This window comes from Mariprofundus ferrooxydans PV-1, from assembly GCF_000153765.1.
GTDB classification, from domain to species: Bacteria; Pseudomonadota; Zetaproteobacteria; order Mariprofundales; family Mariprofundaceae; genus Mariprofundus; species Mariprofundus ferrooxydans.
In genome coordinates this window covers 1209849-1325191 of sequence record NZ_DS022295.1, presented here as the reverse complement: position 1 = coordinate 1325191, position 115343 = coordinate 1209849, and the positions used below count along the sequence as shown (strand labels likewise).

102 protein-coding genes and 11 tRNA genes (1 of these 113 only partly in view) are annotated in these 115343 nt (G+C 53.6%); 83 read left to right on the top strand and 30 right to left on the bottom strand.

Annotated features, from left to right (window positions below):
* From thiC to tsaE, 3 genes are all read left to right on the top strand, one after another.
* On the top strand, positions 1-1543 hold the 3' portion of the coding sequence (gene thiC / locus SPV1_RS12960) for a phosphomethylpyrimidine synthase ThiC (RefSeq protein WP_231288406.1). The gene continues 323 nt to the left of window position 1, outside the view; 1543 of the gene's 1866 nt are visible here — the last part of the coding sequence; its start codon lies off the left edge, out of view; its stop codon occupies positions 1541-1543.
* Between the two features lie 85 nt (positions 1544-1628).
* A complete protein-coding gene (locus SPV1_RS12955; RefSeq protein WP_009851679.1) occupies positions 1629-2093 on the top strand; it encodes a CBS domain-containing protein in 465 nt (154 codons plus the stop codon).
* A 4-nt stretch (positions 2094-2097) separates the two neighbouring features.
* Positions 2098-2520, top strand: a complete 423-nt coding sequence (gene tsaE / locus SPV1_RS12950) for a tRNA (adenosine(37)-N6)-threonylcarbamoyltransferase complex ATPase subunit type 1 TsaE (protein ID WP_009851678.1) — start codon at positions 2098-2100, stop codon at positions 2518-2520.
* Between the two features lie 109 nt (positions 2521-2629).
* On the opposite strand, the gene SPV1_RS12945 is transcribed toward tsaE, so the two are convergent.
* Positions 2630-3784 carry a PilT/PilU family type 4a pilus ATPase gene (locus SPV1_RS12945; protein ID WP_018295413.1) on the bottom strand — a complete coding sequence of 385 codons (1155 nt, stop codon included), beginning with the start codon at positions 3782-3784 and terminating at the stop codon, positions 2630-2632.
* A gap of 209 nt (positions 3785-3993) precedes the next feature.
* Between SPV1_RS12945 and SPV1_RS12940 the strand changes: the two genes are divergently transcribed.
* Positions 3994-6639 (top strand): DUF748 domain-containing protein, encoded by a 2646-nt coding sequence (locus SPV1_RS12940; protein WP_009851676.1) that lies wholly within the window; start codon positions 3994-3996, stop codon positions 6637-6639.
* Between the two features lie 357 nt (positions 6640-6996).
* Here the strand turns inward: SPV1_RS12940 and SPV1_RS12935 are convergent, their stop codons facing one another.
* From SPV1_RS12935 to zntB, 3 genes are all read right to left on the bottom strand, one after another.
* The gene (locus SPV1_RS12935) at positions 6997-7551 is read right to left on the bottom strand and encodes a hypothetical protein (protein WP_040881879.1); all 555 of its coding nucleotides are present in this window, start codon (positions 7549-7551) and stop codon (positions 6997-6999) included.
* The gene (locus SPV1_RS12930) at positions 7548-8381 is read right to left on the bottom strand and encodes a TIR domain-containing protein (RefSeq protein WP_009851674.1); all 834 of its coding nucleotides are present in this window, start codon (positions 8379-8381) and stop codon (positions 7548-7550) included. Before SPV1_RS12930 ends, SPV1_RS12935 begins: the two co-directional genes overlap by 4 nt.
* 332 nt (positions 8382-8713) lie before the next feature.
* Positions 8714-9685: a zinc transporter ZntB gene (gene zntB, locus SPV1_RS12925; protein WP_009851673.1), complete on the bottom strand. Its 972-nt coding sequence runs from the start codon at positions 9683-9685 to the stop codon at positions 8714-8716.
* Between the two features lie 207 nt (positions 9686-9892).
* On the opposite strand from zntB, the gene SPV1_RS12920 reads away from it, so the two are divergent.
* On the top strand, positions 9893-10426 hold the full coding sequence (locus SPV1_RS12920; protein WP_026195549.1) for a shikimate kinase: 534 nt from the start codon (positions 9893-9895) through the stop codon (positions 10424-10426).
* A gap of 182 nt (positions 10427-10608) precedes the next feature.
* On the opposite strand, the gene SPV1_RS12915 is transcribed toward SPV1_RS12920, so the two are convergent.
* Positions 10609-10881 (bottom strand): YbeD family protein, encoded by a 273-nt coding sequence (locus SPV1_RS12915; RefSeq protein ID WP_231288405.1) that lies wholly within the window; start codon positions 10879-10881, stop codon positions 10609-10611.
* 116 nt (positions 10882-10997) lie between these two features.
* Between SPV1_RS12915 and rsxA the strand changes: the two genes are divergently transcribed.
* From rsxA to def, 8 genes are read left to right on the top strand one after another with little or no spacing between them, the layout of a single operon-like run.
* Entirely contained in the window at positions 10998-11579 is a 582-nt protein-coding gene (rsxA, locus tag SPV1_RS12910) for an electron transport complex subunit RsxA (RefSeq protein WP_009851670.1), read from the top strand.
* Between the two features lie 11 nt (positions 11580-11590).
* Positions 11591-12175, top strand: coding sequence for an electron transport complex subunit RsxB (rsxB, locus tag SPV1_RS12905; RefSeq protein ID WP_009851669.1), 585 nt, complete (start codon positions 11591-11593; stop codon positions 12173-12175).
* Positions 12159-13724 carry an electron transport complex subunit RsxC gene (gene rsxC, locus SPV1_RS12900; RefSeq protein ID WP_009851668.1) on the top strand — a complete coding sequence of 522 codons (1566 nt, stop codon included), beginning with the start codon at positions 12159-12161 and terminating at the stop codon, positions 13722-13724. Before rsxB ends, rsxC begins: the two co-directional genes overlap by 17 nt.
* The gene (locus SPV1_RS12895; RefSeq protein WP_009851667.1) at positions 13724-14791 is read left to right on the top strand and encodes an RnfABCDGE type electron transport complex subunit D; all 1068 of its coding nucleotides are present in this window, start codon (positions 13724-13726) and stop codon (positions 14789-14791) included. Before rsxC ends, SPV1_RS12895 begins: the two co-directional genes overlap by 1 nt.
* On the top strand, positions 14788-15408 hold the full coding sequence (locus SPV1_RS12890) for an RnfABCDGE type electron transport complex subunit G (RefSeq protein WP_009851666.1): 621 nt from the start codon (positions 14788-14790) through the stop codon (positions 15406-15408). The genes SPV1_RS12895 and SPV1_RS12890 overlap by 4 nt, the downstream gene beginning before the upstream one ends.
* A complete protein-coding gene (rsxE, locus tag SPV1_RS12885; RefSeq protein WP_009851665.1) occupies positions 15405-16070 on the top strand; it encodes an electron transport complex subunit RsxE in 666 nt (221 codons plus the stop codon). Before SPV1_RS12890 ends, rsxE begins: the two co-directional genes overlap by 4 nt.
* Positions 16070-16408, top strand: coding sequence for a phenylpyruvate tautomerase MIF-related protein (locus SPV1_RS12880; RefSeq protein ID WP_009851664.1), 339 nt, complete (start codon positions 16070-16072; stop codon positions 16406-16408). The genes rsxE and SPV1_RS12880 overlap by 1 nt, the downstream gene beginning before the upstream one ends.
* Positions 16408-16950, top strand: coding sequence for a peptide deformylase (def, locus tag SPV1_RS12875; protein WP_009851663.1), 543 nt, complete (start codon positions 16408-16410; stop codon positions 16948-16950). The genes SPV1_RS12880 and def overlap by 1 nt, the downstream gene beginning before the upstream one ends.
* 54 nt (positions 16951-17004) lie before the next feature.
* On the opposite strand, the gene SPV1_RS12870 is transcribed toward def, so the two are convergent.
* Positions 17005-17328 (bottom strand): heavy metal-binding domain-containing protein, encoded by a 324-nt coding sequence (locus tag SPV1_RS12870; RefSeq protein ID WP_009851662.1) that lies wholly within the window; start codon positions 17326-17328, stop codon positions 17005-17007.
* A gap of 147 nt (positions 17329-17475) precedes the next feature.
* Positions 17476-17799, bottom strand: coding sequence for a hypothetical protein (locus tag SPV1_RS12865; protein WP_009851661.1), 324 nt, complete (start codon positions 17797-17799; stop codon positions 17476-17478).
* 289 nt (positions 17800-18088) lie between these two features.
* Here SPV1_RS12865 and SPV1_RS12860 point away from each other — a divergent pair, with 289 nt between their 5' ends.
* From SPV1_RS12860 to SPV1_RS12850, 3 genes are all read left to right on the top strand, one after another.
* Positions 18089-18712, top strand: coding sequence for a cytochrome b/b6 domain-containing protein (locus SPV1_RS12860; protein ID WP_009851660.1), 624 nt, complete (start codon positions 18089-18091; stop codon positions 18710-18712).
* Positions 18713-18860: 148 nt separating this feature from the next.
* Positions 18861-19562 carry a tRNA (guanosine(46)-N7)-methyltransferase TrmB gene (gene trmB / locus SPV1_RS12855; protein ID WP_009851659.1) on the top strand — a complete coding sequence of 234 codons (702 nt, stop codon included), beginning with the start codon at positions 18861-18863 and terminating at the stop codon, positions 19560-19562.
* Positions 19563-19654: 92 nt separating this feature from the next.
* Positions 19655-20077, top strand: coding sequence for a tellurite resistance TerB family protein (locus tag SPV1_RS12850; protein ID WP_009851658.1), 423 nt, complete (start codon positions 19655-19657; stop codon positions 20075-20077).
* Positions 20078-20143: 66 nt separating this feature from the next.
* On the opposite strand, the gene SPV1_RS12845 is transcribed toward SPV1_RS12850, so the two are convergent.
* Positions 20144-20641 carry a SixA phosphatase family protein gene (locus tag SPV1_RS12845; RefSeq protein WP_009851657.1) on the bottom strand — a complete coding sequence of 166 codons (498 nt, stop codon included), beginning with the start codon at positions 20639-20641 and terminating at the stop codon, positions 20144-20146.
* Between the two features lie 300 nt (positions 20642-20941).
* On the opposite strand from SPV1_RS12845, the gene uvrB reads away from it, so the two are divergent.
* The gene (gene uvrB / locus SPV1_RS12840) at positions 20942-22921 is read left to right on the top strand and encodes an excinuclease ABC subunit UvrB (protein WP_009851656.1); all 1980 of its coding nucleotides are present in this window, start codon (positions 20942-20944) and stop codon (positions 22919-22921) included.
* On the top strand, positions 22914-26201 hold the full coding sequence (locus SPV1_RS12835) for a DEAD/DEAH box helicase (RefSeq protein ID WP_009851655.1): 3288 nt from the start codon (positions 22914-22916) through the stop codon (positions 26199-26201). The genes uvrB and SPV1_RS12835 overlap by 8 nt, the downstream gene beginning before the upstream one ends.
* Positions 26202-26211: 10 nt before the next feature.
* Here the strand turns inward: SPV1_RS12835 and SPV1_RS12830 are convergent, their stop codons facing one another.
* Complete coding sequence (locus tag SPV1_RS12830; RefSeq protein ID WP_009851654.1) at positions 26212-27099, bottom strand: LysR family transcriptional regulator; 888 nt, start codon at positions 27097-27099, stop codon at positions 26212-26214.
* 153 nt (positions 27100-27252) lie between these two features.
* On the opposite strand from SPV1_RS12830, the gene SPV1_RS12825 reads away from it, so the two are divergent.
* The 7 genes from SPV1_RS12825 (at position 27253) to SPV1_RS12795 (ending at position 33029) form a co-directional block, all read left to right on the top strand.
* Positions 27253-28599, top strand: coding sequence for a 4Fe-4S binding protein (locus tag SPV1_RS12825; RefSeq protein ID WP_231288403.1), 1347 nt, complete (start codon positions 27253-27255; stop codon positions 28597-28599).
* Between the two features lies 1 nt (position 28600).
* Entirely contained in the window at positions 28601-29026 is a 426-nt protein-coding gene (locus SPV1_RS12820) for a hypothetical protein (protein WP_009851652.1), read from the top strand.
* A 31-nt stretch (positions 29027-29057) separates the two neighbouring features.
* Entirely contained in the window at positions 29058-30044 is a 987-nt protein-coding gene (locus SPV1_RS12815; protein ID WP_009851651.1) for a MotA/TolQ/ExbB proton channel family protein, read from the top strand.
* 8 nt (positions 30045-30052) lie between these two features.
* A complete protein-coding gene (locus SPV1_RS12810) occupies positions 30053-30883 on the top strand; it encodes a hypothetical protein (protein ID WP_009851650.1) in 831 nt (276 codons plus the stop codon).
* 132 nt (positions 30884-31015) lie between these two features.
* Positions 31016-31681 carry a DUF1614 domain-containing protein gene (locus SPV1_RS12805; RefSeq protein WP_009851649.1) on the top strand — a complete coding sequence of 222 codons (666 nt, stop codon included), beginning with the start codon at positions 31016-31018 and terminating at the stop codon, positions 31679-31681.
* Between the two features lie 125 nt (positions 31682-31806).
* Positions 31807-32196 (top strand): Fur family transcriptional regulator, encoded by a 390-nt coding sequence (locus tag SPV1_RS12800; protein WP_009851648.1) that lies wholly within the window; start codon positions 31807-31809, stop codon positions 32194-32196.
* Positions 32193-33029 carry an FTR1 family iron permease gene (locus SPV1_RS12795; protein ID WP_009851647.1) on the top strand — a complete coding sequence of 279 codons (837 nt, stop codon included), beginning with the start codon at positions 32193-32195 and terminating at the stop codon, positions 33027-33029. The genes SPV1_RS12800 and SPV1_RS12795 overlap by 4 nt, the downstream gene beginning before the upstream one ends.
* A gap of 1 nt (position 33030) precedes the next feature.
* Here SPV1_RS12795 and SPV1_RS12790 read toward each other — a convergent pair whose 3' ends face one another.
* Positions 33031-33780 carry a pseudouridine synthase gene (locus SPV1_RS12790; RefSeq protein WP_009851646.1) on the bottom strand — a complete coding sequence of 250 codons (750 nt, stop codon included), beginning with the start codon at positions 33778-33780 and terminating at the stop codon, positions 33031-33033.
* A gap of 173 nt (positions 33781-33953) precedes the next feature.
* Between SPV1_RS12790 and uvrA the strand changes: the two genes are divergently transcribed.
* From uvrA to SPV1_RS12745, 9 genes are all read left to right on the top strand, one after another.
* Positions 33954-36779, top strand: a complete 2826-nt coding sequence (uvrA, locus tag SPV1_RS12785; protein ID WP_009851645.1) for an excinuclease ABC subunit UvrA — start codon at positions 33954-33956, stop codon at positions 36777-36779.
* 346 nt (positions 36780-37125) lie between these two features.
* Positions 37126-37683, top strand: a complete 558-nt coding sequence (locus tag SPV1_RS12780) for a DUF4390 domain-containing protein (RefSeq protein ID WP_231288402.1) — start codon at positions 37126-37128, stop codon at positions 37681-37683.
* Positions 37684-37697: 14 nt separating this feature from the next.
* Entirely contained in the window at positions 37698-39833 is a 2136-nt protein-coding gene (locus SPV1_RS12775) for a sensor histidine kinase (RefSeq protein ID WP_009851643.1), read from the top strand.
* Complete coding sequence (locus SPV1_RS12770; RefSeq protein WP_009851642.1) at positions 39830-41230, top strand: sigma-54-dependent transcriptional regulator; 1401 nt, start codon at positions 39830-39832, stop codon at positions 41228-41230. Before SPV1_RS12775 ends, SPV1_RS12770 begins: the two co-directional genes overlap by 4 nt.
* On the top strand, positions 41227-42597 hold the full coding sequence (gene trkA / locus SPV1_RS12765) for a Trk system potassium transporter TrkA (RefSeq protein ID WP_009851641.1): 1371 nt from the start codon (positions 41227-41229) through the stop codon (positions 42595-42597). The genes SPV1_RS12770 and trkA overlap by 4 nt, the downstream gene beginning before the upstream one ends.
* A 3-nt stretch (positions 42598-42600) precedes the next feature.
* The gene (locus SPV1_RS12760) at positions 42601-44052 is read left to right on the top strand and encodes a TrkH family potassium uptake protein (protein ID WP_009851640.1); all 1452 of its coding nucleotides are present in this window, start codon (positions 42601-42603) and stop codon (positions 44050-44052) included.
* A gap of 34 nt (positions 44053-44086) precedes the next feature.
* A complete protein-coding gene (locus tag SPV1_RS12755; RefSeq protein WP_009851639.1) occupies positions 44087-45589 on the top strand; it encodes a leucyl aminopeptidase in 1503 nt (500 codons plus the stop codon).
* A gap of 121 nt (positions 45590-45710) precedes the next feature.
* Positions 45711-47483, top strand: a complete 1773-nt coding sequence (locus tag SPV1_RS12750; RefSeq protein ID WP_009851637.1) for a FimV/HubP family polar landmark protein — start codon at positions 45711-45713, stop codon at positions 47481-47483.
* A gap of 53 nt (positions 47484-47536) precedes the next feature.
* On the top strand, positions 47537-49951 hold the full coding sequence (locus tag SPV1_RS12745; protein ID WP_009851636.1) for a type II/IV secretion system protein: 2415 nt from the start codon (positions 47537-47539) through the stop codon (positions 49949-49951).
* A gap of 18 nt (positions 49952-49969) precedes the next feature.
* Here the strand turns inward: SPV1_RS12745 and SPV1_RS12740 are convergent, their stop codons facing one another.
* Together SPV1_RS12740 and purB are read right to left on the bottom strand one after the other, a co-directional pair.
* A complete protein-coding gene (locus SPV1_RS12740; RefSeq protein ID WP_009851635.1) occupies positions 49970-50716 on the bottom strand; it encodes a sensor histidine kinase in 747 nt (248 codons plus the stop codon).
* Between the two features lie 403 nt (positions 50717-51119).
* Positions 51120-52505 (bottom strand): adenylosuccinate lyase, encoded by a 1386-nt coding sequence (gene purB, locus SPV1_RS12735; protein ID WP_009851634.1) that lies wholly within the window; start codon positions 52503-52505, stop codon positions 51120-51122.
* A gap of 189 nt (positions 52506-52694) precedes the next feature.
* Here purB and SPV1_RS12730 point away from each other — a divergent pair.
* The 13 genes from SPV1_RS12730 (at position 52695) to SPV1_RS12670 (ending at position 63826) form a co-directional block, all read left to right on the top strand.
* Positions 52695-52778 (top strand) — tRNA-Leu (locus SPV1_RS12730).
* 66 nt (positions 52779-52844) lie between these two features.
* Positions 52845-54173 carry a trigger factor gene (gene tig / locus SPV1_RS12725; protein ID WP_009851633.1) on the top strand — a complete coding sequence of 443 codons (1329 nt, stop codon included), beginning with the start codon at positions 52845-52847 and terminating at the stop codon, positions 54171-54173.
* 136 nt (positions 54174-54309) lie between these two features.
* On the top strand, positions 54310-54933 hold the full coding sequence (gene clpP / locus SPV1_RS12720) for an ATP-dependent Clp endopeptidase proteolytic subunit ClpP (protein ID WP_009851632.1): 624 nt from the start codon (positions 54310-54312) through the stop codon (positions 54931-54933).
* On the top strand, positions 54917-56188 hold the full coding sequence (gene clpX, locus SPV1_RS12715) for an ATP-dependent Clp protease ATP-binding subunit ClpX (RefSeq protein ID WP_009851631.1): 1272 nt from the start codon (positions 54917-54919) through the stop codon (positions 56186-56188). Before clpP ends, clpX begins: the two co-directional genes overlap by 17 nt.
* Before the next feature lie 160 nt (positions 56189-56348).
* The gene (gene lon, locus SPV1_RS12710; RefSeq protein ID WP_050754745.1) at positions 56349-58751 is read left to right on the top strand and encodes an endopeptidase La; all 2403 of its coding nucleotides are present in this window, start codon (positions 56349-56351) and stop codon (positions 58749-58751) included.
* Positions 58752-58784: 33 nt separating this feature from the next.
* The gene (locus tag SPV1_RS12705; protein WP_009849282.1) at positions 58785-59828 is read left to right on the top strand and encodes an IS5 family transposase; all 1044 of its coding nucleotides are present in this window, start codon (positions 58785-58787) and stop codon (positions 59826-59828) included.
* A 288-nt stretch (positions 59829-60116) separates the two neighbouring features.
* The gene (locus SPV1_RS12700) at positions 60117-60389 is read left to right on the top strand and encodes an HU family DNA-binding protein (protein WP_009851629.1); all 273 of its coding nucleotides are present in this window, start codon (positions 60117-60119) and stop codon (positions 60387-60389) included.
* Positions 60390-60450: 61 nt separating this feature from the next.
* Positions 60451-60526 (top strand) — tRNA-Val (locus SPV1_RS12695).
* Positions 60527-60637: 111 nt separating this feature from the next.
* Positions 60638-60714, top strand: a tRNA-Asp gene (locus tag SPV1_RS12690).
* Positions 60715-61367: 653 nt separating this feature from the next.
* Positions 61368-61646: a lasso peptide biosynthesis PqqD family chaperone gene (locus SPV1_RS12685; protein WP_009851628.1), complete on the top strand. Its 279-nt coding sequence runs from the start codon at positions 61368-61370 to the stop codon at positions 61644-61646.
* Positions 61647-61687: 41 nt separating this feature from the next.
* Positions 61688-62170, top strand: coding sequence for a lasso peptide biosynthesis B2 protein (locus SPV1_RS12680; RefSeq protein WP_009851627.1), 483 nt, complete (start codon positions 61688-61690; stop codon positions 62168-62170).
* The gene (locus SPV1_RS12675; protein WP_009851626.1) at positions 62160-63458 is read left to right on the top strand and encodes an ABC transporter transmembrane domain-containing protein; all 1299 of its coding nucleotides are present in this window, start codon (positions 62160-62162) and stop codon (positions 63456-63458) included. The genes SPV1_RS12680 and SPV1_RS12675 overlap by 11 nt, the downstream gene beginning before the upstream one ends.
* Positions 63459-63466: 8 nt before the next feature.
* The gene (locus SPV1_RS12670) at positions 63467-63826 is read left to right on the top strand and encodes a hypothetical protein (protein ID WP_009851625.1); all 360 of its coding nucleotides are present in this window, start codon (positions 63467-63469) and stop codon (positions 63824-63826) included.
* Here SPV1_RS12670 and SPV1_RS12665 read toward each other — a convergent pair.
* Positions 63810-65162 (bottom strand): hypothetical protein, encoded by a 1353-nt coding sequence (locus SPV1_RS12665; protein WP_152909253.1) that lies wholly within the window; start codon positions 65160-65162, stop codon positions 63810-63812. The genes SPV1_RS12670 and SPV1_RS12665 overlap by 17 nt on opposite strands.
* 364 nt (positions 65163-65526) lie before the next feature.
* Here SPV1_RS12665 and SPV1_RS12660 point away from each other — a divergent pair, with 364 nt between their 5' ends.
* The 4 genes from SPV1_RS12660 to SPV1_RS12645 all read left to right on the top strand — a co-directional run bounded on the left by SPV1_RS12660 (position 65527) and on the right by SPV1_RS12645 (position 71313).
* Entirely contained in the window at positions 65527-66891 is a 1365-nt protein-coding gene (locus SPV1_RS12660; protein WP_009851622.1) for an MFS transporter, read from the top strand.
* The gene (gpmI, locus tag SPV1_RS12655; protein WP_009851621.1) at positions 66888-68537 is read left to right on the top strand and encodes a 2,3-bisphosphoglycerate-independent phosphoglycerate mutase; all 1650 of its coding nucleotides are present in this window, start codon (positions 66888-66890) and stop codon (positions 68535-68537) included. The genes SPV1_RS12660 and gpmI overlap by 4 nt, the downstream gene beginning before the upstream one ends.
* A 123-nt stretch (positions 68538-68660) precedes the next feature.
* Complete coding sequence (locus tag SPV1_RS12650) at positions 68661-69374, top strand: DUF4126 domain-containing protein (RefSeq protein WP_009851620.1); 714 nt, start codon at positions 68661-68663, stop codon at positions 69372-69374.
* A 283-nt stretch (positions 69375-69657) separates the two neighbouring features.
* Positions 69658-71313 (top strand): putative bifunctional diguanylate cyclase/phosphodiesterase, encoded by a 1656-nt coding sequence (locus tag SPV1_RS12645; protein ID WP_009851619.1) that lies wholly within the window; start codon positions 69658-69660, stop codon positions 71311-71313.
* A gap of 221 nt (positions 71314-71534) precedes the next feature.
* On the opposite strand, the gene SPV1_RS12640 is transcribed toward SPV1_RS12645, so the two are convergent.
* The 5 genes from SPV1_RS12640 to polA form a co-directional block, all read right to left on the bottom strand.
* Positions 71535-72815 carry an SEL1-like repeat protein gene (locus SPV1_RS12640; protein ID WP_231288401.1) on the bottom strand — a complete coding sequence of 427 codons (1281 nt, stop codon included), beginning with the start codon at positions 72813-72815 and terminating at the stop codon, positions 71535-71537.
* Positions 72781-73476 (bottom strand): histidine phosphatase family protein, encoded by a 696-nt coding sequence (locus SPV1_RS12635; protein ID WP_009851617.1) that lies wholly within the window; start codon positions 73474-73476, stop codon positions 72781-72783. The genes SPV1_RS12640 and SPV1_RS12635 overlap by 35 nt, the downstream gene beginning before the upstream one ends.
* A gap of 82 nt (positions 73477-73558) precedes the next feature.
* The gene (locus SPV1_RS12630; protein WP_009851616.1) at positions 73559-73915 is read right to left on the bottom strand and encodes a cupin domain-containing protein; all 357 of its coding nucleotides are present in this window, start codon (positions 73913-73915) and stop codon (positions 73559-73561) included.
* Entirely contained in the window at positions 73908-74549 is a 642-nt protein-coding gene (locus SPV1_RS12625; protein WP_009851615.1) for a DUF2726 domain-containing protein, read from the bottom strand. The genes SPV1_RS12630 and SPV1_RS12625 overlap by 8 nt, the downstream gene beginning before the upstream one ends.
* 62 nt (positions 74550-74611) lie before the next feature.
* The gene (gene polA / locus SPV1_RS12620) at positions 74612-77365 is read right to left on the bottom strand and encodes a DNA polymerase I (RefSeq protein WP_009851614.1); all 2754 of its coding nucleotides are present in this window, start codon (positions 77363-77365) and stop codon (positions 74612-74614) included.
* A 108-nt stretch (positions 77366-77473) separates the two neighbouring features.
* On the opposite strand from polA, the gene SPV1_RS12615 reads away from it, so the two are divergent.
* Together SPV1_RS12615 and SPV1_RS12610 are read left to right on the top strand one after the other, a co-directional pair.
* Positions 77474-78244, top strand: coding sequence for a YecA family protein (locus SPV1_RS12615; protein WP_231288400.1), 771 nt, complete (start codon positions 77474-77476; stop codon positions 78242-78244).
* Positions 78245-78262: 18 nt separating this feature from the next.
* Complete coding sequence (locus tag SPV1_RS12610) at positions 78263-79951, top strand: tetratricopeptide repeat-containing sulfotransferase family protein (RefSeq protein WP_009851612.1); 1689 nt, start codon at positions 78263-78265, stop codon at positions 79949-79951.
* A gap of 30 nt (positions 79952-79981) precedes the next feature.
* On the opposite strand, the gene SPV1_RS12605 is transcribed toward SPV1_RS12610, so the two are convergent.
* The 8 genes from SPV1_RS12605 to ribD all read right to left on the bottom strand — a co-directional run bounded on the left by SPV1_RS12605 (position 79982) and on the right by ribD (position 87435).
* Positions 79982-80446 (bottom strand): PGPGW domain-containing protein, encoded by a 465-nt coding sequence (locus SPV1_RS12605; RefSeq protein ID WP_009851611.1) that lies wholly within the window; start codon positions 80444-80446, stop codon positions 79982-79984.
* Positions 80416-81033 carry a trimeric intracellular cation channel family protein gene (locus SPV1_RS12600; RefSeq protein WP_009851610.1) on the bottom strand — a complete coding sequence of 206 codons (618 nt, stop codon included), beginning with the start codon at positions 81031-81033 and terminating at the stop codon, positions 80416-80418. The genes SPV1_RS12605 and SPV1_RS12600 overlap by 31 nt, the downstream gene beginning before the upstream one ends.
* Positions 81034-81220: 187 nt before the next feature.
* Positions 81221-81406 (bottom strand): carbon storage regulator CsrA, encoded by a 186-nt coding sequence (csrA, locus tag SPV1_RS12595; RefSeq protein WP_009851609.1) that lies wholly within the window; start codon positions 81404-81406, stop codon positions 81221-81223.
* A 62-nt stretch (positions 81407-81468) separates the two neighbouring features.
* Entirely contained in the window at positions 81469-82695 is a 1227-nt protein-coding gene (locus tag SPV1_RS12590; RefSeq protein ID WP_009851608.1) for an aspartate kinase, read from the bottom strand.
* Positions 82695-83114 carry an ExbD/TolR family protein gene (locus SPV1_RS12585; RefSeq protein ID WP_009851607.1) on the bottom strand — a complete coding sequence of 140 codons (420 nt, stop codon included), beginning with the start codon at positions 83112-83114 and terminating at the stop codon, positions 82695-82697. Before SPV1_RS12585 ends, SPV1_RS12590 begins: the two co-directional genes overlap by 1 nt.
* Entirely contained in the window at positions 83111-83731 is a 621-nt protein-coding gene (locus tag SPV1_RS12580; protein ID WP_009851606.1) for a MotA/TolQ/ExbB proton channel family protein, read from the bottom strand. Before SPV1_RS12580 ends, SPV1_RS12585 begins: the two co-directional genes overlap by 4 nt.
* A 67-nt stretch (positions 83732-83798) precedes the next feature.
* Positions 83799-86273 (bottom strand): DNA internalization-related competence protein ComEC/Rec2, encoded by a 2475-nt coding sequence (locus SPV1_RS12575; protein ID WP_009851605.1) that lies wholly within the window; start codon positions 86271-86273, stop codon positions 83799-83801.
* 22 nt (positions 86274-86295) lie between these two features.
* Positions 86296-87435 carry a bifunctional diaminohydroxyphosphoribosylaminopyrimidine deaminase/5-amino-6-(5-phosphoribosylamino)uracil reductase RibD gene (ribD, locus tag SPV1_RS12570; protein WP_009851604.1) on the bottom strand — a complete coding sequence of 380 codons (1140 nt, stop codon included), beginning with the start codon at positions 87433-87435 and terminating at the stop codon, positions 86296-86298.
* 6 nt (positions 87436-87441) lie between these two features.
* Between ribD and yaaA the strand changes: the two genes are divergently transcribed.
* Together yaaA and SPV1_RS12560 are read left to right on the top strand one after the other, a co-directional pair.
* A complete protein-coding gene (gene yaaA / locus SPV1_RS12565) occupies positions 87442-88206 on the top strand; it encodes a peroxide stress protein YaaA (RefSeq protein WP_009851603.1) in 765 nt (254 codons plus the stop codon).
* Between the two features lie 190 nt (positions 88207-88396).
* Complete coding sequence (locus tag SPV1_RS12560) at positions 88397-89890, top strand: sensor domain-containing diguanylate cyclase (protein ID WP_009851602.1); 1494 nt, start codon at positions 88397-88399, stop codon at positions 89888-89890.
* A 103-nt stretch (positions 89891-89993) separates the two neighbouring features.
* Here the strand turns inward: SPV1_RS12560 and SPV1_RS12555 are convergent, their stop codons facing one another.
* On the bottom strand, positions 89994-91376 hold the full coding sequence (locus tag SPV1_RS12555) for a YihY/virulence factor BrkB family protein (RefSeq protein WP_009851601.1): 1383 nt from the start codon (positions 91374-91376) through the stop codon (positions 89994-89996).
* Between the two features lie 218 nt (positions 91377-91594).
* On the opposite strand from SPV1_RS12555, the gene SPV1_RS12550 reads away from it, so the two are divergent.
* The 9 genes from SPV1_RS12550 (at position 91595) to rnhB (ending at position 101421) form a co-directional block, all read left to right on the top strand.
* A tRNA-Val gene (locus tag SPV1_RS12550) sits at positions 91595-91669 on the top strand.
* A gap of 127 nt (positions 91670-91796) precedes the next feature.
* On the top strand, positions 91797-93701 hold the full coding sequence (thrS, locus tag SPV1_RS12545) for a threonine--tRNA ligase (protein ID WP_009851599.1): 1905 nt from the start codon (positions 91797-91799) through the stop codon (positions 93699-93701).
* A 17-nt stretch (positions 93702-93718) separates the two neighbouring features.
* The gene (gene infC, locus SPV1_RS12540) at positions 93719-94255 is read left to right on the top strand and encodes a translation initiation factor IF-3 (protein ID WP_009851598.1); all 537 of its coding nucleotides are present in this window, start codon (positions 93719-93721) and stop codon (positions 94253-94255) included.
* Positions 94256-94270: 15 nt separating this feature from the next.
* The gene (gene rpmI / locus SPV1_RS12535) at positions 94271-94471 is read left to right on the top strand and encodes a 50S ribosomal protein L35 (protein WP_009851597.1); all 201 of its coding nucleotides are present in this window, start codon (positions 94271-94273) and stop codon (positions 94469-94471) included.
* A gap of 27 nt (positions 94472-94498) precedes the next feature.
* Positions 94499-94855 carry a 50S ribosomal protein L20 gene (rplT, locus tag SPV1_RS12530; RefSeq protein ID WP_009851596.1) on the top strand — a complete coding sequence of 119 codons (357 nt, stop codon included), beginning with the start codon at positions 94499-94501 and terminating at the stop codon, positions 94853-94855.
* A 177-nt stretch (positions 94856-95032) separates the two neighbouring features.
* The gene (pheS, locus tag SPV1_RS12525) at positions 95033-96118 is read left to right on the top strand and encodes a phenylalanine--tRNA ligase subunit alpha (protein WP_009851595.1); all 1086 of its coding nucleotides are present in this window, start codon (positions 95033-95035) and stop codon (positions 96116-96118) included.
* Complete coding sequence (gene pheT, locus SPV1_RS12520; protein WP_009851594.1) at positions 96115-98469, top strand: phenylalanine--tRNA ligase subunit beta; 2355 nt, start codon at positions 96115-96117, stop codon at positions 98467-98469. The genes pheS and pheT overlap by 4 nt, the downstream gene beginning before the upstream one ends.
* Positions 98470-98586: 117 nt before the next feature.
* The gene (locus SPV1_RS12515; RefSeq protein ID WP_009851593.1) at positions 98587-100788 is read left to right on the top strand and encodes a patatin-like phospholipase family protein; all 2202 of its coding nucleotides are present in this window, start codon (positions 98587-98589) and stop codon (positions 100786-100788) included.
* A 75-nt stretch (positions 100789-100863) separates the two neighbouring features.
* The gene (gene rnhB, locus SPV1_RS12510; protein WP_009851592.1) at positions 100864-101421 is read left to right on the top strand and encodes a ribonuclease HII; all 558 of its coding nucleotides are present in this window, start codon (positions 100864-100866) and stop codon (positions 101419-101421) included.
* Positions 101422-101632: 211 nt separating this feature from the next.
* On the opposite strand, the gene hslU is transcribed toward rnhB, so the two are convergent.
* Positions 101633-102961, bottom strand: a complete 1329-nt coding sequence (gene hslU, locus SPV1_RS12505) for an ATP-dependent protease ATPase subunit HslU (protein WP_009851591.1) — start codon at positions 102959-102961, stop codon at positions 101633-101635.
* A gap of 8 nt (positions 102962-102969) precedes the next feature.
* Entirely contained in the window at positions 102970-103527 is a 558-nt protein-coding gene (hslV, locus tag SPV1_RS12500; RefSeq protein ID WP_009851590.1) for an ATP-dependent protease subunit HslV, read from the bottom strand.
* A 162-nt stretch (positions 103528-103689) separates the two neighbouring features.
* Here hslV and SPV1_RS12495 point away from each other — a divergent pair.
* The 5 genes from SPV1_RS12495 (at position 103690) to SPV1_RS12475 (ending at position 104684) form a co-directional block, all read left to right on the top strand.
* Positions 103690-103766, top strand: a tRNA-Pro gene (locus SPV1_RS12495).
* Positions 103767-103810: 44 nt separating this feature from the next.
* Positions 103811-103887: transfer RNA gene (locus SPV1_RS12490), tRNA-Arg, on the top strand.
* A 15-nt stretch (positions 103888-103902) separates the two neighbouring features.
* Positions 103903-103977: transfer RNA gene (locus SPV1_RS12485), tRNA-His, on the top strand.
* Positions 103978-104020: 43 nt separating this feature from the next.
* Positions 104021-104096: transfer RNA gene (locus SPV1_RS12480), tRNA-Lys, on the top strand.
* A gap of 156 nt (positions 104097-104252) precedes the next feature.
* On the top strand, positions 104253-104684 hold the full coding sequence (locus SPV1_RS12475; RefSeq protein WP_009851589.1) for a PilZ domain-containing protein: 432 nt from the start codon (positions 104253-104255) through the stop codon (positions 104682-104684).
* A 58-nt stretch (positions 104685-104742) separates the two neighbouring features.
* On the opposite strand, the gene gloB is transcribed toward SPV1_RS12475, so the two are convergent.
* On the bottom strand, positions 104743-105531 hold the full coding sequence (gloB, locus tag SPV1_RS12470; protein WP_009851588.1) for a hydroxyacylglutathione hydrolase: 789 nt from the start codon (positions 105529-105531) through the stop codon (positions 104743-104745).
* Between the two features lie 29 nt (positions 105532-105560).
* On the opposite strand from gloB, the gene SPV1_RS12465 reads away from it, so the two are divergent.
* The 14 genes from SPV1_RS12465 (at position 105561) to SPV1_RS12405 (ending at position 115208) form a co-directional block, all read left to right on the top strand.
* Positions 105561-106532, top strand: coding sequence for a cation diffusion facilitator family transporter (locus tag SPV1_RS12465; RefSeq protein WP_009851587.1), 972 nt, complete (start codon positions 105561-105563; stop codon positions 106530-106532).
* Between the two features lie 65 nt (positions 106533-106597).
* Positions 106598-107245, top strand: coding sequence for a peroxiredoxin (locus tag SPV1_RS12460; protein WP_009851586.1), 648 nt, complete (start codon positions 106598-106600; stop codon positions 107243-107245).
* Positions 107246-107387: 142 nt separating this feature from the next.
* Positions 107388-107475 (top strand) — tRNA-Ser (locus SPV1_RS12455).
* A 21-nt stretch (positions 107476-107496) separates the two neighbouring features.
* Positions 107497-107586: transfer RNA gene (locus tag SPV1_RS12450), tRNA-Ser, on the top strand.
* Between the two features lie 710 nt (positions 107587-108296).
* Positions 108297-108803 (top strand): DUF2155 domain-containing protein, encoded by a 507-nt coding sequence (locus SPV1_RS12445; protein ID WP_009851584.1) that lies wholly within the window; start codon positions 108297-108299, stop codon positions 108801-108803.
* A 7-nt stretch (positions 108804-108810) separates the two neighbouring features.
* Positions 108811-108887: transfer RNA gene (locus tag SPV1_RS12440), tRNA-Arg, on the top strand.
* A 173-nt stretch (positions 108888-109060) separates the two neighbouring features.
* Positions 109061-109960: a hypothetical protein gene (locus SPV1_RS12435; protein WP_009851583.1), complete on the top strand. Its 900-nt coding sequence runs from the start codon at positions 109061-109063 to the stop codon at positions 109958-109960.
* A gap of 308 nt (positions 109961-110268) precedes the next feature.
* Positions 110269-110451, top strand: a complete 183-nt coding sequence (locus SPV1_RS12430; RefSeq protein ID WP_009851582.1) for a helix-turn-helix transcriptional regulator — start codon at positions 110269-110271, stop codon at positions 110449-110451.
* A 67-nt stretch (positions 110452-110518) separates the two neighbouring features.
* Positions 110519-110896 carry a hypothetical protein gene (locus SPV1_RS12425; protein WP_040881991.1) on the top strand — a complete coding sequence of 126 codons (378 nt, stop codon included), beginning with the start codon at positions 110519-110521 and terminating at the stop codon, positions 110894-110896.
* Between the two features lie 133 nt (positions 110897-111029).
* Positions 111030-112511: an AAA family ATPase gene (locus tag SPV1_RS14045; RefSeq protein WP_009851580.1), complete on the top strand. Its 1482-nt coding sequence runs from the start codon at positions 111030-111032 to the stop codon at positions 112509-112511.
* A gap of 321 nt (positions 112512-112832) precedes the next feature.
* Entirely contained in the window at positions 112833-113000 is a 168-nt protein-coding gene (locus tag SPV1_RS14550) for a hypothetical protein (protein ID WP_009851579.1), read from the top strand.
* Positions 112997-113665: a DNA/RNA non-specific endonuclease gene (locus SPV1_RS12415; protein ID WP_009851578.1), complete on the top strand. Its 669-nt coding sequence runs from the start codon at positions 112997-112999 to the stop codon at positions 113663-113665. The genes SPV1_RS14550 and SPV1_RS12415 overlap by 4 nt, the downstream gene beginning before the upstream one ends.
* Positions 113666-113722: 57 nt before the next feature.
* The gene (locus SPV1_RS12410; RefSeq protein ID WP_009851577.1) at positions 113723-114460 is read left to right on the top strand and encodes a hypothetical protein; all 738 of its coding nucleotides are present in this window, start codon (positions 113723-113725) and stop codon (positions 114458-114460) included.
* A 313-nt stretch (positions 114461-114773) separates the two neighbouring features.
* Positions 114774-115208 carry a DUF6908 domain-containing protein gene (locus SPV1_RS12405; protein ID WP_009851576.1) on the top strand — a complete coding sequence of 145 codons (435 nt, stop codon included), beginning with the start codon at positions 114774-114776 and terminating at the stop codon, positions 115206-115208.
* Positions 115209-115343: the final 135 nt, after the last annotated feature.

Below are 115343 nucleotides of genomic sequence, written 5' to 3'. Positions count from 1 at the left end.
TATCCGTCGGGGTGATGCAAAGCTGGATGAACTGCGTTTTGCGCATGTACGTACGCCGCTACGGGCAAAACCGGGCAGGAATGTATCCCAGATGCACTATGCACGTCAGGGTATTGTGACGCCGGAAATGGAATATGTGGCGATTCGTGAGAATCAGCGCCGTGAGCACCTGCGCGAGATCACCCGCCAGCATCCCGGCCAGAGTTGGGGCGCCTCGATTCCGCAGGTGATTACAGCCGAATTCGTGCGTGATGAAATTGCTCGCGGACGCGCCATCATTCCTGCAAATATTAATCATCCGGAAATCGAGCCGATGATTATCGGGCGCAATTTTCTGGTAAAAATTAATGGTAATATCGGCAACTCCGCTGTGACCTCTTCAATCGATGAAGAAGTGGAGAAGATGACCTGGGCGACCCGCTGGGGCTCGGATACGATCATGGATCTCTCCACGGGCAAGAATATTCATGAAACGCGTGAGTGGATTATCCGCAACTCCGCTGTACCGATCGGTACTGTGCCGATCTATCAGGCGCTGGAGAAGGTGGATGGTGTTGCCGAAGACCTGACCTGGGAGCTGTTCCGTGACACACTGATTGAGCAGGCGGAGCAGGGCGTGGACTATTTCACCATTCATGCCGGCGTGCTGTTGCGTTATGTGCCGCTGACCGCCAAACGGTTGGCCGGCATTGTGTCGCGTGGCGGCTCAATCATGGCCAAGTGGTGTCTGGCTCATCACAAGGAAAATTTCCTCTATACCCATTTTGAAGATATCTGTGAAATCATGAAGGCGTATGATGTCTCCTTTTCGCTGGGTGACGGGTTGCGTCCCGGTGCGATTGCCGATGCCAACGATGAGGCGCAGTTCGGAGAGCTCCGTACGCTCGGTGAGCTGACCAAGATTGCATGGAAGCATGACATTCAGACCATGATTGAAGGGCCGGGTCATGTGCCGATGCATATGATCAAGGCGAATATGGATGAGCAACTCAAACATTGCGATGAGGCGCCGTTTTATACGCTCGGCCCGCTGACAACCGATATTGCGCCCGGCTACGATCATATCACTTCCGGTATCGGTGCGGCACAGATCGGCTGGTACGGCTGTGCGATGTTGTGCTATGTGACGCCGAAAGAGCATCTTGGTCTGCCCAATCGCGACGATGTGAAAGCAGGCGTGATTACATACAAGATTGCCGCTCATGCAGCGGATCTGGCCAAGGGACATCCGGGCGCTCAACAGCGTGACGATGCGCTCTCCAAGGCGCGCTTTGAATTCCGCTGGGATGACCAGTTTAATCTCTCTCTCGATCCGGATACTGCTCGCAGCTTTCATGATGAAACCCTGCCCAAGGATTCCGCCAAGGTGGCACACTTCTGCTCAATGTGCGGTCCGAAATTCTGCTCCATGAAGATCACTCAGGACGTGCGTGACTATGCTCATGAGCACGGTATGGAGACGTTTGAAGCGATTGATGCGGGTATGGCGGAGCAGTCCGAGGCCTTCGTGAAGACCGGTTCCGAAATTTATCATAAGGCATGATATTCCGCTGATCGGAGCTGAATGAGCGGGGGCTTTAATTCATCCGTGTTCTGATTAGACTGTGCATGAGATGCAGGAGGGAACAATGTCATACACCAAAGTCTTTGCGCGCGATATTATGAATGCCGAGCCGCCGTTCTGTAAGCCTGACGCCACTATTCGCGAAGTGGCACGCCGTTTCAGTGAGGAAGATATTACCGGGTTGCTGGTGGTGGATGAAGACAAGCGCCTGCTCGGTGTGGTGACCGAAACCGACCTGATTGACCAGCAGAAAAACCTGCATGTGCCAACGGCTGTAGCGCTGTTTGATATGGTGATCCCGATGGGAGAGGCGAAATTCGAGAGCGAACTGGCCCGTTTGCAGGCGGTGACTGCCGGGGAGTTGGCGAGTGACGGTGTCAGAACCGTCGGGCCGGATACGGAGCTTAGTGAAATTGCCTCGATTATGGGTGACAACAGTGTGCATCACCTGCCGGTCCTTGATGGCGATGTTGTGATCGGCCTGATCGGCAAGCACGATGTGATCAAGGCGCTGGTTGCCAACCGATAATTCATTGCAGTTTCGTACTGTTCAGGAGTCCGATACGGCTGCTGTAGCCGGTCGCTTTGCCGAGAGTCTGAAACCGGGTGATGTCGTAGCTTTGCACGGCGAGCTGGGCGCGGGTAAAAGCGTGTTTTCGCGCGCCGTGATGCGGGCGCTGGGCGTCACCGATGCGGCTTTGCCGAGTCCTACATTTGCGATTATTCAGGAGTATGACGGCAGCCACTGCAGGATTGCTCATATGGACTGGTATCGACTCGATGATGCCGAAGAGATTGACCTGCTGGGCGTACGTGACTATTTCCGGCCGCCATGGATCTGTCTGATTGAATGGCCGGAGCGTGCGCGAGGCCTGCTGCCGGAGACGGCGGTCACGGTGGAGCTACGTTGCGTGGATGACGATCCCGATGCCCGTTTGATTGAAATCAGCAGGTGAGGGTGGGCCGTAACCGGTGTGTCATCAGTAAGATGGCAGCAGTTATATGTTTTCCCTGCAATGTCGTATCTTTTCTCTGCGCTGAATGAACCAGCGCTTCCCGGCAGTTTCAGATGGATAGTTTAAAGCCGCCGTCCTCTTCATCGTCGGATTTTTTATCCAGCATGCTTTCCACAGCGCCGTCGCCCGCCCCGATTTTGTCCATCTTCATCTGCAGGCGCAGGTTATTGGCTGAATCGGCATTGCGTAGCGCCTCCACTTCACTAATCGTTCCGGCCTTCCACAGTTTCAACAGAGCCTGATCAAAGGTCTGCATGCCCTGTTGTTCACCTGCTGCCATCGTGGACTTGATCTCATCAATAGAGCCTTTGAGGATCAGATCGGCAATGCGCGGTGTATTGATCAGAATTTCAATGGCGGCAACACGTTTGCCATCAACGGTTTTGACCAGTCGTTGCGACAGGATGGCGCGCAGATTCATGGAGAGATTCATGCTGATCTGCTCATGTTGCTCCTTAGGGAAAAAATTGAGGATGCGTTCGAGAGCCTGATTGGCATTGTTGGCATGCAGGGTGGACATGGCCAGGTGGCCGGTCTCGGCAAAGGCGATGGCATGCTCCATGGTATCGTGTTCGCGGATTTCACCGAGCAGAATTACATCGGGAGCCTGCCGCAACGTGTTTTTCAGTGCTTTCTGGAAGGAGATGGTATCCGATCCCACCTCTCTTTGTGTGACAAAACATTTTTTGTGAACGTGCATGAACTCGATCGGGTCTTCGATGGTGATGATATGACCGGCCTGATTACTGTTGCGGTGATCGATCATGGCTGCCAGTGATGATGATTTTCCGGAACCGGTTGCTCCGACCATCAGCACCAGTCCGCGTTTGCTCATCACGATCTCTTTGAAGATTTGAGGCAGTCCGAGCTGGTCGATAGTCGGGATGTCGGTTGTGATCTGGCGAATGACCATGCCGACACTGCCACGCTGACGGTAAATGTTGACGCGGAAGCGTCCCATACCGGGGATGGCGGTGGAGAGGTTCATCTCCATGTCATCGGCAAAGTCAGCCTTCTGCTTTTCGCTCATCAGCTCACTGGCCAGTTTTTCGACCATGCCCGGCGTGAGTTCCGTATCACCAAGGCGACGGATGTTGCCGCTGATGCGATAGCCCGGAGGCGCTCCGGCCATCAGGTAGAGGTCGGATGCATCCTGCTCGACCATTACAGCGAGCAGTTTCCGGATGGAAAGTTGGTCAGTCATATGATCTCCGTTCGTTGTGCTGTCATGAAGTATATCCTCCGACTGAGCAGTTTGAAATGGCATTGCGATACTTTCTCTGGAAAAGCGGGAGCAAGACAGGTGCCAGACACGCTGTTTTCGACACGCATGATCCGGGGTGAAATCTTTACACGTTTTGCCATCTGCGACAGCATGGAGAGTGGGTCAGATACAAGCAAGGAGAACCGGATATGTCTGATACGCCGAAGGCACAGCGCTACCGCTGGTTAATATGGGTATGCTCACTGCTGCTGTTGAGCGTCATATTGTTATCGTTGTTGCCGGAAGTGCTCCGTGTGGGGGCGCAGCACTGGTTACGGGATCACGGCGCCGTGCAGGCCCAGGTTGAGGATATAGATTTCAACCCCTTTACCGGCTCATTTGTGCTGGTGGGTTTGAATGCCGGTAAAGGCATGCATGTGCGTCGCTTGAGTGTGAAGGTGGACTGGTTGCCGCTGCTCAAGCGGAAAGTGTTGATTCATTCGTTGCATCTCCACGGAGGGGACCTGCGGGTGCAGCAGGATGCACACGGCGTATGGCAGTTTGGCAGTATCCGGCTGGATGATACAGCCGGAGAGGCGACGCCCGAGGCGGATGCTGGGTCATCTGACTGGCAGGTGGCGCCTGCCGATGTGCAGTTCAGTGATATCAACCTGCACCTTGAAGGCCGTTTGTCAGACAAGCCGCTGTCGCTGTCGCTGCCGATTCAGCTGCTGACACTTCACCTGCGGGGGGCGGATGCATCAGGTCGGCATGGCATGAGCCTGCGCTTCCAGACCGGGCCGGTTGATTTGATAATCGCAGGCTACAATCTGGCATATACGACACTGGAGACCGACGGCGATATCAGGTTGGACGCGGGCAACCAGGATCTGTTGACCGGTTTGAGGACCGGAACGTTACGGGTTGGTCTGGGTCGTGTGTCACTCAAGGATATGGATGGCGTGCAGCTGGCGTCGCTGGAGTCCGTTGATATACGTGATCTGGGTGTGCATATGGATGGCAAGGTTACGGCCGGCATGGTGGATCTGGTTGCGCCGAAGGTCACTGACGCCCTGACCGGCAACGGTGCCATGGGTGCGAAAGCGGTGAAGTTGCAGAACGTTCATGTAGTGGCAAACGGTAAGGTGTCGGTGGCATCCCTGTCACTGGATTCAGTGACGGCTCCCGATATGAATAAAAGCTCAGCGAATGTTTCTGTGGACAGGGTAAAGGCGCAGCAGATTACAGTCGACCCGACCGGCGCGATAGCGATGGCGCAGCTGGAGGCGGGCGGTGTGCGGGCGAATAACCTGCCGGGTAACGGGGATCAGATGAAACTGGAGCAGTTACTGCTCAAATCTGTCGCTGTGGATGCCAAACAGCAGGTGCAGCTGGCATCGCTTGCTTTGAGTAAATTGCAACTGGAGCGTCCGTCTGTCTCCGCTACAGATTCCCGACGGAGTGCGCGCAATAATATCGTGAAGCTTGTCGCTGTGGATGAGATTAAGTTGAACAAGTTGCACATGACGGGGGTAGAGAGCGGCGGTTTCGACCAGTTGCTGGTGAACGGCTGGACGTTACCGGCGGTGGGCGGACATGCCATGGGACGTATCGGCAGTGTGAAGGTGACGCAGGCGGCAATGAAGGCTGACAGCTATCATGTGAAGCGATTGCAGTTTGCCGGCCTGGATCTGCATATCGAGCGGCAGAAGGATGGAAAGATTGCAGTCCTTGATAAGCTGTCCGCCGGTAACGCTCCGGAAAAAGAACCGAAGGGTGCGAGTCATAAGGTTGCTGCAAGCGACCCGCATCAGTCTGCCAGCCAGCTGCTTGTTGATGAGCTGATTGTGGCAAAAGGTAGTCGGGCGGAGATGCGCGATGCCAGTGTGTTGCCGGCATTTGACACCCGTATGGTGGTTGAAAAGATGCGTCTGGCGCCGCTTGATCTCTCCGGTAAACGTAAGGGGTCACTCGATATGCGGTTGAAGCTGGGCGAGGCGGGGCAGTTGGTTGTGACAGGAGAGGTGCGGCCGGGACCTTCACCTGCGACACAGCTCAAAGTCAGCCTGAAACGCTTTAAAATGCCGGAGCTCTCCGGATATATTGAACCGGATTTTGGCAAATCTATCCGTACAGGCCAACTGGATCTCGACAGTACGGTGAGCATTGCCGACGGGCATATCGATTCGGCCAACAAGTTGATGTTACGCGGTCTGACGCTGGGGGACTCCGCGCAGCAGGGTACGGCGACGCAGGGTTTGACGATGCCGCTTGGTATGTCGCTGGATATGCTGCGTGACGGGCGCGGGGATATTGCGCTGGATGTGCCGGTCAAGGGGCTGCTGACTGATCCGAATATCAATATCCATGATATTATCAACAAGGCACTGCTCTCCTCACTCTCATCCGGCGCGATGACTTACGCTGCACTGGTTCTGCAGCCTTACGGCAGCATTGTCCTCGCGGCCAATCTGGCCAGCGGTATGATTAGTGATGCGGCCAAGCCCAGATTGACGCCGATTATATTTGAGCCACGCAGCAGTGCCCTCACTGCCCCGATGGCCGAATATGCCGGCAAGATTGCCGGGTTGATGAAGGAGAAGGGGTTGCGTTTGCAGATTTGCGGCGTTGCCACCTCCGGCGAAGGCGTGGCGGTAGCGGCGGATCAGGCTCAGGCGCCTGCATCTGCCATGAGTGATCAACAGCTTCTGGAGCTGGCGACAGCGCGCTCGAATCATGTGCAGGAGGCTATTGCCTCACATGGTGTGAAAGCAGATCAGCTATTCGGCTGCCGCCCGCAGATTGATGCAGAAAAAAAGAAGGCTAAACCCAGAGTTGAGTTGTTGCTCGACTAGGTAGAGCTGATGAATCCGATGCCTCCGGGCAGGCCATGCATGGCCTGCCAAATAAATCTATTGCTTGAATGGGTCTGCTTTTGGCCAAACATAGACATTCACCTATTGGAAGGTTTACATTTAACCTTACCAAAGAGGGGAGGGCTATGATGATTCAATATTCAAGATCCGACCCCAGTTGCCCGAATTATTAAATCTGCCGATGGAAATGCGCAAAACAAGTCCTGACCCCTTTTATTTTTTGTTTCTTTAGATACATCCATGACTCATCTCTTTTTTACGCCCAACGCTTAGCTCACCGGAAAAATGCGAGCGCAGCGAGTATTTTGTCCGGTGGAGCTACTTGTTAGCTGACTATTACTCATGTTGAATGTAAAACCTTTCTACCAAGTCAATTATCAAATCCGAGGGGTCTTCCCCCCTTTCCTTCATGGCCAGCATTTCCTTCAATTGCTCCTTGTCTAAGAAAACGATAACTTTTTCATCCTGAGTAAAAACAGTATTTCTTTGACGGTGAGCTGATTCATTAGGTTGCTTGCTGCAAACCATTAGTGCAAGCCTTCCCATTGGGTTCGTCAAGTAATTCCTAGTTTGGTTTACTTCTTCATGACCGATCTCAGTATTGTCATAGTTCTTATACTCCACCAATATCATTCGAGCATTTAGTTCGAGAAACAGATGATGCCAATTACTGGAATTTGGATTATTATTTTGGGTGATATTCCTGTTCGGATAGACCGCATCTCTTCTATTAACACCCGAATATGTTCTTGCTTGCCTATTGGGTGGACTCAAGGGCGGGACGAACAAAAATGAAAGAATATCCGTACATAAATCTTCGAACTGAACCCAACCAGCATTCCCTAATGGGCAGTTATCCAATGCCATTATAAAGTCGTTAACCTGACTCATGATGGCAAAAACTCATTAATTAGCTTTTTCCGTTTTGCGATGAGTTTTTTTAGCTTTATGCCATCAATAACCTCTATTTGGGTGTTCTCGTGTTTCTGAAGGTCAGAAAGATACTCTTCTGCAACGGACGTTAAAATACTATTAGTAATAAGTAGCATCTTGCTATCATGAGGCAATACACTGCGCTTATATTCAAATAGCTGCTTTATTGTATTTATGCTAAAACGTTCGTTCCTATAAAACTTAACTTCAACAATCCATGTTTCCTTTTGCGTGAAGCCAAATGGGTTTTTTGTGAAGGCTTCAGCAACAAAGTCAATCCCGTAGTCAGAGCTATGAAATTCGCGCCTTATATTTTTAAATCCATACTCTTTCAGCAACAAGTACGTAAATTCCTCAAAATTCTCCGCGGAGAAATTATCAAAACTCACATGTGTTAAAACATTGATTTGCCGCTTTAATGATTCGATTCCAGAATCGATATTGTTGTATAAATTAATTGTATTAAGATTTTTCAACTGCCAAGGAATATTGCATCTTTCAATGGCGACTGGAATGACGGAGACCTTCCTTTTATTACTTTCATTGAGAAATTCGTACAGCTCTTTCCCGCTGTAAACAGAGTTGAAATAGTCTTTAGATAGCAGCAATAGAACAATGTCACTAGATTCGACAAAGTACTTCAGGTTGGTTTGAATATTTGAACCTGGGTCAAGATCAAAGCTACTTAGAACTTCAATGCTGTCATCTCGAAGCCTTCTTTCAATGTCTAAGGCTACTTCAATGTCAGCATGGCAGTATGAGAGAAATACTCTTTTTCTATTGCTCATAGTCTTCTAATTGTTTCTCCATCTTTTCACAGCTAACATATTAATATACGCACGTATCTTTTTGCCAGGTGATCATAATATCTTCCCCCCTGATTCCTTGTTCATCAGCCTAGGTTAGGACGGTCCGGATTGCAAATTCGGGTAGGTGCTATCCATTTATCCTGAAATATCGTGGTTATGTATACGTATATATAACACTGGATATTGATATACCCTTGTTATGTATATCTCAAACTGAATGACAGGTTCTGGCCAAAGAAGCGACTCGTAAACTCTCATTCCCGGTGAAATAGGACCCTTAGATACTGGCAGCCTACTAACGGTGAGGGGGGTTACATCCATTGTTTCTTTTTGAAGAAGATGACCTGAAAGATGACAATGACCAGCAGGATGACAATAAATATGGCAAAAGCCCACGGGTTATTGGCTCCGGGAATGCCGCCGACGTTGATGCCCAGCAGGCCGGTAAAAAAACCAAGGGGTAAAAACAGCGCGGCTACCAGAGACAATATATACATTCTGGCGTTCATCTGTTCAGACTGCCTGTTAACCAGCTCCTCATGTGTGACCGAAGCCCGATCCCTGATCGAATCCAGATCTTCAATATAACGTACCAGTTGATCGGTTACTTCGCGCAGCCGCATGCGGTCGTTATCGGTTAGCCAGGCAGCGGTTGCAGAGGCAAGCTTTATCATCGCCTCCCGCTGGGGTGCCAGATAGCGACGCAACATAATCGTCTCACGCCGAATGGCTGAAAGCTCGCTGCGCAGGATAGCGTTACCATTATCAATCACCGCCTCTTCCAGTTGGGCGGAACGATCTTCCAGCTCCTCCACGAGAGCTTCCATTCTGGATGTAATGCGGCTGGAAAAATCGACGAGAAACTCACTGATTGTTTTTGGGCCGTTACCGTTTTGAAGGGATGCGGCCATGTCGGACGCAGACTGTAATTTCCGTTTGCGTGTGGTCACTACCTGATCACTGGTCAGCCACATTCTGATTGATACCATATCTTCAGGGTCCGAGCCGGGATTGAAATTTACGCCGCGCAGCGATAGCAGCAGGGCATCACCGACGGCGGTAGCTCTGGGGCGTGTCTCTTCATTGAGCAGGGCTTCACCAGCAATCTCATTGATATGGCTTTCGGTCAGTATCCAGTTGCGCGCCTCATCCGAGCTGTAGTCCAGGTGAATCCATATCGGTCCCTGTTCATGCTGCCACGATCTGACGCCTTGCCAGTCCAGCTGCCTTGCGCCGCCACTCCCGTCGAGAACGAATGCGTATATCAGGCCTGTATGATGCATGGTGACTCTCCGGTGAAATGTTGTAGAGCTTTCCTACGGCTCTGCAGTGGTGTGATGGTAATCCCTGAGCAGGTTTTTCGCCAGAGAACGGGTCTGAGGCGGGGCAAGGATGATGACTCTGATGGTTGTGTATCTTCCTTGCGCAGCGCGAATGGAATAGTCAGTTTCCGTTACTGTAGAAAATAGCGGTCAGCGTAAGGGGGCGAGGTGAAGAGAATCAAGGGAGTATCTCCGGTTTTGATCGGCCTGATGGGCTCGGGGAAAAGCAGTATCGGCAGGCGACTGGCGAAGAAGCTGAAGTTGGATTTGATAGATCTGGATGATTATATCGTTGCACAGGCGGGCATGAGCATTCCGGATATCTTTGCCGAACGCGGTGAGGATGGTTTTCGCGATATGGAAACTGCCGCACTACGTGCCGTTCTGGGCAGGCCGGCGGTGATTGCCAGTGGGGGTGGTGTCGTCATGCGTGAGGAAAACCGGGCGTTGTTGAAAGAGCATACGCCGGTTATCTGGCTGAAGGCTTCACCAGAGTTTCTGGCAGAGCGTATTGACGGTGACAGCAACAGGCCATTGATCGCGGAGGGCGACACCTTGAGTCGTCTACAGCAGCTGGCTGAGCTCCGTTATCCGTTATACGAGGAGTGTGCCGACTTCACGTTGCCACGAGGCGATATGAACAAGCCGGATGCGCTGGCGGCTATCCTGAAATTTCTCGATAAATGGAAAAAAAGAAAATAAAAAAGCTTTTCACCACAGAGGACACAAAGGTAAAAGCAAGGAAACGAAGATAGTCACAGTCTTCACACGGGCAGAGTGAATCCCTGAAGGCAGCGATGACAGCAGTTATTCTTTATCTACAATGCTTTGTCTTTCCTCTGTGTCCTTCGTGTCCTCTGTGGTGAAAAGTTTTTGACTCTCTATCAGAGCACCATGCGAACATCGGGGTGGGCATTGATGGCGCGATAGAGGTTATCCAGTTGCTCCCGGCTCTCGGCAGTGACGATCACGCTGACCGACAGATATTTTGCCGTCCGGCTCGCGGTTACAGTGATATCGGCTTCATCCAGCGGTGTAAAATACTCGCGCGCGATGGCCACAATATCCTCTCTGAAGTGATCGCTGTTGCTGCCCATGACCTTGACCGGGAAGCGGCAGGGGAATGTCAGCGGCGATGTCTGGGTGGAGTCATTCATGAGGCCAATATTGCGACGGCTGACTGCGTCTGTCATGCCTCTGTTGCCCTGTATGGGAAAAAGTGTGGGTTTAGACAGGTGTACGCGATAGCTGACTGGGCCTATACTTCCGCGCCATGACTGAAGTAGCACTCATTTTACTCTCTGCCGTTCTGGTGAACAACTTCGTGTTGACCAAGTTTCTCGGCATTTGTCCGTTTCTCGGTACATCCGGCAAGGTGGAAACGGCGGTTGGCATGTCGTTTGCCGTGATGTTTGTCATGACGCTGGCCTCTGTCTGCTCGTGGCTGGTGCAGGAGTTTGTGCTGGTGCCGCTGGGTCTGGAGTATTTGCAGACCATCTTCTTCATTCTGATTATTGCAGCGCTTGTCCAGTTTATCGAAATGATGATCCACAAGACCAGTCCGGTTTTGTATCAGGCGCTGGGTATTTTTCTGCCGTTGATCACCACCAACTGCGCGGTGTTAGGCGTAGCGCTGTTGAATGTGCAGCAGGAACAGACATTTGTCAGCTCCGCGCTCTACGGCTTTGGTGCAGCGGTCGGTTTTGCACTGGTACTGGTGCTGTTTGCCGGCCTGCGTGAACGCATGGATGTTTCCCCCGTACCCGCTCTGTTCAAGGGATCTCCGTTGACCCTGATTACAGCCGGCATGATGTCGCTGGCCTTTATGGGCTTCTCCGGCCTGGTCAAAATCTAGGTTCACCCATTATGACCGGATTACTCTATGCCCTGTTGAGTCTGGGCACATTTGCTTTGCTGGCCGGTATTGTGCTGGCTGTTGCGCAGAAGGTGTTTTACGTCGAGGGCGACCCGATGGTGGATAAAATCGATGCGCTGCTGCCGCAGACCCAGTGCGGTCAGTGCGGTTATCCGGGATGCAAGCCCTATGCCACGGCTGTGGCCAGCGAAGGGGAAGAGGTGAATCACTGTGTCCCCGGCGGTGAGCGGACGATGCTGGCTATTGCCGATCTGATGGGTGTGGAGCCGAAAGCCGTGGAGCAGGAAGCTGCAGCACCGATGCTGGCGTTTGTGCGTGAAGATGAGTGCATCGGCTGTACACTCTGTATTAAAGCCTGTCCTGTGGATGCCATTATCGGAGCACCCAAGCAATATCACACGGTACTGGCCGATCACTGTACCGGTTGCGAGTTATGTGTGGAGCCATGTCCTGTGGACTGTATTGATATGCTGGTTAAACCGGAACTGATTGAGCACTGGTCGTGGCCGTTGCCGGAAACCCGACGTTCCCGGCTGGGACACGAGAGGAGAGAACATCATGCCGGCCATGCTTAGAAATCTGGCCCAGCGGCTGGGCATGATGGCGCACAGCTTTGACGGCGGAATCCATCCGTCAGATCATAAGCTGGGCGCGGGACTACACAGCGAGCCATGTCCGTTGTCGCCGGTACATATTCTGCCGATGAAGATGCATATCGGAGAGGCCTGCTTACCTCTGGTGGCGGTGGGTGATCGTGTGCTGCGTGGTCAGAAGATTGCCAGATCCGAAGGTTATGTATCGGTGCCTGTGCATGCCTCGACTTCCGGGCGCGTGGTACGCATCGAGGAGTATGCGATACCGCACCCTTCCGGCATGGGTATGCCGAGTATTATTATCGAGTCGGATGGCGATGACGCTTCCGACGATAGTCTTGAGCCGATCACCGACTGGCGTAATACGGACCCGGCTCTGTTGCGTGAGCGGGCCCGCATGTGTGGTCTTGCGGGACTGGGCGGCGCTGTGTTTCCGACCTTTATCAAGCTGGTGCAGGACAGTCGCTTTCCCATCGAAACGGTGGTGCTTAACGGTATCGAGTGTGAGCCGTGGCTGACCACGGATCATCGCCTGATGCTCGAGTATGCCGATGAGATCCTGACCGGCCTGGCTATCATCATGCATATGGTCAATACCGATTCGGCCATTATCGCTATTGAAGACAATAAGTCCGATGCGGCTGAGGCCATCGAGCAGGCGCTGGCCCTGCGCGATGATCTGGAAGGAGCGCGTGTGGTGCTGCTGCCTACCCGTTATCCGCAAGGCAGTGAAAAGCAGTTGATTTACTCACTGACCGGCCGTGAGGTGCCGGCGGGCAAACTGCCGATGCATATCGGCATGCTGTGTCAGAATGTTGCTACGGCGCGAGCTCTGTACCGGGCTGTGGTGCGGGCTGAGCCGTTAACCGAGCGCCTGGTCACCGTCAGCGGCGATGCCATGCCCCGGCCGGCCAACCTGCATGTGCGTATCGGCACGCCCATGCGCTATGTGTTTGCACAACAGGGGCTGACGGATTTCGAGGATGTGCGTATTCTGCATGGTGGTCCGATGATGGGTGAGTTGCTGCGCCATCCGGATGTGCCGGTGGTGAAATCGACCAACGGTATGCTAGCCATGCTTGAGGCTTCATTTATGGGCGGCCACACGCAGGAGCAGGCGTGTATTCGTTGCGGCCATTGCTCCGAGGCGTGTCCGGCAGGACTGGTACCCAATCTGCTGGCCGATCAGTGCCGTTCCGATCAGTTCGAAAAAGCCGAATCCTATGATCTGTTTGATTGTATCGAATGCGGCGCCTGTTCCTATGTCTGTCCATCCAATATACCGCTGGTTCACTATTTCCGTTACGGTAAAGGGCAGATTGCACAGCAGCGCCGGGAAAAGAGTTTTGCCGAGGCCTCAAGGCTGCGCTCGGAAGCGCGTGAGATGCGTATCGAGCGGGAGAATCAGGCCCGCGCCGCCCGTCGTTCCAGTGTGCGCAAGACACATGCGCCTGCTGCTGAATCAACAGCAAAAACGGATGCAGCCGGTGACAGTGCTGCTGACAAAACGGATGAGGGGAGTAAAGACTGATGCTGGTGATGCTCTCCTCTCCCCATATGCATGGCGGCGATTCGCTGCGCATGATGATGTTGACCGTTATTCTGGCGCTGTTGCCGGCCGCGGCAGTCAGTGTCTATCTGTTCGGCTGGCTGGCGGTGTTGTTAATACTGGTTTGCATGCTCTCCTGTCTGGCCACCGAAGCTGTATGCCTGAAACTGATGGGCAAATCACTGACGACATTGCTGGATAACTCCGCGGCACTGACCGGCCTGTTGCTGGCACTGACACTGCCGGCATTGACGCCGTGGTGGATGGCCGTGGTGGGCAGTATTTTCGCCATCGTACTGGGTAAACAGGTGTATGGCGGGCTTGGCTATAATATTTTCAACCCGGCGCTGTCGGCGCGGGTTATTCTGCTGATCTCCTTTCCATTGCAGATGACGACATGGATCATCCCGATGTCGGCAGCCACGCCGGTGGTGAATTTGTATGATCTATCCACTTGCCTGACGCTGTTTTTTGCTGGTCCCGATGCATTAAAGCTCGGGCTGGATGCGATCTCGATGGCTTCGCCGCTGGGGCATGTGAAAACCGAATGGACGCTGGGTGTACCGGTGGCGGACGCCCTGGCTCACTATCACTACAGCTACCTTGGCGCCTTTCTCGGCACCGAGGCCGGCAGTATCGGTGAAACGAGTGTGCTGGCACTGCTGATCGGTGGTGTCTTCCTGATGGCCAGACACAGCATTACCTGGCATATCCCGTTCTCCTATCTGGCGACGGTGGCGGTGCTGGCAGCCTTGTTCAGCGGTATCGATCCGGATCATTTTGCGCCGCCGATGTTTCACCTGTTTGCCGGCGGTCTGATGTTGTGCGCCTTTTTCATGGCTACCGACCCGGTCTCTTCGCCGGTTACGCCGACCGGGCAGATTGTGTTCGGTATCGGCTGCGGTGTCCTGACATGGAGTATTCGCAGTTTTGGCGGCTATCCGGAGGGAGCGATGTTCTCCGTACTGCTGATGAACTGCGCAGTGCCGCTGATTGACCACTATTTCCGGCCGCGTGTCTACGGCCATGAGAGCGGGCGTAAATCATGAAACTGGAGCGCGAGCAACTGCAGATGGTGCTGGCCCTGTTCGTGGTGGCAGCCATTGCAGCCATCCTGTTGGGCCTGACCGATATCGTCACACGCGAACCGATTGCGGCGGCCCGGAAAGAGGCGCTGCACAGGGCACTACAGCAGGTATTGCCGGCGCATACCAACGACCCGCAGGCGGAAGCGGTCGATGTCGATGGAAAGGTGATTTATCCGGCGCGTGACCACGGTAAACTGGCCGGCATGGCATGGGAAGTGATTGCGCCGGATGGCTACTCCGGCTCGATCCGGATTCTGGTCGGCGTGCATCCGGACGGCCATGTGCTGGCTATTCGCGTGACTGATCATAAGGAAACACCGGGGCTGGGCGATGGTATTGTGCGCAATCAGGCATGGGTGGACAGTTTCCGCGGTCGTGGCCTGGACGATGTGCGCTGGAAGGTGAAAAAGGATGGTGGTGATTTCGATCAGTTTACCGGCGCCACAATTTCACCGCGGGCAGTCGTCAAGGCAGTGAAGGGTGCGCTGGAGTTTTATCGGGCGAAGCAGACTGCTATTGTTGGTCGCCTGAACGGTAATAGCGAATCTGTGCCCGGTTCTGCAGGAGGTGGCGAATGAACAAGCAGGAGGTCTTTGCCGACGGCTTCTGGAAGAATAATACGATTTTTGTCCAGCTGCTGGGTATGTGCCCGCTGCTGGGCGTGACTACGTCAGCAGAAAACGGCTTCTGGATGGGAGCTGCCACACTGCTGGTGCTGCTCGGCTCCAACCTGGTGGTCTCTCTGGTGCGCGGTGTGATCCCGAAAAACGTGCGTATTCCTGCTTACATTACCATCATCGCCGCCTTTGTGACGGTGGTGGGGATGCTGATGAATGCGTGGATGCATGATATGTATCTGATCCTCGGCCTGTTTATCCCGCTGATTGTGGTGAACTGCGCTATTCTTGGCCGTGCTGAAGCCTTTGCCAGCAAGAACAGTGTATCCGATGCCGTGGTGGATGCGCTGGCTGTCGGGCTGGGCTTTACCTTTGCACTGCTGCTGCTTGGCGGCGTACGTGAACTGCTCGGGCAGGGGGAGCTGTTCGGCTTTCCGGTGTTTGGTGAATCCTATCCGAACGTACTGATGTTTATTCTGCCGCCGGGCGCTTTTATTGCGCTGGGCTTTATTCTGGCAGGAGTGAATCTGGTCAACCGCCAGCTGAAGCTCCGTGCCGATGCGGCGAAAGCTAAAGCTGTAAACGCTGATGCAGCCGCAACTGTTGCTGTGGAGGCTGGCTGATGCCGTACCTGCATATTCATACCAATATTCGGATTCCGGATACCGATGCCTTGTTGCAGACGGCCTCCGCTGAGGTTGCTGCGGCATTGGGCAAACCGGAAAGCTATGTTATGGTGGAAATATCCGATGCGCGTCCGATGCTGTTTGCCGGCTCAGATGCGCCGCTGGCGTTTATCGAGCTCAAGAGTCTGGGGCTGAGTGATAGCAAGACAGAAGCGCTGTCAGCACGATTGTCTGCGCTGCTGACACGCGAGTTGGGACTGGATGCCGCCCGTATCTATATCGAGTTTGCCGCACCCGAGAGGGCCATGTTCGGTTGGAACGGGGGGACATTCTAGTGGCTGTGCGCGAGATACTGATACATCCGGATGATCGCCTGGTGCAGGTTTCCCGACCGGTCGAATTTCCGCTGAGCGATGAAGTAAAAGAGTTGATCAGGGATATGGCCGATACAATGTACGATGCGCCCGGTGTCGGGCTGGCGGCGCCGCAGGTTGGTGAATTACTGCGTATTGCGGTGACTGATACGGTCTGGCGCGACAAGGAAGTGCGACACGATGGCGATCTGCCGGGTGGTCACCGTGAATTGAAAGTCTGGATTAATCCCGAGTTTCTCTGGAAATCCGATGAAATGGAGACGTGGGAGGAGGGGTGCTTGTCGGTACCCGAGACCTGGGGTGATGTAAGCCGGCCTGCAGCGCTTCGTTTGCGCTGGTTTGATGAGCACGGTGTACAGCATGAACAGGATTTCGATGGTTTCCAGGCTGTGGCCTTGCAGCATGAGTTTGATCATCTGGACGGGAAGTTGTTTATCGACTACCTCAGCCCGCTCAAACGCCGGATGATCACCAAGAAGATGAAAAAGCTCTACAAAAGCTGATCAGCCGAAGCATTCACCCACAAGTCAGGGTGAACAGCCGGAAGTCGTTGCCGACTATCTAGATAGCGTTACAGCCGTGCCGCAGACACTGACCATCATCATGCTGCCGTCCTTGCCGACCACTTCATAATCGATATCAATCCCGACAACGCCATTGGCGCCGAGCTCTGCAGCACGCTCCTGCAACTCGGCAAAAGCAATTTCGCGCGATTTGGCCAGCTCTTTTTCATAAGCGGCCGAGCGCCCGCCGACAATATCACGGATGCCGGCGAACATATCCCGGAAGATATTGGTGCCGAGGATAGCCTCGCCGACCACGATGCCCTTGTAGTCGGTGATCGATTTTCCTTCGATGGTCGGTGTCGTGCTAAGCAGCATGCTGAACTCCTGATGAAATAGAGGGTCACAAGGCACGAGGTCACAACGTTAAACATCTGTGGCTTGTCATCCGACATCGCGATCGGATACGCCATTCCGATGTTCTTTTTTGTGACCTCGTGCCTTATGGTGATCTGTGAGCTTTGATTAAAACAGGGAGTTGCCCTTTTTGTTGATTGAGGCCTGCACGCCGTGGTGGTCACAGGAGAGGGTTACGGTGGTGAAATCCAGCGGCAGTGACAGCGGCTTTTTGAGGTCGAAGTGACCACCTAGGGATTTGACCCCATCGGCGATCACTTCATAGGGAATATTGCTGCAATCGCCGGATGCGATAATAACCAGCCGTGCCATTTTTGATTCACTGGCAATCACGCCCGGCGTGCCGTGATCGATGGTGTAGGTATAGGTGGCGGCGCTAGCGCTGATAGCCGGCAGGCTCAGCAGGGCCAGTAAAATGGTTGTGCGAAACATAAATACTCCTGATTTAGCGCCTGTTCGGCGCATAGTGGTATGTGTATGAAAGCCTATGCTACATATTGGATGGTTTGTAAGCATGTAGAATTTTGGCTGCCTTTTCCGGAATCTGGCGCGAACACTGGTATCAGTTGCCGCCCATCGTTCAAGCCATGTGCTGATATGACGGGGGTTGCAAGCAATCTGCGTGGCCAGGAGCAGGCGCGGATTCTTTTCTCCAATAGCTGTTCAGCCCCATTTCAGACAGAGTATTTAAACTAGCGATACATTCCTGACAGGAGGTGACATGATGCATGATACTTCATCAATCAAGGTTTGGGACATCAGTATACGTTTGTTCCACTGGGGGCTGGTGGCATTTTTTGTTATCGCCTATATCACCGGTGAAGTTGAAACAGAGACGCTGCACGCCTGGGCCGGCTATGTGATTATCGCTCTGCTGGCCTATAGAATTGTGTGGGGGCTTATTGGTAGCCGCCATGCCCGTTTTAGCGATTTTATCTACAGCCCGGCAGAAATCATGGCCCATCTCAAAAGCCTGCCTGCCCGGCATCCGAAACGTTATCTGGGCCATAATCCGGCGGGCGGCCTGATGGTCATCCTGTTGCTGCTCGGTCTGATGGCTACCAGCTGGACGGGACTCAAGGCTTATGAGGCTGAGGGCAAAGGGCCTCTGGTTGCAACCACTCTCTCGCTGGGTATTCCGGCCGCCCAGGCTCATGACTGGGAACATGGAGAGCGTCATGGAAAAGGCGATGAGTTCTGGGAAGAGGCACACGAGGCGTGTGTTAGCTTTATGCTGGTGTTGATCTTTCTTCACCTGGGCGGTGTGGCCTTATCCAGTATGCTGGGCCGCGAGAATCTGGTTCGCGCTATGGTTACTGGCCGCAAGCAGGTTGATCGGGATTAATACAGTGCAGCAAGGGCCTTATGATGAGGCCCTTGCCCGGCATATACCGGCAAGGATGATCTACAGGGATCATGGCGCAGTCAGCGTCGGCGCGCCCTGTTTTTTATTACCGGTTGGCTAATGCGCTTTGCGCCGTAATATTGGCCGCATGCGACTTTCAAAAGAATTCAGAGATCAGTTTATTCAGCATGAGATGCGTACCCACGGACGCAAGAACGGTTTTGTCACCACGGGCCAGGAGGCGCGCCTGCTGCACTGGTTGCCGCTGATCGGTTTGCCGAAAGAGAAAACACTGGCCGATGCCAATATTCCGGCAGGCTCGCCGGTAGTGATGGAGATCGGTTTCGGAAATGGTGATTTCCTCGTGCATTTGGCCGAGTCTCATCCGGAGTGGATCCTGATCGGTGTTGAGATATACCTGCCTGGTGTCGCCAAGGCGGTGGGGCGACTGGAGGATGCAGGCGTGATCGAGCGTACCCGTATCACGCAATTGCCGGCACAGTATGTATTGGAACACCAGGTTGCTGCAGAACAACTCGATGGTCTGTTCGTCAATCATCCCGATCCATGGCCGAAAGCGAGACATCACAAGCGCAGGATTATCCAGAAAGATTTTGCCGCGCTGATGGTTTCCCGTCTGAAGCCGGGCGGCTTTATCAAGCTGGCCAGCGACAAGCCGGATCTGGCTGAATGGATGCGCGATATTCTGGACGCCACGCCGGGGCTGAAAAATGTCGCCGGAGTCGGCGGCTATATTGATCGCGATGCAGACCGGCCTGAAACCAAATTCGAGCAGCGCGGCCTGCGCGCCGGTCGTGTTAGTCAGTTCTTGCACTATGTGAAGGAGTGATTAGTCTGAAATTGATGGTTAAGGTCTGTAAATCGGGCGCCCTGATCTCCTGATTTATATGCACTTACAGCGTAACCGAAGGGGGAGTCCGTATGTTCTTCGATATGTTCAGAAGCAGTCAGAGCCAACCTACGCAGCTCAGCCGGGAACGGCTTCAACAGCTGGTCCTGAATTTCCTGATGCAGATGGCGTGGCTGGATGGCAAACCTGACGAGCGGGAAATCGAAGCGCTGACAAAAATTCTCGTGCATGTATACCATTTTGATCCGGCCACGGTGCGTGGAAAAATCGACAGCTATGGCCCGGGACAACAGAGGCCAGGCTCTGTTGCAGCGCTGCGGGAGCTGCCGATGCGTGAGCGGGTACAATTACTCAGGGATTTGTGGGCTGTTGCTCTTGTCCATGGCAAGGCAGGAGAAAAAGAGCAGGCGCTGTTTTATCGCGGGGCTAAATTACTGGCCATCAAGGATAACGCGTTTCTGGAGAAGTGTATCAAGGTTAACTCCGAGCATTAGAATACTCAGTACCTTGTGCCTTTCTGATACGCTCCGCCAACGGACAAGGAATAAACTACAGGCAGGCTACCCTGCACTCTCTTTAGGTGTCATTACGCATGCTAAGCGACCGCAACCGGGGCCGGCATCGGACCAGTGATTGATCTCCAGCTCGATCTCAAGCACGCTGCATGTCGGTACCGGACCGACCTCGTTTTCGACCAACAGCCACGCCAGATCGGCAATTCCCGGCATGTGACCTACCATGAGTACGGTTTCCCATGCATTTTGCCAGTTACGTATAATGGCCAGTAATTCAATGGCAGATGCATCATAAATACCCGGCTCTTTGCGGATAGCGGATTTCGGTATATCCAGCTGCTTTGCGATGATTCCGGCCGTGCTGATGGCTCGCTTTGCCGGGCTGCTGACGATTTTATCAGGCAGTTTTTTTTGACGTTTCAGCCGCATGCCCATGATTGGCGCATCGCGTTTGCCGCGCTTGTTCAACGGCCGTTCAAAATCATTCAGGGCGGGTTGGGCCCAGCTCGATTTGGCATGTCTGAGTAGAATCATACGTTTCATGGTATCTCCTTTTGCCCTTTCGGGAGATGCTGAATTATTGTGCTCCTGCGCTGAAATCAGTTTCGGATGAGATGCCTCTTATCATATGACACAGACCTCTGCCGATCAACCGTGAGGCCGGGCAGAAAGCCGGTTCGGCATCCCTGCGGTGCAATATATTGATGCGATTACCTGAGTGGCTCCCGCATGCCTGCAAAGTTTGGTCGTCACAGGGGTTTTTCGCCTGCAGTAATAGTGCGTCGAAGGGATGAGAGGCAAGACCGGGCTGGTCAGCATGGAGAGCTGCGGTAGTATCGCGCGATGCGTTTTAAACTGGCAGGTGATTTCACGCCACGCGGCGATCAGCCGCAGGCTATTGCAGAATTGGTGAAGGGGGTAGGCGAAGGTGCCCGCCACCAGACATTGCTGGGTGTTACCGGCTCGGGCAAGACCTATACCATGGCCTGCGTGATTGAGCGTACGCAGAAGCCGACACTGATTATGGCACCAAACAAGACGCTGGCAGCACAGTTATATGGAGAGTTTAAACAGTTTTTCCCCGATAATGCGGTTGAGTATTTCGTCTCCTATTACGATTATTACCAGCCGGAAGCCTATGTGCCGCAGTCGGATACCTATATCGAAAAGGATTCGGCGATCAATGAGCAGATTGATCGCATGCGCCATGCCGCCACGCGCGCACTGCTTGAGCGGGAGGATGTCATTATCGTGTCATCGGTCTCCTGTATTTATGGTCTGGGCAGCCCCGAGGCCTATGCCGAGATGCTGCTCTATGTTGAAGTGGGACGTGAGACCGATCAGCGGGCAGCAGTCAATAAACTGGTTGAGCTGCAATATCAGCGCAATGATATGGATTTTCATCGCGGTACATTCCGTTTGCGCGGGGATGTGCTGGAGGTGTTTCCGGCACATGCCGAGGATTTTGCCGTTCGCATAGAGTTTTTCGGCGATGACGTGGATGCCATCAGCCGTTTTGATCCGTTGACCGGGCGACGTATAGAATCATTGCATAAATATACCATTTTCCCGAAGAGCCATTTTGTTACGCCGCGTGAGCACCTGCTCCGGGCGATGGAGGCTATTCGTAATGAACTGGCCGAGCGGCTGGCCGAATTGCATGACAACAACAAGCTGGTTGAGGCGCAACGGCTGGAGCAGCGTACCGTGTTTGATCTGGAGATGATCCAGGAGGTGGGCTATTGCTCGGGCGTGGAGAATTACTCGCGTCATCTGACAGGGCGTCAGCCCGGTGAAGCGCCGCCGACGCTGCTCGATTACCTGCCCAATAATGCACTGGTCATGCTCGATGAATCGCATGTCACGGTGCCGCAGATCGGTGGCATGTTCAAAGGCGATCGTTCGCGCAAAACCACGCTGGTGGATTTCGGTTTTCGCCTGCCTTCGGCGCTGGATAACCGGCCGCTGCAGTTTCCCGAATTTGAGGCGATTGTGCCGCAGGCTATTTATGTTTCGGCCACGCCCGGCCCCTATGAGATGGAGCAGTGCGGGGGTGTTATTGTTGAGCAGGTGATCCGGCCAACAGGGCTGGTTGATCCGGAAGTGGAGGTGCGGCCGGCAGGGACACAGGTGGATGACTTTGTGTCGGCGGCAACGCCGGTGATTGAGACCGGTTTCCGTGTGCTGGCTACCTGTCTGACCAAACGCATGGCAGAGGATCTGACCGAATATCTGAATAACCTCGGTATGCGGGTGCGTTATCTGCATTCGGATATCGATACAGTGGAGCGTATGGAGATTTTGCGCGATTTAAGACTGGGCGTGTTTGATGTGCTGGTCGGCATTAACCTGTTACGTGAGGGACTGGATCTGCCGGAAGTGGCGCTGGTGGCAATTTTTGATGCCGATAAAGAGGGATTTCTGCGCTCGGAACGCTCCCTGACCCAGACTATTGGTCGGGCGGCGCGTAATATCGAAGGGCGGGTGATTCTCTATGCGGACAAGATCACCAACTCCATGCAGCGGGCGATGGATGAGACGCGGCGCCGCAGGGTGCGGCAGTTGGCATACAATGCCGAACACGGGATTACGCCGCAGACGGTGAAATCGGAGATCAAGGATATTCTCGGCTCGGTATATGAAATGGATTATGCCCATATTCCGGAAGTTGCGGAGCCGGAGCCGATGACGTCGGCACAAAAGCAGCAACGTATGAGCGAGCTGGAGAGGTTGATGGCCGAGGCTGCAGCCGACCTGCGCTTTGAGGATGCGGCGCGCTACAGAGACGAGAGAATACAGTTAAAGGAAATTGCAGATGACTGAATGGCCCCGGATCAGTGAAAAACGTATTCAGCAGTGGCTGGGCCGCGCCTGTAGCACGCGTGGCAAAGCCTATTATCGACTGGGTCATGTTCTTGATCTGGCGATGGATGACGGGTTGCTGGCAGCTTCGGTACGCGGGAAAGAGAGTGATCCCTATAAGCTGCATATTCGCTTTACCAGCAAAGCAGAGCTGGTATCCCACTGCTCCTGTCCGGTGGGGGCGGACTGCAAGCATGTGGCGGCTGCACTTTATGCCTGGATGAATGAGCAGGATGAGGTTGACGCTGAGGCAAAGGCCGAGGCGGCAACCGGCCCGGTTCCCTTTGCGTTTGGCCAGTGGCTGGGTGCACTGGATCAGGTGCGTGATGGACAGCCGGTGCGTGATGAGTTTCCCGACAGTGTGAAGCAGCGCATGCTCTATATATTGCAGCCCAATGGGGAGCGCAATGTGCGTATGCAATGCCTGACTGCACGTCTGCTCAAGGACGGTGGTTACGGCAAGGCCAGCGTTTACAGTCCGGTTAACATCCTCAGTCACCATACCCCCCAGTATTTACTGGCATCGGATGAACGCATTTTACGGGAAGTGGCGATGGATCGCTCACTCGGCAGTTTGCACGGCTACCGCCTGCAGGGTGAAGACGGGTTGCGTATACTCAAACGCATAGTGGCCAGTGGTCGCTGTCACTGGCAGAGCAAAGATGCGCCGGCGATCAAACGTGGCGAAAAGCGGGCAGGTGAATGGCGCTGGCAGCTTAATAGTCGTGGTGATCAGTATCTGACCCTGCATATGCCTGCCGATGAGATCGTGATACCGACGTCGCCGCCCTGGTTTCTGGATGTGCATAAGGCGATATGCGCACCGATTGATAGTGCCCAGCCGGCAACGGTGGCGGAAATTCTGTTGAATATGCCTGCAGTTGAACTGGACTGTAGCGATGAAGTGCTCGCGGCCGTACGGAAACATCTGCCGCCCGGAGTTCCTGCTCCGCTTGCTTTGACGCACGAGCGCAGGCAGGTGACGCCGATACCCCGTTTACAACTGACAACGATTCGACCGCAAGGTCGCGGCTATTACCGCAAGCCGGAAGCCTTTCATGTCGCCAGTCTCTGCATGGATTACGATGGCAAGCGTATCACTCACAGCAGCCGGACCGAGATGATTCGCAGCATTCGCGGTGATCGGGTCATTGATTATACCTATGACGCCGCAGCCCATGCCAGAGCTGTGGATGCGCTCTGTGCAAGCGGTCTGTTTCCGCTCAGGGAGCAGAGTATGACACCCGCTGTTGAGGTGGATGAGCACTACTTTATTTTGCCCGATGATGATCAGTGGCCGGACTGGATGCTGTATGAGTGCGCTGACCTCAAAGAGCAGGGTTTTGTCATTGAAGTGATGGATGATTTTCCGTTTCGCATGGAAACCGCGCACTCATGGCATTTACAGCTGGGTGAGTCGTCGGGCGTCAGTAGTGCCTTGATGGGGCATGCATCATTTACCGCTACGCTGGATGATGGTGAGGAGGTCGACCTGATTGATGCGTTGGCCCGCTGGGTGGGTAATCAACCGAAGCTGTTGAGCGAAGCCTCGCTGGCTGCGATGCGTGAGCAACAGAGCATTGCACTGCCGATGGCTGACGGCCGTTTTCTGGCGGCTCCTGCGGATGCGATTGCCAATATTCTGCACTATATGCTGGATGTCTTTGCCAGCGGCGGTGCCGCGGAAGCCACTCTCAGTGTGCCGCAAATGCTGGCGCTGGAAGAGCATTTTGAGGGTGGAGGGGCTGTACAGGTGAGCAGCACGGCCTGGCTGCAGCAGATGCGGCAACTGGCTGATATTGCCAGAGTGCCGGCAGCGGTCCTGCCAGCAGGGTTGCAGGCGACACTGCGTGATTATCAGCATGAGGGCGTCAACTGGATGCAGATGCTGCGCCAGATGCAGCTGGCGGGAATTCTTGCCGATGATATGGGGCTGGGTAAAACGGTACAGGCGCTGACGCATATTCTGATTGAAAAAGAGGCGGGCCGTTTGCAGCAACCGACACTGGTGATTGCGCCAACGAGCCTGATGCATAACTGGCGGCGGGAAGCCAAAAAGTTCACCCCGGATTTGTCTGTGCTGGTACTGCACGGACCGAACCGGATGGAGCGGTTCGCCGAGATTGCCGATTTTGATATTGTACTGACGACATACCCGTTGCTGGTTCGTGATTTTGAAGTGCTGGAGCAACAGCAGTGGCATCTGTTGATTCTTGATGAGGCGCAATATATCAAGAATGCGAGCTCGAAAGCGGCGCAACGCGTACGCAGGCTTATGGCCAGCCATAAGCTGTGCATCACCGGCACGCCGATGGAGAATCATCTGGGCGAGCTATGGGCTCAGTTTGATTTTCTGCTGCCCGGTTATTTGCATGATAAACGCCAGTTTGCGAAGGTGTTTCGTAAACCTATCGAGATACAGGGCGATCAGGCCAGACAGAATGCGTTGAATATGCGTATTCGCCCGTTCCTGCTCAGACGGGGCAAGGATCAGGTGGCGCTGGAGTTGCCTGACAAGACGGAGATCATTCGTTCAGTTGATATGGAGGGAGCGCAGCGGGAACTGTATGAGAGCGTGCGCCTTGCCATGCAGAAGCGGGTGCGTGATGCCGTTGCCTCCATGGGTGTAGCCCAGAGTCAGATCGTGGTACTCGATGCCTTGATGAAAATGCGTCAGGTCTGCTGCGATCCGAGACTGGTAAGCGGTTTGCAGGGAGCCTTGCCCGCATCGGCCAAGTTGACCATGCTGATGGAGATGTTGCCGGAGATGATTGAAGAGGGGCGACGGGTGCTGCTCTTCTCGCAGTTTACATCGATGTTAAAGTTGATTGAGGCAGAGGTTACCGCAGCAGGGATTGATTACGTCAAGCTGACCGGTCAGACGCGCGATCGGGAAACGCCTGTAGAGCGTTTTCAGAACGGCGAAGTGCCGCTGTTTCTGATCAGTCTGAAAGCTGGCGGCGTAGGTTTGAATCTGACGGCTGCCGATACAGTGATCCATTACGATCCGTGGTGGAATCCTGCCGTGGAAGCGCAGGCAACCGACCGCGCCCATCGAATCGGTCAGGATAAGGCGGTGTTTGTCTACAAGCTGCTGACCGAAGGTACGGTGGAGGAGCGCATTCTCGAAATGCAGGATCGCAAGCGGGAACTGGCCGACAGTATTCATCAGCAGGGTGCCGGCAAGGTGCCGTTATGGACACCGGCCGATCTGGAGTCTCTGTTCACGCCGCTGGGTTGATTCAGAGCGGTCAGGTGTGCAGTTGCTCCGGTCTTTTCCCGGTCAGTAAAGCCGTCTGCAGTTTAACCTCATGTATCATATGATCCCGAAATGCCAGCACTCTTGCCGTGCGCTTCAGGTCAGGGTGAAACAGTAACCAGAGCCCAAGGTTCATCTGCGGGTCGGGGGCGCAATAGCGTGCCAGTTCCGGTTCACTATCGCCGATAAAGCAGGGAAGATATGCCAGGCCCATATGTTGTTTTAATGCGGCAGTGGTTAGCAGGGCATCGTCCACGAAAAAATTATGACGCTGGCCGGCAGCACTTTTTTTTGTCCAGCTTTGATGGAACGCACAACAGCTGACACCCAGCCATTTTGGTTTTCCCCCTTCAGAGCGCAACTGATCCAGATAGCGATGACTGGCATAAATGGTTGAGGAGACAGTAGCCAGTTGTGTGCCGATCAGAGCATCACTTGGAGTATTGGTTAAACGAATGGCCACATCCGCGTCACGCTCAACCAGACTGATATTTTTGTTGGATACAAGTACGTGCAGATCCACATCGGGGTTGTTTCTGCTAAATTTGGCAAACATGGGCATCAAAATGCCTGAGGCCATACTGCTGATTGCTGAGACTCGCAGCTCACCGATCAATCTGTTATCCCGGCCACCCAGAAAGCCGTCCACCTCCAGGACTTCATGCTCCATTCGACAGGCGGCTATCTTCAGACTTTCACCCGCAGGTGTTAATTCATAACCGCTTTTCTTGCGTTCGATCAGTCGTACGCCAAGCTTTGTTTCCAGCGTCTGCATACGCCTTGATACCGTAGAGTGTTGCACGCCGAGTTTACGGGCGCCGCCACTGATAGAGCCTTCCCGTGCAACGGCCAGAAACAGCCTTAAATCATCCCAGTTCATTGTAATTCTCCATACATGTGCATATTTGCACATTATGTTTCTTTTTTTAGGCAATTGATAGATAAAAGCACGGCATTAGGGTGCTTCGCTTGTCCGATCAGGTGAATGGAGCGGTTCAATGGTGCTGAGTACAGTCATATGGGAAGTTCAGACTTGAAGAAGCGGCCTTACGGGGCGGCTGATGATGCATTGAAACAAATACCGGTTCATTCCGAACACATACCGGGTGCCGCGATTCTGCACCCGGCACGACGGGCGTTGCAATATCTGACGCTGTTGATTCTGATTCTTATTCCACTCACGGGCCTGTTTCGCATTGATATGGCGGCAGGTACTTTTATTCTGTTGGGTCGTCAGGTCTGGTTCTCGGATATTACGATCATCTTTGGTTTCTGGTTGTTTGTTGCAAGCCTCTTGGTGATGAGCTACTCGCTGGTGGGCAGTGCATTTTGTGGTTGGATGTGCCCGCAAAATACAGCATCGGAATTTGCCGATATGCTGACTCGCAAGCTGCTCGGTCGCAGTGCGGATATGATGGATATCAGCGGCAGGAAAATGCAGGTCGCGAGACGCAATCAATCGCTGTTGAATTATCTGTTATTTGGTATTGGCGTACTCTTGCCTGCCATGATTTATGGCCTTATCCCGTTACTCTATTTTAACTCCCCGTCGGTGATATGGTCTTTTATGACGTTTTCTGACTCTGCAAGAGAGACGGGCAGCCTGTATTGGATCTATTTTATCTTTACCGCACTCTTTCTGATCGATATTGCTGCTGTCAGGCACTTCTGGTGCAAAAATATCTGTTTTTATCGTGTGTGGCAGGAGTCATTCAAAAAACCGGAGTCATTGAGAATTCACTATGATGCGCAGCGCTCGGATCACTGTGCCGGTTGTCATTATTGTGTGGATGCATGCTTTTTTGATCTCGACCCGCGCAGTACAGGGGTGATTGATAATTGCGTGAATTGTGGTGCATGCGTAACAGCCTGTGACGAATTGCATAGCAAGAGCAAGAAGCTCGAAGGGCCCGGCCTGCTGAGTTTTGTGAGCGGCATGCAAGGTGACTCCTCAAGGCGGGGGCATCCTGTGCTTGGGTTTCTTGCCCGTACCAGAAAGTCCCTGTTGGCAACGCTGGCCGGTTTATTGCTGTTTGGTATCGGCATTGGCAGTTATCAGAGCGAGCACCTCTCGGTTTACAAAGAGGCGGAAGGCAAGGGTGGCAAGATCCTCGACTACAGGGTTCATCTTGCCCATAAATTATTTAAACCGACCGATATTACGCTTCAGGTAGAGGGGCTGGATCCTTCCATGTATGAACTCAAGCAAAAGCATGTTCACTTTGACACAGCGGGCAGTGCCGATGTGATGCTGCATCTGCATGCGAATATGTCTGCCGGATTACACAGGTTTATTGTGCGTGCCCATGCGGGGAATGGTTGGTCGGATTCCTTTCGAGTCACACATTTTGTAGCGGATAAGCAGCAGTCAGGAGGTTGAAATGAAATCATCAGGTGAGCAGCAGAGTAGTTTGCAACATACCAGTCAGGAGTGGGGAGGAATCCCCGCGGATCACTATGGCTATGCCTCCGATGAGGAGCGCCTGGAAAAGCGTGGTCTGGATGACTGGGAAATGGTGGAACATATCCCCGAATCGCAGAAACGTGTGCCGAAATGGTTTTATGGCGTGATTGTCGGCGTGCTGATTGTAGCCTTCGGTTTGTCGCTGCCATTCTGGGGAGACAGGCCCGGCCACGCGCGCCCGTGGTTTACCATGGGCCACCTCTACGCACTGCTCTATTTTATTGTGGCCGGCGGTGTGATTTATTTTATGACGACATTGTATGGATCCAGCCGGGGTGGTCGTCTGGATTCAGATGTGGAACACGATGATATTGATATGCCCGGACATGGGGGAAATAAATAGTGCAGGCAGTCAGGGCAGGGAGAGGCATCGAATGGCATCAAATGTAATTCAGAAATCTGCAGATCAGCGTGCGCTGAGGACCTTTGCGCTGTGGATGGGCTGGGCGATATCGGCAGTCACGGTATTTGCCATGATGTCACGCAAGGCGAATGTCGTTGGTTTTATTGAGCAGGATCAAACGCATGTCACATGGATGATCGTGGGAATGTTCATGCTGGGTGTAGCCGTGAGCATGATTCAGGCGATGAAGCTTACGGCCGAATGGTTTCGCGCCTATCGCATTGAATCGCTGATGAAAGATAAAGGGTTAGCGGGCATCCGCAATCGCGGCGGTGGTCATCTGGTTGATCGTTTTGTTGATGCGATGCATATGATCACTGAGCGCAACGGACGTGTGGATGTGGATGCGCTGATTGACGTTGAATTTTCCGCACAGCATCGCATGAGCCAGTTTGTCGGGTTGCTGGGTAACCTGATGATTACGCTGGGTCTGATTGGTACGGTGCTTGGCATGACGATCACGATGAACGGGCTGAGCGGAGCACTGGGTTCACTGGGCGTGAATCAGCATCTGCTGGTTGAGGGTTTGCGTAGCGCGATGACCGGTATGGGAGTGGCTTTTTATACTACCCTGATCGGCTCTGTGTTGGGCGGTGTTCTGCTGCGTGTTTTTTCATGGATCACCGATGCCTCGGTCAACGGCCTACAGGATCTGATGTTGCGCACCTGTATAGTGCATGCATCAGCCGATCTGGAGCCGAGTGATGATCGTAATATCAGGGCGCTTGATGTGAGTGTCCAGCAGCTTCAGAGCCGCGTTGAGCTGCTCAACCTTGCCCTGCGGGCGAGCCGTGAAGAGATGGGTATGCTGCGTGAAGAGGCGGCCACGATGCATAAGGAGCTTGGTGAGCTGGCTGCGGATGATCCGATTCGCAAGATGGCGGGCGGTCATGCCCGTTATGCATTAGGTATTCGTCCGGGCATTCTGACTCGCATATTTAATCGCCGCAGGGACTGATTCGTTCTATGCGCAGATCAAGGAACATCCAGCAGGATAATTTTTACGAGATATTTTCGGATATGGCGCTGTTGATGTTGGCGGCATTTATCTTTCTGTTTGCGCTGATTCTGATCAATGCACAGTTACAGGGCAGCGGCAAGGCGGAAGAAACGTTGCAGGAGATAGCAAACCTGAAACAGAAGCTGGCCCAGGCCAAACGCGAGAACCTCAAGCTGCAGCAGGAGATCAATAGTCTGGCGAGCGTTGATGCGCAGCAGCAGTTGCAGAATGCCGAGGCGCTGATGTCGAGCAAGGATGTGCAGCAGAAGATGGAGAATGTTCTGGTCAGTGCCGGTATGGCGACGGGCAAAGGGCGCAAGGATTTTGACATGTTCGTCAAAGGGTTACGAGACCTGCCGGGCACGGATCTGCATCTGGTTGTTGACGGTACTGGCTCGATGCACGGGGTGACGACCTTTTTGATACCGGTGCTTCGTCTGATAGCGATTCGCTCAGGCAAGCATCTCTCTGCGGTGAGCTGGTATGCGGATAACAGGACAGGCACCTATACAGGCAGTATGGGTGAGATGTTTGATAATCTGATGTCGGAAGCGCCATTTGTGGGTGTAGATGAAACGATCGGGCATACGTTCCGTGAAATAGAGGCGCATTCGCCGGTACCGGGCGCATACCTGTTGATTGGTGATGAGCCGCCGACCGATCAAGTGGGGTATCATGAGATACCGGCCCCGGTATTCACGCTGCCGCTGGGTACGAGTAATGATACGACCAAATACGCATTTCAGAAGATAGCCGATCAGACCGGCGGGCGTATGCTTGAGTTGAAGTTTCAGTAAGGCTGATATTTATCAGGAAATGAACCAGGATGCGCATCACTAACTTGTAAGTGTGCGATCCGGAGTCACTGTTGCGATTGGAGCGTTATTTGCACCGCGCAATCACCCGTGAGTCCGGCTATCATGTGTCCTATGCGCCAGCCGTTCTCCCCGCTGTCTCTCCTGCTGCTTGTGCTTGGCACTGCCTTGATACTGGCCTTTATTCAGGTCGGTCTGATCACCATTGCTTTCGACAAGCTGGGGCTTACGGCCTCGCAGGCCATGTTGTTACTGCTTGCCTCCCTGCTTGGCAGTGGCATTAATCTGCCGTTGGTCAGTATTCGCGCCGAGCCGTTGTCAGGAAGACCGCCACGGCCCATGCTCGGGATGCTGCGTATGCCGCCTGTTCCGTTCACCGGGAAAACAGTGATTGCAGTCAATGTCGGGGGCTGCATTATCCCGATCGTCTTTTCGCTTGCTCTGTTGCATAACAATCCTGTCACCCTGTCTGAAGCCGGTGTCGCAATCGGTATGATCACGGCTTTCAGCTATGTGGTAAGTCGTCCGGTGCCGGGCATCGGCATTGGTATTCCAGTGCTGCTGGCACCTTTGGCGGCTGCCATGGTAGCTATAGTGATTAATCCGGAGCATGCCGCACCGCTAGCCTATGTTTGCGGCACGCTTGGCGTGTTGCTCGGGGCGGATCTGTTGCGGATGAAGGATGTGCGTAAGCTGGGCGCGCCGATGGCTTCTGTTGGCGGCGCGGGCACTTTTGACGGCATCTTCATTACCGGCATCGTGGCGGTGTTGCTGGCATGAAGCCGCTCGCTTGCCTGTCAGGTTCTTTTGGCAGCTAGCTGTTCATATTTCATACTTGTAGATAAATAACCCAACCCGTCAACATAGGCTTGACGCAATAATGATAATGATTATCATTTTGAATTATGATAAAGCTGACAGCGCAGAGACAGGCGATCCTCGACATGATCAACGCATCCGACAGACACTGGGATGCGGATGAGCTGGCGCGCTCTCTATCCGATAACGGTCAGCCGATTGGTATCGCCACGGTATATCGCGGTCTGGCTACGCTGGAGGCTGCCGGTCTGATCGAGTCTATTCAACTGGCGGATAAAAAGCGCTATGAGCGAGCCGACAAGGCGCACCATGATCATATGATCTGTACTGTCTGCGGTGATATCGAAGAGTTTGCCCATGCCAAAATTGAGAGCCTCCAGCTCTCTGTTGCGGCAGAGAAGGGGTTTACCGTCACTGGCCATCAGCTGGTGATGTTTGGTTTATGTGAAAGGTGTTCACAAGGAGAGCAGAAATGATTTCTTCAATGGTGATTGTGTTCAGGGAGATGCTGGAGATGGTGCTGGTTATCGGCGTGTTACTGGCGGCCACACGTGGTCTGCCAGGCTCACGTTTGTGGATTACGCTTGGCAGTGGGGCGGGATTGCTTGGTGCAGTTTTTTTTGGTGTGTTTATGGAGCAGATGGAAACTTCGTTCGGGGGCAATGGCGAGTTTCTCTTCAATGCGGCACTGCTGCTGATGGCGGCAACACTGATTGCCTGGACCGTGTTGTGGATGAGTCGGCACGGTCGCGAAGCCGGCCAGCGCATGCAGCAGGTCGGCAATTCGGTGAGCAGGGGTGAGTTGCCCTTCCTGTCACTGGCGGTGGTATCGATGGCCGCGGTGATGCGTGAAGGATCGGAGGCAGCTTTTTTCCTTTTTGGTGCTGCGCAGGGAATGGGCGCTGATAACGGTAGTATGCTGCTTGGTGGCATCCTCGGCGCTGTAATGGCGCTGGTACTCGGTGCGCTGTTTTATCTGGGTATGATCAGGATTCCGATGAAGGCACTGTTTGGTATCATCGGCTGGATGTTGATGCTGCTGGCGGCCGGTATGGCGTCGCAGGCAGCATGGAATCTGGTAGCTATCGACTGGTTGCCTGCCATGATTGATCCGCTGTGGAATAGTGCTGCGCTATTGTCTCAGCAGAGCCTGCCGGGTGAGCTGCTGCATATATTGATTGGCTATGATGAAGCGCCCAGCGCTATGCAGGTGCTTGTATTCATACTGTCGCTAACCGTGATGGGCATTCTGTATTATCGATTGAAGCCACCGATGAAGGCAACTACGCAGAACCACCAACCGGCTTGAGTCAGCCTTGCGCTGATGACGGCGCAACAGGCTGGATCATTGCCATCAACTCTGCAGACGTCGTGACCTGATACTCACCGGGTTTCAGACCAGTATCTTTCAGTGCCAGTGCACCGATATGTGTGCGTTGCAGTGCTGTCACGTGGTTACCCAGGGCAACAAACATACGGCGAGCCTGATGGTAGCGTCCTTCATGCAGGGTCAGTGATGCCTGTGTGGGCGAGTGAACTATCAGCTCGGCCGGCAGGCATGGACGATCATCATTTTCCAGTAGCAGTGTACCGGCGGCCATAATCTCAGCCTCCCGGCCCTGCAACGGTTCGGCCAGCGTAACAGAATAGGTTTTGCTGATATGCTGTTTCGGGCTGGTTAAGCAATGGTTCAACTGACCGTCGTCGGTGACAATCAGCAGGCCGGAGGTATCCTTGTCCAGACGACCAACCGGTGAAAATGGCGGTTTTCTGTCCAGCCAGCGGGCAGGGAGATCATCATAGATCAGGCGCCCGCCCTCCTTGCGTGAGCAGACGGTATCCAATGGTTTGTGGTAGATGATGGTCAGCCCGTCCGGGTGATCCAGTGGCTCTCCCTCGAGCAGTACATCCGATGCGAATACTTTCTGGGCCGGCGACTCGGCAGCTTCGCCCTGTACGGTAATCCAGCCGGCCTTGATCCAGTGGCGTACATCTTTTCTGGCGCCGTAGCCGAGGTTGGACAATAGTTTGTCGAGTCGTTCGCTTTTTTGATCGCTCATGCATATCTCCTTGGGGAGGGGGAAGGTGGGGCATCATGTCGCGTGCGACCGCAGCAGTCCAGCCGGACACAGGTGCGCTGTTTCAAGGCTGATGAAATTGAATCAGCTGTTAGTATCTGCCATGGAATGACATACATGTGCAGGCCTTTTGGCCCGCCTTATCAGGAGTAGTAATGAATGAACAGATGATCCGCATCGAAGGTGCGCGGGTACACAATCTGAAAAATATCTCCCTGAGCATTCCGCGTAATCAGCTGGTAGTGATTACCGGCGTCTCGGGCTCCGGCAAGTCCAGCCTGGCTTTTGATACCCTGTATGCCGAAGGGCAGCGGCGCTATGTGGAATCGCTGTCGGCATACGCCCGCCAGTTTCTCGGTATGATGGAGCGTCCCGATGTGGATGCCATCGACGGCCTGTCGCCGGCAATTTCGATTGAACAGAAGACTACCAGTCGCAATCCGCGCTCCACTGTCGGCACGATTACCGAAGTCTACGATTATCTGCGCCTGTTGTTTGCCCGAATCGGACAGCCCTTTTGTTACAGCTGCGGTAAACCGATTACCTCTCAGCCCGCCAGTGTGATTATCGATCAACTGGAGGTGTTGCCGACCGGGACAAAGCTGCAGTTGCTGGCGCCGATCGCACGCGGACGAAAAGGCGAATTTCGCAAGGAGCTGGAACAAGCGGCCAAAGATGGTTTTGTGCGCGTACGTATCAACGGGGAGGTGATGCCGCTCGAGGATGCGCCCGCTCTGCAGAAGCATACCAAGCACAATATTGAACTGGTGGTGGATCGTCTGGTTGTGCGCGACGGCATGCGTACCCGTCTGGCCGACTCGGTTGAAACGGCACTGCGCTATGGTGAGGGGCTGATGATCGCACTGGTCGATACTCCCGATCAGCCGGCTGATGAGCAGGTATTTTCCGAGCGTTTTGCCTGTGCCGATTGCGGCATCTCCTATCCGGAAATCGAGCCGCGTCTGTTCTCGTTTAATTCTCCTGCCGGTGCCTGTCCGGCCTGTGACGGGCTGGGAGCCAGTACGGTATTTGATCCGGAGCTGGTGGTCCCCGATTCCCGACTGAGTCTGGCTGACGGCGCTATTGAGCCATGGGCTGGTCGTGAAACTGTGATGTACAGACAGACGCTGGAGGCGGTGGCCGATTTTGTCGGATGCGACATGGATACGCCCTTTGCCGATTTGCCGGAAGCGGCCAGAATGGTGTTTCTCTATGGTAGCGGGCGTAAAAGTGTCCGTTTTATCTACCAGACCCCGGGTCAGGATCGTGTTGTCGAGCGCCCGTTTGAAGGCGTGATTCCGAATCTGGAACGGCGATATCGTGAGACGACATCCGAAGAGGTGCGTGAGGCTCTGGCCAAATATATCAATGCAATTGACTGCCCGGCATGTGCCGGTTCACGCCTGAATCGGGCGGCACGGCATGTACGTGTGGGCGGGATCAGTTTGCCTGAGCTGGTGGCGATGCCGTTACGTGATATGCATGCCTGGACCGGCACATTGACGTTATCCGAACAGCAGCGGGCGATTGCAGACAAGGTGCTGGAGGAGATTGCCGCGCGCCTCGGTTTTATGATTGAGGTGGGGCTAGATTACCTGAGTCTGGAGCGTACTGCAGGGACCCTCTCCGGCGGCGAGGCTCAGCGTATCCGACTGGCAACACAGATCGGTTCGGCTCTGGTCGGGGTGCTGTATATTCTTGATGAGCCGTCGATCGGACTGCATCAGCGCGATAACGACCGGCTGCTGGCTACATTGAAACGGTTGCGCGATCTGGGTAATTCAGTGGTGGTGGTTGAACATGATGAAGATGCCATTCGTCATGCCGACTGGATTGTCGATATGGGGCCGGAGGCCGGTGAGCATGGCGGCGAAGTGGTGGCGGCGGGATCGCTGGAAGATATTCTGCAGGTGCATACGCTGACCTCCGATTATCTCTCCGGACGCAAATGCATTGAAGTGCCGAAGCGACGAGCGGTGACCGGAAAAACCCCGATGATCGGTGTGGACGGTGCATGTGAGCATAACCTGAAAGCGGTTAATGCACGCTTTCCGCTGGCCCGCTTCTCCTGTGTCACCGGTGTATCCGGTTCGGGCAAGTCCACATTGACCAATGATACGCTGTTTCGTGCCTTTGCCCGTGCTCAGGGTTTAAAGAGTGAGCGGATCGGGGCGCACGCGCATCTGGTCGGTACTGAACTGGTGGATAAGGTGATTGATATTGATCAGAGCCCGATCGGACGCACGCCACGCTCGAATCCTGCGACCTATAGTGGCCTGTTCACGCCGATTCGGGATCTGTTTGCCCAGGTGCCGGAGTCGCGTGCCCGCGCCTACAAGCCGGGACGTTTTTCGTTTAATGTCAAAGGCGGTCGCTGTGAGGCCTGTCAGGGCGACGGCATCATCAAGGTGGAAATGCACTTTCTGCCGGATGTGTATGTGCACTGCGAATCATGTCAGGGCAAGCGCTATAACCGGGAAACACTGGATATCCGCTACAAGGGCAAGACCATTGATGACGTTTTGCAGATGACGGTGGATGAAGCGGTGCTGTTTTTTGATGCGATTCCGGCCCTGAAGAACCGGCTCTCCACGCTTGCACAGGTAGGGCTGGGCTATATCAGGCTCGGGCAATCGGCGACAACATTGTCAGGCGGGGAGGCTCAACGCATTAAACTGTCCAAAGAGCTGGCTCGTCGTGCCACCGGTGATACGCTCTATATTCTGGATGAGCCTACTACCGGCCTGCATTTTCATGATGTGGCCAAGCTGCTGGATGTGCTGCATGCGCTGGTGGAGCGCGGTAATACCGTGATTGTTATTGAGCATAATCTGGATGTAATTAAAACAGCGGACTGGATTGTCGACCTTGGACCTGAGGGTGGAGATCGCGGCGGCAATATTGTCGTTGCCGGTACGCCCGAGCAGGTGGCGGCATGCGAAGCCTCTTATACCGGCCGGTATTTAAGCCGTATGTTGTGACGGTTCAGCCGTTGATAAGTACGGCCATTTTCTGGAGGTGTTTTCACTATCTGACTTCTTGATATAGATGAATAATCTTTAACGCTTTGTTCATCCCTGTCTCAGCAGCCCATGGTTATCGTACATATTGTCTGGCGCCATTCCTCCCTCCCCTCCCTAGTGTTTTGCGTCAGATATCAGGCTCCGGCATCCGCCGGAGCCTCTTTTTTTTGTACATCAGCGTAAGCTCGTTGCCGCATATCTGTTGTTCGTTTGTATGATTTGACGTGATGTCTGAGCTGCCTTTTAAAGGCGTCTGCTATTGGGCATCGAACTGCCCTCGTTCTGCTGCTACACTCCGGCGGTGATGATGTATTGGATACGTTTCCGGTGGGTAGGGGCTCTGCTCTTCGTGGCTGGGCTGGCTGTTTTTGTACAGCCGGCGGTTGCCGCCGATGATGCAGGCAGCCTGCAGATACTTCCTGATGCATCGGTGATTGAGTGTAACGCCACGCTGCACGCGGAGAGCAAGGCTATTGCGGTTGCTTTGAAAGACGGCATTACCGGAACTACCGTGTGGCATTTTCAGGTGGCCAAAGTGCGGCAGTACTGGCTCAATGACACGATCGCTGATATTTCGGTAACCCGCCGGGTGAAGCCGGATCTGCTCTCCCGCAGCTGGCAACTTGTCGATGATTCCAGCGGCATTTCACGGCGTGTGTATCAACTGGATGAAGCGGTCCACTTTCTCTCCTCTCTGGAGCAGTTTCCCGTGCTTGACCGGAGCTTGCTGACTAACGGCATACCTTATCGTATGAGTGTTAAAGTTGAAGTGCATTATGGTGAATTCAAACAAGCCTGGTGGTCCGATATTTGGCATCCGGCTCAGGCGACCCTGCAACAGGATTTCAGGCTGCAGAAGTGAAGGGGCCTGGTGTGATGCGTCTGATGCCACTGTTAATGGCATCGGTGTTGATTCTCGTAACTGTACTGGTATGGCCTTCGCCTGCCGGAGATGTAGGTCTCCTGGCCTGGATCAATGTTACTGTCATGCTTGTATTGTCGTTGCTGTTGCTGCGTTATGGCATACGGTTGTTACGGGATCGAGCGGAACCCCGCCCCGGTTCGCGACTGCGTGCCAGACTGGTTGTCGGTATGGTTGGTCTGTTGCTGGTGCCGGCGATGGTGATTCAGCTGGCCGCCAGTCAGATGGTGGAGCGGGGCATGGATGTCTGGTTTGATGTGCGTGTGGATACGCTGCTGGATCGTGCCCTGAATCTGGCACAGGGATTTTATGAGCGGCTGGAAAAGGATATGAAGCGTAGCCTGCTTGGTTATATCAGTGACGGAGTGATGATTGCGGCGGTAAGTGGCAATATGGAATACGGTGCGACCACTAATTATCTGGCGGAAATCAGGGAGAAAGAGGGCTGGCAGAAGGCGGAACTTTTTGATCTCAATGAGCGACAGGTCGCTGGTGTGCAGGTCGGCGAGCTCAGCACGCTCGAATCAGAGCCGCTTAGCGATGCGGCCCGACTCTCCATGCGTCTGGGGCGTGTGGCTACGGAGTTGAAAACAGGCCCTGACGGAGAAATGGCTGTCGGTTATGCACCGCTTATCGGCGTAACTTCGGTGGTTGGTCTGTTGCGGGTGGAGATGAAGTTGCCGGCGGGCGTGATCCAGAATGCCCGGGCGGTAGAGTCCGATTACCGGAATTATCGCCAGCTTGAACATAATCGACAGGCGATTGCCGAGACATTTACCCATGTCATGCTGTTTGTCACGCTGGTAGTGGTATTGTTGGCCGGTCTTGTAGGCCTGTTGTTCGCCCGCCGTCTGACTGCGCCGATCGGTGACTTGGCATATGCGTTAAAGCGGGTGACCGAGGGTGATCTGGATGTCGAGATTGCAGAGTTGTCTCAGGATGAACTGGGCTCTCTGGCGCGCTCATTTAACAAAATGACCAATCGTCTGCGGCATCATGCCGAAGCAATTGAGCAGGGCCAGCAAGATCTGACCCATGCGTTGGACAAGAGCCGTCAGCGACAATTTGTACTGGAATCTCTGCTGGCCAACCTGCATACGGGAGTGCTGCTGGTTGATGGTGACGGGCGCGTACGACTGCTCAATCAGGCCGTGAGAGATATTCTGCATCTGCCGGTAAATTGGGTGCCCAGCGTGGATCTGTTGCAGGCCAGTCAGGGAAACTTGCAGGATATCGGTGATTTTTATAATGAACTGAAGCATCAGAAGGAGGAGCACCTGCAGCGCGAGTTCGATATCAGTCTGCCGGAGGAGAGCAGGCACGTGCATGTGCTGGCGCGTGGTGCCAGGCTTAATGCCAGCGCTTCTGATTTTTCCGGATACCTGCTGGTGATAGATGATATTTCCGAACTGGCCGAAGCTCAGCGTAACAAGGCATGGGCCGAGGTGGCGAGGCGTCTGGCGCATGAGATCAAAAATCCGCTGACGCCGATCAAGTTGTCGGCCGAGCGTCTGCAGCGGCGGTTTCGGGTACAGGTGGATAATCACCAGGTATTCGATGCCTGTACACAGGCTATTATTGCCCAGGTCGAGCGTTTGCAGCGCCTGATCGCTGATTTTTCCACGCTGGCGCGAATGCCGCAGCCGAAAATTCGCGAGGTACCGGTGAATGTGCTGCTGCAGGAGATGAATGACCTGTTTCATGGCTATCGTCAGGTTGAGGTGCGTTTTTGTGATCCGCACTGGCAGTGTCCTTGCGATCCGGATCAGGTTCGACAGGTGCTGATTAACCTGATGGATAATGCAGTTTCAGCCAGCAGCGACAAGGTTGCAATCCGCTTGTATGCTGTGCTTTCCGACCACTGGGTTGAGTGGCATGTTGAGGATGATGGTGACGGCATTGAGGAGGCGGCTGTATCAAGGCTGTTTGAAGCCTATTACTCGACCAAGGCCAGTGGTTCAGGGCTTGGTCTGGCGATAGCCAAGCGGATTGCTGAAGATCATCATGGTGAGTTGCTGCTGGTTTCGGCAGCCGCACCGACACATTTTTGTTTGCGATTGCCGCGACAGGTGGACGGGGGAGAGGCATGACATCACGTATTATGATTGTCGATGATGAGCAGGCGATTCGGGAGTCTCTGCAAGGTCTGTTCGAAGATGAGGAGTATTTGGTCGTTTGCGCGGCTTCCGGCGAGGAGGCTATTGCCCGTCTGCGCAGGCAGGCGGTGGATTGTGTGTTGCTGGATATTTGGATGCCCGGTATTGACGGGCTGGAGACGCTCAGTCGTATTCATCAGATTGATGCCAGACTGCCGGTGATTATGATGAGTGGCCATGCCACGATTGATACCGCTGTCCGCGCTACCCGGCAGGGAGCATTCGATTTTGTTGAAAAGCCGGTCTCTTTCGATCGTCTGGCGATATTGGCCCGCAACGCTGTACAGAAGCGACGCCTGGAGCAGGAAAACGTCGATCTGAAGCGTCAGGAGCAGTTGCAACAGAGCCGACAGGAGTTGATCGGCGACAGTAAGGCGATTGACGAGGTCAGAATGCTGATCGGGCGCGTGGCACTGTCCGATTCACCGGTGTTGATACTTGGTGAACATGGTACGGGCAAGGCAGTGGCAGCCAGGTTGTTGCATGCCTCTTCACGGCGAAAGGATAGTCCGTTTGTTGAAGTGAATACGGCCAGCGTACCACCCCATATGATGGATTCTGAACTATTCGGTCATGAAAAAGGTGCTTTTTCCGGTGCTCTGCACAGTCAGCGGGGGCGCTTTGAGGTGGCGCATCAGGGCAGCCTGTTTTTCGATGAAGTAACCGAACTGAGCTTGAGCGCGCAGGCAAAGGTTTTGCGCGTGATGCAGGAGCGTTCTGTGCAGCGACTGGGTAATCCCGGTATATTGCCATGCAATGTGCGCCTGATTGCGGCCAGTGCACGTGATCTGGAAAAGGCGCTGGCAGATGAGCAGCTGCGTGAAGATTTTTATTACCGGCTTAATGTGGTCTCTATTCGTATGCCGGCACTGCGTGAAAGGTTGAGTGATTTGCCGCTGTTGATCGAAACGCTGGCAGGAGAGCAGGCCAGAGAGCTTGGCGGAGAACCTGTGCAATTCACCCCGGAGGTGGTGGCCGAGCTGTCAGCCTATCACTGGCCGGGGAATGTGCGGGAGCTGCGGAACTATATTGAGCGTTGCCATATTCTGATGCCCGGCGAAGAGATGAACCCGGATAATATGCTGCCGCCCGACCAGGCTGGTGCCCAGAAGCAGATAAACGGGCAAGCTTCAGTGGTTGCCGATATTCCGGAAGCTGACAGTTTCCACGAAGCCCGTGAGATATTTGAGCGGCAGTTTCTGCTGCAACAGCTGGAAAAGCATGAGTGGAATATCAGTCGTACAGCGAACGATATAGGTATGGAGCGCAGTCAGTTGCATCGGAAAATAAAATCGTTTGGTCTTACCCCACCACAAAAGGATGCGTTATGAATGTTGTAATTCTTGGAGCGGGTGAGGTGGGTTATCACATCGCCATTCGTCTGGCGACGGAAGGAAATGATGTGTGTGTGGTTGATCAGGATGAAACACGCTTGCAGGTCATTGCCGATGCGATGGATGTGCGTACGGTGTGTGGCAAGGCCTCCTATCCCGCAGTGCTGGAGCAGGCCGGGACGGCGCATGCGGATCTGCTGATTGCGGTCACAACCAATGATGAAGTGAATATGCTGGCCTGTCAGGTGGCGCACTCCCTGTTTAAAGTGCCGACGAAGCTGGCCCGGGTACGTGAGCAGGACTATGTGAAGCATCCCGAACTATTTGGGCGCGATGATCTGCCGATCGACAAAATGATCTCGCCGGAGGGTGAGGCTGCCAAAGTGGTGATGGGCCGACTCAATGTCTCCAGTGCACAGGATGCCAGGGAGTTTTTTAACGGCGCTATTGAGCTGGTGGAGGTGACGGTACGCCCGAAAAGCAAACTGGCCGGACTGGCTTTGAAAGAGTTGCCGGATGTGATGGGGGCGCTGCGTGTCTATGTTGTGGCGCACGAGCATAATAACCGCTGGCGGGTACCGCGCGGGGATACAGTGCTGCTGGCGGGAGACAGTATCTACGTGACGGTAGAGAAAAAGCATCTGGATACGCTGATGCAGACGATTGACCTGGCCTACCAGACACCGGCCGGGCGTAATGTCATGATGATCGGCGGCGGACGCATCGGTTATCTGGTGGCAAAGGAGCTGGAGCTGGCCGGCGCCAAGGTTAAAATTATCGAATTTAATGCCGAACGTGCCGAATGGCTGTCTGAACACCTGAATAATGTTGTTGTCATTTATGGCGATGCTCTCGATCGTAAATTGCTGGAGGAGGAAAACATCGACCGGATGGACGATTTCCTGGCTCTGACTAATGATGATGAAAACAATATTCTGGGTAGTCTGATTGCCAAGCGCTACGGTGTAGGGCATGTGGTGACGCTGGTGAACAAGGCTATTTATATGCAGCTGATGCGTCAGATCGGTCTGGATGTGACGGTATCACCGCGCCTGTCGACTGTGGCGACGATTCTCAGTCATATACGCAAGGGGCGTATTCACGGCATGGCCTCGCTGGCTGACGGGCAGCTTGAGGTGCTGGAGGCCGAGGCCCTGGCAACCAGCAGTATTCTTGATATCCCGCTGAAACACCTGAAATTACCGGATGATACGGTGGTAGGCGCAATTATGCGGGGTGATGAAATTATTATCCCCAATGGTTTGGTGGCAGTCAAAACAGGAGACCATGTGTTGATGGTCACCACTACCGAGTCGATACCACAAGTCGAAAAGCTGTTCGCCGTGCATCTGGAATTCTTTTAACAGATGCACCCGAAGGGGGTCATCTGGACGATTGGTGTGCTGGTAGTGTTGTATGGCGCGAGCATGCTGATTCCTGCGATGCTGGCCATGTATTACGGCGCAGGGCATGTGGCCGAGTTTCTCGAAGCCGGCACGATTGTCATGCTGACCGGCGGGGCGATGATGTGGTATGGCGGCGGTTCGCCCGCCCGCCTCAGTCACAAGGACGGATTCATGATTGTGGCACTGGCATGGCTGGTGTTGTCGCTCATCGGAGCCGTGCCGTTCTGGACGACAGGTACGCTGCCTTCGGTGGTTGATGCCATGTTTGAATCGGCATCGGGTCTGACTACGACCGGGGCGACGGTGCTGACCGGTCTGGATAATCTGCCTCGCTCCATTCTGTTATGGCGTTCGATGCAGGAGTGGCTGGGTGGCATGGGTATCATCGTTCTGGCTCTCGCGGTGATGCCTCTGCTGGGTGTGGGCGGCATGCAGTTGTTCAAGGCGGAGAGTCCCGGGCCGGTCAAGGATAAATTAACGGCACGGGTGACTGAAACTGCGAAGTTATTGTGGTATCTCTACCTGAGCATGACGGTGGTCTGTGCGCTGGCTTACTGGTCGGGAGGCATGACGCCTTTTGATGCGGTGAATCACGCCATGTGTACGGTGGCTATTGGCGGATTTTCTACCCATGATGCCAGCTTCGGTTATTTTGACAGCGCCGGTCTGCGTTTGATGGCCGTGTTTTTTATGGTGCTGGCCGGTATCAACTTCACCCTGCATTTTGCTGCGGCATTGCGCGGTTTTTCGCTGCGCACCTATCTGCATGACGAGGAGTTCAGGACATATATTCTGTGGATTGCCATGTTGTTTCTGGTGATCTTTGCCCTGCTCTCTGTTAACAGCGGACTTGGCGGTGAAAACGGCTTTGTGGATATTCTGTTCAATGTGGTCTCTGTAGCGACGACGACAGGTTTTGCCGTCAGCGATTACGGTCAATGGCCCCCCGGCGCCACGATGTTGTTGCTGATGACGATGTTTGTCGGAGCCTGTGCAGGATCCACCGGTGGCGGTATGAAGGTGGTTCGCATTCTGCTGCTGTTTCGTCAGGGTCTGCGTGAGATTCGGCGGCTGGTGCATCCGCATGCTGTGATTCATGTCAAGATGGGCCGGCTCCGGATGTCATCTGAAGTGACCGAGGCCTTATGGGGTTTCGCGGTGCTGTATTTGGTATGCTATATCATGCTGGCTATACTGGTGGCATTTACCGGCGTGGATATGGTGACCGCATTTTCTGCAGCGGCGGCCTGCATCACCAATACGGGGCCCGGCTTCGGCTCGGTAGGACCGTCTGGTACCTATGCCTCCATGCCGGAGATGGCCAAGAGCGTGTTAATTTTCGGTATGCTGCTCGGACGTTTGGAAATTTATACGTTTTTCGTTATGCTCGTTCCGGAATTCTGGCGGGACTGAGGCAGCCATTCCTATCCAAAAAGAGGTTTTCTAGATGATTGAGATGTATGTGAAAGCAGGACAGGCACACAAGCAGCGTGATGACGCGGTTGTGATCCCTTTGCTTGGCGGGCGAAAACTGAGTGAGTCAGGCAAGCTCTTGCAGCAGGAAACGGGTAAGGCGCTGCCGTCTTTTTTGCGCAAACAGGATGTCAGCGGAAAATTCGGCGAATCGAAAACATTGTATCATGTAGAGGGATCACTCTCCTCCCGTATTGTATTGCTCGGCTGTGGCGATGAAAAACTGTTGACGCTGCACAAGCTGCGCATGTTGTCAGCCAGGGTTGCGCGGGAGTTGGATGCGGGCGGAGCCCGGGATGCAGCCTTGTATCTTTCCGAGCTCAGTGTGCGCGGAGCCTCGCTGGCGGACAAGGTGCAGGCTGTGGCTGAAGGTGTGTGGCTGGGGTTGTACCGTTTTGATAAATATCAGAGCAGTAAAGAGGAGCAGGAGAAACGACGACTGCGCTCGGTTACGGTGATGATTGCCTCGCGTCGCGACCTGGATACGGCACAGGCTGCTTTAGATTGTGCCAGAGCTGTATCAGCCGGCACGAACTTTGCCCGTGACCTGGGCAATGAGCCGGGCAATGTCTGTACGCCGGAGTTTCTTGGAGAGCAGGCTGCAGCTTTATCGCATGATAAACTGAATGTCACGGTAATGGATAAGCAGGCCATCGAAGCTGCCGGATTTACCGCCCTGCTGGCTGTCAATCAGGGCTCTGCAAAGGAGCCGCGATTTATCGTGCTGGAGTATAACGGGGGGAGCGATGATCAGGCTCCGTTGGCGCTGGTGGGCAAGGGACTTACATTCGATGCCGGTGGTATTTCGATCAAACCCGCAGCCCAGATGGATGAAATGAAGTTCGATATGTGCGGGTCAGCGGCAGTATTGGGTGTGTTCAAGGCGGTGTGTGAATTGAATCTGCCTGTTAACCTGCTGGGAGTGATTCCCTCCACAGAAAACCTGCTGGGCAGCGCGGCTTACAAGCCGGGTGATATTATTACCAGCTACAAGGGCGTGACGATAGAGGTGCTCAACACGGATGCGGAAGGGCGGATTATTCTGTCTGATGCGCTGGCTTATGCGGCAGAGAAAAAGCCGGCTGAAATTATTGATTTTGCTACGCTGACAGGAGCCTGTGTGGTTGCACTCGGCGGACAGGCCACAGGCTTGATCGGCACAGGCGAAAAGCTGAAAGCTGCATTGAAGAGTTCCGGTGAGCATACCCATGACCGGGTATGGGAGTTGCCGATGTTCGAGGAGTATCAGGAGCAGATCAAATCGGAAATCGCCGATATCAAGAATACCGGTGGACGCGAAGCTGGTGCGATTACGGCAGCATGCTTTTTGTCACGTTTTGTGGATGATATTCCATGGGCGCATCTGGATGTCGCCGGCACGGCATGGGATATGAAGGGTAGCGATATTGCGGCCAAGGGTGCGACAGGAGCGGGTGTACGCCTGGTGATGGATTATCTGTTGAAGAGAAACGCTTGATGAGTGGCAGTGACTTTGCTCATACTAGGCCTATACTCTATGGCTGAGAGGGGCGAGCACGGGCAAGTGCTGGTGGGGAGCGGTATCATGGCGGAAGGGATCAGATACAATGTTGACGGCAATGGCTGAGGTTACAAAGGTGTGCCCGATGCATGGTGGTGTGATCCGGCGGGCCTGTGCCGGATTTCTGATGCTGGCATTTGCTTTCTGTCTGTCGCCGGGGAGTGCGGCAGCACTCGGCTTCGGCAAATTAATGCTTAACAGCCATCTCAATGAACCCCTTAATGCAGAGGTGCCACTGCTGCTTGGTGCGTCAGAGAAGGTGGGTCAGGTGCGCGTCGAGTTGGCCAGTGAAAATGAATACCGGCAAATGGGTCTGAACTGGCAGCCTGATCTGGAGCGGATCAGGGTCACCAAACCCGAACAGCAGGCCAACGGGGCGGTGATTCACCTCTATTCTGCCACCGCCATCCATACTCCGATTCTGTCGATTGTACTCAAGGCTACCAGAGCCGGACGTGGAACCTATTTCAAACAGTACCGCTTGTTGCTCGACTCTGTGGAAGCTGCTGCGATGACGCGAAGAGAGCAACAGCCGGCCGTGCTTCCGCTACACCCGCAAGCCGAGGCGGCAGCGCTGTTGCCGACATCTGTGGTTGCTGATGACTTCTGGTCCAGAAGGTTGCGCTATGGTCCGATCCGCTCCGGAGAGAGTCTGGGCCGTATTGCCCAGCGCTTGCGCAAGGACAAGCGATTCAATAACCGGCAGGTGATGCTCGCCCTGTATGATAAAAACAGGCAGGCATTTACAGATGGCAATATCAACCAACTGAAAGAGGGCGCATGGCTGGATGTGCCGGCCGCCAGTGTGGTGAGCAGTTATGGCAACGACGCTGCGATGCAACGGTTCTCGACACTGCTTCGTCAACCTGTGAAGTTGGTCGAAGGCGAGAAACAGCCTCTGTCTGCTCCTGCTCCCGGAGAGGTACCGGCTGCAGAACCGAAACAACCGCCTGAGGCATTGCAATATAGCGGTAAAATTTCCCTGAACAGGGGCGCTGACAAACAGGGGGCTGCTTCGGCACCTGCGGATGCTGCCAACGATCAGTTGACATCTATTCACAGTGAGCTGATGGCTGGCAAGTTACAGATGTCAGAGCTGGGCAAGTCGGTAGCCGGGCTCAATAGTTCTGTTGAATTGATCCGTCAGGATATGCAAAAGCTTAAGCACGATGTCACTGCTATACGGAATCGGCCGCAGGCGGTGGTTCCAGTCGAGCCAACAATGAGCTGGCAGGTGGCCTTTTATGTATTGCTTGCCGGAGTGGCAGGCCTGCTGCTTGGCGCGATGATCATGCGACGACGCTTGTTTGGTCGAGCCGTACCAGCAGAGCAACCGGTGGCGCCTGCAGTCTCAGAAAAGCAACCAGTGACACCTGCAGCAGTTGCAAAGGAGCAACCGGTAGCGTCTGCAGCAGCAGGGCAACCGATAGCGCCTACGGCTGCAGAAGAGCCACCGGTAGCGCCGCCCGTGGCCGCAGAGAAGCAGGATGTTGCTACTTTGCCGGCAGAAAAGTCCGCAGTAGATGATGAGCTGATACAGTTGCTGAACAAGGTGGAAGAGCGCATCGGACGATGTGATTATGAAGAGGCCGGACGCTTGCTGGAAGCCGTTAGCAACCGGTCGCCCGACTCGCTCAGAGCCGCAGCATTGCGAGCGCAGGTATACCATGAAACGGGCCGGACAGAGGAGCGGGATGCATTGATTGATCAAATCAGTGCATCTTCCGACAAGGATGGATGGCAACACTTTTCCCAGCTTCTGCCTTCCCATGTATGGAATGCCTGTTTTGGTGACGGGGTGGAACATGGCTCGATACAGGGTAAGAGTTGAGTCGATGGTGTGGTTGACGGGCGGATGAAAAACCGGACGGGGGAGAGGCAGGGATGAGCAGACCTGAAAAACAGAGCCCGCGCTATCAGCCGGTGACAATCAACCTGATGAATGGGGAAACCATTGTGGGGCATCTGCTCGGTTTTTCGCCCATCATGCATAAATTGCATTTTATCGGAAGCGGGGACGGGGCTTCCCGTAAGCTTGATATAGCTGATATCGTATTTATCGGGATGCAGCACACGAGTGATGCGCCGATAAAGCACCCTGCCCGATTATCGGATATGGATGACCTGAAAATCAGCACCGTCAACCTCGATACCTTTGATGTGCTTGCGCTGCCTGCTGTGTCAAATGCATCAGGGTTTTATGCCTATCCCAAAGACGAATCATCGCCATTTGATCGCATCTTTTTTTATCAGCATGGTCTGCGTTATCAGGAGAAGCCTGAGCGACTCGGTGATATGCTGATTGATCAGGAGGTTCTGGGTGAAGAGGATGTCCGGAAAGCGCTGGACTTTCAGATCAGTTCGATGCCTTCATTGGGTAATGTGCTGAAAGATCAGGGTAAGGTTAGCGAGAACGACCTGGACGAAGCTCTGAAAACTCAGAAATTGCAGCGTATGCGCCTGGGTGACCTGCTTGTTCACCATGAGTTTGTGACTGAAAGTGATGTGAATGAGGCTCTGGAGGAGCAGAGCAGGTCAGTAGGTACACCGCTGGGCAAAATTCTGATAGACACTGGCAAGGTGCAGGATACTCATCTCGATTCCGCCCTGCATATGCAGAGCCGCAGGAAAATGCGGCTGGGTGAGATTCTGCTTGAGGCAAAGCTGATTAATGAAGCGGACCTGAAGAATGCGCTGGACGAGCAAAAAGCGCACGGACACCGGCTTGGCGAGATACTGCTCAGTACAGAAGTGATTACTGAAGATCAGTTGCTCGATGTGTTGGCAAAGAAGTTTCGTTTGCCAACGGTTGATCTGGAGACATATGAGATTAACCCGGCTGCAGGTGCACTGATTGAACGTGCTGTGGTGGAAAAATACGGCATTTTGCCGATTGATACTGATGCCCATTCGCTGACGATTGCCCTGTCCGACCCTATGGGGCTGGAGGCCTACGATACCATCAGTTTCAAGACCGGCAAAAAAGTGCACGAGGTGATGGCCAAAGCCTCTCAGTTAGAGTTGAAAATCGCACAGTTTCTCAAGGAGGATCTGGCTGACGATGAGCTGTCCTGCGAGTTTCTGCATCAGGAAAATGATGAGGAGGATGAGCCGCAGAGTGCCCAGGAGATGACACAGTCGGCGGAAGACGCGCCTATCGTGCGACTGGTCAATCGAATTATTCGAAATGGTCTGCGCAAGAACGCTTCGGATATCCATATTCTGCCGCAGGCGAAAAAAATCACATTGGCCTATCGGTTAAACGGACAACTGTTGAGCGAAAATTCGCTCGACAGAGGCTCGCACAAACAGATTGCCGCGCGCATCAAGATTTTATGCGGCATGGATATCTCAGAGCAGCGGTTGCCGCAGGACGGGCGCTTACAGTTACGTGACGGCAAAAAGAAGTACGAGTTTCGTGTGTCGTGTATTCCGAATACATTCGGCGAATCGTTGGTGCTGCGCGTATTGAACAAGGATGCGGCGGTTGACCTGGAGAAGCTGGGTTTGCGTCAATCTGACCTGGCGCAGCTGTCAATCATGGTCCGCAAACCTTACGGGTTGCTGCTGGTGACCGGTCCGACCGGCTCAGGTAAATCCACCACGCTGTTTTCCATACTCAAGTCGATTTCACATCTGCCGGCTCATATTCTGACCATTGAAGATCCGGTTGAATCGGAGATTCCCGGTGCCAACCAGATCCAGGTCAATAGCAAGATCGGCATGACGTTTGCGCGTATTCTGCGCAATGTGCTGCGACACGATCCGGATATCATCATGATCGGTGAAATGCGCGATGCCGAAACGGCCGAAATCGGCATTGAAGCGGCACTGACCGGGCACCTGATGTTCTCCACCCTGCATACAAACTCGGCGGTGGATACGATTATCCGGCTTAATGATCTGGATGTGCCCAATTATCTGATTGCGCCATCCCTGCTTGGTGTGATCAGTCAGAACTTGCTCAAAACGCTCTGTCCGGACTGCAGGCAGCCGGTGCCTGAGGATGATGAAGTGTTCTCGATCATCAGTGACCTGGGCTATCCCAAGCCCGAGCATTTATATACGGGAGCCGGTTGTAAGAAGTGCAACAAGACCGGTTATGTGGGACGGGTGATGTTGTATGAGTTTCTGGCGGTCAATGATGCGATTCGTCAGGCTATTCATGACGGTAAAACCGGCCATGATCTGCAGGAAATTGCCATTGCCAATGGCATGGTTCCGAAGTCGGAATATGCCCTGAAACTGGCGGCAGACGGCGTCATTGATCATCACGATTTTGTTTACTCATTGATGTAATACTGACGTATATCGCGTTCAGATATGCAGATCGGGTAGCAGGGGCAGCAGGATAATAAATTCGGCGCCACCTGCGGCGGGGCTTGCTACCTGCATGGTGCCGCCGTGTTTCTCGACAATATTGAAGACATTGGCCAGGCCAAATCCATTGCCATCCGCCTTGGTGGTAAATGCCGCTTCACAAACCTGATCGATGATGTCCGGAGCAATGCCGGGGCCTGAATCCTTCACGCGAATCTCGGCCCATGGGTAGACGTTATCCAGAGTGATCAAAATTGAGCCCCGGGTTTCCCTGCCAATTGCTTCAATTGCATTCTTGAACAGGTTGAGTACTACCTGATACAGCTGGCCGTGGTCACCAAGAATATGCAATGGCTCAGCCGGGCGGTGCCATTCAAGTGTGATATCTGATGGAAACACCGGCCTGGTAAGCTGAATCGATTCATCAATGGAGTGTGCCAGATCCACGATGCCGAGGTGATCTTCCGAATGATTGGCAAAGCCCAGAATACGATCGATCAGGCCATTGGCGCGTTCAATCGTTTTATTTACCGTAGTCAGGTGTTGCAGGATGAGCGGGTCATCAGTACGACGCTGGATCATGCCGGAAGCACTGATGATTACATGCAGGGAGTTGCGAATATCATGCACAATACCCTGGGTGAAATGACCAAGGGATTCCATTTTTCTGGCATGAATATCGTGCCTGCAGCCATCCCTCTCTTCACCACTTCCTGATGAAACCTTGCATTTATCCAAAGCCATCTCCCTCAACCCCGGTTGAATAGTTTTCCCAAACTATCAGCAAGCCGTCATTTTACCAATATCAGTCCGAACTATTCACATACGCGCGTGAGGGGTTCATCTGATTTGAGGCTTACACAGGCGTGATGTGCAAAATTCAGGCGAGAGAAGGCAGTAGCTTTTCAGCGTTATCAGGAGATCAGGGAGAAGTTGGAATCCGGATCATCATCGCCATGGCTGCATGCTCTTGTTGCCGGGTATGGCAAGGCAGATGTGCCGGTGAAAGAGTCACAGATTGCCGAGGCAACTCTTATGCAGGTAGGAGGTCGAACAGTGGGGCACTGTATCGCAGCCAAAGCAACCCATTCACTGCATTCGGTATCGCTCCATTTTTATGCGGAGCTCCGCATGATAAACGGGGAAATTATTTGCCGAGAAAGCTGTCGATGGCGCGCGCCTGTGCAGCGGCATTGCCGATGTAGGTCGCAGGGGTCATCTCCAGCAGTAGCTGCTTGGCTTCATCCGGAACTTCCAACTCGCCCACGAAAGCGCGCAGCCCCTCCGGCGTGATGCCCTTGCCGCGGGTAAGTGCTTTCATCTGCTCATACGGGTTTTCCAGACCATAACGACGCATGACGGTCTGTACCGCTTCTCCGAGCACCTCCCAGGTGGCATCAAGATCGGCATCAAGGACTGCAGCATTGATCTCCATCTTGGAGATACCGCGCTGCGCGGAGGAGTAAGCCAGTATGGAGTAACCGAAACCGACACCGAGATTGCGCAGTACGGTGGAGTCGGTCAGATCGCGCTGCCAGCGTGAAATCGGCAGCTTTTCTGCCAGATGGCGCAGCACAGCATTAGCCAGTCCCAGGTTACCTTCGGCATTTTCGAAATCGATAGGATTAACCTTGTGCGGCATGGTGGACGAACCGACTTCGCCGGCAATCACGCGCTGCTTGAAATAGCCCTGTGAAACATAACCCCACATATCGCGGCAGAAATCGATCAGGATTACATTGAAGCGGGCGACGGCATCATTGATCTCGGCGATATAATCGTGCGGCTCAATCTGGATGGTGTACGGGTTCCAGGCGATGCCGAGAGACTCGACAAAGCCTTTGGCAATGGCTGCCCAGTCGAGGGCGGGGTAGGCGGCCAGATGGGCATTGTAGTTGCCGACTGCACCGTTGATTTTGCCCAGAATATCGGCATCGGCAATCTGTTTGCGGCTGCGTTGCATGCGATAGGCGACGTTAGCCCACTCCTTACCCATCGTAGTGGGGCTGGCCGGCTGGCCGTGCGTGCGCGCCAGCATCGGCTGGTCGGCAAAATTATGGGCTCCGGTTCTGATATCCTCAATCACCGCATCAATTGCAGGCAGCAATACCAGCTCGCGGGCCTCCTTCAGCATCAGTGCATAGGAGAGGTTGTTGATGTCTTCCGATGTGCAGGCAAAATGGAAAAATTCGGCGACGGCGGCAAGCTCCGCATGATCGGCTACCTTCTCCTTGAGCAGGTATTCAACCGCTTTCACATCATGATTGGTGGTGCTCTCGATCTCCTTGACGCGCATGGCGTCGGCTTCGCAGAAGTCGCTGACAATTGCATCGAGGCGTGCATTGGCATCGCTGGAGAACGCCGGTACTTCAGCGATATCGGCATTGGCTGCGAGCATCTGCAACCATCGTACTTCCACGGTGACACGTGCCCTGATCAGTCCGTATTCGCTGAATATAGGACGCAGGTCGCCGGTTTTTGAGGCGTAGCGGCCATCAAGCGGGGAGAGGGCGGTCAGGGACGAAAGTTGCATTGGAAGCTCCGTGTATTGTCTGGAATGGCGGCGAAATGTACACACCCGGAGGTTTTTTTCCAAAGGCCATCTGCATCATCACAGCAGGCATTCTTGATTTAACACATGGCAGTGGCATCATTCGGCGCCGTTTTGGATGGGGAGTAAGGGTTGACCTTGCTCCTTTTTTGTTCAAATGGTTGGAAATGCGCGAGGATGGCGGAATTGGTAGACGCGCTGGTTTTAGGTACCAGTACCATCGGTGTGGGGGTTCGAGTCCCCCTCCTCGTACCATATTTACAATAAACAGGGCACTTATGTTGCCTGATAATAAAGTCCGGATGGCGGATGGAGATACGAATGATTCAGACAGAAGTGAAAACACTGGCCCCCAATGAATATCAGGTGCATGTTACTGTGGAACAGGGTGAATATGACCGCATTTATGCCATGTTGGTGAACAAGCTGAGCATGCAGGCCAAGTTGCCGGGTTTCCGGCCGGGTAAGACCCCGTCGCACGTGCTGAAGAAGCAGTTCGGGCCCAAGCTGCATGAAGATACGGTCTCCGAGCTGATCCAGACCCATTATGTAACAGCGATTGAAAAGTCCGGTCTGATCCCTGCTGTGCAGCCTCTGCTGGACGTGCCGGCCGCACAGCCGTCGAGTGGTTTTGAATTTACCATGAAAGTAACGACCTGGCCTGATGTTGAAATCAAGCCGCTATCCGGCCTCGCGTTTGATGAGACGACTGTCAGCGTCGAGGATGCTGATGTACAGGCTGTTATTGACCGGTTGCAGAAATCACAGGTGAAATTTGAAATTGAAGCCGGGCGGGCTGCCGAGACGGGTGACCAGCTGCATATCGATTTCTGCGGCTCGATCGATGGTGAAGAGTTTGAAGGCGGCAAGGGTGAAGATGTACCGCTGGTGCTGGGCGAAGGCCGCTTTATTCCGGGTTTTGAGGATCAGCTGCTGGGCAAGGTTGCCGGCGACGATGTAACCATCGAAGTGACTTTCCCCGCCGATTATCAGGCCGCGCACCTGGCGGACAAGGCTGCCAGCTTTGCCACGACCGTGAAGTCCGTGGGCAAGCCGGTGGTGGCAGAGGATGAGGATGCTCTGGCAGTGATGCTGGGCTTTGAGGACGCTGCCGCACTGCGTGCCGATGCTGTGGCTCGTCTGCAGGATGAAGCGAATGAAGCCTCTTTTTCTTCCACCCGTGAATCGGCGCTGGATGCATTGCTGGCGGCCAATGATATGGTGTTGCCGGAAGCGCTGATCGAAGAAGATATGCGCGCAACCACCCGCCGTGTACTGGAGAACATGAAGCAGCAGGGTATGCAGCCGGATCCGGCTATGCTCGATAATGACGAGTTCCGGACCGAAATCCGTACCCGTTCAGAGAGAGGGCTGAAATTGTCGGTTTTGCTACAGAAAGTGCGTGCGGATGCCGACCTGAATGTCAGTGAAGCGGAAATTGAGGCGGAGATAGATCGCCAGTCCCTGCAGTATCCGGAAGAGCAGCGCGTTCAGTTCAAGGCATGGGTGCATGGTCAGGATGAGCAGATGGGCGCCATACGTGAGCGTTTGCTCGAACGCGCCTGTGTGCAGCATATCATTGATCAGGCCAAAACATCCGGCGTGAGCAAGCCGCTCTCCGTCTGGCAGCAGGAGCAGGAACAGGAGTGATTCTGCTCAGGCCATAAGTTGCGACGCAGGGCCTTGACCTGAAGTTGAGGCAGGGCGCCTGTACGCAGGCATACATTTTGCTTAAGCTTTGTAGATGGACATTCCGCGCAGGCGGTCAGGATAGAAAGGAGTAATTATGAATCTGGTGCCTACAGTAGTGGAACAGACGTCGCGGGGAGAGCGGGCTTATGATATTTTCTCCCGCCTGCTCAAGGAGCGCATTGTGTTTCTGAATGGCCAGGTGGATGATCATACGGCCAACCTGATTATTGCCCAGCTGCTGTTTCTGGAGTCTGAAGGGCCGGATAAAGATATTTACATGTATATCAACAGTCCGGGCGGGGTGGTTACATCCGGTCTGGCGATTTATGACACCATGCAATATATCCGTTGTGATGTTTCAACGCTCTGTATTGGTCAGGCGGCCAGTATGGGGGCGCACCTGCTGGCGTCGGGCGCACCGGGTAAACGTTTTTCCCTGCCGAATTCACGTATCATGATTCATCAGCCGCTGGGTGGTTTTCAGGGGCAGGCTACCGATATCGAGATTCATGCACGTGAAATCCTTAGTCTGAAAAATCGACTCAATGAGATGATGGCGAAGCATACCGGTCAGCCTATTGAGAAGCTGGCGGACGATGTGGAACGTGATTATTTCTTGACCGCCGATCAGGCGTGTGAGTACGGTTTGGTGGATAAAGTGCTGTCCAGCCGTGCAGAGGCTGTTGCTGCCGGAGGTGGTAATGACGACAAAAAATAGTACCGGAGACAATACATTATACTGCTCCTTCTGCGGAAAGTCGCAGCATGACGTCAAAAAACTGATTGCCGGCCCTACCGTTTTTATCTGCGACGAGTGCATTGAGCTGTGCAACGAGATCATTGTTGAAGAGCTCGCAGGAAAAGATAAAAAAGAAGAGAAGGATGAGGGTGGACTGCCGAAGCCTGCCGAGATCAAGGCCTACCTCGACGACTATGTGATCGGACAGGAAGGTCCCAAGCGTCTGCTGGCTGTTGCCGTTTATAATCATTACAAGCGCATTGCCCATAATGAGAAGGGTGATGTCGAAATATCCAAGAGCAATGTGTTACTGCTCGGCCCGACCGGTTGCGGAAAGACGCTGCTGGCCCAGACGCTGGCGAAAGTATTTGATGTGCCGTTCGTGATGGCGGATGCCACGACGCTGACGGAAGCCGGTTATGTTGGTGAGGATGTGGAGAACATTATCCTCAAGCTGTTGCAGGCGGCTGACTACGATGTGGACAAGGCCCAGCGCGGCATTGTCTATATTGATGAGGTGGACAAGCTTTCACGCAAGGCCGAAGGGCCGTCGATTACCCGTGATGTATCCGGTGAAGGTGTGCAGCAGGCGCTGCTCAAGCTGATCGAGGGTACGGTTGCCGCTGTGCCGCCACAGGGCGGGCGCAAACATCCCCAGCAGGAGTTTCTGCAGGTGGATACCACCAATATCCTGTTTGTGCTGGGCGGTGCATTTGCCGGGCTCGAAAAGATGATCGAGAGCAAGGGTAAACAGCGCTCGATTGGATTCGGTGCCAAAGTCAGTTCGGAAGATGAAAAGGATATCGGCGAGATTCTCAGCCATGTTGAACCGGAAGATCTGATCAAGTTCGGGCTGATTCCGGAGCTGGTCGGTCGTTTGCCGGCTGTGGCTACGCTCGGTAACCTGGATAAAGCAGCCTTGCTGCGCATCCTTAAAGAGCCTAAAAATGCGTTGATCAAGCAGTATCAGGCATTAATGCAGTACGATGGTGTGGAGTTGAGCTTCAGCGATGACGCACTGGAGGCGATTGCTGAAAAAGCACTGGCCCGCAAAACAGGTGCGCGTGGTCTGCGTTCTATTATGGAATCGGTCATGCTGGATGTGATGTACGACATTCCGGGCATGCCGGATGTAGAGCAGTGTGTTGTTAATGCCGATGCCGTTGAAGGCAGAAGCAAGCCCGTACTGGTCTTGAAAGGGGCTGATGCAAAGCTGGCCAAGGCTGCTTCCTGACTCTTTTCGGCAGGCGGCTGTTGCTGACTGTTTTATAAGCGCATCACTACTCCGATGAGTTGCCTTTTCATGGCGCCATCACTATTGACCGCCCGTCAGTCGGGCGGTTCTGTTTTCGGACAATGCTCCCGAACTCATGTTGTTTTATCAGGAGAATCACATGGCTGAATGGACCAATAATGAAGATAATGCAACCGATGCCAATGAGGCGATTTCAGACCTGCTGCCGGTGCTGCCGTTAAGGGATATTGTTGTTTTTCCATGCATGATTGTGCCCCTGTTTGTCGGCCGGGAAAAATCGGTCAAGGCACTGGAAAAAGTCATGGCTTCGGGCAAGAAAGTACTGTTGCTGGCGCAGAAGGATGCCGCACTCGACGATCCTCAGGGCGATGATCTGTATCATATTGGTACGATCGGCAATGTACTGCAGCTGTTGAAATTGCCCGACGGTACCATCAAGGTGCTGGTGGAGGGCGGTGATCGTGTTGCCGTGCAATCCATCCACGCTGATGCTGACTATCTTACTGCCAGTTACGTGCCGCTGCTTGCGCCGGTTGATCAACCGCCTGAGCTGGATGCGGTGGCGCACTCCCTCGTCCAGAAATTCGAAGCTTATGTTAAACTGAACAAGAAGCTGCCTCCGGAAGTGATGGTCTCTGTCTCTGCTGTTGAAGAGGCAGATAAGCTGGCGGATACCATTGCGTCGCATTTGAATCTGAAGGTGGAGGAGAAGCAGGCGTTGTTGGAGATGCCGGCGGTCATGGACCGGCTGGAGCGACTCTATGCTCATATGGAAGAGGAGATGGAGCTGTTGCAGGTTGATAAGCGTATCCGCAGCAGGGTCAAACGGCAGATGGAAAAGAGCCAGCGGGATTATTATCTCTCCGAGCAGATGAAGGCGATTCAGAAAGAGCTGGGCGATGAAGACGGCGAAGGCGATTTGCAGCAGCTGGAAGAGAAGATCAAGCAGGCAGGCATGAGCAAGGAAGCTGCTGCCAAGGCGGAAGCGGAGCTGAAACGGTTGAAGATGATGCCGCCGATGAGCTCAGAGGCTACGGTTGTACGTAACTATCTGGACTGGCTGGTGGATGTGCCGTGGAGCAAGCGATCACGTGTCAGTCGTGACCTGGCTGTCGCCGAGGCTGTACTGGAAGCCGATCACTACGGACTGGAAAAGGTGAAAGAGCGCGTGTTGGAGCACCTGGCTGTATTGAGTCTGGTTCGACGCATGAAAGGGCCGATCCTCTGTTTCGTCGGTCCTCCAGGTGTGGGCAAGACTTCACTGGCCCGTTCGATTGCACGTGCAACCCGGCGCCGTTATGTGCGCATGAGCCTGGGCGGCGTGCGTGATGAGGCGGAAATTCGTGGACATCGTCGTACCTATATCGGCTCGATGCCGGGCAAGGTGATTCAGTCGCTGAAAAAAGTGGGTACGAAAAACCCGCTGATTCTGCTCGATGAGATTGACAAGCTGGGGTCCGACTTCCGCGGTGATCCCTCTTCAGCTCTGCTGGAGGTGCTCGATCCCGAACAGAATCACTCGTTCAACGATCATTACATGGAAGTCGATTATGACCTGTCCGAAGTAATGTTTATTACTACGGCCAATAGTCTGAATATTCCGGGGCCGCTGCTGGATCGTATGGAGATTATCCGTATCTCCGGTTATACGGAGCAGGAGAAGCTGGAGATTGCCAAGCGTTACCTGTTGACCAAGCAGCGGAGTGATCATGGCCTGAAAGATGCACAGCTGCAGATGGATGACGACGCTGTGCTGGAGTTGATTCGTTACTACACGCGTGAAGCCGGCGTGCGCGGGCTTTCACGCGAGTTGGCGCGTTTGTGCCGCAAGGTGGCGCGCAAACTGGTGCAGTCGGGGGAGAATGAGACGATGACCCTCCACGCCGGCGATATCGAAGCCTATCTGGGCGTGCGCAAGTACCGTTTCGGTCTGGCTGAAGAAGAGGACCAGATAGGTGTTGTGACCGGGCTGGCCTGGACGGAAGTTGGTGGTGAGCTGCTGCAGATTGAAACGGCACTGATGCCGGGCAAGGGCAAGTTGACTGTGACCGGTCAGCTGGGCGATGTGATGCAGGAATCGATTCAGGCGGCGCTGACCTATGTGCGCTCACGTGCACCTCAACTGGGCCTGAAGCCGGATTTTCATCAGAAGGTCGATATCCATGTGCATGTGCCGGAGGGCGCAATCCCCAAGGATGGTCCATCGGCCGGGCTGGGTATGGCGACCTCGATTGTCTCTGCGCTGACCGGCATTCCTGTGCGGAAAAATGTCTGTATGACGGGTGAAATTACCTTGCGTGGTAAGGCTTTGCCGATTGGAGGGCTGAAAGAGAAGTTGCTGGCAGCCCATCGTGGCGGCCTTACGGTGGCTGTGATCCCGGAGGAAAACATCAAGGATTTGAAGGAGATCCATCCGGATGTTCTCAAAGGGATTGAAGTACATGCGGTGAGCCATATGGATCAGGTGTTAGAACATGCCTTGACTAGATTGCCTGCCGATATGAGTATCCCTGGGAACCTCGAAAAACCGGTTCATTTATGAGATCATGCACACAAAGCACGGAGGTTTTCTGAGATGATACGAGAGAGTCTTTTTGCCGCGTCGGAACGAGAAACCAGGCTGGATAAACTTGGAGATGTATTGCGTCGTTTTGATGAGCTGATCGACTTTGCGGAGATTGCGCATGAGGTTGAGCAGTCGCTTCCGCAGCGTGACCGCAGCAAGGGTGGTCGTCCACCTTACCCTGTGGAGCTGATGGTTCGTGTCATGATTGTGCAAGAGTATTTCAACCTGAGCGACGAGCAGATGGAGTTTCAGCTTCTGGACAGGCTGAGCTTTCAGCGTTTTGTTGGTCTTCGTCGCAGCAGCCAGATACCAGATCGAACGACGATCTGGCTGTTCAGGGAGCGTCTGGTGAAAGCCGGCTGCTACGATGGGGTTCTGGAGTCGGTGAACCGTCAGATCAATGCAGCAGGTTATGTCGCACGCGGTGGACAGATGATCGATGCGACACTGGTTTCTGCACCGATACAGCGCATGAGCAAGGAAGAGAATGAAGCCATTGAACAGGGCAAGACGCCTGCGGATTGGGCCGAGGCCAAGCGTCGGCAGAAGGATATGGACGCCCGCTGGACGAAGAAGCATGGGAAGTCACACTTCGGGTACAAGATGTCGGCCAGCGTGGATCATCGCTACAAGTTGCTGCGCAAGGTGAAGGTGAGCAGTGCGAACGAGCATGACACGAAGCATTTCGAGGACGTACTGGATGGTGATAACAGTTGCCGGGATGTCTATGCGGACCGAGGTTATGCCGACAGGGAGCGGGAACACAGGCTAAGGTCGGAAGGCTGGCGCATGCACATTCAGAGGAAGGCAAAGAAGGGCAAGCCGCTTTCGCCCTGTCAGGCGAAGCGGAACCGGCGTATTGCGAGCAAGCGGGCACGGGTCGAACACCCGTTTGCCAGCATGGCGCAGATGGGAGGCAAGGCGATACGATGTATCGGGTTGGAACGTGCCAGGCTTCGAATCAGCCTGAAGGCAGCAGTCTACAACATCCAACGGCTGTGCTATCTCAAATCCGCAGGAGTACTCCCTCTGAAGAGCAGGATTGCAGCGTGATGGGCTCGAAACCGGGGCCATCAGGTTACCCAAAACGCCTGCCTCAGCAGTGTTCCGCCGATCGACATGGAAAACAGACGTGCCGATCTCACCACCAACAAAATGGAAGCCTCGAAATGACGGTTGATCGAGGTCCCCCCCTGCAAGTTTTGTGCAAGGACGCATAGGCGATATATACATTGACGATAATTCGTCTGTTGCCCACTAGAAAAATAAAAAAAATTGGTTGACAGGATATGGGGTAGTTTGCGTATAGTTCGCAACCCATTGAACACAGCGGGAGGAATAATGAATAAAGCAGAATTGATCAATCACGTAGCTGCAGCTGCGGATTTAAGCAAGGCAGCAGCTGGTGAGGCTGTTGAGGCCGTACTGAGTGGCATTACAGGCACTCTGGCGAATGGAGATGCTGTAAGTCTTGTTGGCTTTGGCACTTTTTCTGTCGCTGAACGTGCGGCACGAACGGCGCGTAACCCGCGTACCGGCGAAGCCATCGAAGTTGGCGCATCCAAGGCTCCAAAGTTCAAAGCTGGTAAGGCTCTGAAAGACGCAGTTAAGTAATTCCAGAGGGCGGGGTAACCCGCTTTCCGAAGAACAAGGGCAGTAGGCCCTTGTTTTTTTCGGGCGCTTAGCTCAGCTGGGAGAGCAACGGCCTTACAAGCCGTAGGTCGCAGGTTCGAACCCTGCAGCGCCCACCATTTAAGCCCGATTTCAGGGCTTGATTAACGAAACAATCTTTTAGGTTGATTTCGGGGTCGCAAGTTATTATGTTGCGGCCCGACGAAGGAACTGCCAGTCAGTAACTTCACGGAGTGGTAGTTCAGTTGGTTAGAATGCCGGCCTGTCACGCCGGAGGTCGCGGGTTCGAGTCCCGTCCGCTCCGCCACATAAAAAAAGCCCCCGATGGAAACATCGGGGGCTTTTTTTATGCCTGTTTTTTGCGGAGTGGATGGCGACGAGACAGATTGGCAGGGGAGCCAATCTGAACGACACGTAAGTGACGGCCTGCAAGGCGAAGGGCATGGAGGCCCGGAGTAACCCGATTGGGTGCGACAATATCGCAGGAGCGATATTGGACGCCGGAGGTACGACGGCGGCCGCGCAGGGTGAAGGGTAGGATGCCCGGAATACAAAAGGACAGGAGTCAGTTTGAACATCACGTAGTGATGGCCCCGTAGGGGTGAAGGGCAGGATGTCCGGAATACAAAAGGACAGGAGTCAGTTTGAACATCACGTAGTGATGGCCCGTAGGGGTGAAGGGCAGGATGCCCGGAATAGTCCCGTCCGCTCCGCCACATAGAAAGCCCCCGATGGAAACATTGGGGGCTTTTTTTATGCTTTGCCCAATGCAATAGCCGGACTGTCGAATGATCCGCATCACCGCAGGCCGGATGTGTGCAGGCGTTTGTTTCAATTTCACATGAACCCTATAGTTTCGGCTGAGACATGAAAGTAAAGACGGCATAATGACAGGCATAGAGCCATGCTGTCAGAAGTCCCGTGTTATGCTTGTCTACAAGGATTGAGGAGGAGGGGGCTATGGCTCTGAACATGAGTGACGTTGTAAGGCGTAACCCAGAGATTGTGCACAGCGATATGGATGGCGAGACCGTGATGATGAGTGTGAACGAAGGCAGTTACTATGGCCTTAATGGTGTCGGTTCGCAGATATGGGAGCTGCTGGAGCAGGAGATGAGCGTGGATGCGATCTGCACAGAGCTGCTGGGTCATTTCGATGTGGAAGAGGAGCAGTGCCGCAGCGAGGTGCTCACCTTCCTTGAGGAGATGGCCACCAGCAACGTGATCGAGATCGCCTGAACGTGAACTCTCTGCTGCGCAAATGCACCACCTTTTTGTGCATGCCGGGCAGGGAGAAGTGCTGGTTTTGTCTGGTCTGGATAATCAGCGGCCCGATTCGTGCCGGTCTGCTGCTGTTGCCGTTTCGCAAGATGGCGCCCATGCTCGGAGAGCACTGCAGCAATCTGCAACTGGCCGCGGTGGTGGGTGATACGCAGCGGCAGCGTGCCTGGCGCATCGGTCGGATCACCGAGCTGGCGGCTTCCTATACGCCGTGGCAGTCGAAATGTCTGGTGCAGGCGTGTGCGGCATCGATACTGCTGCGTTATTACAGGATTCCATATGTAATGCATTTGGGCGTAGCTCGAGATAGTGAAGATACTGATACGGATGGCAGTGCTATGAAGGCACATGCCTGGCTCTCTGTAGGCCCCCGGATCGTTACAGGTCGCGATGGTCATCGCGCCTTTACCATCGTCTCCACCTTTGTCTCGCCGGCACTGCTTAACAAGCCCGGCGATAACGGAGTTCTGGATGCGTCGTGAGCAGTGGCGGGCGTTGAAGATGGCCGTTATGGCCTTTTTTCGTTTTGCGCCGACCCGTTTGTCATTGCTGTTTGCACTGATGCTGTTTCAGCGTGTAACAGCAGGTGTTGGCCTGTTGCTGATTATTCCTCTGCTGCAGCTGGTTGGATTCGATACGGGTTCCGGGATGACCGGCGAATTCGCCGGAATGATCGGCCGCTTGTTTGCCGCTCTAGGTCTTGTCATGACGCTGCAGCTGGTCCTTGTCTGTTATGTCGCGATTGTTTCGGTGGTCGCAGGGCTGAACTATCTGCAATCGGTCATGTCGGCTGCCGTGCAGCAGGGGTATGTCTGCCGGATTCGGCATGAGCTGTACGATTCACTGCTGCACAGCCGCTGGCAGTATTTCATCAGCCAGAAGATGAGCGATTTCATCCATGGTCTTGTGCAGCAGGTCTCGACATTGGGTATGTGCGCCAACACGATGCTGACGCTTTTCAGTCAGTTGATTCTGGTGCTGGTCTATGTCGGGGTCTCTCTGCTGCTCTCCTGGCAGATGACGCTGCTGGCTGCCGGCTGTGGCGTGGTACTGCTAGCCATCCTGTTGCCGTTGAACCGGGTGGTGCTGCGCTCCGGGTATCTGCAGCTGGGTGGGAGCAAGCAGCTGATGCAGATGTTTACCGAGCATCTGAACAGTCTGAAGGTGATCAAGAGCTTCGGTAGCGAGTCCCTATACCTCGGCAAGATGGATCAGGAGAGCCGCTGCATGGAGCAGCAGGTGTTGCGCATCACCCGGATCAATGCTCTGACGCAATTGGTATCGATGGTCGGCGGTGTCATCGCCTTTTCACTCTGCTTCTACTTTGCACTGGAGTGGTTCTCTGTATCGCTGGCCACGCTGTTGCTGCTGTTGCTGATCTTCTCGCGGCTGATGCCGCAACTGGCCTCGATTCAGTCCTCCTATCAGCGTCTACTGCATCAATTGCCTGCCTTCGAGGATGTGCGGAAGCTGATGCAGGCGTGCGATGCCGCTGCTGAGTCGAAGCTGGCCGCCGGAGTGTTGCCGAAGAAACTGGAAGAGCGGATAGTACTCGAGCATGTCAGCTTTCGTTATGAATACGGCAATCGGCAGGTGATCGACGATATCTCGCTGGAAATCCGCAAGAACGCTACAGTGGCTTTGACCGGCTGTTTGATCAGGGTTACCGCCAGCGCCACCTTGTCGATGGCAACCCGAACTGGGGTATCTGGTTGCGGCCGTTGCAGTGGCTGGGCCACGAGAGCGAAATCGGCAAGCGGACCCGGCTAGCCTGGACGATGCTCAAACGCCGTGCTGCCACACATCACAAGGCAGCTGCCGGCAAGCCGCGGATTAGTGTCGCCGAACAGGAGCAGCCGGTGTTCCGGCAGTTGCAGCAGATTGCCGCAGATAACCATGCACGCCTGATCATCGGCTGGTCAGGGTTGCCGGCTAACGGTGACGGCTCCTATGCCTGGATGAAGCAGTGGGCAGCAGCCAACGGTACGGGATTTATCGACTGGCATCCGGCCGAGCAGTCCGTGGTTGCGGCCATCCCGTCATTAACGCCCGGTAATCCGCACTCCGGCGGGCATTATCGCAGTTGGGTGCAACACCTGATTGCACGTGCATACGCTGAAGCTATTCGCCGGCAGTAGGTAGCAAACGCCCGCTTACCTTGTCGCCATCCTCTGATGGCATCAGATACAGGCTGCGAGCCAGAAGCAGCCCCAGTATCACATTAACAGGAAACAGTTCAGTAACAATCGTCGTCAGGCTGGCAATCGAAATGGCCAGATAGAGTGGTGCAGCTTTTGCATCACGCCACGCCGCATATGCCAGCAGCAGGTAAAAGGCGATAACGCCGACAATGCCAACCTGTGCCAACAGTGCCAGCGGGGTAGAGTCTGCAGTAAACAACTTGCTGCTTATCTTCACCTCCTGAAAACCACCTTGCCAATTCATCATTATATTCAGTGCTGCATTGGTGCCTGCACCCAGTCCCTGACCAAAGAGTAGTGTTTGTACATCAGGCAGGCCGGACAGATAGCCTTCAAATGTAAAAAGTCGTCCCCAGAGCGAGTCGTATACATCCGGCCGTTGCACGATGCCGGGCAGCATGATGATAAACAGAATAAAGGCGGTTCCGCCCCATAACAGAAGTCCTACTCGGTATCGCACAGCTAACAGAAAGTATGCTTTTGCAGAGAGGATTATCAGCAACAGCAACAAGGCAGCTGCCGATTGTGAATACACAACGAGTATGGCTGTGGCAATAAAGGCAGGAACGGCCAACATTCTGTAGCTGGAAAACTGCAGGTAAAATATGAAGCCGATCACGGCCATCAGCCCAAGACTGCTTGGCTGCAGCATCGTGCCGGCTGCCCTTGCACCGAAATAGGTACCAAACAAATGCACGCCATGGTGTATTTCTGTCGGCACAAGCAAGACCTGGAACAGCAGGAACAGCAGCAGACACTGAGCCAGGAAATGCAGGCTCTTTTGTTGCACAGCCCAGTAACCGACCGTTGCAATAATCAGGAATGAAAAAAAACGCATGCCACCGAGCAGCATGGCCGGCCCGAACTGGATAAGTGAAACTACACTGCCGATCGCAGTTACAGTGATCATCAATGCCAGAGGCCATGGTGGTTTCCGGACAGGCAGATCCGGTAAACGCCACAACAATAGCAGCGAAATGATCAGAAAGGCCCCGATCCACAGCGCCTTGCAAAGCTTTAGTAGACGCTCGTTGCCAACAGATTGGTAAATGTTATGGGTGAAATCACTCAGCTGCTTCCGCTCTTCATCGGTCCACTGGTGCCCGAGGCCCACAGAAAAGTTGTTCATATAGTACTGATGCAGTTGTGGTTCATACCAGCCGACACGTTTAAGCCAGAATGCAGCGCCATTCAACACAGCTGAGAGTAGCAGCATGATAAACAGGAAACGAACAAGTGATGTTCCGGGACGATTCAAAGGCACCTCTCTCACGGCACGCAGCCTAATGTAAGAGGTTGCCGGCGAATAGTGAATGCGTCTGTGGGCGGCTTATTGCTGCCGGTATTGTGCAGGTAAGCGACAGTTTGGGCGCAGTAGGCGGTGTGAAAATCCGGGTAACTAAAGGTGTGAGGGCGAGCTTTCTGTAGACTCAGACAGACGAGTGGCCGATAGGAGTATTGGCGAACTCTGCTGAGATGAATGACAGCTCGCGCTTTCAGCGCACCCCGGTGGTGTATTTTTTACGATGTCAGGGCCGCTTTTCTCGCATGCTTCTGCTCATCGCTACTGTTATGATGCCGCCCCTATAGGTTAGTGTTTTAATCATTATCATTTTATATCCCCCCTGGAGGCCCATATGAATTCGCTTGAGCGCAAGGCGGTCATTCCGATCGCCGGTATTTATGGTTTGCGAATGCTGGGATTGTTTCTGATCCTGCCGGTATTCGCGATATACGCCGAAGGACTGAAGGATTTCACGCCAGCCCTGCTGGGTTTGGCGCTGGGAGCTTACGGCTTCACGATGGCCATGCTGCAAATTCCGTTTGGCTGGCTGTCGGACCGTATTGGTCGCAAGCCGGTGATTACTGCGGGGCTGCTTGTTTTTGCGGTCGGTAGCGTTGTGGCGGCAATGTCCGATTCAATCTGGGGTGTAATTATCGGCCGAGCCCTGCAGGGCTCAGGTGCGATTGCCGCGGCCATGATGGCGCTACTGGCAGACCTGACCCGGGAAGAAGTGCGCAGCAAGGCGATGGCGATGATAGGCATCACCATCGGTTCATCATTCACGGTAGCCCTGATCGTCGGACCGCTGCTGGATGCATGGATTGGTGTAAACGGTATTTTCTGGCTGATTGCCGTATTGGCCCTGCTAAGTATCGGCGTACTCTATGTGATGGTTCCCAATCCCGATCACAGCGGCATGCATCGCGATGTCGAGTCCAGGCCTGGCGAATTCGGACGTATTCTCTCCAATCCGCAGCTGTTACGGCTGGATTTCGGCATCCTTATTCTCAATGCGATCATGACGGCAATGTTTGTCGCACTGCCGTTTGTGTTGCGCGACCATTTGCATATTGAGTCGATACATCAGGCATGGGTCTACTTGCCTGTGCTGGTCGTGGCGATGATTGTTATGGTGCCGCTGATTATCATGGCAGAGTCGAAGGGGAAGATGAAACAGGTGTTCCTGACCAGTATTACGCTGATTGCTATTGCTTGTGCGATGCTGGGAGCGCTGCATAATTCCATGTTCAGTGTGGTTGCCGGTCTGTTTTTGTTCTTCGTTGCCTATAATGTGCTGGAAGCCACGTTGCCGTCGCTGATTTCCCGTATGGCGCCGATTGATGCCAAGGGGACTGCCATGGGAGTATACTCCACATCGCAGTTTTTCGGTGCGTTTCTGGGCGGCGCTGTGGGCGGCTGGTGCTACGGTCATTATGATGTGCAGGGTGTGTTTTTCGGCTCGGTCGGACTGGCTGTGCTATGGCTTTTAGTGGCTGCCGGGATGAGTATGCCGGCAATGCGTTCGGCTATAATGCTGCATGTTGCATCCGATGCGGATGCATCGGCACTGGAGCCAGGCCTGCTGCAAATCGCAGGTGTTTATGAGGCCAGAGTTGTGCCTGAGGAAAACACCGCATTTCTGCGTGTGAACAAGAAAGAGCTGGACCGGGCGGCTGTGGATGCACTGCTTGGAATAAAGCATGAGGAAGCTGTATGAATAACTCCGTAAACAATGTGGTGCTAACACCACCCACAGGTCCGGTGCTGCTGTTGATCATGGATGGCTGGGGTATCGGCTCCGGTGGACCGGAGGATGCCGTTGCACAGGCAAACACGCCGGTATTTGACCGGTTGTGGGGAAAGTACGCACATACCGAGCTGATGACGCATGGCGGTTATGTAGGACTGCCTTCAGGCAAGGATATGGGTGGCTCGGAAGTGGGGCACCTGACAATGGGAGCCGGCCTGATCCTCGATCAGGGGCCGACCCGCATTAACAAGGCCATCGCCGATGGTTCATTCTATGAGTCGGAAGCGCTGGAGCAGGTATTATCGATTGAGCCCGGGAAAGCACTGCATCTGATCGGCCTGCTCTCCGATGGTAATATTCATTCGCATCTGACCCACTTTCGTGCCCTGATCAATGCGGCATTTGAACGGGGTATTCGCCGTTTATATGTACATGCGCTGCTTGATGGTCGCGATGTTGGTATTCAGACCGCGCAGAAATATGTATGCGAACTGGAATCGGATTTTGCCTGTATCAACGACAATGACGGGTTTGATTACGCATTTGCCTCCGGCGGCGGACGCGAGCGGATTATCATGGATCGCGATGGCGACTGGTCGAAGGTGGAAGCAGGCTGGAACCTGATGGTGCATGGCGAAGGCAGCGAGCGTTTTCCTTCAATGATGGCGGCCATCACCCGTTTGCGCGAGCAGCAGCCGGATCTGATCGATCAGGATATGCCGGGTTTTGTTATTGTTGGTGAAGATGATGCGCCGATCGGTAAAATCAGTGATGGCGATGCGGTTGTTATGGTTAATTTCCGCGGTGATCGGGCGATTGAAATTACCGAAGCATTTGAGCTGGATGATTTCAGCGGCTTTGATCGCGGCGTGCGTCCGCAAGTTACCTATGCCGGCATGATGGTCTACGATGAGGATCGTAATCTGCCGGTCCTGCAGCTGATGGGGCCTACCAAGGTGGATGAGCCGTTCGGCAAGCGTATTCTGGAGCTCGGTATCAAACAGTTTCGCCTGACCGAAACACAGAAGTATCCGCATGTTACCTTTTTCTTTAACGGCGGTTATCGCCAGCCTCTGGACCCGACGATGGAGGATTATATTCTGATCCCATCGGACAAGAAGGTCTCATTCGCTGATCAGCCGCAGATGAAGTCGGCGGAGATTGCCGATAAAGCGGTCGAGTTGATCGAGTCGGGCCAGTACGGCTTCGGTCTGATTAACTTTGCCAATGCGGATATGGTGGGGCATTGCGGCAAGATCGCACCGGCCATCACCGCGGTTGAGGCTGTCGATAATGCGATCGGCAAGATTATCGATGCGCTGCAGGCCTGTGGCGGACGTGCGCTGATTACCGCTGATCACGGCAATGCCGAAGAGATGCAGGTGCAGGACAAGTCCGGCCATGTTGAAGCCTCTACAAAGCATTCTACCAACCCTGTGCCATGTATCCTGTTCGATCCCTCCTATGATGGCAGTTATAAGCTGCATCAGCCGCGGGATGGTGATGACAAGGCGCTGATGCCGGGCCTCTCCCATCTGGCTGCCACACTTTATGCGATGATGGGCAAAGAGCCTCCGACGGATCTGAACACCTCGTTGATTGAGGCGCTGTAGTAATCCGGAGAAACTGAAGGCCGGGTCTGTTCCGTGCTCTGATGATGCCTGTTTGTATTTGCCATTGCGCCGACATGGCGGTGATGTGAGATTGTCATACAATCTTCATGGCAGGAGTGAATCATGGAACAGTTAGATCAGCTTTCGCAAACGCTTGCACTGAGTATGGGCGCGGCCTGGGCCAGCGGCATCAATCTGTATGCCACGATCCTGATGATAGGGCTGATGGGGATGACCGGTAACATCCAGTTGCCGCCGGGGCTGGAGATACTGACCAATCCGATGGTGCTGTTTGCTGCCGGGGTCATGTACATCACCGAATTCGTTGCAGACAAGGTTCCCGGCGTGGATACCGGCTGGGATGCGCTGCATACCTTTATCCGTATTCCTGCAGGCGCCATGCTGGCTGCAGGCGCTATCGGCGATGTTACACCGGCCCTGAGTCTGGCTGCAGCTATCATGGGCGGCGGCCTGGCGGCCGGTACACATGCCACCAAGGCCGGCTCGCGGGTGCTGATCAATACCTCGCCCGAACCCTTTACCAACTGGACAGCCTCGGTAACCGAAGATGTCGCCGTGATTGCCGGATTGTGGACCGCACTGCATCATCCTACGCTGTTTCTGCTGCTGCTGTTTGTCTTTATCCTGCTGATGATCTGGCTGCTGCCGAAGATGTGGCGCGGTGTTAAAACGATTTTCCGCAAACTGGGCGAGTGGTTCGGCGGCAAAAAGGCAGCCTCCGCAGCAACACTGCCGACAGACCCTGTAACTGCGCCTGTCACTGAATCGGCCGCAACAGATGTCAACTCCAAACCGGATAAGGACGGGGCAGGTTGAGTTCTGATTCCTTTACATCCTCTTTCCGATCCCGGCTTTTTTCTGCAAACCGGCAGGTCGAGAATATAAAGAGTGATGACTGATAGCCTCATTACTGAATCAACGATTACCTTCGGCTAAACCCGGATGGTCAGTGATTGTGACATCATTCTATATGATGTCCCTGAAGCTGCCTGTATAATCTGTCGATTAGGTATAAACTTAAAGTTCGTATATACTGATAAATGATTTATCCGATCCAGGGACGGAACGGCTGAAAAGCTTATTCCTGGAGGGTGGGATAATGAAGGCATCAGATCAAACAACGCAGCTGTATAACCGGAACCTTGTGCTATTTTTGTCCTCGCTTCTGATTGTCATGACCTTTCTGGTTTATGAGCTGGTCTATGCCACAGGTGGCATCAAGTATGTCTACTCGCATTCAATGTATTTTCCGATTTTATTGGCAGGTTACTTCCTAGGTCCTATTGGTGGCGGCCTGATCGGCTTGCTTGGCAGTATTTTATTGGGCCCGTTTATGCCGATTGATACAATAACTCAGGAGCAACAGCAGACTCTTAACTGGATTTATCGCAGCTTTTATTTCATCTCTGCAGGTGTATTGGTTGGATATGGCGTAGGCCTGCTACGCAAGCGTATGGATGAAATTCGCTATCTGGCCAACAATGACAGGGACACCGGCTTACCGAATCGTTCCAGTACGATCGAATACCTCTCTACCATCCTCGCATTGCCAGCGCAGCAGAAATCAGACTATGTGCTGATGAAAGTATCCTGCGACAATTTGATGGATATTGAGGTGGCGTTTGGTTTCGAAGCTTCGGACAGTGTTGTTGCCCAGATGCACGAGCGGCTGAATTCAGCTTTGCCTCCTGCGACCTTCCTGTCGCGTACGCATCGCTCGGAATTTGCAGCACTGATCAAAGGGATGTCGCAAGGCGAGGTTGCAGCTCTCGCCAATGGTGTGAACGAGAGCTTCAAATGTGCTTTCAGCCATCGAGATATTCCACTGCATGTCGAGTCTTCGATCGGCTATCTGCACCTTTCCGAAAGATCCGAAGATCCGGACCGGGTCTTGCAGATGGCCGAAGTGGCGTTGATGAGGGCCAGAAATCAACATCACCATGTTGTGGCCTATGATCACGCCAGCCATAAGGTTAGCCGGGATAATCTGGCCTTGCTTGGAGAGTTGCGCAATGCGGTGGGGGCCGATCAGCTCAGGCTGCACTATCAGCCCAAGCTGCTGCTCGCCGATAACTCATTGGTCGGGGCAGAGGCGCTGATGCGTTGGGAGCACCCTGAACGTGGCATGATTCCACCAGACCAGTTCATCCCTCAGGCCGAGAAGTCCAGTATCATCAATGAGTTGACCGTCTGGGCGCTGCGTTCGGCAGTGACGCAACAATCACAGTGGTGCGCAATGCGGGGAATGGAGCAGTTGAAGGTAGCGGTCAATATCTCAGTACATGACCTGATGGTGCCCGGCTTCCATGATGTCGTGTTACAGACTTTGGAACAGGGTAATCTCGACAACGGGAACCTCGAGCTTGAAGTGACCGAGAGTGCATTGATGGAGGATATTGCTACTTCAGTTGACGTATTAAAACGGTTATCCGGTGCCAATGTGATTATCTCTATTGATGATTTCGGCACAGGCTACTCCTCACTCAAATACCTCGACCTGTTGCCGACAGCCGCGATTAAGATTGATCAGTCATTTGTCTTTCGAATGGCCAGGGATGCTGGCAGTCGCCAAATCGTGCAGGCTGCAATCGGTCTGGCGCATTCGCTTGGTATGAGAGTGATTGCCGAGGGAGTGGAGACAGAGGAGAACTACAGCATGTTGCGCGATATGGGCTGTGATATTGCTCAAGGCTTCTTTATCAGCCGCCCGCTTGCCAGTGAGAAATTTCCCGGTTTTTCATTTCAACAACAGTAACGCTCAATAGATAACGCTACGGATAGCAATTATCTGTTGTGAGAATGACGATGACGGTATTACTAAAACGCTTAATTTATTCGAAATCAAAGGTCCTGTTAAACGCAAGGGCCAAACCTTATATCCTTCTGCTGTTATAAAATTATGACCGTCTGAAGTTGGCTGGAAAGAGCTCATTTGCTGGTTAAGAATAGAACATGCCATATTCTGCCTGCTGCTGATCAGCTGCCTGATGAAGCCTGCTGAATCTGCTTATCCAGCACATCGGCAAGAAAGGCATTGGGTACACTCAGTAGCTGGTTGTTGGCGAGCTGGCGGATTTTGTCGACGGATACTTTGGCATGTTTGATATCGCCTTGTTTCAGCCAGGCTTCACCTGCCCGGAAATACCAGTTGGCGGCATCGCCACCACTGCGCACGACGCCTTTGCTTTCACTATAGATGCGAGCCAGATTAAACTGCAGCTCGGGGCCGCCGTGTTCCGCCGCTCTGACAAACCACTCCATGGCGGCAACTCCGTCATTGTCGGGGACAGCGCCTTTAAGGTAGAGCACTGCGAGATTATGCTGGGCCTGAGCATGTCCCTGTCTGGCTGCTCTGCGCCACCACGTCGCAGCCTCGACTTCACCCTTGTGACTGCCGCTATCGGCATAGATCAGCCCGAGACAGTACTGGGCATTGGCATCTCCACGGCGAGCGGCTTTATTCAGCCACCGCTTGGCCTTGCCGAGATTCCGTTTGACGCCAACACCCTGATAGTACATCAGACCTAGCGCGGACTGGGCTTCGGGCAGCCCCTGTCTGGCAGCCAGCATAAACATCTCAATTGCTTGCAGATCATCCTTTTCGACGCCGACGCCTTCATGAAACATCAGCCCGAGCAGGTAACGTGCATGGCTGTTTCCCGTTTTGGCTTCGCTCATGTAACGGCGGAACAGCTTCTCCTTATCACTCAGTTTGGCGGGGACGTTCTTCACCGCGGTCACGTTGGGAGCAGGCGCCTTAACGGGTGCAGTCGAAGGGACGACAACCGGCGTGGCTGTTTTGGATGTTGTTGTAACCGGTTGTGCCACAGAGGGTAGGGCGGTGGCAGGTTGCGAAACGACGGTTTCACTACGCTGCCAGGAGTCCAGAATGTTTTTCATCTTCAGGCTACGCATTGTATCAGCCTGCAGGGCTTGCAGTTTGTAGTCTGCTACAGCATTGCCCTGAGCTGCCGCCTTGCCGTACCAGTGGTTGGCCTGTGCGCTGTTTTTTTCAACCCCGAGGCCATCGGCATACATCACGCCCAATACATATTGGGCGTGACTGTTGCCTGCTTGTCCGGCCAGTTGGCAGGGCGCGATAGCGCGGGTATAGGCTTTTGAGTAATAGAGTTGCAGGCACAGTCCTGCACTGTCGGCCCATGCGGGTGCGCAGGAGGCGGCCATCCATCCTGCCGCCAGCACTATGCCCATGCAGGGTGATTTAACGATGCTGGTTGAGGAGATTGAAGGTGCCATTCGGATTTTCTACCAGATGGGAGATGCTGGTATTGGCCAGTTTGTATCGGCCAATGGGCTCCATGCCCTGCAGGATTTCCAGCAGGCGTGATCCTGCATGATAATGACCAACCACCAGAATAGTTTTGCCAGACTGGCCAAAGCGTTTTTTCAGACGATCCGCAGCCATCAGTGTTTGCAGAATCCCCTCTGAATAGTTGCGTGTATAGTAGCTATAGTGTGAATCGTTATCGGCAAAAGAGAACCAGTGCTGCATGTCGGCAGGCAGCTCGATTTTTCCTCCGCGTTGCAGATCGAAGGCGGAGGTCTGGCTGCGATCCTTCTGCCAGCAGCACTCAGCCAGTTCCGGCCATATTTCAGCTGTGACCCGATGTTTCTTCAGATAGGGGAGGATGGTTTTCAGGGCGCGCAGTTTGGGGCTGACGATAATATAATCAATTTTCAGCTGCCCGAGCCTGCGTGTAAGCTCAGCCACCTGCCTTTTGCCTTCAGGCGAGAGTGTCTGATCATCCTTTTTTGAATGACTATGGGTAATGTTGCCCATCGTTTCAGCATGACGGACGAAATAAATTTCAGTTTCAGTGGCTTGCGCAGCCATGGGGGCTGAAAGCAACAATGATGACAGGAGCAGCACAAGCGCGAGAGCAGACTTCATAAACATGGCATCCTCCGACCGACTAGTGTCGGCGCATCAGTGAACGATAGGCGTATCCTGCGGCAATGGCAAAGGGAGTTGCCCCGGATCATGGCGCTGCTCGCATCGGTGTGTTGGAAAAGATCGCCAGCCAGACGGTCTCCTGATCGGGGGCGGTCCATTCTACGCGATGACGCTCTCCGGCTGGGATCAACAGATAGTCGCCGGGTTGCAGGGTTTGCGGCGGGTTGCCGTCATCAAATGTCAGGCCTGCTGCACCGGTGAGCAGGATAACCCATTCATCTTCATCCTGATCATACCAGAAGTCTGCCGGTGAGCTGTGACCATGAGATACAATGCGCTCAATACGCATCCCTGCAGCCGATGCCAGTGTTGCGATCTGCTCCGCATCATCGCTAATGGCCGGCAGGGAGAACAGGTTGGCTGTTTTTTTTGCGTTACTCAATGTAGAGCTCAAGCTGACGACAGGCGGGATATTTCTCGCATACCCAGAACAGTGTGCCCTTCTGCGGGCCGCTGGCGGCCCGCCTGATATGCATGCGTGACTGGCAGCGTTGGCACAGGTGTAATGCCTCCATGGAGATGGTTGCCACCAACTCATCCGGTGAAGGGGGCGGTTTTTTGAGTAATGGTTCGAGAAGATTACGTATTTCCATGATGCTGTAGCTGGTTTTTCGCTGCAACTGGAATACCCGGATGCCGCTGTTCTCGACGAGCCGGCGCTGCTCCGCCTGCTGTTTGTTACCCGGCTGCTGCAGCCAGATGGCAGCCACCGCATGTTCTCCGGAGTCGTCATAGAGGACGAAATCGGCAATCGCACCCTTGTGCTGCTGCGGTATGTTAGCCGCAACGAGATCGGCTACGGATACTTTGCAGATGATGCGATAGTCGTTGCCGACCACCGCCGTCAGTGATTTCAGGCATGCCTGCTCCATTTCGTTCAGGCCGGCTTCGCCGGCTGCTTCATGGCGCGGGCTCTGTTGTGATGAAAGTCTGTCATGGCGCAATGTCCTGACGGCATAGATGACAACCAGCAACACCAATACAGTGAGCACAACAACTATGGCCTGAACGGGCATGGCACCTCCTGTGTGTCGTGTGAAGCGATATGATCTCCGGATTATCTTACCTGCTGTGAGGTTTATAACCCGTGAGCGTCATACCAGCTGTGTCCTGACCCGATATCCACGGTCAGTGGTACCTCCAGTGTAACAGCCTGCTCCATGGTTTGTCGCATTATAGCTGAAACCGCATCAATCTGGTCAACAGGTGCTTCCACGATCAACTCATCATGCACCTGCAGGATAATGGCTGCTGCCGGTGCCTCCTGCCGCAGGCGCCGGTGCAGATGGATCATGGCTACCTTGATAATGTCGGCGGCTGAGCCCTGCAGCGGGGCATTGATCGCCGTACGTTCGGCATAGGCGCGGCGCATGCCGTTACTGCTGCTGATCTCCGGCACATAGACCCTGTGACCGAGTAGTGTTTCAACATAACCCTGCTCACGAGCAAGTACCAGCGTATCATCCATAAAGCCGCGTACCGACGGATAACGTTCGAAATAGGTGTCGATAAATGTCTGTGCTTCGCCGCGGGATATATTCAGCTGTTTGGCCAGTCCGAAGGCACTCATGCCATAGAGGATACCGAAATTAATGGCTTTGGCACGTCTGCGCATTTCACCGCTCACATCCTCAAGGGCAATGCCGTTGACCGCTGCTGCGGTGGCGGCGTGAATATCCTCGCCGTTGGCAAAGGCCGCGCACAGGGCTGCATCGCCGGAAAAATGTGCCATCAGTCGCAGCTCGATCTGTGAGTAGTCGGCAGCAAGCAGGGTATGTCCCTCTTCAGCAATGAATGCCTTGCGTATTTCACGTCCTTCCGCACTGCGAATAGGTATATTCTGCAGGTTCGGATCGGATGAGGAGAGGCGACCGGTGGTAGTGATGGCCTGATTAAATGAGGTGTGCACGCGACCTGTTGTCCGATGAATCAGCTTCGGCAGGGCATCGGTATAGGTGGATTTTAGCTTGGCCAGCTGACGTACCTGCAGAATCAGGCGGGGTACCTCATGTTCATCGGCCAGTTTTTCCAGCACCTCCTGGCCGGTTGCCCACTGACCGGATTTTGTCTTCTTGCCGCCGGGGATGGCCAGCGTTTCAAACAGCAAAACGCCGAGTTGCTTGGGTGACTGGATATTGAACTTCTCTCCTGCGGCGGCATGGATCTGAGACTCCAGCTCGGCAATGCGCAGCCCGAAACCAGTTGAGAGCCCGGCCAGCATCTCTGCATCGACATGTGCCCCGGTCCACTCTATGTCAGCCAGTACCTGCGACAGGGGTAGCTCAATCTCATCGTGACGGGTAAGCCGACCCTCGGTTAGCAGTTGCGCTGACAGTAGCCCGGTCAGGCGCAGGGCGATATCCGCATCCTCGCAGGCATAGGGCGTTGCAATGGACACAGGCACTTCATCGAAGCAGACCTGTTTGGCTCCTTTGCCGGCCACCTCGCTATAGGGGGTACAGTGATAGTTGAGATAATCCTCCGCCACGCTGTCCAGGCTGGGCGGATATTTGGCCGGATAAAGGCAGTATGCCAGCAACATCGAATCGGCAGCGATGCCGGCCAGTTCAATGCCTGCGCGGCGCAGAACCTGCGCATCATATTTCAGGTTGTGTCCGCATTTGCGCTTGGCGGCGTCTTCGAGAAGCGGTTTCAGAGCTGCCAGTACATGTTGCAGAGGCAGCTGTTGTGGCGCAGGTACAAGCAGGTCGGTGCTGCGATGGCCGACAGGTATATACCATGCTTCGCCGGCCCGGGTGGCAAACGATAGTCCTACCAGTTCGGCATCATGTGCCTGCAGGGAGGTGGTTTCGGTATCCAGTGCAATCAACTCAGCGCTTGAGAGCTCTGCCAGCAGCGATTGCAGCGTGGTTTCATCATTCACCAGACGATCGATGCGCGGAGTGACCGTTGCAGGGGTTGATGTCCGGACGGGCTCAGCTGGTTTAGCCTGCGGCACGACAGGCGTATCGATGGCTGCTGGTCCGCTGAATTCAGCCAGCATGCGGCGAAACTCCAGACGGGTAAACAGCTCGGCCAGCCGCTCGCGATCCGGCTCCGTGACTGCCAGGTCATCCAGCTCGATCGGTAGCGGCACCTGCTCATCGAGTGCCACGAGACGGTAGGAGAGGCGTGCATCATCGGCAAATTCGATCAGATTTTCGCGCCGCTTCTGCTGCTTTATTTCGCCCGCGCGCGTCAATACACCTTCCAGATCGCCGTAGGCCTCCAGCAGGGTCACGGCTGTCTTCGGTCCGATGCCGGGCACGCCGGGGATATTGTCGGCACTGTCGCCGGCCAGAGCCAGCAGATCCTGAATGCGATCCGGCCCCACGCCCCAGCGCTCTTTTACCTCTTCCGGACCGTAATCCTTGCGTTTCATCGTATCGAGCATCCAGATGCGCTCGCCAACCAGCTGCATCAGGTCCTTGTCGGTCGAGACGATGCTGACATCCCAGCCTCTGGCCTCCGCCTGACGCGCCAGTGTGGCAATCACGTCATCGGCTTCATAATCCTCGACACAGATGCGGTTGAGCCGGAAGGCGTCGGTGACATCAAAAATCGATGGCCACTGCGCTGCCAGATCTTCCGGCATCGGCGGACGGTGGGCCTTGTAGTCAGCATACATGCGATTGCGGAAGGTGCCGCCTTTGGGATCAAAGGCGACAGCCACATGGGTAGGGCCCAGCTCCTTGAGGATGCTGCGCAGCATCTGCACATAGCCGAACACGGCATTGGTTGGCTCACCTTTTGAGTTGGTGAGGTTATGGCGCACGGCATGAAAGGCGCGAAATACGTAATTGGGTCCGTCGATCAGAACAAGATGTGGCATCGGCGCAGCATGCCCGAGTCATGCTTCTTTGGGTAGTATCATCGCTGTTACGAACGGGTTGTCGGCGAGCATGGAAAGCTGCGGAACAATTCACTATCATCACGGCTTATGGAAGCCGTCCGCGCCTGTGTGGACGCAGACAAACCAGTAAGGGGAGGCCCCGTGGCCCGCAAAGTTCAACGCAATGAGCCATGCCCGTGTGGCAGCGGCAAGAAATACAAAAAATGCTGTATGATCAATGAACGTGATCAGGCCGTGGCCAGTATGGGGCGGCGCGAAGGTGTCCAGCATGCACTCGTCTGGGTCAGTCACCTCTACAGGGAGCAACTTGATCGCTGGGTGGAAGATGTCTGGCTGGCGGACATTTCCGATGAGCAACGACAGGGAATTGCCAGTGCCGATCCGAAAATCCGCAGTATCCACGATGTGAATTTGCTGGAGTATCTGGTGGCGGAAGGCCGCTTTTCCGACATGGACGGTGAAGATAGCCCGTTGCAGTTGATTCTCGCCTCGGATGAGCTGGAACTGGATCAGGGACAGCGAGATTATCTGATGCAATTGCCGTCGCGCCCGCTGCAGTTGTATACGGTGGATCACTGTGTGCCCGGAGAAAGCTTCAGCGTACGTGAAACGCTCGATGGTGACAGCAAGGTGATTGATATCGCCGATACATACGGCAGTCGTATGTTCGATGCCGGAGATACGGTGGGCTTGCGCCTGATCGAAACGCCGGCCGGCTGGGAAACCTCCGGTGCGATTTACCACATACCCGATGTATACCTGTCAGAGCTGGAGCAGTTGCTGCAACCGTTCGAGCAGAGTGAGCGGGCGCCTCTGTTGACTCACTACTGGCTCAAACTGGTAGCTGCTCATGTGTAATGCGGTGGGGTATCTTGAATGGCGCGTGTAACGAAGCTTTCCAATAACAAGAAACGGCAAATTGAGGCGCTGGTAGAGCAGGCTGCAAGTGCTCTTTCCGCCAGACGTTTTGACGTTTGCGAGCAGCTGTGTCTGAAAATTGAAGCGATTCAACCGGGTAATGCGGATGTAGCCAATATTCGCGGCATAGTCTGTGTGCAGGCCGGTGACAAGATGCAGGCTGAACAGTTGTTTGTGCAGGCGATCAATGCTGCGCCGAAAAGAGCTGAATTTCACAATAATCTGGGTAAACTCTATTTGAGTCAGAAGTTGTTCACGGATGCAGCCGAGCGCTACCGTAGCGCCATGCACTATGACAGGAATTCGCTGGATCTGAAGCTCGGTTATTGCGCCTCCCTGGTCGGTATGGGAGAGCCGGAAAAGGCGCTTCCCATACTGGAGCAACTGCGCAGCAAAAAGCCGAATCCCCCGGATTTGTTCATGGCCCTGTTTTACGCCTACCAGGGACTTGGCAGGATAGATGATGCGCTGGCCTGTCTGGATAAACTTATTGCCGGGGATGCCGATCATTTCGACGCACGTTTTCAGCGTGGTCAGCTGTTTATGCAGCAGGGGCGTATGCAGGAGGCAGAGGATGAGTTGCATGCAGCTCTGGCCCTGCGTCCGGACTATAGCAAGGCCTACTCTATGCTGGTGGAGATGAAAAAATTCACCTCCGATGATGATGCGGACAAGAAAACGATGGAGGCTTTGTATCAACAGAGTGCTCCGGGTTCAGTGGACCGAGTTTACCTCTGTTTTGCTCTGGGCAAGGCGAATGAAGACCTGAAACATTTCGGTGAAGCGTTCGCATATTTCGAAGAGGGAAACACGCTGCGACAGCGATATTCGGATTACAATCTTGATGCGGAGCTTGCCCATCTGGACGCGGTGATGTCATTTTATACACCGGAGGTTTTACAGTGCACCAGTAGCCTGGATGATGACCGGCCGGTTTTTATTGTCGGTATGCCGCGTAGCGGCAGTACTCTGACCGAACAAATACTGGCTGCACATCCGGATGTAGGCAGTCGTGGCGAATGGAACGCCTTTGAGGAGTCATTGCTTGATCGCGGGCAGCCGGATCAGCCGCTGACGCTTGAGGAGATGACCGCCTTTTCCGCCGAGCAGTGGCGGGAAACCGGTCAGGCCTATCTTGACCGGCTGGATGATGATGCGTCGAAGCGTATTATTGATAAAACGCTCATCAATTTCCGTCTGATCGGCGCTATTCACTGCGCTCTGCCACACGCCCGTATTATTCATGTGCGTCGCCATCCGCTGGATAATTGCCTCTCCATTTACAGGGCAAACCTGAGCGGTGGGCACTTTGATTTCGGTTATAATCTGGGCCGGCTGGGATATTACTATCGTATGTATCAGCGGCTGATGCAGCACTGGCGGACAGTGTTGCCGGCCGGGGTTATGTACGAGATGGATTATGAAGAGCTGGTGGCCAATCAGGAGGATCAGACGCGGCGCTTGCTCGAATTCTGCGACCTGGACTGGAATGATGCCTGCCTGCAGTTTAATAAGGCACCCACTGTTGTTGCTACGGCCAGTGTGGCGCAGGTCAGACGCGAGATGTATTCGGATGCGGTTGCTCGCTGGAAACGTTATGAAAAGCATCTGCAGCCGCTGATTAAAATTCTCGGCGTGACTGCATAAGCCAAATCATCTGCTGTTGCCGGGGGCCGGTCAGGTCCCCGGTGGCAGTAGTGGCGGCTGGTTCCGTTTTTCGCGCATGGCATTTACCGCATGCAGAATCAACGGGCGATGAATAAACCAGCGCTCCAGCCGGTATTTGCCGGGATAGTTCATAATCATCAGGCCGATCAGCATGCATATCAGTCCCGGCCCCGGCGTGAACAGCATGATGAAACCCGCCAGCAGCAGAACCAGACCCAGCATATTTTTCAGTACGATGACGATCATTTCGATTGCAGGGTGGCGCAGGTTTTCCTTTAAACAGCGGCGTCTGTCGTGGGTGAAATAATCAACCGGGATGCGGGCGACGATAAACGGGGTCGATATCAGGCCGATGACGAATATGGCGACAGATCCTATGGCCAGCCAAAGCCCCCAATCATGCATGAGGGCTATCAGATCAGCCCACATCACCTGCATGGCACTCATCTGGGCAGGTTCAGATGCAGCCGCCATGCCAGCAGGCGGCTGCCGGTGGTCATCAGCATCACCGACCAGATAATCACGGTGTTTGAGCAATCCAGTGCACTCAGAGCCAGATAGGTTAATGCGCCGAACAGGCTGGCAGAAGCGTAGATCTCTTTTTTCAGAATAAACGGGATTTCAGCAACCAGCATGGCCCTGAGCGCGCCGCCGCCGGTGGCGGTAAGCATGGCGATAAACAGGATGCCGATATTGCCGAGCCCCGTCTGATCCGCTACCCATGCGCCGACCAGCGTGAATACACCAAGCCCGATGGCGTCAAAGGTAATCAGCCAGCTCTCCTGTTCCCTGATGGTGCGGCCCCAGAAGAAAACGGCAATCCCAACGACGATGGCAATCAGCAGGTAGGTCTGATCGGCGAAGGCCGCAGGCGGGTGACGTCCGATCAGGGCATCGCGCATCATGCCGCCGCCCAGTGCCGTGACCACAGCCAATACGACCGCGCCCATCAGATCCAGCTTGCGCGTCAGGGCCCTGAGTGCGCCGGTCAGCGCAAAAACCGCCGTCCCGAACAGATCCAGGGCATGCACGGCAGCGGGTAACTGGATGACTGTAATCAAGATCTACCTCATGAGGGACTCAGGATTGCTTTTCAGGCGCGGAAGAACCATAGGCACACAGCAGCCGCATTCAAGTGCTATTGCGTATCTATGCTCTGTGAACGGGTTTTAGTACTAATGTTGTAACTATACAGAGTGGGGCAGGGGCGAGAGAGGTCAGCCCCTTTTTACATCAAGTCTGGTTGAATCAGGTAGCTGAAGCCTGAATAGCAGTGCCGCCGCTCTCTTCCAGGCGCTCCTCCCGATTCACCTGCACATCACGCGGCGCTTCGATGCCAATGCGCACCTGTCCGCCTTTTACATTCAGTACCTGAATCTGAATATTGTCACCGATAGCGATGGCTTCACCCTTTTTGCGTGTCAAAATTAGCATGGTTTCTCCTCTTAGGGATTCTAAATAGACTATCTTTGGAGATAACGCAAGGGTGGGTTGTGTTAACGCTCGTCCGGTGTTGCATCCAGAGCGAAGGCTGTGTGCAGTGAACGCACGGCCAGTTCGACATATTTCTCTTCAATGACAACGGTGATCTTGATTTCGCTGGTTGTGATCATCTGGATGTTGACGCCTTCGGCCGCCAGCGCATCAAACATTGTTTTGGCTACGCCGGCATGGGAGCGCATGCCCACGCCGATCACCGACACCTTGGCTACACCATCGTCCCCCTGCACATCGCGTCCGTGCAGCGATGTACACAGGTCGCGCATCAGCTTCATGGTGGCCTGATAATCACTGCGCGGTACGGTAAAGGTGATATCGGTGAATCCCTGCGCCGAGACATTCTGCACAATGACATCAACATTGATGCCGGCTTCCGCCACCGGGCCGAATACATTGGCTGCAATGCCCGGGTGATCCGGAATGCCCAGTATCGTGATCTTGGCTTCGTCCCGGTTGTAAGCCACGCCGGAAATAGCTGCTCTTTCCATGGTATCATCCTCTTTTACTACCATTGTGCCGGTTATGTTTTCGAAGCTGGAGCGTAAATGTATCGGCATATTGTAACGCATGGCCATCTCCACCGAGCGCGTCTGTAATACCTTCGCTCCCAGCGAGGCCATCTCCAGCATCTCCTCGTAACTGATCTGTTCCATTTTGCGGGCTTTGCTGACAATGCGGGGATCTGTGGTGTAAATACCATCGACATCGGTATAGATATCACAAACATCGGCTTCGACAGCCACGGCCAGCGCTACGGCTGAAGTATCCGAACCGCCGCGACCGAGCGTGGTGATATTACCCTGTTCGTCCACGCCCTGAAAACCGGTGACGACCGGGACTTCTCCGGCCTGCAGGTGGTTCTGCAGATGTGCGCAGCTGATGCTCTTGATGCGTGCGCGTTTGTAATCACCGCTGGTCGTGACGCCTGCCTGAGCGCCATTGTAGGAGTATGCGCGAATGCCCCGGTGCTGCAGTTCAATGGCCAGCAGGGCGGCACTGACCTGTTCACCGGTTGCCACCAGTGCGTCGATCTCCCGCTCGCACGGGGTTGCATCCATCTCTGTTGCCATGCCGATCAGGCGGTTGGTCTCTCCGCTCATGGCTGAGACCACGACAGCTATCTGATTGCCGCGTGCCAGCTCTGCCTCAACCAGATCAGCTGTAGCGCGAATGCGCTCAAGAGAGCCTACCGACGTACCGCCGAATTTTTGTACGATCCGCATTACTGATTCCCCTGATCATCCGGAGAGATGGTGGCGATGCCGATTTTGCTGATATTCAGTCCCTGCAGGGTATCGAGTACGAAAACCGTGCGCTTGTGATGTGATTCCGAATCCGCGCGCAGTACCACGCGCATATTCGGGTCGCCATGTGTGGCATTGAGGATGCGGGAGCGCAGCTCTGAATCGGCTACCGGCTTGTCCTGCACAAACAGTTTTCCATCGGCATTGATGGCAATGGTAAGCTGCTTGACCTCCTTCTGCTGGGCGGTGGCATGGCTCGATGGCAGCTCCAGCTTGAGGCTGGATGTCACATTGAACGTCGTGGAGACCATGAAGAAAATCAGCATCAGAAAAACGACGTCAATCAGCGGTGCAATGTCCACCATATAATCGGGACGCTTCTTCTGGCGTAGATTCACGCACGCTCTCCCTTCAGCAGCTCAACAAAGCGCAGTGCATGATGCTCGATTTCCAACACAAAGCGGTCCACGCGTGATTCATAATAACGGTAGGCAACCATTGAGGGGATGGCTACGACCAGTCCGAAGGCGGTGGTATTCAGAGCCTTGGAGATGCCGCCGGCCAGCACATCCGCCTTGCCGACGCCGACCAGCGAAATCTGCTGAAACACCTCAATCATACCGATGACGGTACCGAGCAGGCCGAGCAGCGGTGCAATGGCGGCGACCACGCCGAGTACGCCGACAAAACGTTCCAGGTGTGCCACCTCCTGACGTCCGGACTCTTCCAGTATCTCTTTCATCACCGAGCGATTTACGCCGCGGTTGGCCAGTGCTACCCACAGGATACGACTCATGGCTGTATTATGATGTTGGCAGAATGTCATGGCCGATTTTACATCGCCGTCACGTACGGATGTTTCCACCTGATTGACCACATTCAGTGGAATGACGACAGAGCGACGCAGGCTCCATGCGCGTTCGAAGATAATTGTTAAAGACAGGATAGATGTTGCCAGCAGGAAATACATTACCGTGCCGCCCTGTTGAATAAATTCTATCACTTGTGCCTCCATGTATTATCCGGACCGGATAAGTAACTGTCGCGGCAATTATCATGATGAGCGACCAAAAGTCACTCAGCTACTTTGCGTGTAATCTTTGCCACCAGTAGCGCGCCAGCATGCGTCTGGATGTTTCCCGTTTCTCTGGCTGCAGGGTGTACGGGTGTGAGCCGTGCCAGCGCACGATGATGGCGCCGTTAGCGGTACTGGCTACCTGCGTCCCGATTGCCCGGTAGCGGGCAATCACATCGGCTGCCGGAAAGCGGTAACGGTTATGCGCTGCAACTTGTGCGACAGCCAGCTCAGGAGTCAGTGCGCCGATAAAACCGGGGCTGCTCGATGTTCTGCTGCCGTGATGCGGCATGAGCATGGCATGAACCGGTGATAAACCTGCTTTAAACAGTTCTCTCTCACTGCTCGCTTCAATATCGCCCGGCCATAACAGCTCTGTCTCTCCGGCAACAGTAACGGATACCACCAGCGACGTATTGTTCTCATTGCTTGGCGCAAATCCGCGTGGTGGCCACAGGATATTGAATCGGGTGGCGGATTTCTTTCCTGCGGTGTCTGTCTCTAGCCGGCGCGTATCGCCTTTGGCCAGCCAGCGAACAGGCGTGCCCTGCGCCCGCGCAGCATCGACGATAGCCAGTACCCGCGCATCCTTGTGTGCAGCAGGCACATCCGGCAGCCAGATTTCTCCGGTACTGTTGACCGAATGTAACAGGGAGAGGGCGCCACCCAGGTGGTCGGATTGGGTATGGCTCAGAATCAGCAGATCCACGTGCGTGAAGCCGAGAAAGCGCAATCCGCTTGCCACGCTGGTTCCGCCGTTGAAGCGGCTGCCTGTACGCCCCGGCACATCGATTACAACTACGCGCTTGTCGGGCAGTAGCAGAGTGGAGGCCGCACCCTGACCGACATCCCAGACCACCCACCGGGGCGCATCGATACTGCTTTCATGCAACACTGCGCTTGAGTAGAGGCCGATAACCAGCAGAGCCGAGAGGGCAGCCTGCAGCTTGCGTTTGTGCAAAGCCTGTCTGCCGGCGAACAGCATGCCGGCCAAATAGAGTCCGCCCAGCCACAATGGTGGATGGACAGCCCATAGGTTGCCGGCTGGTAAGTGTGTCATCCGCTGCAGCAGGTGCAGGCCGGCCTCCGCAGCCATGCCGGCAATCTGCATGAATCCGCCGGCAAGAGTCGGCAGGTTGAACAGGGCTGTCAGCTCTGCCAGTAGTGCAGCAGGCATCACCAACAGTGCATATATAGGCACCAGCAGCAGGTTGGCCGGTATGCTGTAGACAGGCAATCTGCCGAAAGTAGCCAGCGTGATCGGCAGTGTGGCCAGTGTTGCGACCAGTGATACCCAGGCCAGTGTGGTAATGGCCGTAATCAGTCGCTGCCTGCGCCCGGCTGCCTGCAGGGCATGATCTGCTCTGCTCTGAACAGCCCAGAGCAGTAGTGCTGCAGTTGCCGAAAAGGAGAGCCACAACGAGAGCGAGGTTATCGCAGTCGGATCGACGAGCAGAATCAGGGCCAGAGCCGCCAGCAGAATATTCATCGGCGCATTGCGCTCGGAGAGAAACCATGCCAGCACAGCGGCAGCCAGCATCATGGTGGAGCGTACGGCAGGCAGTGGCCAGCCGGCGATCAGTGCGTAGCTCATGGCTGCCAGTAAACCGCCGAACATGGCCAGTCCGCGTACCGGCAGTTGGACGATCCACGCCTCCCGACGGGTCAGCAGCCACCAGAGCAGCGCCATGGCCCACGCCGCAGTCATGCCTACATGCATGCCTGAAATAGCCAGCAGATGCGCGGTTCCCGTGGCCGCAAAGGCACTCCTTACGGAAACGGACAGCTGTGTCTGATCGCCGAGCAACAGCGCCCGCAGGATGGCTGCCGGTTCATCGGGCAAGCCGGTGATCGCACGCTCAATGCGCTCGCGTCCCTGTTGTAATACAGATGAACCGCGCGCCAGCCGTTGTAGATGTCCGCGTTCGCTGCCCAGCAGGGCAATATGATGATCAAAGCACCAGGCGCTGTAATCGAAGGCGCCGGGATTGTGTCTGTTGTGTGGTAGGTGCCAGCGGGCATGGAAAGCAATGGTGTCACCGGCGCGCAGAAGTGACTGGTGGTCGCCAGATTCTTTCGGGTAAATATAGAGCAGAGCATTGCCGGTCAGTCTGGCGCCGTCACTGCGGCGCACATCATATAATAACAGACGCGTAAAGGAGGGGGTGCGCTGAATGCTCTGTATACGGGCCGAACAGGCTGTCGGCGCAGCCAGCCAACTGTCATCTGCTGCTACCTTACCTGCATCCAACAGCAGGTCTCCGGTACCCCAGAGGGCAGCCAGCAGCAGTAGCAGAGCCGATACGCGATAACGCAGAGCGAGCAGCAGCAGGAACAGCAGAGCCAGTATGATTGCTGCAGGGTAGAGCGCTATTACATCGCTACGGGCCAGCGCCAGCCCGCTCACCCATGCGTTCACAGGCAATAGCAGCGGCAGTTGTTGCAGATATACGGGGGCAGGGCGGCCGGTTCGGGAGATCATGATGCAACCGGCTATAGGTTGCTCAGTCGGGGTAGATTACCCGGCCGCGAATCATCTGATCGACCCCCAGTATCCGGCGCTCGATCTGCTCCAGATGCGGAGCATGATCAACGCTGTCCACACCCTGACCGGACCATAGCGGGATAGCATCGCGACCGCCGATCAGAATGGGCGCCTGATAGAGTACCAGCTCATCGGTAAAGCGTGCTTCAAGAAAAGAGGCGTGCAACTCACCGCCACCCTCCAGCAGCAGCATCAGGCGACCATCCTCGGCCAGATGTTTGAGTACACCGGCCAGAGAGGTAACCTGTTCGACCTCGATGCCGGCCTCGCGCCACTGTTCCGTATGCGTATTGATGCTACGCACATAAAATCGTGTCGGCGCCTCTGCTGAAAGCAGTTTGCAGTCGGCAAAAAACTTAGGGGTTTCAAAGCACATCACTACCCGCAACGGTACATCACCGACGGCAGGGACGCCGCGGACGGTCAATGAGGGGTTGTCATGCTTGAGCGTGCCTGCGCCGACGATAATGGCATCGCTGGCCGCTCTGAGTCCCTGTGCATGCAGGCGCGATGCCTCGCCGCTGATCCACTGTGAATGGTGTGTGCGGGTAGCCATTTTGCCATCCAGCGAGATGGCTGCCTTGGCGATCACATAGGGCCTGCCGGTGCGCAGGTAATGAAAGAACGGGATATTCAGGGCTTCTGCCTGCTCACGCAGTACGCCGGCTGTAACGCTGATGCCTGCGGCTTCCAGAATCTTGTGGCCACCGGACATCTGCGGGTTCGGATCGGGTGAGGCATAAACCACATGTTTGATGCCGGCACGCCGGATGGCTTCGGTACAGGCAGGTGTGCGTCCGTGCGCGGAACAGGGTTCCAGCGTGACATAGAGTGTGCCGCCGCGTGCTCTTTTGCCGGCTACCTGCAGTGCCACGGCTTCAGCGTGAGGCCCGCCCGCCCGTTTGTGCCAGCCTACGCCGACGACCTCTCCGCGGTTGACGACAACAGCGCCAACCCGCGGATTCGGGTGGGTTGTACCCCCGCCTCGCTGGGCCAGCTCAATAGCCTGCAGCATTAACGCTTCATGTTGTGTTGGCATATCTTCCGACATCATCCCATTAAGCTGGCGTTTTCCTTTCTGCAAATCAAGCCATAGCATGTCGCGATGCTGATTATTATCTCTCCCGCCAAGAAACTCGATAACCATACCGGTGCTGCAACGACCTGCTACAGGCAGCCTGAACTGCTTGATCACGCCGCTGAACTGGCTGCGATGATGCGTGATATGGACAGTTTTCAGGTGGCCGAACTGATGCATCTGTCGATGGCGCTGGCCGACTTGAACATGCAACGATTCCAGACGTGGCAGAGGCCGTTTACGCCCGATAATGCCAGAGAAGCCATCTTTACGTTTCGCGGAGATGTCTACCAGGGTCTGGACGCCGACTCGCTTACGCCTGATGAACTGAATTTTACCCAGTCTCATCTGCGTATCCTCTCAGGCCTCTATGGTCTGCTGCGTCCTCTGGATCTGATGCAGCCCTACAGGCTGGAGATGGGCACAAAGTTGACCAATGCACGCGGTCGCGATCTGTATGCTTTCTGGGGGAGCATTATTACCGACGCGCTTAATCGCGCGCTGGTGGAACAGGGCGATGATATCCTGATCAACCTGGCTTCCGGCGAATACTTCAAGGCAGTGCAGCAGGCCAGTATAAACGGGCGCATCATTACGCCGGTATTCAAGGAGAATAGAAACGGCCAATACAAAATCATCAGCTTCAGTGCCAAGAAAGCACGAGGGCTAATGAGTCGTTATATTATTCAGAATGCCCTGAGTGAGCCGGAACAGATCAAGGGTTTTGATCTGGCTGATTATCGCTATTCAGCGGAGATGAGTGAAGGCGATCACTGGGTTTTCATTCGCTGAAGATTCTGCCCGGAACAGCAGCATGCAGAGGAATTTCAGATAGCAGGCGGGTTTTGTAAACGATGCCTGCATTGAACGTATGACGCGTGAGCGGGGCAGTCGTTTGTATTGTGACAGCCGTTGCTTGATATATTTGAAATGCTCGTAATAATCTATCGACTGTCATAACACAACAGGAGGTGACATCGGCGTGGTTGATAGGTGGACCAGCAAATACAGTATTGAAGATAAACGCCTAAGCGATCAGTTCCGGGTGTTTGCCATGCTGTTGTTGCTTACCCCGACTGCTGTCTTTCTCTATATCGCGAGCAATATGAGTTCATTGTCTGAGCTGTTTCAGGCGCAATATATTGTGCCATACCTGTTCTCTTTAATTATTACGCTTGGCGTGCTGGCGCTGCTGCAGAATATGTTTTCGAAGCTCTCCATGATTTCATCGGCGATGATGGAAGGGGGAGAGCATGCTCTGGGGGAGTTGAATGAGCTTCAGGGTGCATACGAGCTGCGCGGCATTGTAGGCAGCTTCGGCACCATGCTGGAGCAATACAAACAAGCCAGTAGTGATCTCCAGCGACGGGCGCTTGAGTTGCTGTTGATCAAGGAGTTGTCCGCTGAGGCGAGCTCCAATCTGGATATGCATATGCTGCTCAGTATTCTGCTCGATAAAATCATGCAGGTGAACAAAGCCAATATAGGTTCGGTGTTCCTCGTGGATGAGGAGGGTGAAAACTTTCATATTATCTGTTCCAGAGGTCTTGCAGGCCAGGACATAGTCGGTAGCAAGGTCGCGATAAAGGATTCCATCTCTCGCTTTGTTATTGATGGCTCTACAACGTCGTTGCTGGTGGATGATGTTGAAACAGATGAACGCACCCGGAAAAAGAATGATCCGAAATATGGCTCGCCATCGTTTCTGTCGCTACCGGTGCGTGCCGGTAATAAATTGGTCGCCGTACTCAACCTTGCGCACAAGGATAATGATGAAAGCTTTCATCAGGACGATGTAGATCTGGCTGCCATCATGATTCACGAGGTCGGATTCGCGATTGAAAATGCGCGTATCCATTCTGAAATAAAAGACCATGTCGAGCGCCTGGAGCAGCAAAGCGCTGTTATGATGGAGGAGATCCGCCGGCGCAAGCTCGCGGAGAAGGAGCTGGAGCATCTTGCTCACAGGGACACGCTTACCGGCGTTTCCAATCGCTATATGTTTCTGGATCGACTGGAGATGGCTGTTGCTCATGCACAGCGGCGCAAAGCGAAGCTGGCTGTGATGTTTGTTGATCTGGATCGGTTCAAGTTTATTAATGATACATATGGCCATGCTGCCGGTGATGCAGTGCTGCGCAGTGTTGCTACGCGCATGTCGGCCTGTCTGCGCGAGGTTGATCTGATTGCCCGTTACGGAGGTGATGAGTTTACCGTGACGCTGGTAGATGTAACCAGTACCGAAGGCATAGCGCTAGTTGCCAGAAAGATTATTGATACATTACAGCAACCGATCAGGGTCGATGGTACCGAGCTTAACATCGGATGCAGTATCGGTATTAGTCTTTATCCGGATGATTCAGCAGACTTTGAAGAGCTGATCCGCAATGCGGATGAGGCCATGTATGTAGCCAAACAGAAGCCGGAGTCCGGTTTCCACTTTTTCCAGCCGACAGAATCTATAAAAACAGATTGATCGAACAACTGTCCATGCGCTACTTGGGTCAGTGCGTGAACAGGTTTTCTCTACCCCGTTCGCTATAAAACAGGGTGGTTGATACTGCCGCGTGCCGCTTCAACTAGCTATGTTTCTCCCCGCTGGATGTGTTGCTGTCCATGCCGGCAAGAACCATATCCTTGAGTGTTTGATGTTGCATGGCTTGATCTATCGCCTCATCCCTTGCCTCCAGAAGCCGGTCAACCGCCGGCTCTGCCGGCAGTCGCCACTGCATCAGGCCCTCATCTTCGTTGCCGGAGCGGATGGCATCGAGAATATGCCGGGTCTGCAAGGTCTCCATATCCCGGGCCGGCACATAGGGTGGTGACCCCTCGCTGGTAAGGATAATGAGTTGGGTAGCGTGTAACTTATCCACGATGGCCTCAGATATATTTAACGGCACGCCCAGCCAGCGCGCCATGTCGTCGAGTTTCCAGTCGTTCTGCTGCCGGTAGAAATGCCGTCCGATATAGAACATCGTCAGCATCGCCAGTTTTTCCGTCATTATGGCGCTTAGCTGCTGTTTGCCGTGCCGTACAGCCAGATGTTCGGGATGTTGGCAGTAAAACGCGATGCTGGTGCCCAGCAGTAGGATCAGCCAGCTGATAAACAGCCAGATCATGAACATGATCAGGATGGCAAAGCCGGAATAGATGGCGGTGTAATTGCCTGAATTGGCGACAAAGGCACCGAACGCCCAACCTGCCGTTTCCCAGGCAACACCGGCCACCGTGCCGCCAATCAGTGCCGGACCGATCTTTACACGGGTGTTCGGCATGAATATATATACAAAGGTAAAGGCAACGATCACCAGTGCGTAGGGAATCAGTTTGCCGATGGAGTGCACGACCAGGCCGAGGAGCGGCATGCTGGCGAGCGCCTCAACCACATTTGAATTCATCAGTGAGGCTGTCATGCCGAGGGCGGAGAAAATCAGCAGCGGGCCAACGAGAATCACGCTCAGGTACTCGCTGAAGCGTTGTCCCAGTGGCCTGGCCTGTTCGATGTGCCAGATATAATTAAAGGATTTCTCGATCTTGTGCAGCAGTGATATCACGGTGTAGATCAACATGCCGAGTCCGAGTGAGCCCAATACGCCGACCTTGATGTTGTCCACGAAACCGACAATCTGCCGGGCAATCTCTTCACCCTTGTCGCCCAGTGCCGACAGCGTGTTCACCAGCATCGGTTCAAGCTGGTTCTGCACACCAAAGCCCTTGAGTACGGAGAAGGTGAGTGCCAGCAGCGGCACCAGCGATAACAGCGTGGTGTAGACCAGGCTCATCGAGCGCAGGGTCAGCTGCCCCTCGAGGAAATCGCGCACCACGGCAAAGCTCACCTGCAGCATGCGCGTAAGCAGCACCTTCCAGCCGGGGAATGATTCGATATTTTCCGGCCAGAGCATGTGCAGCAGGGCGGCCTTCCATTTCAGTATCTGATCGTACATAGCACCTTCAGCGGGCATCTCGCGTATTTATTGTAGCTTTTATATCACCCTCGACAGCATGATGCAATCCGGCCTGTTCTGCAATTCCCAGTAACAGGAGCGGCATTAATTTTTTCTGTTGCAGGCAGATTGGCGATGTTGTGGGGATTACAATGGCGTTGTCAGGTTGCACGAAGCTTGACCGAACGGGGAGGCATCAATATTGTTCGCCGCCCTCGTGAGGGGATACCCAGTACAGGCTCGTAGCTCAGGGGTAGAGCACCACCTTGACATGGTGGGGGTCGGCGGTTCGAAACCGCCCGAGCCTACCATTTACAGATAGATCGATTATACCAAGGCCGGACTGAATTAAGTCCGGCCTTTTTTAATCAGGCTCTTGGCGTATGTCGTTGCAACGCTAGGATGCAGACCTTTCGAAGCTGGAGGAAGCGCATCGCCATGAATATTTCACTGCCTGACGGCTCAAGCCGCACGCTCAACGAGGGCGCAACAGCCTATGACTTGGCCGCCGATATCGGCGCGGGTCTTGCACGTGCAACCATTGCCGCCACCGTTAATGGCAAGCAGGTGGATGTTTCGCATCAGCTGCATGATGGCGATACCGTCTCCCTGATTACCGAGAAATCCGATGAGGGGCTGGAAGTTATCCGTCACTCGACATCACATTTGATGGCTATGGCTGTGCAGGAGGTCTTCCCCGGTGCGCAGGTCACGATCGGCCCGGTCATTGAAGATGGTTTCTATTATGATTTTGCCTATGAGCGGGCTTTTACGCCGGACGATCTGACCAAGATCGAAGAGAAGATGCGTCAGCTCTCCAACCAGAAGCTGCCGATTACGCGCGAAGAGTGGGACCGCGATGCAGCGATTGCCCACTTCGAGGGGATTGGTGAAATTTACAAGGCCAAGCTGATCGGCCGCATTCCGGCCGGTGAAACGGTGAGCCTCTACAAGCAGGGTGAATGGTCCGACCTCTGTCGTGGCCCGCATGTGCCGAATACCGGCGTGCTCAAGCATTTCAAGCTGATGAAGGTTTCCGGCGCTTATTGGGAGGGTAACTCCGATAATGAGCAGCTCTGCCGCATCTATGGCACGGCATGGGCATCCAAGGGCGATCTGAAAGCTTACCTGACCCGTCTGGAAGAGGCGGAGAAGCGCGATCATCGCAAACTGGCCAAATCGCTGGATCTGTTTCACCTGCAGGAAGAGGCGCCGGGTATGATTTTCTGGCATCCGAAGGGGTGGAGCGTCTGGCAGCAGGTGGAGAACGAGATTCGCGGCGTAATGCGCGATAACGGTTACCAGGAGATCAAGACGCCGCAGATGGTGGATCGCAAGCTGTGGGAGAAGTCCGGTCACTGGGACAAATTCCGCGAGGAGATGTTCACCACCAGCACAGAGAACCGCGATTATGCCATCAAGCCGATGAACTGCCCGTGCCATATTCAGGTGTTTAACCAGAATCTGCACTCCTACCGCGATCTGCCGCTGAGACTGGCGGAGTTCGGCTCCTGCCACCGCAATGAGCCATCGGGCACGTTGCACGGTCTGATGCGTCTGCGCAATTTTGTGCAGGATGATGCCCATATCTTCTGTACCGAAGCGCAGATTCAGGATGAGGTATGTAACTTCATTGATCTGACTTATGATGTATATAAGCGTTTCGGCTTTGATGATGTCATTATTTTCCTCTCCGATCGGCCGGAAAAGCGCGTTGGTACCGATGAGCAGTGGGATAAGGCTGAGGCGGCGCTGCATCAGGCGCTGGACTCCAAGGGTATCGAGTACGGCCTGAATCCGGGCGAGGGCGCGTTTTACGGGCCGAAGATCGAGTTTTCGCTGAAGGATTGTCTGGGACGTGTCTGGCAGTGCGGCACTATCCAGGTGGATTTCTCAATGCCGGGCAAGCTGGATGCTGAATATGTGGCGGAAGACTCCTCGCGTCAGACGCCGGTGATGCTGCATCGCGCCATTCTCGGTTCGATGGAGCGCTTTATCGGCATCCTGATCGAACACTATGAAGGCAAGTTCCCGTTCTGGTTGGCACCGGTGCAGGTTGTTGCGTGTAATATCACCGATGCGCAGGCGGATTATGTGGCCGAAGTGACCAAATCGATGCACAAAGCAGGCTTCCGTGCAGAAATGGACTTGCGAAATGAGAAGGTCGGCTATAAAGTGCGCGCCCACACACTGGCGAGGGTGCCGTACATCCTTGTTGCCGGAGATCGGGAACGGGAAGATGGAACCATCAGTGTGCGCGACCTCAGCGGTCAGAATCTGGGTACATTCAGTGTTGATGACTGGATTGCCGAGATGGTTGATATGCGGTCGCGTCATGCCTGAGTGTGGAATGAAATTGCTTGCTGAGCAAGGGGGCTCGTATTAAAAAGGATTTACCAATCAACCTTGAGATCAACGCGGATTTGGTGCGTGTGGTCGATGATACAACAGGTGAACAGCTGGGTGTTTTGAAACTCAGAGATGCCGTTTCGCAGGCTGAGGCCAAGGGGCTCGATCTGGTGCTGATGGCAGCCAAGAGCAATCCGCCTGTATGCAGAATCATGGACTATGGTAAATATAAGTACGAGCAGAGCAAGAAGGCGAATGCAGCAAAGAAACGCCAGCATGTAATGCAGATCAAGGAAGTGAAGGTTCGTGCCAGCACGGATCAACATGACCTGGATGTGAAAATGCGACATGCGAAACAGTTTTTGTCCGAGGGTAACAAGGTGAAGGTTTCACTGCGTTTCCGCGGACGTGAAATGGCTCATACCGGACAGGGTTTGGCACAGATGAAGCACGTTGCGGAACTTGTGGCCGAGTTTGGTAAGCCGGAAAAAATGCCAAATATGGAAGGGCGTCAGATGATCATGATTCTGGCCCCTCTGAAAAAGTAAGGAAGGTTCAGGACAATGCCGAAGATGAAATCAAACAGTGGTGCTGCCAAGCGCTTTTCCAAAACGGGAAGCGGTAAATGGAAGCGCAACAAGGCTTTCGGGAGTCATATCCTGACCAAAAAGTCGCCCAAGCGTAAACGCAATATGCGTGGTACAGAACTGGTTTCCGGTTCTGATGCAAAAGCGCTGGAACGTTTAGTTCCAGGCCGCGGCTAAGAATAGTTATTAGGTTAGGAGAGATATATGCCTCGCGTTAAATCCGGTGTACAGGCGCATGCGCGCCACAAGAGTGTAATCAAGGCAGCCAAGGGCTACCGTGGTCGTCGCAAGAGCTGCTTCCGCGTTGCCACCCAGGCCGTCGATAAGGCGCGTCAGTACGCTTATCGTGACCGTAAGGTCAAAAAGCGTGACTTCCGCAGCCTGTGGATTATCCGTATCAATGCTGCAGCCAAGTCAAATGGCCTGAGCTACTCCCGTTTCATGCACGGCCTGACACTGGCCGGTATCGATCTGGATCGTAAGGTTCTGGCTGATATCGCAGTTCGCGATGCAGAGGGTTTTGCGAAGCTCGTAGAAACAGCTCGCACACAGATTCAGTAAACAACACGTATCCGGTTTTAACACGCCGGCGATGATGTGATGAAATCAAAGGCAGGGCTGTTCACGCAGTCCTGCCTTTTGGTTTTTCAGGGTCTTTCACTACAGAAGCAAGCGGCGGTATTTCCGGCGTACGACAGAGAAAAGAGTCAAAAGCTTTCACCAAAGGGGTTTGGGATTATGAGCGAGATTGATGCGCTGAAAGCTCAGCTGGAATCACTGCAGTCCGAGGCATTGGCAGCCTTTTCAGCAGCCGGAGATTCGGCCGCACTGCAGCAGCTGCGTGTTCACTATCTGGGCAAGAAAGGGGCTTTGACCGAGGTGCTCAAGGGTGTCGGGAAACTGCCGCCGCAAGAGCGGCCGGTGATCGGCCAGCATGTAAATCTGGCTAAAGCGACACTCTCGGCAGCACTCGACGAATGTGAGGCGGAGCTGGCACTCAAAGGCAAGGCTGCGCGCATTGAAGCGGAGCGTCTGGATGTAACCCTGCCCGGTCGTAACAAGAGTCCCGGTGCACTGCATCCTGTGCAGCAGGGGCTGGATGAAATCACTGCCATCTTTGCACAGATGGGCTTTGCCGTAGCCGAAGGGCCGGAGATCGAGGACGAGTTTCATAACTTCGATGCGCTGAATATACCGCCCGAGCATCCGGCTCGCGCCATGCACGATACCTTTTTCCTTAAAGAGCTGACGCACGGCGATGATGCCGAGCCGATGCTGCTGCGTACCCATACGTCACCGGTACAGATTCGCACGATGAAGCGCTTTCTGGCCGAAAACGGCGAGCCGCCGCTGGCGGTTGTGGCACCGGGTCGTGTTTACCGCTGCGACTACGATGTAACCCATTCGCCGATGTTTCATCAGGTGGAGGTGTTCAAGGTGGACCGCGATGTCTCCATGGCGCACCTGAAAGGCGTGCTGAAACATTTTCTCTCCACCTATTTTGAAAAGGATGTGGGTATTCGTCTGCGTCCGCACTACTTCCCGTTCACCGAGCCCTCTGCCGAAGTCGATATCAGCTGCGTTTTCTGTGCCGGCAAGGGTTGTCGTATCTGCAAGGGTAGCGGCTGGATTGAAGTGCTGGGCTCCGGCATGATCCATCCGAACGTACTGCGCTCGGTTGGCGTTGATTCCTCCGAATTCTCCGGTTTTGCCTTCGGGCTTGGTGTGGAGCGACTGGTTATGCTCAAGCAGGGCATTCCCGATCTGCGCCTGTTCTTTGAAAACGATGTCCGATTCCTGCGCCGGATGGGGGTGAGCAAGTGAAAATTCCATTTTCCTGGCTGAAAACTTATGTGTCGTTGACGGCTACTCCGGCACAGATTGCCGATGATCTGGTACGACTGGGTCATGAGGTTGAGGCTGTAGAGCTGCCGCGCGCTGCGGTGAAAGGTGTGCGCGTCGGACTGATTACTTCCAAGATGCCGCATCCGGACGCCGACAAGCTGAGCTTGTTGAAGGTGGAGATCGGTGAGGCGGAAGCGCTGGATATCGTTTGCGGTGCATCGAATATGGGTGAGGGCGACAAGGTGCCGGTGGCCACGATCGGTACCAGCCTGCCGGGCGGTCTGGTGATTAAAAAAGGCAAGATCCGCGGCGAGGTTAGTTGCGGTATGTGCTGCTCCGAAGTTGAGCTGGGTCTGGCCGATGAGTCAGCCGGCCTGCTGATTCTGCCGGCCGATGCGCCGGTGGGTGCCGAGGTAGGTGAATATCTGGCGCTGGAAGAGGCGGTGTTTGATCTCTCCATCACGCCTAATCGCGGTGATTGTATGAATGCACGCGGCATCGCCCGTGATCTGGCAGCCGATGCCGGCCTGCCGTTTACCGATGTTACACCGGCCGCTGTAGCGATCGATGCGGCGGTAGCCACGCCGTCTGTGACGGTTACAGCCGCGCAGGATTGTCCGGTCTATATGGCCAGAGCCATTAACGGTATCAGTCTGGCGGATTCGCCGGAGTGGATGCAGGCCGCTCTGATCATGGCCGGTATGCGTCCGGTTAATGGCGTCGTTGATGTGCTCAATTATGTGATGCTGACCATGGGCCAGCCGATGCATGCATTTGATGCCGACAAGTTGAGCGGTGATATCGCGATTCGTGCGGCTGCAAGTGGCGAGGCGTTTGCTGCGCTCGACGGGCGTGAATTGAAACTGCATGCCGGCGATCTGGTGGTTTGTGATGATTCCAGTGTCATAGCTCTGGCCGGCATTATGGGTTCCGAGCCGTCGGGTGTAAGTGATGTGACGACGAATATTGTACTGGAATCAGCCTTTTTCCGTCCTGCGCGGGTCAGCGAAACGCGCCGTACTTATGCCATGGTCTCCGAGGCATCGATGCGCTTTGAGCGTGGTGTCGATCCGTTGATGGTTGCCACGGCGATGGGGCAGGCCACGGCAATGATTATTGACCTGTTTGGCGGTTCGGCAGGCGAGATTGCTGTGTGTGGTGATGCGACAGCGATTAACGCAGATCGCACAGTGCTCTGTTCGCTCTCCCGGCTGGAATCCCGTTTGGGCGTTGAGATCCCACAGGCTACCGATGAAGTGTTGGCACGTATGGGCTTTACCCTGTCGCGACAGGGGGATGCGCTGGAGGTGACGGTGCCGTCATTCCGCCATGATGTGTCGATCCCTGAGGATCTCTCCGAAGAGTATGCGCGTGTGATCGGTTTTGATGCGATTCCGACGCTGTTGCCGCCGCTGGCGACAACGGCACCGGCAAAAACGGATCGCTCGATTCATGATGCGGTAGCCGGTGGCTTTCTGCAGGTGGTGACCTATGCCTTTATTTCGGCCGGGGAGCAGCGCCTGTTTGTAGCCGATGACGGACTGGATATTGCACTGGCCAACCCGATTTCCGATGCGATGAGCGTGATGCGTCGTTCGGTTTGGCCTGGTTTGCTCAATACCGCCAAACGTAACCTGAACCGGCAGCAACCGGGCGTGGCTCTGGCCGAGCAGGGACGTACCTATGTGCGCAGTGATCGCGGCCACGATGAAGAGAATGTGCTGGCCTGGCTGATGACCGGCGAGGTGGAATCGGATCAGTGGTACGGCCATGCGCGTGCGGCAGATTTCTTTGACCTCAAGGGTGCTGTGGACGGCTGGTTGGCGCTGCGTGGTTTGAGTGGACGCTTTATCGCCGATGATAGCATACTGGGTTTACAGGCCGGACAGAGTGCAAAAATCATGGTCGGGCGTGTTGAGGCCGGTCGTATCGGCCGCGTGGATGCTGATCTTGCCGATCAGTTTGATATCGATGCACCGGTGTTTGTGGCCGAGATCAATCTGGATCTGTTGCCGACAGGTAAGCAGGCGAAGTTTGTACCGCTGGCGGAGTTTCCCGGTGTGGAGCGCGATCTGGTGTTCCTGTTTGATAGAGGTGCAGCCTCCGATGCGATTCTCAATGCAATCAGGAGTGCAGGTGGCAAGCTGCTTACGGAGGCTCGTATCTTCGATCTCTACGACGGCAAAGGTGTGCCGGAGGGCAAGGTTAGTCTCGGTATCCGCTTCACGCTGCAGGATGGCAAGCGTACTTTGACGCAGGCCGATTCCGATGCCGCCTCATCGGCCATTATTGCGGCCATGGATAAACGCTTCGGCGCAGCCCTGCGCTAGGATTTTGTGGGACAACAGGGTGGATTAATAGTCCGCCCTGATTGTCCGGGTCTGCATTTGCGCAAGCCTGTCTGATCGTCTATATCTCCTCTGTAACCAATCCGGGGGAGGCAAGCGATGGGTGTATCTGAAAAAGGCGGCACTGAAAATGATCCCGGCGATTATATTCGCGGGGATGATTTCGATAAAAAACTGCTGCAGGCAGAGCTTGAACATATTCAGCAAAGAGCGGGTGTGGAGCAGGATTTCGCAACGCTTAAGAAAAATCTCTTCGGCCTGGCTTTTTCCGGCGGCGGTATCCGCTCCTCCACATTCAGCCTCGGCGTGATGCAGGCGCTGGCCGAGAAGGGGTGGCTCAAGCAGTTTCACTACCTCTCGACCGTCTCCGGCGGCGGTTATATCGGCGCATCCCTGACCTGGCTGTTGCACCGGAACTGGAGTGATGGCAACGGCAAGCCGCTGCGATTTGATGCCGAGCAGAATTTTCCCTATTTCCGTTTCCATGACCAGCCCAAGGCGCCGGATAAAAGTACAACCGAACGGGATAAATATGATCGCTCCAAACGCTTGATGCGTTATCTGCGGCAGCACAGCAAATACCTGACGCCCGGTCACGGCATCTCGATGGCATCGCTGTTGGCGGTAATCCTGCGCGGCGCTTTTTTAAGTCTGCTGGTCTTTGGCGGTCCGCTTGTTGTGCTGATGGGTATACTCTCCCTGACAGGGCTGCTTCATGATGGTATGAATCCAACCCTGCTGCTTTCCGGCTTGCTCCTTGCAGTTATGCTGGTGATCAACATCTACTTTGGCATACGTAGCGGCAAGAAGCGCGATAGCGACTCGGCCTATGCATTGCGACGGCAATACGACGAGTATGCGGGAAGATTATTAGTGGTTACCGCTCTGCTGGCCGTGCTTGGCACCATTCCGCTTGCCGCCCACTACCTTCAGCTTCAGATCTCCTCGTCTGTTACTGTTGCCGGCATTGTCAGCTCTGTTTTCGCCATTATGAAATCTCAGGGAAAAGATGAAGGTAAAATACCGCTGGGTCTGCTGGGGCCGGTTGCGGCAACGCTGTTGATCTACGGTATTCTGCTGGTGAGTTATCTGGGTGGTGTTGCTCTGGCAGCGGCAGTCGTTAAGGGATCATTTGCTGCACTGTTTGCCGTGTTGCTTTTGACCGTGATCCCGTATCAGCTGGCCTTGCGCGCCAATATCAATCATATCTCCATTCACCGATACTACCGCGATCGCTTGATGGAGCTGTTTATGCCGGATGTGAATGCGCTATTTCATAACGGCTCACTGGATCGGGCCGATCTTGCCAATAATGCGATGCTGTCGGATATGTGTCAGTTCTCCGCTGATCCGTCGAATCCCGCTGATGGACCCTACCATATTATCAATGCCAATATGGTGACCAAGGGCTCGAAATACATGAAGCTCAGTGCTCGTGGCGGTGATAACTTCATCTTCTCTCCACTCTACTGTGGCAATGCCGTGACCGGCTGGCGCGGTACAAAAGAGTATATGGCAGGGATGATGTCTCTGCCTACGGCCATGGCCATTTCGGGGGCTGCGGCGGATCCGCATGGTGCACCCGGCGGGGAAGGGCTGTTACGTAATGTGAGTGTGGGCCTGCTGATGGCACTGTTTAATGTGCGGCTGGGTTACTGGGCGGTGAATCCCAGACGGTTTGATCACACATCCGGCGGCTCTGATCAAACGTCCGCTGGCTGTTATCCGAACTGGTTTATGCAGGGGTGGCGCGAATTAAGCGGTTCGCGCATGGATGAAAAGGGCCCCTTTGTACATCTGGCCGACGGTGGTCACTTTGAGAATCTGGCGATCTATGAATTGATCCGGCGCAGGGTGAAAATCATTGTGGTATGCGACGGGGCGGCGGACCCGGATTACAGCTTTGCCGATTTCAGCAATGTTGTGGAGAAGGTACGGGTTGATTTCGGCACGGATATCATCATGGATAAGTCGTTTCTGAAGATGTGTCCGACGCCCGTACGCGATGAGCACGGTAACCTGGCAAACCGGTATGCCGTTGAAACAGCTGAGCAGGGCTATATCAAGGGCAATATCTGTTACGACGACGGTTCGACCGGTACGCTGGTATATATCAAGACCACGATGACAGAGGGGCTTCCCAAAGATATTTACGGCTACAAAAATGCGCACCCCGACTTTCCGGATGAAACGACTGCCGATCAGTTCTTCGATGAAAAGCAGTTTGAGGCCTATCGTGAACTGGGTTACCAGATCGGCTTGCGGGTGACCGAAGATAAAGGGTTGGAAGTGCCGTTTTGAGAGATGCGGATGCGCTGTTGTAACCGCTCTGATGTCGCATAGATTCCCTGACCAATAGCAGGCAAGGGATGATCAATGTTAGCAGGTGTAGATGAAGTAGGGCGTGGGCCGCTGGCCGGGCCTGTGGTGACGGCAGCGGTGATTTTGTCGCCGGATGACCCGTATCTGGGGCAATATCGCGACTCCAAGAAGGTGGCTGAAAAGAAGCGCCTGAAACTCTATCACCATATCCGCAAGCATGCGGTGGCCTATACGGTAACGATGGCTACGGTAGAGGAGATTGATCATCTGAATATATTGCATGCGACGATGCTGTCGATGCGTCGCTCGGTTGAAGGGCTTGCTGTGCGACCGGTGAGAGTCGTGGTCGATGGCAATCGCATTCCGGATCTGACCATGCCTGCCGAGGCGATTATCGGAGGTGATGATCTGGTGCAGGAGATTGCCGCAGCCTCAATCATTGCCAAAGTGGTGCGGGATCGGCTGATGGCCATGCTCGACGTCCGCCATCCCGGCTATCAGTTCACCAAACACAAGGGCTATGGCACGAAGGTGCATATGGATGCCCTGCGTGAACATGGCCCGTGCCCGGCTCATCGCCGCTCGTTCGCTCCGGTTACGAAACTGCTGTAACCTCTCACCACAGAGGAGCAAGCGCCGGCACTCCCGGCGCGCGTTAGTTCAAAGCTTTTACCACAGAGGACACGAAGGACGCAGGGGAAAGCATTATATATTTGATGCTGTCAGATTATTTATAAGGTAGTGCGCCCGGAAAGAGAGTGACATCCACCCTTCTTATTATGTTTTTCCTCTGCGTCCTTCGTGTCCTCCGTGGTGAACTGCCTTATAGTATGTAGCGGGAGAGATCCTCGTCGGCGCTGATTTCACCCAGTTGGGCGAGCACATAGGCTGCATCAACCTCGATAGATTCTCCGCCCCGATCTGAAGCCTCGAAGCTGATATCCTCGAGTACGCGCTCCAGTAGTGTATGCAGTCGTCGGGCACCGATATTTTCGGTTTTCTCATTCACAAGTACGGCAATACGGGCCAGCTCCGCAATGCCCTCATCGGTAAAGCTGATGCTGACATTTTCCGCCTGTAACAGTGCTGCGTACTGGCGGGTCAGGGATGATTCCGGTTCGACCAGAATACGTCTGAACTCCGACTCACCCAGTGCATTCAGATTGACCCTGATCGGGAAGCGTCCCTGCAGTTCCGGTATCAAATCGGAAGGTTTGGCCAGATGGAATGCACCGGAGGCGATAAACAGCACATGATCGGTTTTAATATGTCCGTAGCGGGTGTTGATTGTTGTGCCCTCAACCAGCGGTAGCAGGTCGCGCTGAACCCCTTCGCGGGAAACGTCGCCGCCGGTTCCGCCACGATGGGTGATCTTGTCCATCTCATCGAGAAAGACGATACCGTCGTTTTCCGCCCGATTGATCGCCTCATCCCTGATCGCATCCTCATCGAGCAGGCGATCGGCCTCCTGTTGCTGAATAATTTTCATCGCATCGGCAACGCTCATGCGTTTGGGCTTGCTCTGCTTGCCCATCATGCCGCCGAGCATCTCCTGCAGATCCATGCCGCCATCGCCACCCTGATTGGGGAATACCTGCATCATCGGCATGCTCGGCGTCTGCTCTACCTCAATTTCGACCTGACGGTTATCCAACTCGCCCAGACGCAGCTTGTGGCGCATTTTTTCCCGCGAATCGTTGTTGCCGGCAGGGCTGCTGGCTACGGCAGGGCCGTTGGGATTGACCGAATGCGGAATCAGGATATCGAGCAGACGCTCTTCGGCCATCTTCTCCGCAGGAATCTGGACGCGGGTCAGATGCTCTTCGCGTACGATCTTGATTGATGTGTCGACCAGGTCGCGGACTATGGTTTCTACATCGCGACCGACATATCCCACTTCGGTGAATTTCGTGGCTTCCACCTTGATAAACGGGGCGTTGGCCAGTCGTGCGAGTCTGCGTGCAATCTCCGTTTTACCGACGCCGGTCGGGCCGATCAGCAGGATATTCTTCGGGGTGATCTCCTCGCGCATCGGTGAGGGCACCTGCTGGCGGCGCCAGCGGTTACGCAGGGCGATGGCTACCGCCCGTTTTGCATCATGCTGGCCGACAATATAGCGGTCCAGTTCAGAAATAATTTCGCGTGGTGTCATCGTATGGCTCAAGCCTGATTCTCCTCGGGAATGGATTTGATGGTGATATTGCTGTTGGTATAGATGCATATGTTGGCGGCAATCAGCATCGCCTCGCGGGCAATGTCGCTGGCTTTTAGTTCGCTGTGATGAACCAGAGCCGTGGCTGCAGCCTTGGCATAAGCGCCGCCGGAGCCGATGGCTGCGACGCCGTCGTCCGGTTCCAGTACATCACCATTACCGGAAATAATCAGCGTATTGTCGGCATCGGCAACAATCATCATGGCTTCGAGCTGACGCAGGTATTTATCCGTGCGCCACTCCTTGGCCAGGCCGACGGCTGCACGCATCAGGCTGCCGCCATGCTCATCGAGCTTGGCTTCAAAACGTTCGAACAGATTCATTGCATCGGCTGTTGAGCCTGCAAAGCCGGTCAGGATGGCACCATTGCGAATCGAGCGAACCTTGCGACCGCCATGCTTGACGACGGTGTCTCCCAGTGTGACCTGGCCGTCACCGCCTATCGCGACCTCACTATTTTTGCGTACACAGCAAATGGTTGTGCCGCGCATGGAAATTCCAGCCATAGCTTTACCTCTCAAGTTGAACTACAGCAGACAATGCTAGCCGTGTAAGCGTGGCTCGTCAGCAGCTATCACTGTCAATTTTATTCGAATGCAAATTAAGGGATTGACGAAAGGCGCACGGATGCCTAATGTCCGCCGCCTTCGCAAGAGGGTCTAAATAATCGGGGCGTAGCGCAGCCTGGTAGCGCATCTGGTTTGGGACCAGAGGGTCGGGTGTTCGAATCACCCCGCCCCGACCATTTAGAACTGTTGTGGAGTTTTTTTGTTTTAGCGTGACTGGCGAGCGTCTGTAGCTCAACCGGATAGAGCAACGGCCTTCTAAGCCGTAGGTTGCAGGTTCGATTCCTGCCAGGCGCACCACCATGATGAAGTCTGGTGGACGTAGCTCAATGGTAGAGCCCCGGCTTGTGATGCCGGTGGTTGGGGGTTCGAGTCCCCTCGTCCACCCCAGTTGCACGGATGCGATGATTCGCTATGATTCGCGCCGAAGCATGGGCCGTTAGCTCAGTTGGTAGAGCAGCTGACTCTTAATCAGCGGGCCGTTGGTTCGAGTCCAACACGGCCCACCATGCATAAAAAGGAGTCCTTCGGGGCTCCTTTTTTTATTCTCACTTTATTCCGGATATGTCATCCCGAATCTTGCACGCCGTCGCTGTTTCACTCCCGGAAATAACCTCTTTTCTGATCGTAGCAATGGCTATGCTATCCATGCTAGCGTAGCGACTATGGGGAAGACGGATACCAATATCATCGAAGAGCTGACATCGCTGGCCGAGCGGTTGCCGGAGGAGAAGGAGCGGCAACTGCTGAGTCTGATTGCCAGTTGGCGTGAGGATGTGCGCCGTTCTCCGCGCGAGTCCTATAATGAACTGCTTCACTTTTCCTCATCAAAGGGGGCGCACTATGGCCATGCCCGCGATATCAGCGGCACCGGCGTGTTTGTTGAAACGCTGGCCGACTTTGAGCTTGGCGAACAGGTCAGTCTTGAACTGACGTTTATTTCCGCACCGAATCCGGTGAGGCTCACGGGTGAAGTGGTACGAAAAGAAGAGGATGGCGTCGGTCTTCGTTTTGATCAGCAAAGTCAGGATCAGGTTGCCAAACTCGATGATATTATCAGCCAGCACGCGCTGATCATGCATCCGCCGGGGCGTTGATCCAGGACGCAGCGCTTTATACTATTAAGCAGACTCTTCTTTTTATAAACAGACGCTCCTAGAAATGATCCTTCTGTTGTCGGATATGGGTAAATACAGCTAATGCTTCGGGTTTAACCGCTTTTCCGGCTGCGTAAGCGGACAGAAATGCCGCATCCAGCGGCCTGAGAAACGGGTTGGTCGCTTTTTCAATCTCGATGGTGGATGGAATTGTGGGGATATCCTGCTGCCGCTTCTCACTATCACGTGCCAGCCGCTCTTTCAGTGTACTGTTCTCCGGATCAACCATGACGGCAAATGCGAGGTTGGCCAGCGTGTACTCATGGGCGCAATAGATACGGGTATTGCCGTCGAGCTGCGCGATCTTTTGCAGGCTCTGCCACATCTGTGCCGGCGTGCCTTCAAACAGGCGCCCGCAACCGGCGCCAAAGAGTGTGTCGCCGCAGAAGAGTGCATCATCCAGCAGGTAGGCGATATGGCCGCGCGTGTGGCCGGCAACATCAAGTACGCGGATATTGAGTCCATCCACCAGCGGCGGAGATGCCTCACTGACTTTCAGGTTGATGCCCGGTATGCGCTCTGCATCGTGGGCTGCACCGATAACAACTGCGCCAAAATCCTTTTTCAGCGACTGATTACCGTCGGTGTGATCCCAGTGATGGTGGGTGTTGAAAATATGAGTCAGCGGCTTGCCCAGTTCGCGACATGCGCGCCGTACGCTGACTGCTTCGGCCGGATCAATGACAATCAGTGCACTGGAAGCATGCGCTTCAATCAGATAGATATAGTTGTCCTTGAGTACAGGCAGCTGGTGAACGGTGAAATTGCTGTGATTGTATGAGAGCATGCGGAGAGTTTAACCTCCCGGAGGGTAGTATGTCACATGGTTCTACCAGGACCGTTCTGACGGCGTTAGCCGGCAACAGTCTGGTTACGATGGCCAAATTTTTCGGTTTCTTTGTTTCCGGTTCGAGCGCGTTGCTGGCCGAGGCTGTACATTCGCTGGCGGATACCGCCAATCAGGGGCTGTTGTATCTGGGGCTGCGCCGCTCTACGCGCAAAGCCGATAGCGAGCACCATTTCGGGTACGGTCAGGAGCGTTACTTCTGGAATCTGGTATCGGCCGTCACCATCTTCTTTCTCGGCTGCGGTTACACCATTATGCATGCCGTGGAGCAGTTGCATGATGCGCATCAGCCGGAGCTCTCCTGGATTCCGTTTCTGATTATCGGCGTTTCGTTTCTGGCTGAGGGTTACTCCCTGGGCGTGGCGCTGACGGAGTTCAGGCAGCAGGCGGGGGCAGCAGGCAAACCGCTGCGTACCTATTTTGTTGAAACACGTGATCCGACCACGCTGGCGGTATTGATTGAGGATAGCGTGGCTGTGCTCGGACTGATGGTTGCACTGATCGGTATGGGGCTGGCGGCATGGACCGGCTCTGCCATGTTCGACGGCGTTGCGGCCATCTGTATCGGCCTGATGATGGGGGTGCTGGCCCTGTTTCTGGCCTCGATCAATCGCAAATATCTGCTGAACAGGTCGGATGATGAGGTGAATAACATCGCCGCCCGCGTCTGGCAGGCAGACAGGCAGGTGCAGCATGTACAGAGGGTGAACAGTATTGTGCTCTCTCCCGATGACACCCTGCTGATGGCCGAGGTTGAGCTCAGGGAAGAGGCGATCTTTGCCGATATGAGCGCTGATGAAGTGAGCCGGGCCATTCGTTTTATGCGCAAGCTGGACATGATCCGGCGTGGGCTGGAAGATCAGGTGAGCAGGCAGGCGCCCGAAGCCCGACATATATTTATCGAGTTTGCCACACCGGAGGATAAACCGGATAAAGCTTAGGGTGGTGCTCGCCGTTCGTTTCTTCTATTATTGCATTTCAATTTATAATCCCCAAGGAGAGTTCCATGAGTGTATTGGTTGGCAAACAAGCCCCTGATTTTACCGCTGCAGCTGTGATGGCAGACGGTTCTATCAATGAAGAATTTTCACTGTCCGACTATGACGGAAAGTACGTCGTTCTGTTTTTCTACCCGCTGGACTTCACCTTTGTATGTCCGTCGGAGCTGATTGCATTTGACCACCGTATCAAGGAGTTTGAATCCCGCGGTGTACAGGTAATCGGTTGTTCGGTTGACTCCCAGTTTACCCACGCAGCATGGCGCAATACGCCTGTGAATGCCGGTGGTATCGGTCCTGTATCTTATCCGCTGGTGGCAGATCTGACCAAGACGATTGCTGCTGATTACGATGTGCTGGTTGATAACGATGGCATTCAGGATGAAGATGGCGATATGGTCCACCTGCTGGGTGGTTCGGTTGCCCTGCGCGGTTCGTTCCTGATCGACAAGGATGGCACTGTGCAGCATCAGGTAGTTAATAACCTGCCGCTGGGCCGTAACGTCGATGAGATGCTGCGTATGATTGATGCACTGCAGTTCACTGAAGAGCATGGTGAAGTCTGTCCTGCCGGCTGGAACAAGGGCGAGAAGGGCATGGTTCCTGATGCCGACGGTGTTGCATCCTACCTGGCAAGCGAGTCAGACAAGCTGTAATAGTCTGGCGCAAGATGTGTGAGAAAGCGGTCCTGCGGGGCCGCTTTTTTCATTTGCGTAATTGGCATTGCCTTCTGCGGACAGCATGTTTATCTTTCGCCGCCCGAAGTGAAGGCGTCAGCCTTATTCGGGTTAATAAAACGGAAGGGTGGCAGAGCGGCCGAATGCACCGGTCTTGAAAACCGGCGATGGGAAACCATCCGTGGGTTCAAATCCCACCCCTTCCGCCATTTATTACATTGTACACGTACGGAGAGATGGCTGAGTGGCCGAAAGCGCGCCCCTGCTAAGGGTGTATAGGCTAAAACCTATCGAGGGTTCGAATCCCTCTCTCTCCGCCATACAATAAAAAAGCGCGCCTTTACGGTGCGCTTTTTTATTATATGCCTGAAGAGGTGTCGATGCGGCCCTGTGGTTCGATAAATTGGCAGGACAGCCAATTTAGACGGCCGAAAGGCCGCCTGTAAGGTGAGGGGCAGGAGCCCCGAATCAATCCCTGTTTAAAGATAGCGCGCCTTTATGGTGCGCTTTTTTATTATATGCCTGAAGAGGAGGGGCGACGACAAATTTGCAGGAGCAAATTTGAACGACTGTATGGTCGGCCCGCAGGGTCGAAGGCATGGAGCCTGACATAAACCCTATTGGGTTCATGTCGCACATCCTGTGCTCCACCCATACGGGCGCTGGAGTGTGCAATTTTTCTGTCCTGAAAAATTGTCATGTCGCACATCCATGTGCTCCACCCTTGCAGGGCGCAGGGCGTGCAATTTTTCTGTCCTGAAAAATTGTCGACGAATCGGCAGGATAGCCGATTCGAACGCCACTTGCGGCGGCCCCGCAGGGGTGGAGGGCAGGAGCCCGACATAATCCCGCTGTTTGAGAGCGCACCACAGGGGCAGGGCGCAGAAACCCTCTGACATCATCCTTCTATTTGAATTTACGTAAGCCCACAGGATACGCTTTGCCTGCATGGGGTTAATTAAACCGCAGAATCAACACGCCTTATCTCTATTACCCTTTCTTTTCATTTCCGCCCGGCTAGCTTTGCGGCATGAAGCGAATCTCTCAACTCAGTTATTTTGCCCTGCTCGCATCTGTGATCCTCATCAATGGTGGTTGCGAGCAGCAGAAGGCGGAAAAGATTCAGTGGCAGTTGCCGCTGGAGGCTCCGGATGATCCGCATGCGGTGCAATCGCATGTTACCGTTCCTGATTGGGCAACTGCGCGCCAGGGCGATGCGGAATTAGTCTGGTTGCAGAAATCCACGACGCATCTGGTGCATACCAAGCTGGCGTTGGGCGATGCCGCTGACGTGGAAGGGTGGCATATTCGCCTGCTGGGACTGGCCTCCGGCTTGCGTGTTAAAAATAGTACTTTTCTCGACGATGAAAATGTGCATAATCCCGCCGCGCTCGTGGAGATCAGCCGAGGCGGAAAGGTAGTATACCGTGGCTGGTTGTTTCAGGAGTTTCCGGAATTATTTGGTTTGGACGATCCGGAGTGGAAAGTTTGGTTGAAAGGCATTACGCTTCGCGCCGCAGCAAAAACCGAAGGTTAAAAACAAGGCTCCCTTAGCTCAGCTGGATAGAGCATCTGACTACGAATCAGAAGGCCGGGCGTTCGAATCGCTCAGGGAGCGCCATATAAAACAAGGACTTACAGCTTCGGCTGTGAGTCCTTTTTCTTTTATGGGTTCCCTTTTGGGTTCCCTTTTGAATAACAACATGCTTTTTTGTTCTACAGTCACTCAGTTGAAAACTGTGCAAACTTTTTGTTTTCTTTGCGTGTTGGCAATCATCAGATATTATTAGTGCTATGCCATACGAAGAATCTGAAGACCCATTCACAGATGTTTGTCCGAAATTAAAAAGTGTTGCCACAGTTAAACGGGAATCATCCAAGGTTGCTTTTAGGGTGGATAATTCTGACATTGGTGAACCAGATGAAATTGTTGTCTGTGATGATGAGGATATACTTAGGGCATCCATATATTCAATAGACCCATGTACTAATGATGGGAAAAAAAAGAGCTATTTGAGACTTCTTTTGGATTTTTATGGCTATGGAAGTTCTATGGCACTGGACGCTCAGAAAAAAGAATGGCGAATCCTTGAAGAAGCTTTGAAAACTAATGGGCCGGTTAGCGATAAGATACTTAAGCCACTTTATCAAACACTTTTTGACACATTGGCAGTTGAAAGTGATGAATGCTCTCTATTTGGCTTTTTTGCTTTCGTTCTTTCAGATGGAGGGTTGGATGCATTGCCATCTGATAGATTCCTTAAAGAGGCTCGAAAGAAGCAAGGTCAGTCTGGGGGATATAAGGGGCATGAAAATAGGAGCTATGTTCTAAGGGCTGAAGCACTTAGATTGGCTGATATTCAGAGAGATAATTCCAGCACTGCAAGCCCACGTAGTATTTCAGGGAAAATACATTCTGAGGTTCAGTCGTTCGCAAAAAAGAAGGGCTTATTTCTATCACCCGACCCTTTTGGGGCTCTCTATACATCATGGATAAATCCATATTTAAAAATAAGAGAAGAAGCTTGTCGTTTGGCTGATGAAGTGAGAAAGAGCAATAACAATATAACGAATGATGAGATTTGCGATAAAATCTTTATGGACTTAAACTCATTTGCTTCTACGGATAAATCCATGAGTAAGATGATGGAACAGGTTGTCACTGATAAGGAATACTTACTTAAATGGATTTGATATTATAATGCATTGACAATCTGCAATGGGAATAATTAATTGTTGTATCTATTGAACGATTTTGGTTCTGCTTAGGTACAATGACAAATACTTAATTATTTTCTCTGGTATATAAAATCTTGGAAAGAACTCCTTCCTAAATACTATTTTTTCATCAAAAACTTCCACATATCATAATGCTTGCTTTAGTACTAAGCATAGTATGTTGAGTACTCAACCTTCTATCGCATGAACCCCTCCTCCCCATAATGGCCCCCTGAACAGCACGAAACCTGCTGTTGTTTATATAACATTAAAAGGAGAAATACATGCAAACAATTCGATTTGCGCAATTGCAAAAACGTGTCCCGTTATCACGGACACAAATTTGGAGATTGGAGAGGCAAGGGCTATTCCCCAAACGCATTCAATTATCAGCCAACACAGTTGGCTGGGATGCCGCTGAAATCGACGAATGGCTTCAGCAACGCAAGGAGGCATCCAATGCTTAATCAGCAATCAATCACGAAGAGGAAACCCTCTTCACATCAAACTATTAAGATAAATAAGGAGAATAAAATGAAAATAAACGTAAAGGACAGTAAAAAATTAAATAAGGCTATTAAGGCCGCTGAGGGAAAAAGTTGGGCAAGGACAATGACGGCTGAAGATATACAACCTCTGATTTCTGATATTGAATCAGTTCTTAGGCTCATGGCACCAAAAAAAGAGTGGCTTGGAAGTACGTTTGATTTAACTAATGCTCATCATATTGCTTGTTCATATTTTGGTTATCCTAAATCTACGTTTGTAAGAATTGAACGATTCACATCAGGATGGTTTGTGACTCGCATAAGCAGAGAGGATGCAAAGAATATAGCAATATTCCCTGTAAAACTTCCAAAGTTCAGCAATTCAGAGCGACATGTTCGAAAGGTGTTTAACAGTGTGAAATAAGAAACCCACCTTTTTGAGGTGGGTTCGGAAATGCGGTTCAAGTTGTTTGGCGACCTCTTGAACCGCTATTTTCCTCAATCTGCCTGCAAAAGTCAACGGGTTTCCTTAATAACTAAATCTTAAGGAGTTGAAAATGTCAGTATATAAAACTGAGGGTTCCCTGCGCCTTGTCGATAGCGCTAAAGCAGAGGAAAATTTATTATATCAGAATGAAGTGGACGTATGTATCCCTGATGGATGTGAATATGTGCTGAGTCAGGGGCATACCAGCTTGCTGATTACTGTTGGCGTTGATAACGCTCTTGCAGCCATTGAGAATGGGTTTCCATGTCTGGCCCTGAAAGATGATTCAGCGTGGGCTATGCAGGCTTATGGAGGTGCTTTAACAAAAGAATCCAGCGTTAATCCTGTGATAGTTGAAGTTGTGCATAGATATTCAATTCAGAATATTCTGATTGTGTGCGAATCACAAATGCGTGATGACGATGATATCATGGAAAATATTAAAACGTTTGCTGAAGCGTTGCGTTTCCAAGTAATTGATGTGGCGGTTGGCGTGACTTGCTGCCCAGTGAGAAAAGGGAGAGACGAACACGGGTATCTTTTACACAATCAAGGTATCAAGCAGTGGTTCCAAACTGAAGATGTTTCGACGGTGATTGGTGCCCTTAATCAGCATATTGATTCTACCGTTAAGACGTATACAGGTGTTCGTAGTATAGGGATTCATGCGTTTATGGATGCTAAGGTTCAACCAAGGAAGAAGCTTCTTGGTGACTGGCTGCTGTATAAAAGCCTATCGATTATTTATGCTGAACGAGGGCTTGGTAAAACACAGCTTGCACTTGAAATTGCGATGGCGGTTGCAACTGGAACTGACTGTCTCGGATGGAAATCTCACGGTGCTGAAGGAGTGCTTTATGTTGATGGCGAAATGAGCGGACATGATATGAAGGTGCGCTTGTCAAACATCATTTCGAGCAAAAAATTGACTGATAACAACATTAACTTTGAGTTGATAACCCCTGAGATATCACCTTGGTTGCCTGACTTATCAACAGAGGAGGGGCGGCATTTAATATTCAATATTGTTGGTCAAAAGAAAATTAAACTTGTGATTATAGACAACATATCAAGCCTATGTCGTAGCAATGAATATTCTGAAAATGATGCGATTTCATGGAAGGCTATTCAAGAATGGGCGGTTGATATGAGGTCGCAAGGTTGCAGTATTATCTTCATCCATCACGCGGGAAAAAATGGAAAGCAAAGGGGCACGAGCAAACGTGAAGATGTGATGGATATTGTGATTGGCCTTAAACCAATTAAAGATGATGCAGCAAATGATGATGTTGGCGCACGTTTTGATATTCTATTTGAGAAAACCAGACATTCTTTTGGTAGTGCAGTCAAACCCATAAGGGCAGAACTACATACCAGCATCGATGGAATTCGAACATGGGATATATCAGACCCTACAATTGATAAAAATATTCTTGAGGTATCTAAATTAAGGTTAGAGGGTAAAAGTTATCGAGAGATAGCAGATATCTTAGGTATCAGCAAATCAACAGTCGAACGGTTAAATAAAAAGGCTATTGAGAGTATTAAATGATATGGGATGTGACATTGTCCCTTTGTCCCTCTCCTTAGAGAGAGGGACATGGGACAGTTGTCACTATGAATGGAATTAACACAACATCATAGGTGTAAAGGATGAGAAAAGTTTAGTAAACAATAGTTTGGAATATTATTCTGCCTCCGGCGGCAAGCGTAACGCTTGACCTATTCTTAACTCAATCAGTCTGAGAAGCGCCTGATTGAGTTAAGAATGTATGTTCTTGGGATTTGTTATTTGGCTCGTAAACTCGCAGACAACATCAAGAAAATATATTGTTATCATTAAGAAATGACGGTAATAACATAAGGAGCATACATGGTAGATAAACGCCAAACGGTAACATGGGAAGAGCTAAGCTGGTCGAACCATATCGAACAGGAAGCTCTTGTTCGTTTATTAATTAATAAAGGTATTCTTTCACAAGAAGAGTTGCTGGAGCAGGTCAGAGCGGTCCAGAAAACATATTCGGAGCAGAAATCATGAAAAGATTACTATTGCTGTTATCGATGCTGATGGTTGCCGGTGCTGGAATTGCGTCAGCTTCAGAGATTCGGGACTACATTAACGATAGGAACTGTGACCAGATATTGGATAAGGGGTATTATCAGATTTGCTATGACTACCGTGCCAAAGGTGCCAAATATGTTGCCTATACGCTTGACGGTTCCAAGGTGAACTCCGGCAATATCAAGAAGCGTCCGAGGTTCTATCCAGATAAATCTATTCCGAAGAAATACAGGACGACTTCCTCTGATTATACACACAATGAATTCCATGCAGACCGTGGGCATCTGGCTCCGGATGCCAGTTTTGATTGGAGTAAGCAGTCGCTGAAGTCGGTTTATTCGATGGCTAATATTATTCCCCAGTACCGATATATTAACCGTAAAACTTGGGTGAAGGCGGAGAAATATGAGAGGCAAGTGGCGAGTAAGCTTGGGGCAGTGACGGTAATTAATGGTGTAGTCTATGGTGATTACCGGCAGAGGCTTCGGAAGTCTGGGATAGCGTATCCTGTAGCGTTCTGGAAAATGTTATATGATAGCAATGGGTTTGAGCGGTGCTTTTTTTACAAGAATGACAGCAATGCCAAAATTAAAGGTGATAAGCTGAGAGACCATGTAGTAGACTGTAATGATTTAAAATAATCATGAATATTTTGATGTGTGTAGGCCGGTAACTTGAGAAAAGTCTTGGATGTAAATATGTCTCGTGACGACGAGTTGAGGGACTTCTTGGAGGAAGGGAATCAAGTTGTTCTTCTCGATGAATTCGTTGTTGAGTGTTTTAAATCTGGACGACCTTACCAAATGCTATACAGGAACTTGGAGATTCTTCGGCAACACCCTCAATTAGTGGTTGTTCCTTATAGCCGTGGAGAGTTGGTCAGGCGTGAACTTGAAAACGGATTGCGAACATCCTCTGATGAAGTTGTTTGTCATGAGTATACTGAAACCCTCAGGTACCTACTGAGTTTGAATGAAGAGCAGTTAAAAGATGAGTTGGTCGAACATGAGCCAAAGGCCCAAGGTTTAATAGAAGACAATAATGAGTTCTCAGAGGATTACATTCGATGTCTGGCTGCAAAAGCGGGCCAGCTTGATATGAGAGAATACCATCATGATAAAGAGAAACTTCAAGCGGATATTGCTTGGGTAGTTATTGATGTGGTCAAAGCATTGTTAGAGAGAGACTGTAAGAATCGATATGAGATTGATGATTTCATACAAAACAAGTCGATGCTTTTTATAGTTACATATGCCCACCTCTGGAAGGTGGTTCAATGGCGACTCAATCACGGTTATCAACAGAGCAAAAAGATTCCTAATGACGGTTTCGATTTAAAATATACGGCTCTTTCCTGTTACTTTGATGGGATTCTGACGAGCGAGAAGTGGCTATCAGAGTGCAGGGATTCGATTCTTTCGCACTATAATAGGTGAGCTGTATTCTCTCTCCAAACTTAATACTTAGCTCTTATTGTTGATATAGAGCCATTCCCAAAAAGTCAAGCAAAATATTTTTGTAACCTACTGAAAAACAACGATGTTTTTATTGACTTTTTCTCAATCTTTGTTATGATATTGAAGCTATCACTGGAGCGCTTCTGTAACAACAGCTCCCAAACACGAGGTAGCAAACCCATGAGTAATACAACTTAAATCCTTCTCTCAGGCTTGCCTGACACAACCCACTTGCTGTTTTTTCAGCCGCTTAATTGCGGCACAGATATCTATTGCCTGAACGGAGGGCTATATGACACGAGAAGAACGAATCTATAAACGATTGCTGAAGGTGTTTCCTGATTTGGAATCAATGGATATAGGCGGTCACCGGAAGGTCGTCAACGAGCCTTATATGCCGCTGAGCATGGATGTGCTGGCAGATACTGAGTACGGAAGGGTTATCAGTATTGCACATAACTACGTTCAGAATGGCGATGTTATGGCAGACCCAGACATGCAGCTCCTTGTCAGCTTCAAGAAGCAAACCATTCAGGGGATGACTTTCCAAAACGATGGGCTGGGTATCTACCAAGAATGTTTGTTCTTCGATGATAACGGGAAGCTGATGGTGCAAATGAGTTTGCTGAAGAGCTTGAACAAGTTCTTGGATACGTGGACGAAGAATCTTATCGCCCAAGGTTTTGTTGAAGCCGCTCAGAAGCAGGAGGTATGCGATGCCGATTGATGACAAGGACCTTCCTGAAGGCTGGACTCAGCAGGACTGGGATAGAGCATTTGGCACCCGTGACGCCGAAGTGGACCCTTTCAAGCCTACTCTGGAGGAGTTGAATACGCTGACCAAGACGGGCTCTAAACCTGT

Coding starts and splice junctions, on each gene's coding strand:
- SPV1_RS12955 (WP_009851679.1), top strand. CDS start 1,629: ATGTCATACACCAAAGTCTTTGCGCGCGATATTATGAATGCCGAGCCG.
- SPV1_RS12945 (WP_018295413.1), bottom strand. CDS start 3,784: ATGACTGACCAACTTTCCATCCGGAAACTGCTCGCTGTAATGGTCGAG.
- SPV1_RS12940 (WP_009851676.1), top strand. CDS start 3,994: ATGTCTGATACGCCGAAGGCACAGCGCTACCGCTGGTTAATATGGGTA.
- SPV1_RS12935 (WP_040881879.1), bottom strand. CDS start 7,551: ATGAGTCAGGTTAACGACTTTATAATGGCATTGGATAACTGCCCATTA.
- SPV1_RS12930 (WP_009851674.1), bottom strand. CDS start 8,381: ATGAGCAATAGAAAAAGAGTATTTCTCTCATACTGCCATGCTGACATT.
- zntB (WP_009851673.1), bottom strand. CDS start 9,685: ATGCATCATACAGGCCTGATATACGCATTCGTTCTCGACGGGAGTGGC.
- SPV1_RS12915 (WP_231288405.1), bottom strand. CDS start 10,881: ATGAATGACTCCACCCAGACATCGCCGCTGACATTCCCCTGCCGCTTC.
- rsxA (WP_009851670.1), top strand. CDS start 10,998: ATGACTGAAGTAGCACTCATTTTACTCTCTGCCGTTCTGGTGAACAAC.
- rsxB (WP_009851669.1), top strand. CDS start 11,591: ATGACCGGATTACTCTATGCCCTGTTGAGTCTGGGCACATTTGCTTTG.
- rsxC (WP_009851668.1), top strand. CDS start 12,159: ATGCCGGCCATGCTTAGAAATCTGGCCCAGCGGCTGGGCATGATGGCG.
- SPV1_RS12895 (WP_009851667.1), top strand. CDS start 13,724: ATGCTGGTGATGCTCTCCTCTCCCCATATGCATGGCGGCGATTCGCTG.
- SPV1_RS12890 (WP_009851666.1), top strand. CDS start 14,788: ATGAAACTGGAGCGCGAGCAACTGCAGATGGTGCTGGCCCTGTTCGTG.
- rsxE (WP_009851665.1), top strand. CDS start 15,405: ATGAACAAGCAGGAGGTCTTTGCCGACGGCTTCTGGAAGAATAATACG.
- SPV1_RS12880 (WP_009851664.1), top strand. CDS start 16,070: ATGCCGTACCTGCATATTCATACCAATATTCGGATTCCGGATACCGAT.
- SPV1_RS12870 (WP_009851662.1), bottom strand. CDS start 17,328: ATGCTGCTTAGCACGACACCGACCATCGAAGGAAAATCGATCACCGAC.
- SPV1_RS12865 (WP_009851661.1), bottom strand. CDS start 17,799: ATGTTTCGCACAACCATTTTACTGGCCCTGCTGAGCCTGCCGGCTATC.
- SPV1_RS12860 (WP_009851660.1), top strand. CDS start 18,089: ATGATGCATGATACTTCATCAATCAAGGTTTGGGACATCAGTATACGT.
- trmB (WP_009851659.1), top strand. CDS start 18,861: ATGCGACTTTCAAAAGAATTCAGAGATCAGTTTATTCAGCATGAGATG.
- SPV1_RS12850 (WP_009851658.1), top strand. CDS start 19,655: ATGTTCTTCGATATGTTCAGAAGCAGTCAGAGCCAACCTACGCAGCTC.
- SPV1_RS12845 (WP_009851657.1), bottom strand. CDS start 20,641: ATGAAACGTATGATTCTACTCAGACATGCCAAATCGAGCTGGGCCCAA.
- uvrB (WP_009851656.1), top strand. CDS start 20,942: ATGCGTTTTAAACTGGCAGGTGATTTCACGCCACGCGGCGATCAGCCG.
- SPV1_RS12835 (WP_009851655.1), top strand. CDS start 22,914: ATGACTGAATGGCCCCGGATCAGTGAAAAACGTATTCAGCAGTGGCTG.
- SPV1_RS12830 (WP_009851654.1), bottom strand. CDS start 27,099: ATGAACTGGGATGATTTAAGGCTGTTTCTGGCCGTTGCACGGGAAGGC.
- SPV1_RS12820 (WP_009851652.1), top strand. CDS start 28,601: ATGAAATCATCAGGTGAGCAGCAGAGTAGTTTGCAACATACCAGTCAG.
- SPV1_RS12815 (WP_009851651.1), top strand. CDS start 29,058: ATGGCATCAAATGTAATTCAGAAATCTGCAGATCAGCGTGCGCTGAGG.
- SPV1_RS12810 (WP_009851650.1), top strand. CDS start 30,053: ATGCGCAGATCAAGGAACATCCAGCAGGATAATTTTTACGAGATATTT.
- SPV1_RS12805 (WP_009851649.1), top strand. CDS start 31,016: ATGCGCCAGCCGTTCTCCCCGCTGTCTCTCCTGCTGCTTGTGCTTGGC.
- SPV1_RS12800 (WP_009851648.1), top strand. CDS start 31,807: ATGATAAAGCTGACAGCGCAGAGACAGGCGATCCTCGACATGATCAAC.
- SPV1_RS12795 (WP_009851647.1), top strand. CDS start 32,193: ATGATTTCTTCAATGGTGATTGTGTTCAGGGAGATGCTGGAGATGGTG.
- SPV1_RS12790 (WP_009851646.1), bottom strand. CDS start 33,780: ATGAGCGATCAAAAAAGCGAACGACTCGACAAACTATTGTCCAACCTC.
- uvrA (WP_009851645.1), top strand. CDS start 33,954: ATGAATGAACAGATGATCCGCATCGAAGGTGCGCGGGTACACAATCTG.
- SPV1_RS12780 (WP_231288402.1), top strand. CDS start 37,126: ATGATGTATTGGATACGTTTCCGGTGGGTAGGGGCTCTGCTCTTCGTG.
- SPV1_RS12775 (WP_009851643.1), top strand. CDS start 37,698: ATGCGTCTGATGCCACTGTTAATGGCATCGGTGTTGATTCTCGTAACT.
- SPV1_RS12770 (WP_009851642.1), top strand. CDS start 39,830: ATGACATCACGTATTATGATTGTCGATGATGAGCAGGCGATTCGGGAG.
- trkA (WP_009851641.1), top strand. CDS start 41,227: ATGAATGTTGTAATTCTTGGAGCGGGTGAGGTGGGTTATCACATCGCC.
- SPV1_RS12760 (WP_009851640.1), top strand. CDS start 42,601: ATGCACCCGAAGGGGGTCATCTGGACGATTGGTGTGCTGGTAGTGTTG.
- SPV1_RS12755 (WP_009851639.1), top strand. CDS start 44,087: ATGATTGAGATGTATGTGAAAGCAGGACAGGCACACAAGCAGCGTGAT.
- SPV1_RS12750 (WP_009851637.1), top strand. CDS start 45,711: ATGGCTGAGGTTACAAAGGTGTGCCCGATGCATGGTGGTGTGATCCGG.
- SPV1_RS12745 (WP_009851636.1), top strand. CDS start 47,537: ATGAGCAGACCTGAAAAACAGAGCCCGCGCTATCAGCCGGTGACAATC.
- SPV1_RS12740 (WP_009851635.1), bottom strand. CDS start 50,716: ATGGCTTTGGATAAATGCAAGGTTTCATCAGGAAGTGGTGAAGAGAGG.
- purB (WP_009851634.1), bottom strand. CDS start 52,505: ATGCAACTTTCGTCCCTGACCGCCCTCTCCCCGCTTGATGGCCGCTAC.
- tig (WP_009851633.1), top strand. CDS start 52,845: ATGATTCAGACAGAAGTGAAAACACTGGCCCCCAATGAATATCAGGTG.
- clpP (WP_009851632.1), top strand. CDS start 54,310: ATGAATCTGGTGCCTACAGTAGTGGAACAGACGTCGCGGGGAGAGCGG.
- clpX (WP_009851631.1), top strand. CDS start 54,917: ATGACGACAAAAAATAGTACCGGAGACAATACATTATACTGCTCCTTC.
- lon (WP_050754745.1), top strand. CDS start 56,349: ATGGCTGAATGGACCAATAATGAAGATAATGCAACCGATGCCAATGAG.
- SPV1_RS12705 (WP_009849282.1), top strand. CDS start 58,785: ATGATACGAGAGAGTCTTTTTGCCGCGTCGGAACGAGAAACCAGGCTG.
- SPV1_RS12700 (WP_009851629.1), top strand. CDS start 60,117: ATGAATAAAGCAGAATTGATCAATCACGTAGCTGCAGCTGCGGATTTA.
- SPV1_RS12685 (WP_009851628.1), top strand. CDS start 61,368: ATGGCTCTGAACATGAGTGACGTTGTAAGGCGTAACCCAGAGATTGTG.
- SPV1_RS12680 (WP_009851627.1), top strand. CDS start 61,688: ATGCCGGGCAGGGAGAAGTGCTGGTTTTGTCTGGTCTGGATAATCAGC.
- SPV1_RS12675 (WP_009851626.1), top strand. CDS start 62,160: ATGCGTCGTGAGCAGTGGCGGGCGTTGAAGATGGCCGTTATGGCCTTT.
- SPV1_RS12670 (WP_009851625.1), top strand. CDS start 63,467: ATGCTCAAACGCCGTGCTGCCACACATCACAAGGCAGCTGCCGGCAAG.
- SPV1_RS12660 (WP_009851622.1), top strand. CDS start 65,527: ATGAATTCGCTTGAGCGCAAGGCGGTCATTCCGATCGCCGGTATTTAT.
- gpmI (WP_009851621.1), top strand. CDS start 66,888: ATGAATAACTCCGTAAACAATGTGGTGCTAACACCACCCACAGGTCCG.
- SPV1_RS12650 (WP_009851620.1), top strand. CDS start 68,661: ATGGAACAGTTAGATCAGCTTTCGCAAACGCTTGCACTGAGTATGGGC.
- SPV1_RS12645 (WP_009851619.1), top strand. CDS start 69,658: ATGAAGGCATCAGATCAAACAACGCAGCTGTATAACCGGAACCTTGTG.
- SPV1_RS12640 (WP_231288401.1), bottom strand. CDS start 72,815: ATGGCACCTTCAATCTCCTCAACCAGCATCGTTAAATCACCCTGCATG.
- SPV1_RS12635 (WP_009851617.1), bottom strand. CDS start 73,476: ATGTTTATGAAGTCTGCTCTCGCGCTTGTGCTGCTCCTGTCATCATTG.
- SPV1_RS12625 (WP_009851615.1), bottom strand. CDS start 74,549: ATGCCCGTTCAGGCCATAGTTGTTGTGCTCACTGTATTGGTGTTGCTG.
- polA (WP_009851614.1), bottom strand. CDS start 77,365: ATGCCACATCTTGTTCTGATCGACGGACCCAATTACGTATTTCGCGCC.
- SPV1_RS12615 (WP_231288400.1), top strand. CDS start 77,474: ATGGAAGCCGTCCGCGCCTGTGTGGACGCAGACAAACCAGTAAGGGGA.
- SPV1_RS12610 (WP_009851612.1), top strand. CDS start 78,263: ATGGCGCGTGTAACGAAGCTTTCCAATAACAAGAAACGGCAAATTGAG.
- SPV1_RS12605 (WP_009851611.1), bottom strand. CDS start 80,446: ATGGCGGCTGCATCTGAACCTGCCCAGATGAGTGCCATGCAGGTGATG.
- csrA (WP_009851609.1), bottom strand. CDS start 81,406: ATGCTAATTTTGACACGCAAAAAGGGTGAAGCCATCGCTATCGGTGAC.
- SPV1_RS12590 (WP_009851608.1), bottom strand. CDS start 82,695: ATGCGGATCGTACAAAAATTCGGCGGTACGTCGGTAGGCTCTCTTGAG.
- SPV1_RS12580 (WP_009851606.1), bottom strand. CDS start 83,731: ATGGAGGCACAAGTGATAGAATTTATTCAACAGGGCGGCACGGTAATG.
- SPV1_RS12575 (WP_009851605.1), bottom strand. CDS start 86,273: ATGATCTCCCGAACCGGCCGCCCTGCCCCCGTATATCTGCAACAACTG.
- ribD (WP_009851604.1), bottom strand. CDS start 87,435: ATGCTATGGCTTGATTTGCAGAAAGGAAAACGCCAGCTTAATGGGATG.
- yaaA (WP_009851603.1), top strand. CDS start 87,442: ATGCTGATTATTATCTCTCCCGCCAAGAAACTCGATAACCATACCGGT.
- SPV1_RS12555 (WP_009851601.1), bottom strand. CDS start 91,376: ATGCCCGCTGAAGGTGCTATGTACGATCAGATACTGAAATGGAAGGCC.
- thrS (WP_009851599.1), top strand. CDS start 91,797: ATGAATATTTCACTGCCTGACGGCTCAAGCCGCACGCTCAACGAGGGC.
- rpmI (WP_009851597.1), top strand. CDS start 94,271: ATGCCGAAGATGAAATCAAACAGTGGTGCTGCCAAGCGCTTTTCCAAA.
- rplT (WP_009851596.1), top strand. CDS start 94,499: ATGCCTCGCGTTAAATCCGGTGTACAGGCGCATGCGCGCCACAAGAGT.
- pheS (WP_009851595.1), top strand. CDS start 95,033: ATGAGCGAGATTGATGCGCTGAAAGCTCAGCTGGAATCACTGCAGTCC.
- SPV1_RS12515 (WP_009851593.1), top strand. CDS start 98,587: ATGGGTGTATCTGAAAAAGGCGGCACTGAAAATGATCCCGGCGATTAT.
- rnhB (WP_009851592.1), top strand. CDS start 100,864: ATGTTAGCAGGTGTAGATGAAGTAGGGCGTGGGCCGCTGGCCGGGCCT.
- hslU (WP_009851591.1), bottom strand. CDS start 102,961: ATGACACCACGCGAAATTATTTCTGAACTGGACCGCTATATTGTCGGC.
- hslV (WP_009851590.1), bottom strand. CDS start 103,527: ATGGCTGGAATTTCCATGCGCGGCACAACCATTTGCTGTGTACGCAAA.
- SPV1_RS12475 (WP_009851589.1), top strand. CDS start 104,253: ATGGGGAAGACGGATACCAATATCATCGAAGAGCTGACATCGCTGGCC.
- gloB (WP_009851588.1), bottom strand. CDS start 105,531: ATGCTCTCATACAATCACAGCAATTTCACCGTTCACCAGCTGCCTGTA.
- SPV1_RS12465 (WP_009851587.1), top strand. CDS start 105,561: ATGTCACATGGTTCTACCAGGACCGTTCTGACGGCGTTAGCCGGCAAC.
- SPV1_RS12460 (WP_009851586.1), top strand. CDS start 106,598: ATGAGTGTATTGGTTGGCAAACAAGCCCCTGATTTTACCGCTGCAGCT.
- SPV1_RS12445 (WP_009851584.1), top strand. CDS start 108,297: ATGAAGCGAATCTCTCAACTCAGTTATTTTGCCCTGCTCGCATCTGTG.
- SPV1_RS12435 (WP_009851583.1), top strand. CDS start 109,061: ATGCCATACGAAGAATCTGAAGACCCATTCACAGATGTTTGTCCGAAA.
- SPV1_RS12430 (WP_009851582.1), top strand. CDS start 110,269: ATGCAAACAATTCGATTTGCGCAATTGCAAAAACGTGTCCCGTTATCA.
- SPV1_RS12425 (WP_040881991.1), top strand. CDS start 110,519: ATGAAAATAAACGTAAAGGACAGTAAAAAATTAAATAAGGCTATTAAG.
- SPV1_RS14045 (WP_009851580.1), top strand. CDS start 111,030: ATGTCAGTATATAAAACTGAGGGTTCCCTGCGCCTTGTCGATAGCGCT.
- SPV1_RS14550 (WP_009851579.1), top strand. CDS start 112,833: ATGGTAGATAAACGCCAAACGGTAACATGGGAAGAGCTAAGCTGGTCG.
- SPV1_RS12415 (WP_009851578.1), top strand. CDS start 112,997: ATGAAAAGATTACTATTGCTGTTATCGATGCTGATGGTTGCCGGTGCT.
- SPV1_RS12410 (WP_009851577.1), top strand. CDS start 113,723: ATGTCTCGTGACGACGAGTTGAGGGACTTCTTGGAGGAAGGGAATCAA.
- SPV1_RS12405 (WP_009851576.1), top strand. CDS start 114,774: ATGACACGAGAAGAACGAATCTATAAACGATTGCTGAAGGTGTTTCCT.